The following is a 113,255-nucleotide window of genomic DNA, read 5'->3' on the forward strand; positions in this document are numbered from 1 at the left end:
CACCATGCGCTCCTTGTTCACCGCATAGCGGCTGGCGGTGCAGTTGCGCAGCATCTGCGCCATCCACAGGTACTGATCGATATCGGCAGTAGCCTTGATCGCCAGCGGTGCATGGCGCTGCAGCAGCCATTTGATCGCCTTGAGCGGCACACCGGGCGCAGCCCACGGCGATGCGTAGCCTGGCGACACCTGACCGGCGTTGGCAAAACTGGTTTCCATGGCAACGGCGGGCTGACGGTCAACCACAGTTACCTGAAAACCTGCACGCGCCAGATAGTAGGCACTGGTCGTACCGATCACACCACTACCAAGGACCAGAACACGCATGTCGATGACCTCATCGCGGATATCCGCTGACATTTGAAGTTTTAAGCAGGAATGTGCGCAGTATATTGACCATCGAGCAGTGTATCTCACTGTATAAGTACGTATATTCGGGGGTAATTCTCGACAAAGAACGTTTTCGTAGAGGGGAAATTGCCTGTGCGTACGCAACACCAGTCAAAACGCGAGCTGGACAAGATTGACCGCAACATCCTGCGCATCCTTCAGGCAGACGGACGCATCTCCTTCACCGAGCTTGGCGAACGGGTCGGATTGTCCACCACGCCTTGCACCGAGCGGGTTCGCCGGCTGGAGCGTGAAGGCATCATTCTGGGCTACAACGCCCGCCTCAACCCGCAACACCTCAAGGCCAGCCTGCTGGTATTCGTGGAGATCAGCCTGGATTACAAATCGGGCGACACCTTCGACGAGTTCAGGCGTGCGATCCTGAAATTGCCGCACGTGCTGGAGTGCCATCTGGTGTCGGGCGACTTCGACTATCTGGTCAAGGCGCGCATCTCGGAAATGGCGTCATACCGCAAACTGCTGGGCGATATCCTGCTCAAGCTGCCGCACGTGCGCGAATCCAAGAGCTATATCGTGATGGAAGAAGTGAAGGAGAGCCTGAACCTGCCGATCGCAGATTGAAAAGCGGGAGCAATTACACCAGTACCTGGCGTGTCGAGGCCATGTATTCATGGATCTGTTTCTCGACCCGCGGGTGGATCAGCTCGACAGGTCGCCGGCCATTGGGACATGGCAGGGCTGGCGTGGTGCCGAACAGGCGGCAGATCAGCGGGCGTTCGTCATACACGGTGCAGCCATTGGGACCGAGATGCACGCAGTTCAGCTCGTTCAGCGCCGCTTCCTGCTCGGCGGCAGTCTTGCGCGGCAAACGCGACATTTCCTCCGGTGAAGTGGTCACCGGGCCACAGCAATCGTGGCAACCCGGCACGCACTCGAACGAGGGAATCTCACGCCGCAGATCGCGGATTTTCTGACGGTTGCAGCTCATTGAAACGACCACTCGGACACAATGCCGCGATTTTGCCTCAGTTGGCATGCGCATGACAGCGGCTTATCCTCCCAGCAGATTTCACACACCACCAACAGGATGACTGCATGAACGCCCGCGTTCACTACAACCAGCACGCCGCCTCTTATTACGCCGCCAGCAGCCATCCCCAGCCGGATCATCCGGCGCTGCAAGGCGAACTGACGGTGGACGTGTGCGTGGTTGGCGGCGGGTTTTCCGGGCTCAACACTGCCATCGAACTGGCCGAGCGCGGCTTGAGCGTTGCCTTGCTCGAAGCGCGCAAGATCGGCTGGGGCGCCAGCGGGCGCAACGGCGGACAACTGATCCGTGGGGTCGGTCACGATGTCGAGCAGTTCACCTCGGTCATCGGTCAGGACGGCGTACGCCAGCTCAAGCTGATGGGCATAGAAGCAGTCGAAATCGTCCGCCAGCGGGTGGCGCGCCATAACATCGCGTGCGATTTGAAATGGGGTTATTGCGACGTCGCCAACAAACCGCGCGATCTGGCCGGTTTCGCTGAAGATCTTGAAGAGTTGCGCGGCCTGGGCTACCGCCACAGCCTGCAACTGCTGCAAGCGGAGCAGATGCACAGCGTCGTGGGTTCGGATCGTTACGTCGGCGGCCTGATCGACATGGGCTCAGGCCATCTGCATCCCCTGAATCTGGCACTCGGCGAAGCCGCCGCCGCTCAAGCGCTGGGCGTTCGGCTGTTCGAGCACTCAAACGTGACGCGCATCGACTATGGTCCGCAGGTCACGGTGCACACGGCTTCAGGGACGGTGCAGGCCAAGACGCTGGTGCTGTGCTGCAACGCCTACATGAATGACCTGAACCCGGAACTCGGCGGCAAGGTGCTACCTGCTGGCAGCTACATTATTGCCACCGAGCCATTGAGCCCGGCACAGGCCGCCGGACTGATACCGCAGGACATGGCGATCTGCGACCAGCGGGTAACGGTGGACTACTACCGGCTCTCCGCCGACCGCCGTCTTCTGTTCGGCGGCGCCTGCCATTATTCCGGGCGCGACCCGCAGGACATTGCCGCCTACATGCGGCCCAAGATGCTGGAGGTCTTTCCGCAACTGGCCGACGTGAAGATCGATTATCAATGGGGTGGAATGATCGGTATCGGTGCCAACCGTCTGCCGCAGATCGGCCAGCTCAAGAGCCAGCCCAATGTGTTCTACGCCCAGGCCTATGCAGGCCACGGCCTGAATGCCACTCACCTGGCAGGCCGGTTATTGGCCGAAGCCATCGCCGGTCAGCACAGCGATGGCTTCGAGCTGTTTGCCCGCGTCCCGCACATGACCTTCCCCGGCGGCAAGTATCTGCGTTCGCCACTGCTGGCGCTGGGAATGCTCTGGCACCGGCTGCAGGAACTGCGCTGAACTCAGGACCTCCAGAAAGGCTTCATGGCTTCAGCGTTAGCCTGTTGGGCGTCGAGCCCGATGTCGCGAAGCTGATCGTCGGTCAGCCTCATCAATGCGCGGCGTGAAGCCAGACGGTGGCAGTACAGCGCCCAGCGGCTCATGCCCGGCTGTGAATGGGTCGCGGTCTTGAGCGACTTTCTCTCTTCACGTTTCTGGCTGTGAGGCGCTGTCCGCACATCGCTGAGCCCGTTCATGGTCAATTCCTCCATCACGTTGGGTGTGATGCCATGATGGAGCGTCCCGGAAAACCATTACAGATCCAAAATCCATTATTTATTTCCATACAGATAGAGCAAAATTGGCACTGAATGCTATATTTTTGCTCAATCTGTATTGCTTTCCCGGACAGCCACTTTCAAGAGTACGCCATGACGCTCTACGTCAACCTTGCCGAACTGCTGGGCTCACGCATTGAAAACGGCTTCTATCGCCCCGGCGACCGGCTGCCGTCGGTGCGGGCGCTGAGCCTGGAACATGGCGTCAGCCTGAGCACCGTGCAACAGGCGTATCGCGTGCTGGAAGACAGCGGGCTCGCGGCTCCGAAACCCAAGTCCGGCTATTTCGTGACCGCCAACCGTGAAGCGCCGGCACTCCCGGCGGTGGGTCGGCCGACGCAACGTCCTGTGGATATCTCCCAATGGGAACAGGTCCTCGACCTGATTCGCGTCTCGCCTGCACATGCCGTTACCCAACTGGGGCGCGGCATGCCGGATATCAGCAGCCCGACCCTCAAGCCGCTGCTACGCTCCCTGAGCCAGTTGAGCCGCAGGCAGAGCATGCCTGGCCTGTATTACGACAATATCCATGGCATCCATACACTTCGCGAACAGGTTGCACGCCTGCTGCTGGATTCAGGCTGCAACCTGACCGCCAACGACGTGATCATCACCACCGGCTGCCACGAAGCCTTGTCGGCGAGTATTCGTGCCATCTGCGCGCCGGGCGATATCGTCGCCGTGGACTCGCCCAGCTTCTTCGGCGCCATGCAGACCCTCAAGGGACTGGGCATGAAGGCGCTGGAAATCCCCACCGATCCGGTCACCGGGATCAGCCTCGAAGCACTGGAACTGGCGCTGGAACAATGGCCGATCAAGGCCATACAGTTGACGCCCAGTTGCAACAATCCATTGGGCTACGTGATGCCCGAAGCGCGCAAACGAGCGCTGCTGACCCTGGCGCAGCGCTTCGATGTGGCGATCATCGAAGACGATGTGTATGGCGACCTGGCGTTCAATTACCCGCGCCCGCGCTCGATCAAGTCCTTCGACGAAGACGGTCGCGTGTTGCTGTGCAGTTCGTTTTCCAAGACGCTGGCGCCGGGGCTGCGCGTCGGCTGGGTCGCGCCGGGACGCTATCTGGAGCGCGTGCTGCACATGAAATACATCAGCACCGGCTCGACGGCGCCGCAACCGCAAATGGCGATTGCCGAGTTCATCCAGGGTGGGCACTACGAACCGCATCTGCGGCGCATGCGCATGCAATACCAGCGCGGACGCGACCAGATGATCGATTGGGTCATGCGTTATTTCCCAGAAGGCACACGTGTCAGCCGGCCCCAGGGAGGCTTCATGCTGTGGGTAGAGCTGGCCGAGGACTTCGACACACTGCGCCTGAATCGCGCCTTGCTGGATCAGGAAGTGCAGGTTGCGGTGGGCAGTATTTTCTCGGCGTCCGGCAAGTACCGGAACTGCCTGCGCATGAATTTCGCTGCCAAACCGACAGCCGAAATCGAGAGCGCCGTGCGCAAGGTTGGCCAGATGATTGCGAAAATGAGTGCACAAACCGCCTGAGGCCTGAAAATCTTTCCGTCATTTCAGGGTCATAACGCATGCGAAAGCTGCCTGACGGACAATAGATTTGAAGAATTCATGGGCCATGCCCCTTTGCCTGCTGGTTGCGCTGTGCGTCAGTGGCTGCACTCACCTCAGCGTTCCCGACGAGCCGAGTCAGGCCCTGGCGCCTTCAAGTTCAGCGTTCGGACGCTCGATCCAGAACCTGGCGATGCCCCATGAGGGCCGCTCGGGCTTTCGTCTGTTGCCGGAAAGCAGCGATGCCTTCGCGGCCCGGGCCGAACTGATCCGCAACGCCAAAAGCAGCCTCGATCTGCAGTACTACATCGTGCATGACGGGCTCAGCACCCGCACGCTGATCGATGAACTGCTCAAGGCGGCGGATCGCGGGGTTCGCGTGCGGATCCTGCTGGACGACACCACCAGCGACGGCCTCGATCAGGCCATCGCCACCCTCGCCGCGCACCCGAACATTCAGATCCGCCTGTTCAACCCGCAGAACCTTGGCCGCGAGACCGGCGTGACCCGCAGTGTCGGCCGGCTGATGAACCTGTCGCGGCAACACCGGCGCATGCACAACAAACTGTGGCTGGCCGACAGCAGCGTGGCCATTGTCGGCGGGCGCAATCTGGGTGACGAGTACTTCGATGCCGAACCGAAACTGAATTTCACCGATATCGATATGCTCAGCGCAGGGCCGGTCGCCGAACAACTGGGGCACAGCTTCGACCAGTACTGGAACAGCACGCTGAGCAAGCCCATCGATGAGTTCATGTACTTTCTGCCCTCCGCCAGCGACCTGAGCAAGGCCCGCGAGCGACTGGCCGCCTCACTGGAAACCGCCCACCAGGAACACAAGGCGCTGTATGAACGGCTGATGGCCTACAAGACCAGGCCTCGCCTGCAAACCTGGCTCAACGAGCTGGTCTGGGCCCACAACCAGGCGTTATGGGACGCGCCGACCAAAGTGCTGGCGCGGGGAGAACCCGATCCGCATCTGCTGCTCACCACACAACTGGCTCCGGAACTGCTCAAGACCCATCAGGAACTGATGCTGATTTCCGCGTACTTCGTGCCGGGCGAAGCCGGTCTGCTGTACCTCACCAACCGCGCCGATGCCGGTGTGTCGGTCAGCCTGCTGACCAACTCGCTGGAGGCCACCGATGTGCCTGCCGTGCATGGCGGCTACGCGCCCTATCGCAAGGCCCTGCTGGAACATGACGTGAAACTCTTCGAGCTGCGCCGCCAGCCCGGCGACACGCAAGGCAGCGGCAGCGGCCCGCATCTGTTCAAGAAACACTCATTCTTCACCAGCTCGGACTCCAGCCTGCACAGCAAGGCAATGATTTTCGACCGCCAGAAGATCTTTGTCGGCTCGTTCAATTTCGATCCGCGCTCGGTGCTGTGGAATACCGAAGTCGGCGTGCTGGTCGACAGTCCGCAACTGGCCGAAGAGCTGCGCGAACTGACCCTGCAAGGTATGGCGCCAAACCTGAGCTACGAAGTGAAGCTGGAGAATGGCCAGGTGGTGTGGGTCACCGAGGACAATGGCCAGATGCATACCCTGCACAAGGAACCGGGCGACTGGTGGCGCCGCCTGAATGCCTGGGTCAGCAAGGCCATTGGCCTGGAAAAGATGCTTTAAGCCGCCACCGGTTTCCCGCCAAAGGCATTGTTTTTCAAGGACAGAACCACCAGCCCCAATGCGCCGGCCGCCATCATCAGCGGCAAGGCATGACCACTGACCCATTGGCTGCCGGCCCCGGCAATCAGTGGCCCGAGCAGGCAGCCGATGCCCCACAGTTGAGCGACGTGGGCATTGGCGCGTACCAGGGCATCGTCGCGGTAGCGCTCGCCAATCAGGATCAGTGACAGGGTGAACAGGCCACCCGCACTGGCACCGAACAGCACCCATAACGGCCAGATCAGCACGCTGTCGATCAGCAACGGAATCAGCAGGCTGGACACCAGCAGGGCCACCGCACAACCCGAAAACAGCGAGCGACGTGAAACCCGGTCGGCCAGCATACCGATCGGCAACTGCAGCAACGCATCGCCGACCACCACGGTGCTGACCATCATCAGAGCGATTTCCGGCGTGAAGCCCTCGCGCAGGCAATAGACCGGCAACAGCGTGAGAATCAGCGCCTCGAAGGCGGCAAACAGCGAAACCGCCCAGGCGATGGCGGGCATGCCGCGGCAAAAGCCAAGCAGATCCTTGAAGGTCACGGCAAAGGCTTCGGTGGCAGGCGCACCGCTACGGCCCAGCAACAGCAAGGGCGAGCTGACCAACAGCGCGACCCCGATCCAGAAACCGTAATCGGCCTCGGTGCCGATCACGCCCAGCAGCAAAGGTCCGGCCAGTTGGCTCAGGGCGTAACAGCTGCCATACAACGCCACCAGACGGCCACGCAGACGCTCGATCACCAGTTGGTTGATCCAGCTTTCACCAAGAATGAAGACGATGGTCAGGATCACGCCAAGCATCAGGCGCAGAACCAGCCAGACCGGGTAATAAGGCAACAGCGCCAGCAGACCCACCGAGAACGCGCCAGCCCACAGGCACAGGCGCATCAGGTTGACCGTACCGAAATGTGCGGCCAGTCGACTGGCCAGCCCGGCACCGAGCAGAACACCAATAGCCGGCATCGCCGCCATGATCCCGATGGCAAACGTGCCATAGCCCCAGCCTTCCAGCCGCAATGACACCAGCGGCATGCTGACGCCCACCGCCAGGCCGACACTCAGGACCGAGGCCAGCACGGCGAAATAAGTACCCCAACGCATTTCCATGCTCCAGCGGGTTAAAGCTCACATCAGTACAGATCTGCAGGAACGGATTCATCCGCGAAAAGGCCAATACATCCGATAAATATTTATCGTCTGTAACGCCTTCTTCGCGGATGAATCCGCTCCTACCGTGCCCCCGTGGCTTCAAGGGGCGATATCTGCACGTTTTACAGTTTGATCCAGGTCGATTTCAGTTCGGTGTATTTATCGAACGCATGCAGCGACTTGTCGCGGCCATTGCCCGATTGCTTGAAGCCACCGAACGGAGACGTCATATCGCCGCCGTCATACTGGTTGACCCACACGCTACCGGCACGCAAGGCCTTGGCGGTCAGGTGCGCCTTGGACAAGTCGGCCGTCCACACCGCCGCCGCCAGACCATATTGCGTGTCGTTGGCGATCTGAATGGCTTCCTCGGCGCTGTCGAAGGTCAACACCGACAGTACTGGCCCGAAGATTTCTTCCTGGGCGATTTTCATCGCATTGTTCACGCCGTCGAAAATGGTCGGCTCGACATAAGTGCCGCCCGTTTCCTGCAGAGTGCGCTTGCCGCCCGCAACCAGCCTGGCACCGTCGGCGTGACCGGCCTCGATGTAAGACAGCACGGTATTCATCTGCTGGGTATCGACCAGCGCACCGACGGTGGTCGCCGGGTCCAGCGGGTTACCTGGCTTCCAGGCCTTGAGAGCTTCGATCACCAGCGGCAGGAAGCGGTCCTTGATGGAACGCTCGACCAGCAGCCGCGAACCGGCGGTGCAGACTTCGCCCTGGTTGAAGGCAATGGCGCTGGCAGCGGCTTCGGCTGCGGCCTGCAGATCCGGTGCGTCGGCAAAGACGATGTTCGGGCTCTTGCCGCCCGCCTCCAGCCAGACACGCTTCATGTTCGACTCGCCCGAATAGACCAGCAATTGCTTGGCAATCCTGGTCGAGCCGGTAAACACCACGGTATCCACATCCATATGCAAGGCCAGCGCCTTGCCGACCGTATGTCCGTGCCCCGGCAGTACGTTGAGCACGCCAGCCGGAATACCGGCCTCGATTGCCAGTTGCGCGATGCGGATGGCGGTCAGCGGGGACTTTTCCGAAGGCTTGAGAATCACCGAGTTACCGGTGGACAGCGCCGGACCCAGCTTCCAGCAGGCCATCAGCAACGGGAAGTTCCACGGCACAATGGCCGCCACCACACCCACCGCCTCGCGAGTCACCAGACCCAACTGGTTATGCGGCGTTGCAGCGACTTCGTCGTACAGCTTGTCGATGGCCTCGCCACTCCAGCTCAATGCCTGGGCAGCGCCTGGAATGTCGATATTGAACGAGTCGCTGATCGGCTTGCCCATGTCCAGGGTTTCAAGCAGGGCGAGTTCTTCGATGTGTTTTTTCAGCAGGCCGGCAAAGCGGATCATCGTGGCCTTGCGCTTGGTCGGCGCCAGACGCGACCAGGCACCGGAATTGAATACGCTGCGAGCACTGTCTACGGCGCGCTGGGCGTCGGCGGCATCGCAACTGGCGACCTTGGCCAGCAACCGGCCATCGACCGGGCTCAGGCAATCAAAGGTAGCGTTTGAAACAGCGGCGGTGTATTCACCATTGATGAAGGCACGGCCTTCTATCTTCAGATCCTTGGCACGTTGTTCCCAGTCAGCATGAGTCAGAGTGGTCATACGCATGTCCTCCTTTGGTGGTATTGGGTGAGGCCTCAAGACAGTAAAGACTCGATCCCGAGTCTGTCAGTTCAGCCAAGCGCATTCGCCACCCTAAACCAGCGACCTGGCAAAACCAATATATTTGACAAAAATGGCCATTTCAGCGCCGATATGTTGATTTTATTAAACGATGATTTTCAGGGGCACGGCACTTATCGATAGCGGATGCCATCCAAACAACATCACTTTTCAACGCGAGGGGAAACCATGAGCATCGAGAGCATTGTCGACTTCAGCGAAGCTGCTACGACCGCAGAACACTATCGCCCTGCCCCCGAAAAAATCTTCAAGGGCGACCCGCAGCAGACCATCTACAACCACTACAACAGCCCGTGCGGACAGATGAATGCTGGCACCTGGGAAGGCTCGCCCGGTCAATGGCGGGTCAATTACACCGAGCATGAATATTGCGAGATCGTGCAGGGCGTTTCAGTGCTGCGCGATGAGGAAGGCCGTGCCAAGACCTTGCGGGCGGGCGACCGGTTCGTGATCCCGGCGGGTTTCAAGGGTACCTGGGAGGTTCTGGAAACATGCCGCAAGATTTATGTGGTGTTTGAGGCCAGGGATATAAACAAGTAACGTTTTTAGCCCCCCTGGAAGGGAGACTCTAGGGGCGTCCAATTCGGACATGAACTCATAAAGGACTATGAAAATGACTAACGAACAAATCACCCAGGCTCTGCAATATCTGGTCGGCACCCGCTACGTACCGACCATCAAGGCTTACATCGGCGAACTGACCGGCCGCACGCGCGTCCTGGGCGCTGGCGAGGTCAGCACCAAGGAATTCGATCTGAACCGCGTTCATGTCGGCGTCGATGGCGCTGGCCTGATCTCGGGCTTTACCTTCGGCTGATCCCACCGATCAAGCCTGTCGCAGGGCAAGCCACTTAAACGCCAGACACAAAAAAGCCCGCATCGCTGCGGGCTTTTTTGCAGGAGACAGAATCAATTACTTGATTTTGCCTTCTTTGTAGATCACGTGCTTGCGTACAACCGGATCGAATTTTTTGATTTCGATTTTGTCCGGAGTAGTACGTTTGTTCTTGTCGGTAGTGTAGAAGTGACCAGTACCGGCGCTCGAGATCAAACGAATCAATTCACGCATGATTATCTCCTTAGATTTTGCCGTCGCGGCGCAGATCAGCAAGCACAGCTTCGATGCCGCGCTTGTCGATGATACGCATGCCTTTGGCAGATACGCGCAGACGAACAAAACGTTTCTCGCCTTCAACCCAGAAGCGGTGATGCTGCAGGTTTGGCAGGAAACGACGACGGGTTTTGTTGTTTGCGTGGGAAATGTTATTCCCGGTTACCGGACCCTTACCGGTAACTTGACAGACTCTCGACATGCCTCAGCCCTCTAAAACCACATGCCCAACCCGGCATGGGTTGGCCGCTTAATCTCTCAGTCATTTGGCGCCAGGCGCCGCGTTTCTTTAAGGGTCTTACCGGCTACACCTACAGTGAAGGAACCGGGCCCCTAGAAAAGAGCGCTGCTTTATACCAGAAAGCCTTTGAAGCAACAACAAGCAATGTACTTCAAGCCTCAGGAATATCCCTTCTCACGCCTTGCACTCAAGCTATACGGGCATGCAGACAAATTGACCGCTCGTCGCACCATGACGATTGTTCTGGGCAGGCACATGGTCTAGGGTTAGTCCCTCACCAGACTGCGCCGGCAGATGGACCCTTTCTGAACAGGAATGTCGCCATGCGTCTTGCTGCAATACCTTTGTTATTCGCCCCACTGCTGTTCCCGGTCCTGGCTCAGGCCTCGAGCCTGGTGGTCTGCACCGAAGCCAGCCCCGAAGGCTTCGATGTCGTGCAGTACAACTCACTGACCACCACCAACGCCTCGGCCGATGTGCTGATGAACCGCCTGGTGGATTTCGATGCCAGGAGCGGCAAACTGGTGCCAAGCCTGGCCCAGGAATGGACCGTCTCCAGCGACGGGCGGACCTACGACTTCAAATTGCGCTCCGGGGTGAAATTCCATAGCACCAGCTATTTCAAACCGACCCGCGAACTCACCGCAGACGATGTGCTGTTCAGCTTCAAGCGCATGCTCGATCCACAGAACCCCTGGCACAAGGTTGCCCAGAGCGGCTTCCCGCACGCGCAGTCCATGCAGTTGCCGGCCCTGATCAAGAACATCGAGGCGCCAGACGCCCACACTGTGCGCTTTACCCTGAACCATGCAGACTCGACGTTCCTGGCGACCCTGAGCATGGGCTTTGCGTCGATCTACTCGGCGCAATACACCGATCAATTGTTGAAAGCCGGGACACCGGAAAAACTCAACAGCCAGCCCATCGGCACCGGGCCTTTTGTCTTCAAGCGCTTCCAGAAAGATGCCGTGGTGCGTTATGAGGCCAACCCGGATTACTTCGCCGGCAAGCCTGCCAGCGACACGCTGATTTACGCCATCACCACGGACGCCAATGTGCGCCTGCAAAAAATCCGCCGCGACGAATGCCAGATTGCCCTCTCGCCCAAGCCCCTGGATATCCAGGAGGCCAGCAAGGACTCGACGCTCAAGGTGGAAAAGAACGAAGCCTTCATGACCGCGTTCGTGGCGATCAACAGCCAGCATCCGCCGTTCGACAAGCCCGAGGTGCGGCAGGCGGTCAATCTGGCTTTCGACAAGACCAACTACCTGAAAACCGTATTTGAAGGCACCGCCGAGGTCGCCAACGGTCCTTATCCGCCCAATACCTGGAGCTACGCCAAAGAGCTGCCCGGTTATCCACACGACGTCGCCAAGGCCAGGGAACTGCTGGCCAAGGCCGGTCTGAAGGATGGTTTCAAGACCACTATCTGGACTCGTCCTTCCGGCAGCCTGCTGAACCCCAACCCAAGTCTGGGCGCGCAGTTGCTACAGGCCGACCTGAAGGAAATCGGCATCGACGCCGAGATCAAGATCATCGAATGGGGCGAACTGATTCGTCGCGCCAAGGCTGGCGAGCATGATCTGCTGTTCATGGGCTGGGCGGGCGACAACGGCGACCCAGACAACTTCCTGACGCCGCAATTTTCCTGCGCGGCCGTACAGTCGGGTACCAACTTTGCCCGCTATTGCGACAAAACTCTGGACAAGCTGATCAGCGACGGCAAATCCACCAGCGACCAGGCACAGCGCAGCAAGCTGTATCAACAGGCTCAGGCGCAGATCCAGCAACAGGCGCTGTGGCTGCCACTGGCCCACCCGACCGCCGCGACACTGACCCGCAAGGATGTAACGGGCTATGAAGTCAGCCCGTTCGGACGGCAGGATTTCTACAAGGTCAAGGTGCAATAGCCCTGTCGCGGGCAAAAACCCTCCCACAGATTGCATTCATCTTTTGGGAGGGCTTGCCCGCGGCAAAGCCTACACAAGCCCCAGTTCCACCATCGACAGCGGCTCCGCATCACCAATGATCACGTGATCCAGCACCCGTACATCGATCAGCGCCAGCGCCTGCTTCAGGCGTCTGGTCAGGTCGATATCGGCCTGGCTGGGGTCGGTGATCCCGGATGGATGGTTATGGCACAGAATCAGGCTGGCGGCGTTGTGGACCATGGCCCGTTTGACGACCTGGCGCGGGTGCACATACGCGGCGTTGATCGTCCCGTGAAACAGAATCTCGAAGGTCAGCACCCGATTCTTGCTGTCGAGAAACAGGCAACCGAAGACTTCATGCGCCTCCTGGCGGAGGATCGCCTTGAGGTATCTGCGCACCTGCAGAGGGCTTTCCAGAACCGAATCGCGACGCAAGGTTTCGGCCATGTGCCGACGCGCCATCTCCATCACTGCCTGCAACTGGGCGAATTTCGCCGGCCCAAGCCCCAGATGCGAGCTGAACATGCTCAGATCGCTCTCCAGCAGCGCTCTGAGGCTGCCAAATTGATTCAACAGATGACGCGCCAGATCTACAGCGCTTTTTCCGGCCACGCCGGTACGTAAAAAGATGGCTAACAACTCGGCGTCGGAAAGGCTTTGCGCCCCCGATGCCAGCAAACGCTCACGCGGGCGTTCAGACGCAGGCCAATTGCGAATACTCATAGCACCTCCATGTGTGTGGCGCCGCTGTTCCAGTGCGGTCGCTGTGCTATCTTAGCCCATCTTTTTTGCGCGGCGACCTGGCCTGGGGAGGCGTCATCGCTGTCGCGTATTCACTCGACCAAAAAGGCAGGCCTATGCAGCGGCTGTATCGAAAACGCATCGTTCTGGGCGTCGGCGGCGGCATCGCGGCCTACAAGAGCGCCGAACTGGTACGCCGGTTACGCGATCACGGCGCAGAAGTGCGTGTCGTCATGACCAAGGGCGGAGCCGAGTTCATCACCCCCCTGACCATGCAGGCCCTTTCCGGGCACCCCGTCCACATGGATCTGCTGGACCCCGCTGCCGAAGCTGCGATGGGGCATATCGAGCTGGCCAAGTGGGCGGACCTGATCCTCGTCGCACCGGCCACTGCCGACTTGATCGCTCGTCTGGCGCAAGGCATTGCCAATGACCTGCTGACCACCGTGGTGCTGGCGACCGACGCCACGGTCGCGATTGCCCCGGCCATGAACCAGGCCATGTGGCGCGACGAGTCGGTGCAGGCCAATACCCGGCTGCTCGAAGAGCGCGGCTTTCGCGTCTTCGGCCCGGCGTCCGGCAGCCAGGCCTGTGGCGACGTGGGTTTCGGGCGCATGCTCGAAGCCAACGATCTGGCCCAATGTGCCGCCGACTGCTTCCAGCGCCTGACCCTGACCGGCAAGCATGTGGTGATTACCGCGGGCCCGACGCAGGAAAACATCGACCCGGTGCGCTACATCACCAACCACAGCTCCGGCAAGATGGGCTTTGCCCTGGCCGAAGCCGCCGTGGAGGCTGGCGCACGTGTCACGCTGATTACCGGTCCGGTCAACCTGCCGACCCCGGATCGCGTATCGCGCATCGATGTGGTCAGCGCCCGCGACATGCTGGCCGCCTGTGAGGCCGCGATCCCCTGTGATCTGTTCATCGCCTCCGCTGCGGTGGCTGATTACCGCCCGGAAGTCATCGCCCCTCACAAACTCAAGAAAGATCCTACCAACGGCGACGGCCTGCTACTCCAGATGGTCCGCAACCCGGACATCCTGGCCACCATCGCCACGCGCCCGGATCGCCCTTTCAGTGTCGGCTTCGCTGCCGAGACCGAACACCTGCTCGACTATGCTGCACGTAAACTCAAGGACAAGAACCTCGACCTGATCGTCGCCAATGATGTGGCCAACCCCAGCATCGGCTTCAACAGCGAGGAGAACGCCTGCAGCGTGATCGACCGGGCGTTGCACGCAACGCTTTTCACCCAGACCAGCAAGGCCAAGATTGCCCGCCAACTGGTCACCTTTATCGCAGAACGCATGAATCAGGTTTAACTACGAATGCACGCTCTACAAGCCAAGATCCTCGACCCTCGCATCGGCAACGAATTCCCGCTTCCGGCCTACGCCACCACGGGCTCCGCCGGCCTGGACCTGCGCGCCATGCTCAAGGAAGACACCCTCCTCGAACCCGGCCAGACCCTGCTGATCCCCACCGGCCTGTCGATCTACATCGGTGATCCAGGCCTGGCGGCCATGATCCTGCCGCGCTCGGGTCTGGGCCACAAACACGGCATCGTGCTGGGCAATCTGGTCGGCCTGATCGACTCCGATTACCAGGGCGAGCTGATGGTTTCCTGCTGGAACCGCGGGCAGACCGCATTCAACATCTCGATCGGTGAACGCATTGCCCAACTGGTGCTGGTGCCGGTGGTACAGGCCCGCTTCGAGCTGGTCGAAGAGTTCGATGAAAGCCAGCGCGGCACCGGCGGTTTCGGTCACTCCGGCAGCCACTGATCGCTCGCTGTTCAGGAAGATCATCCCGTTTCAGGAAGATTCGCAGGAGGGTCGGGTGAAAGGCAGTCAAAACGTGTCAAAGCAATCGCTAACCGCCACCAACCCGCTTCCGGCGGCAAGCCTGCAAGGCTTGTTCCCCGGCCTCTTCCTGGCCATCGCAGGCCTGCTGTGCGCAGCCGTATTGATCTGGCTGGCGATATCGGGCAATCCTGTCCAGCAGGATCCGCTCACCCAGGCCTGGGGCAGTAGCCAGGCCTCGGCAGTCAATCTGGCTCTGAAGCAGATGAGCGCCGACACTCAGGCAGCGGCCTCCAACGGTGCGCTGGTACAAGCGCTGCAGAACAAGGACGCAACCGCTCTGGCGGCACTCCAGGGCCAGCTCAAGCATTGGGATGGCCTGATCGGCGCACGAATCGACCCCAAGGGCCTGAATGACGTCGATACCCAGGGCTCGCTGCCAGTGAGCTTTGCGACCCTGGACATGCTCAACGACGCCGCCCAGGGTCAGGTTGCAACTCCAGAAGCACGCAAGCTGGGCGAACGCTGGGTGATCTACAGCGCCGCCCCGGTCCGTGCCGATCCGACCCAGCCGGTCATTGGCACCCTGCTGCTGGCGTTCGACCCACAACGCCTGCTCAATACATTGCCGGTGATGCCTGCCGAGGCTGGCAAGGTCGTTCTCAGCCAGCAATTCGGCAGCGGACAGCAACAGATCTTCCTGCAACGCGGGGAAGCGGGCGGCGGCAAGCCCGTGAGTTTCGATACCGGCCATGCCAACTGGAAGCTCGAATTCACCCCCGGCTCATCACTGCAATCCTCACCTTCCCTGCTGCTTCTGCTACTGGCCGCGCTCATTGCCCTGGCTGGCGTATTACTGGGACTGCACTTTAATGAAAGGGCTCTGCAACGGCGTATTTGCGAGGATGCCCGGCAACTGAATCAGCTGCTTCAAGAACTCTCGGACGGAAAAACCGTCAAACCCTTCGGTTTGAGCCTTGAGGCACTCAACAGTCTGGCTCAGGCACTTGCCCGCTTTTCGCTTCGCGACCAGCCCCAGCCGGTCGTGAACGAAGAGTCGGACGCCGCAAGCATTACGAGAAACAGTGTTTCGACGCCATTCACTGCACCTGACACCCAATGGACAGATCCGCTGTTTCAAGATACCGATATTCTTGATATCGACCTTCTCGACGAAAACCAGGACTTCCTGAGATCGGAGCATCCCCCAGTTATGAGCAGCCAAGCATCCACGGCACCTAAACTTCCCGACAATATTTTCCGCGCCTATGACATCCGTGGCGTGGTCGGGGATACCCTCAATGCTGAAACGGCTTACTGGATCGGCCGCGCCGTCGGCGCTGAAAGCCTGGCCCAGAACGAGCCAAACGTCAGCGTTGGCCGCGACGGACGTCTTTCAGGCCCTGAGCTGGTGCAACAACTGATTCAAGGCCTGCACGACAGCGGCTGCCATGTCAGCGATGTCGGCCTGGTGCCGACCCCTGCGCTGTACTACGCGGCCAATGTGCTGGCTGGCAAGACCGGTGTCATGTTGACCGGCAGCCACAACCCCAAGGACTACAACGGCTTCAAGATCGTCATCGCTGGCGACACCCTGGCCAACGAGCAGATCCAGGCGCTGCATGAGCGGATCAAGACCAACAACCTGACCTTCCAGAAAGGCAGCATCACCCAGGTCGATATCCTTGATCGCTACTTCCAGCAGATCAAGAACGACATCGTGATGGCCCGCAAGCTCAAGGTCGTGGTCGACTGCGGCAACGGCGCGGCCGGCGTGATCGCCCCGCAACTGATCGAAGCCCTGGGCTGCGAAGTGATTTCCCTGTTCGCGGAAGTCGACGGCAACTTCCCCAACCATCACCCGGATCCGGGCAAGCTGGAAAACCTCGAAGACCTGATCGCCAAGGTCAAGGAAACCGGTGCCGATCTGGGCCTGGCCTTCGACGGCGACGGTGACCGCGTGGGCGTGGTGACCAACAAGGGCAACGTGGTCTATCCGGACCGCCTGCTGATGCTGTTCGCGCTGGACGTGCTGAAGCGCAATCCGGGTGCCGATATCATCTTCGACGTGAAATGCACTCGCCGCCTGACTCCGTTGATCAGCGAGCATGGTGGTCGTCCGGTGATGTGGAAAACCGGTCACTCCCTGATCAAGAAGGAAATGAAAAAGAGCGGCGCGCTGCTGGCCGGCGAGATGAGCGGCCACATTTTCTTCAAGGAGCGCTGGTTCGGTTTCGACGACGGCATCTACAGCGCTGCACGCCTGCTGGAAATCCTCAGCCAGGAATCGCAGAGCGCCGAAGAGCTGTTCGAGACCTTCCCGAACGACATTTCCACGCCTGAGATCAACATTAAGGTGACCGATGTCACCAAGTTCAGCATCATTGAGGCCCTTGAGAAAGACGCCCAGTGGGGCGACGCTAAACTGACCAGCATCGACGGTGTGCGCGTGGACTATCCGAACGGCTGGGGACTGGTACGTGCTTCCAACACGACGCCAGTGCTGGTATTGCGCTTCGAGGCTGAAACCGAAGCCGAACTGCAGCGTATCAAGGATGTTTTCCACGCCGAGATCAAGAAAGTTGCACCGGATCTCACACTTCCGTTCTGATTGCCTTTTCCTTTTGACTGGAGCCCTGAATGACCCTCGACCGTGATGCCGCCTCTAATGTAGCCAAGGTTCTATCCGAAGCGCTGCCTTACATTCGCCGCTTCGTCGGCAAGACGCTGGTAATCAAGTACGGCGGCAACGCCATGGAGAGCGAGGAGCTGAAAACCGGCTTCGCGCGCGACATCGTGCTGATGAAGGCGGTCGGCATCAACCCGGTGGTCGTTCACGGCGGTGGCCCGCAGATCGGTGATCTGCTCAAGCGCCTGTCCATCGAGAGTCACTTCATCGACGGCATGCGCGTCACCGACGCCCAGACCATGGACGTGGTGGAAATGGTCCTGGGCGGCCAGGTCAACAAGGACATCGTCAACCTGATCAACCGTCATGGCGGCAGCGCCATCGGCCTGACCGGCAAGGACGCAGAGCTGATTCGTGCGAAAAAGCTCACCGTCAGCCGCCAGACACCGGAAATGACCAAGCCTGAAATCATCGACATCGGCCATGTGGGCGAAGTCGTCGGGGTCAACACCGAACTGCTGAACATGCTGGTCAAGGGCGACTTCATTCCGGTCATCGCGCCGATTGGTGTCGGCCCCAATGGCGAGTCCTACAACATCAACGCCGACCTGGTTGCCGGCAAGGTTGCAGAAGCCCTCAAGGCTGAAAAACTGATGCTGCTGACCAACATCGCCGGCCTGATGGACAAGCAGGGCGAAGTCCTCACCGGCCTGACCACCGAGCAGGTCGACAGCCTGATCGCCGATGGCACCATCTACGGCGGCATGCTGCCCAAGATTCGCTGCGCACTGGAAGCGGTTCAGGGCGGGGTTCACAGCTCGCACATCATCGACGGCCGCGTTCCTAACGCCGTACTGCTGGAAATCTTCACCGACAGCGGCGTCGGCACGCTGATCACCAATCGCAAGCGTCACTGATTGCGATAGATCCAGAAAGCCCCGCCAGCGGTTGTTGGCGGGGCTTTTTTTTGTGCTGCGGATAACCTCTTCGCGGATAAATCCGCTCCCACCGTAGGAGCGAATTCATTCGCGAAGGAGTGTGCATCCCATAAATATTCACAGCCTGAACATTTCAGGCTATCAAATCAGCTTTTGAATCCTGGCAACCCTTTATCAAGACAGTAGTTGCTAATAGTCTGAGTTACACCATCAACCGAATCGTCCTCTCCGGCTTCTGGATAGAACAACAAATCACTCCCCGCCGGGTGAGGAACAACCTTATTGAAATGATCGACAAGTTCGTCTCTTTCCGACTCAGTTCGTGCGCTTTCAATTGATTGAATCAGGACCTTGAATTCCTGTTCGGTGTAGTCAGTCAAATGAGTCTTCAACTCCATCACTCAACGCCCCTGTGTATGTCGATGTGTCGTCTCGGCGTAACGACACTGATATTGTCTATATCGTACACCGCACCACCATCCTTGATCAGTTCAATATGATGCAGTTCAATATGATGCAGTTCAAATGAAATTCTCTTGCCTGCGTGCCCGCTTCTTGGTGCCACAGCAGACAATCCAGTCCGCATGCCTTTCAGATTACGCTCATTGAATTGCTGGCTTAACTCTGGGTCTTTAGCCACCAACTTCCAAAGCGCCTCTCGGAATGAATCGAAGTCTGTAAATTCCTGTCCGAGTAACTGATCGGCAATACGTGACGGTATTGGCACTCCAAGTCCTGCACCAGCGTCATCAAGCCAAATGCCTGTTATATCGCGCCCTGCCCCTGTGACCGTACCGGGCTTTTTGCGGGCGTTCATCACAATATATAGTGGCTGCACACCCGACTCAGCTGGAAACACAAGGATGAAATCCTTGTACTCAGGTGGATAGATCGGGTTGACAATAATGTTATCCGCCTGCTCGGTAGGCGGATAAATCCATATATGAGGTGTCTGTGGCGCACCTTCCAGCGGAGGGATTCCAGAGGTGCTGGATGGATCAACGGCCGGGGTCCATATGAGGGTTACGCCGTCACCGAAGTCAGCCACTTGCTGAGCGCCTTGAGCAACAAACTGGATTACAGGAATCATTTCCCAGTCAGTGCGCTTCTGGGTGTTGTACCCATACCCCTTCAATGTGCCATCGACTTGCTGCTCTACATGCAACCGAAGGCGGGTTCGGCCCTTTTTGAGCGACTGGAGCTGTTCCTCAGAGTACAAGCTGCTATCACCCAAGCTAGACGGCCACAGCAGTGCGACCACTCCCGCCAAAGTTCCAGCAACAACACCAGTAGTTACCACACCAGCACCGCCAGCAGTTGCTGCCCCTGTGCCAGCTCCAGCCACTGCAACCCCAGCAGAGCAAAGGCCACCACAGGATGCGCCCGCAGTAGCAACAGCCCCCCTTAACAGAAGCGTCCCTAGCCCTGCAGGTAAGGCTTCACTACTGATTTTCTTGAGAGGGATATTTCCATCTGCATCTGCTTCATACCCTCCAAGCAGGAACAGCTCACCATAGTTGCCCACTTTCTCGACGGGTATAAAACCAGCTGACTGCTTGTGATCGATTACGCCATCAGGAAGATCGCAGCTCTTTGCAAAAACGCATCCCACGGTTTGGGGCTTGGCTTCTTGCTTCGATGGAAGGTCTTTGTACTGAGCCCAGTGCTGGGCATGGATATCAACAGGTTCAACAACGCTATTGCGGTAACCCTTCGGCAGATTTGGCACATAGCCGCTCATGAGTCATCCTTGTTCTTCCATGAAAAATTGCCACCCCAAGGCGCGGGCAGCGTGACGCTGTCGGTAAGCGTAGGCCTGAGGCCTGAGGCCTGAGGCCTATGACTCACTTTCAATCTTCATGTTCAATTGCTTTCATGGTGCGGTGTGCATAACCACCTTCACAAACGCGCAGTAGATTCCAACCCCCGCACAACGTCGCATAACAAAGTGACGCTTATCCGCTCCCAAACTCACGTCCCGGCACCTGATCGCAAGATGCCTCTCTTTCTCTTGAGTGAAACTTCCGAGACAATCCCACCCGCTTGCGCCTGCCTATTTCGGTCACTAGTCTGCATCGGTCGCTAACATTCAGCGATCGGGTTTAGCAGCCCGTTCTTATCAGGCGCACTGCGCCCCCATTACACAAGGTGCTTCTGTGGCCTGCGTCATGGTGGCCGTGCGTGGGGCGCCTTCGGGTGCGCCGGGTTCCTGATACCGGTCTGCTAACCCGCGCATGGCTGCCACCCAATCGTTTAGCAGCGAGGGTGTTGGCTCCGTTAATTATCAGGAGTTACACCATGGTTAAAAAACTTGTTCCCGACCCACCTGTTTTCAGCCTGTCCTCTCGGGGCAGCACTATCGATTGCCATGAAACTCAACTGGCCCATGTCTCGGACCTGCTGCGCTGTGCTGGCGCGACGGTTTATGAAGGGGGCGATGCATTGAATGGCCAGCAGCGAGATCTGATCATGGCTTCAATGCACTTGATTAGTCAGGCTCAGGGGGTGATTGACCAGATGCTTGATCGTATGTCGCAATCGACGCGCTAACTGTAGATAACGTCTTGCCTCGTCGCGGGCAAGCCCCCTCCCACAATGTAATCACGGGCATTCGCGAATGAATTCGCTCCTACTGTAGGAGCGGATTTATCCGCGAAAAACGCGCACTACTTAAGCAACTCTGCCACCCGCGCCCGATCTTCGGCAAAACCTGTCTCGGCTTGTACGCGGGCGGTCTGGTAGCGGGTGATGTCGGCTTGAAGCCGCTGTTGCTGGTCCTGCAGGTCGTTCAACTGGTCGATGAGGCTCTGGGGAATCGGCCGGCCGGCGCGTTCCAGGTCGGCCGCCTGACTTTGCAGGGTGCGTTGCTGGGCGGAAAGTCCCTGGACATTGCCCTGGGCCACGCCGATCAGTGCATCCAGCTCGGCCAGCTTGCGGGCCTTGACGCGATCCACCTCTTCTACGCTGCTGTAGAGGTGCAGCAACTGCGCATCGGCGCTGGCCTGGACCTTGTCGGCTTCGGCCTGGCGAATCTGTTCGGCGGTGGGTGCGGGTGGTACGACCTGCACTACTCGCCCACGGCTGTTGAGCACCTCATAGCCCTTGGCGACATATTCCGGCGGCACGCCCTGGCGATCCAGTACGGTTACGCCACGGCTATCGATGTAACGGTAGAACAGAACTTCCCCCGTATCGACAGCCAGGGCCGTCACCGGCGCCAGAATGCCCAGTGACAGCCAGAGCCCCAGGGCATTCAGCTTACGCATGCTGCTGCCACCGCCCGCCATACACGCTCCTTGTCAGATTCCGTATTGCGCCCTGTAGGCTTCAACCGCAGGCAAGTGCTGCTTGAGTTGCGGGTCGTCTGCAAGGAATTGTAGAACCTGATTCAGGGATACGATGCTGACCACCGGGATTCCAAAGTCGCGCTCGACTTCCTGAATCGCCGAAAGCTCGCCATTGCCGCGTTCCTGACGGTTGAGCGCGATCAGGACGCCGGCCGCTGTCGCGTCCTGGCCCTGGATGATCTGCATGACCTCGCGAATTGCGGTGCCGGCAGTGATCACGTCATCGATGATCAGCACATTGCCGGTCAACGGTGCGCCGACCAGGCTGCCGCCTTCGCCGTGGGCCTTGGCTTCCTTGCGGTTGAAGCACCACGGCAAATCCATGCCGTGATGTTCAGCCAGGGCCACGGCTGTCGCGGCCGCCAGAGGAATGCCCTTGTAGGCTGGCCCGAACAGGACGTCGAAGGAAATACCGCTGTCGACCACCGCTGCGGCATAGAAACGCCCCAGCTGTGACAGGGCCGAACCGCTGTTGAACAGACCGGCATTGAAGAAATACGGACTGGTGCGCCCGGACTTGAGAGTGAACTCACCGAAGCGCAAAACGCCGCGATCGATGGCAAAACGAATGAAATCGCGTTGATACGCCTGCATGAAAAAAGCCCCGAATACCACGGATTTAGCTAAATAGGTAGAGCTCGGGTATCATACACGCACGTGATTTTTGGGGCCATTTATGCGGATCATCAGTGTGAACGTGAATGGCATTCAGGCTGCAGTCGAGCGTGGTTTGCTCAGTTGGCTGCAAGCGCAGAATGCCGACGTCATCTGTCTACAGGACACCCGCGCCTCCACCTTTGAGCTGGATGATCCAGCCTTCCAGCTGGATGGCTACTTCCTTTATGCCTGCGAAGCCGAAGTTCCAGCCCAGGGTGGTGTGGCGCTGTATTCGCGGTTGCAACCGAAGGCGGTAATCAGCGGCCTGGGCTTTGAAACAGCCGACCGCTACGGGCGCTACCTGCAAGCAGATTTCGATAAAGTCAGTATTGCAACCCTGCTTTTCCCGTCGGGAATGAACGGGGACGAAGACTTGAATCAGAAATTCAAGCTCATGGACGACTTTGCCAAGTACATGGACAAGCAACGCCGCAAGCGTCGCGAATACATCTACTGCGGCTCGTTCTATGTGGCGCAGCAGAAGCTCGACATCAAGAACTGGCGCGACAGTCAGCAATCTCCTGGTTTCCTGGCGCCGGAACGCGCCTGGATGGACGAGATCGTCGGCACCATGGGCTATGTCGATGCCCTGCGCGAAGTCAATCGTGAAGGCGATCAGTACAGCTGGTGGCCCGACAGCGAACAGGCCGAGATGCTGAATCTGGGCTGGCGCTTCGACTACCAGATCCTGACGCCGGGCCTGCGCCGCTTCGTGCGCAGTGCACGCTTGCCGCGCCAGCCACGCTTCTCGCAGCACGCACCGCTGATCGTCGACTACGACTGGACCCTGACTATCTGACCCGGATCATCCGCGGCTCATGAAAATCAGGCCTTCGCAGGTCGCTGGAAAAAATGCCCGTAGCGCAAGGTACGGGCATTTTTTCTGGCCGTAATAACAGCAAGCCCTACAACGCCCGCGTGCAGTTTCAATTCCGATCTATAGTAGTGACTTCAGTTTGGCTAAAACCTGTTGCCTGAATGGCAGGTCTCGCCGAAAGCATGAACGCATGGCTATGCAGCAAGATCAGCCATCCCAGACCGGAACCCAGACATGAATGCACCGAAAGAATCCGTAATCATCACAGGCATCACGGGCCAGGATGGCGCTTACCTGACCCAGTTGCTGCTGGAAAAAGGCTACAAGGTTTATGGCACTTATCGCCGTACCAGCTCAGTCACCTTCTGGCGGCTTGAGGAGCTTGGCGTCACCAACCACCCCAACCTGCACCTGGTCGAGCATGACCTTACGGATCTGAGCGCAAGCATTCGCCTCCTGCAAAAAGCCGAACCGACCCAGATCTACAACCTGGCCGCCCAGAGTTTTGTCGGCGTGTCGTTCGACCAGCCGTTGACGACGGCCGAAATTACCGGCCTTGGCGCGGTCAACCTGCTGGAAGCCATCCGCATCGTCAATCCGAAGATCCGCTTCTACCAGGCTTCGACCTCGGAGATGTTCGGCAAGGTGCAGCAGGTTCCGCAGACCGAAGACACCTCGTTCTACCCGCGCAGCCCTTATGGCGTGGCCAAGCTCTACGCGCACTGGATGACCATCAACTATCGCGAGTCCTATGGCATCTTTGGTTCGAGCGGCATTCTGTTCAACCATGAGTCGCCGTTGCGCGGCAAAGAGTTCGTGACCCGCAAGATCACCGATGCCGTGGCGCGCATTTCCCTGGGCATGCAGGACGTTCTGGAGCTGGGCAACATGGACGCCAAGCGTGACTGGGGCTTCGCCAAGGAATACGTCGAAGGCATGTGGCGCATGCTGCAGGCCGACGAGCCGGATACCTTCGTTCTGGCCACCAACCGCACCGAGACCGTTCGTGACTTCGTTTCGATGGCCTTCAAGGCCGTGGATATTCATCTGGACTGGAAAGGCAGTGCCGATAACGAGCACGGCATCGATACGCGGACCGGCAAGACTGTGATTCGGGTCAATCCGAAGTTCTATCGCCCGGCCGAAGTCGAGCTGTTGATTGGCAACCCGGAAAAAGCCAGGCGGGTATTGGGCTGGCAAGCCAGTACCAATCTGGAACAGCTCTGTCAGTTGATGGTGGAAACCGATCTGAAACGCAACAGGAACGGCACTTCGTTCTGAACTGAGCGTTCAGCCCCCGGACTCTCAGGCTGTCGGGGGCCAAATGCTCAGCGCGGCGCTTTTATCTCGGCACGCCAGTAATCCAGAAGCCCGGCAAGGGTTTGCTCCAGATCGATAGCGGGCTGCCAGCCCACGGAAGCCCGAATGACCGAGTTATCACCGACTGCGCTGGGGATATCGGAAGGGCGCATGCGCTCTGGATCTTCGCCGACTTCAATATCTTGCGGACTCAGGGCCAACAGCATGTCGAGCATGGTCTGGATCCTGCGCGGCTGGCCGCTGCAGATATTGAAGCAGCGCGGATAATCGCCGCTTTTCCTGTCGGCCAGTTGCAGCAATGCGACGTAGGCATTGCAGACATCCCGGACATCAAGAAAATCGCGCTCGGCCTGCAGATTGCCAACCTTCAATAACGGCGGCTGTTCTCCGGCTTCGACCAGCGCGATCTGGCGGGCAAAGGATGCAGTGGCAAAGTCAGCCGACTGTTGCGCGCCGATATGGTTGAACGGCCGCACCACAACGCCCGGCTGACCCTGGCGCAGGTATTCGTTGACCACCGCTTCAGCAGCCAGCTTGCTGGCCGCGTATGGATTGAGCGGCTGGCATGGGCTGCTTTCATTCAGGGGAATCGCCTGCTTGAAGCTGCCGCCGTAGACCTCGGAAGAACTGACGAACAATAAAAACGCCTTGGGCGCCTTGTTCTTCAAGGCCTGCAACAGGTTGACGCTGCCCATGACGTTGGTTTGCCAGGTCAGCAGCGGTTCCTTGAAGCTGGTCGGCACATGGGTAATGGCCGCCAGATGCACGACATGGCTCGGAGCCGCTTCGGCAATCGCCTGCTCCAGGCTTTCGGCATCCCGGATATCGCACTGCAGGAGCTGGTCGGCATGCGAAGGCGCAGGCGAGGTGTTGCCTGTCAGGGCAATGACATGGTGCCCGGCGGCCTGCAGGGTCTCGCATAGAATCTTCCCAACGAAACCGTTGGCACCGGTGATCAGGATGCGCTGCATCGTGGGGGTTTCCTCCATGAGGTGTGTTTTCGGACAGAACCCGGCAAGCAGGGGATTTGACAGGCAGACGTTGCACAGGCGCGGCGCGCCTGAAGCAGACCTGACACAGCGCCTTTGCAAGCAGGCTAGTCCGAGTCTCTTGCTTTGTCCTGTATCCGTGGACTTCACAGGCCGATGTATGACTGTTTTTTAACGCCTCAAGTTCAGTCCGGAGAATATTTCCGACCCTCCATCACCCTCATTCGACGAAGGGCATTAAGCCTTCTACGCTTGCAGTCGATAGCACTGAATATCCACTACTGTTGTTGGTGTCGCCATGTTCAATACCAGCTTGAAAAAGGAATTACAGGCGCAACACGCCGAGTTATCGATGTACAGGCAAATGCAGAAAGGCATGGACGCGCGAATGGTGTCCGTGATCGTGGATGCCAACTATCGCATTACCCATGCCAACAGCAATTTCCTCAAGATGCTGAGTTATTCCGCTGAGCAACTGGTAGGCCGCAACATGGATCAGTTGATTCCGGCCTACGTCAAACAGCTCGATTGCTATCGCAACCTTGTGGCCGCGGTACAAAAGGGCGAGTCGGCTTTCGACAACTATCGTTTTCTGCGCGCTGACGGCAGCCTGGCGTGGATTCGCGCCATGTGGCAACCGATTCTGGATGACAGCGGCAAGCTGCTGGAAATCAGGTGCTACGGCTCGGACATCACCCAGACCATCGAGACGGCCGCCGAGAACTCGGCCTTCATCCAGGCATTGCTGCGCTCCACCGCAGTGATCGAGTTCGATCTGGGCGGTCACGTGCTGATCGCCAATGATCAGTTCATGCGCGGCATGGGCTACAACCTCAGCCAGATCAAGGGCAAACATCACAGCATGTTTTGCGAACCGCAGGAGAGTTCATCGAGCCAGTACAAGGAGTTCTGGACCACCCTGAACCGCGGCGAATTCGTGGCCGGGCGCTTCAAGCGTATCGACAGCAATGGCCGGGTAGTGTGGCTGGAAGCGACCTATAACCCGGTTCACGATGCCCAGGGCAAGCTCTACAAAGTCGTCAAGTTCGCCACCGTCGTCACCGATCAGGTGCTGCGTGAAGAGGAAGTCAGCAAGGCGGCAAGCATTGCCTTCGATATCTCTCAACAGACCGACGTCAGCGCCCAGCGCGGGGCAACGGTGGTACAGAACACCGTGCAGACCATGCACAGAATCTCCGATGAGCTGCAATCGGCATCCGCAGGCATCGAGGCGCTGGGCAAACAGTCGCTGCTGATCAGCTCGATCGTGCAGACCATCGGAGGTATCGCCCAGCAGACCAACCTGCTGGCCCTCAACGCCGCGATTGAAGCCGCCAGGGCCGGCGAGCAGGGCCGCGGCTTTGCGGTGGTGGCCGATGAAGTGCGGCAACTGGCCGGGCGCACCAGTGCAGCTACCGAAGAGATTGTCAGCGTCGTGCAGCAGAACCAGACGCTGGCCGATGAAGCCGTGCGCGGCATGGCCAACAGCCGCGGGCAGGCCGAGCAGGGCCTGGCTCTGGCCAACGAGGCGGGCTCGGTGATTGTCGAGATTCAGGACGGTGCCAAGCAGGTGGTCGGGGCCGTCGGACAATTTGCCAATCGACTGAAATAACCGGCAAACAGAGTCACTCGATACAAAGACGGACTTGCGCGACAATGGCGCTTTTTAGCCCATGACGCTGCCCCTGCGGGCAGCCTGTCGAAGGAAAGTCCATCGATGACTCTGTTTTCCAGACAATGGCGCAAAGGTCTGGCGCTGGCTGCACCGCTGGCCCTGTTACTCACCGCGTGTGATGTTTCCGAAAAGCCGGCCAAGACCGCTGCACCCCATACTTCGTACAACAAGAGCACCTGGGAAGCGCTGCCAGCCGTTACCGACAGCGACCTGCAGGCCGGTTTCGCCTCATGGCGCAGCGCCTGTGTCCGCTTGAAAGCCGACCCGGTATGGGGCGGCACCTGCGGCGCGGCGGCCAGCCTGGCAGCGAACGCCGGCGCCGCCGAGATACGCGCCTTTCTGCAAGCCAATCTGCAGGTCTACAGCCTGCGTAACGACAGCGGCAGCACCGACGGCCTGATCACCGGCTATTACGAACCCGTCTACCCCGGCAGCCTGAGCCAGAGCGAGCAGGCTTCGGTCCCGGTGTATGGCATTCCCGACGATCTGATCGTGGTCAATCTGGACAGCATCTACCCGGAACTCAAGGGCAAGCGCCTGCGAGGACGGCTTGAAGGACGGGTACTCAAGCCTTATGACGACGCCGCGACCATCAACAGCCAGGGGCTGGATGCGCCAGTGATTGCCTGGCTCACCGATCCGATGGACTTGCAGTTCCTGCAGATTCAGGGCTCCGGGCGGATCAGCCTGCCGGACGGCACGCAAGCGCGCCTGGCCTACGCCGATCAGAACGGTCGTCCTTATCGTGCCATTGGCCGCTGGCTGGTGGAGCAGGGCGAGCTGAAGAAAGAAGACGTGACCATGGGCACCATTGCCGCCTGGGCCAAGGCGCATCCGCAGCGTGTTCCCGAACTGCTGGCCAGCAACCCCAGCTATGTGTTCTTCACCCGCAACCCGGACAGCAACGAAGGTCCGCGTGGTTCGTTGAACGTGCCGCTGACTGCTGGCTATAGCGTAGCCATCGACCGCAAGGTGATTCCTTTGGGCAGCCTGCTCTGGCTGTCGACCACACGCCCGGACGGCAGCAGCCTGGTTAGGCCGGTAGCGGCTCAGGACACTGGCGGCGCGATTGCCGGTGAAGTACGCGCCGACCTGTTCTGGGGTACGGGCGAGGCCGCCGGGAATCTGGCCGGAGACATGAAGCAGAAGGGCAATATCTGGCTGTTATGGCCCAAGGACAAGGCCTTGCCTCAGGATGCCGAGACTGCGCAGAAGTAACACTCTGCGCAGGCAAGACCTCGGCCTAGCCGAAACGGCGATCCACCGTGAAATCCAGCTCCCTGGCCTTGGCCACCGCGCTCTTGAAGGACGGATGCTGCACATTGAGCAGGTAGTTGGATTCACGCGGCACGATCACGCTGGGCACCGCCAGCGCCAGACTTTGCCCGGAGTCCAGCCAGGCATCGCCGAACGAAGCCGTTGAAGGTGGCGCAGGCTCTTCGCGCCAGTCCGCAGGAAGACTGTCGGGGCGGGCATTGAGAATGCGATCTGCGGCGATCTGCAGTTCAAGCATCACGTAATGCTGGACCATGCTGGAATTATCCAGATGGACCAGTACTTCCAGCAATGCCAGCGACTCGCTGCCAGCGCAGTACACGCAAGCCCGGCCCTTGCTGTTCCAGCGTCCTCCATACAGCTTTGCGCCTTCACCATCGAAGGCCTGGGCCAGCCATTTGCGCTTTACCAGACGGTAGACATGGATCACGCCACGACCCCGTGTTCAAGACGACCGATCAGATCCAGCACGGCCTGGGCTTCTGCCGAAGTCGTGAGCATTTCCATGGGCCGGCGCTGGCCCAGGCCATAAACAGGCGAGGTCAGCCAGCGGCGGGTGGCTTCACTGTCGTCTTCAAACAGATCCAGCGCAGCCTTGTAGATCGCAGCCAGGCGAAACAGGCGGTCGCTTTCCTCGGCATTGAACTGCCGGACTTTAAGACGTCGTTGCAGGGTCGCGGGGGCAATGCCCAGATGCTCGGCCAGGGTCGAACGATTCAGGTCGGTGTAATGCGCCAGGCGCTCGAACACTTCGTAGGGCAGCCCGGCACGCAGGGCGGTATACAGCTGCGCGCCGCGTGGCGGAACGCCCAGCTTCTGCCAGAAATCCTCGTCCTTGATCGGGGCAGGGTAATAATCACGAATGGCCACAGGCATGACAGAATCCTTCTATCTATTGATATTCACCAGATATATCACTTGATAATCCATCTGTCATGATGGCGACTGACAGACGGCAAAAAAGACACCCGCAACAAGAATCAGGCCCAGCCGTTATTTACGGGCTCAGTATTCCGTAACGAAGCCGATAAAGCATGATATCGCCAGGGATATATATCCGTTTCGTCACCCTGCTATATTGAACCTGTGCTGCGGCGCTATTGCATGCCTGGCAAGGCCTGGTGCGATAAATCGTCATTGCTTCAGCCACTCGCATTTCTCGTGAATGCAATCGAACGTATTGATACTCTGCTGCCGTCAGCCTGAAACCTTTGTAGTGAGAAACAATGCATGTCCATGATTCCGCTGCTGATTTGCGATGACTCCAATATGGCGCGCAAGCAACTGTTGCGCGCCTTGCCTGAGGACTGGGGTGTATCGGTCACGATGGCAACCAATGGACTCGAAGGGCTGGGTGCCGTTCGCAATGGATTGGGTCAGGTTGTGCTGCTGGACCTGACAATGCCGGTCATGGATGGCTATCAGGCGCTGGCGGCCATTCGTGCCGAAAACCTGGAGGCCAAGGTCATCGTGGTTTCCGGCGACGTCCAGGATGAAGCCGTGCGCCGCGTCATGGAGCTTGGTGCACTGGCCTTCCTGAAAAAGCCCGCCGACCCGCAAGAGCTCAAGCAAACCCTGATCCGCCTGGGTCTGATGGGCGAGCCATCGAAAGTGCCTGCGGTTATTCCGCCGCTCAAGGATGGCGCCATCAGTTTCCAGGATGCCTTCCGGGAAACCATCAACGTCGCCATGGGCCGGGCCGCAGCCTTGCTGGCCAAGGTGCTGGGCGTGTTCGTGCAGTTGCCGGTCCCCAACGTCAACATGCTCGAAGTCGGCGAACTGCACATGGCGCTGGCCGATGCCCATAGCGAGCAACGCCTGACAGCGGTGTGCCAGGGCTATATCGGCGGCGGCATTTCCGGTGAGGCGCTGCTGATTTTCCATGACTCGGAACTCTCCGACATGGCTCAGCTCATGCAACGCGATTCGCCCGACTACACGGACATGGAGATGCTGCTGGACCTGTCCACGGTACTGATCGGTGCCTGTCTGAGCGGGATTGCCGAGCAGATCGACATTGCCTTCTCGCAAAGCCATCCGCAGATTCTCGGCGCCCAGGGCGGGATCGACGAACTGATTCGCGTCAACCAGCAGCGCTGGAAGAAAACCCTGGCGGTGGAAATCAGTTACAGCGTCGAGGGCCATAACATTCACTTCGACCTGCTGATGCTGTTCACCGAAGACTCGGTCGAGCGGCTTACCCGCAAACTTGCCTACATGATGAGCTGACGCCATGAGCCATATCGATATCAACGAGCTGCACTGGTTGTTGGCCGTCACCCAGAACATCGATGTCGGCATCGTGGTTCTGGACCGCGATTACCGGGTGATGGTCTGGAATACCTTCATGGAAAACCGCTCCGGCGTGACGCCCTATGAAGCGACCAGCAAGACCTTCTTCGAGCTGTTCCCCGAGGTCAATAAGCAGTGGTTCAGCAAGAAGGTCGAGAACGTCGTGACCCTCGGCACTCCGGCCTTCACCATCTGGGAACAGCGGCCTTATCTGGTGCGCTTCAAGAATTACCAGCCCATCACCGGGCAGGAAGAGTTCATGTACCAGAACACCACGATGTTTCCGTTGCGGGCGACCAACAACGAAATCAACCAGATCTGTCTGGTGATCTACGACGTTACCGACGTGGCTACCAACCGCCACCAGTTGCAGGCCGCGCTGAAGCAGATTTCCGGCAAGCCGGCGAACGGCTAGGCGACTCGGGGAGCCGGGCTGCCATCGACCTGCAGCCCGGCTCCCGCTCGTGCTAGGATCGCGGTTTTTCCGGTGACGTTCAGGGACATCATGCGACCTCAATCCACACTCACTGTTTTGCCTGTCGAGCACCCTCTGGTCGGGCGCGTCAGCCCACCGGGCTCCAAATCGATCACCAACCGGGCGTTGCTGCTGGCTGGCCTGGCAAAAGGTACGAGTCGCCTGACCGGCGCCTTGAAGAGTGACGATACCCGCGTCATGTCCGAAGCCTTGCGCCTGATGGGCGTGCAGGTCGACGAACCGGATGACAGCACTTTCGTGGTCACCAGCAGCGGACACTGGCAGGCACCGCAACAGGCGCTGTTCCTGGGCAATGCCGGCACCGCGACCCGTTTCCTGACTGCGGCGCTGGCCAACTTTGAAGGTGAATTCATCGTCGACGGCGATGAGTACATGCGCAAGCGCCCGATCGGCCCGCTGGTCGATGCCCTGCAGCGCATGGGCGTGGAAGTCAGCGCGCCGACCGGCTGCCCGCCGGTCACCATCAAGGGCCTCGGCGGTCTGGCTGCCGGGCGTATCGAAATCGACGGCAATCTCTCCAGCCAGTATGTCTCGGCATTGCTGATGGCAGGTGCCTGCGGCCAGGGCCCGATCGAAGTCGCACTGACCGGCAGCGAAATCGGCGCACGTGGCTATGTCGACCTGACCCTGGCAGCAATGAAAGCCTTCGGTGCCGAAGTCGAAGCGATGGGCGATGCCGCCTGGAAAGTGTCGGCCACCGGCTATCAGGCCACCGACTTCCATATCGAGCCTGACGCCTCGGCGGCGACTTACCTGTGGGCGGCCCAGGTGCTGACCGAGGGCAGGATCGACCTGGGTGTCGCCACTGAAGAGTTCACCCAGCCCGATGCACTGGCCAGCCAGATCATCGACAGTTTCCCGAACATGCCGGCGGTGATCGACGGCTCGCAGATGCAGGACGCGATTCCAACCCTCGCCGTGCTGGCGGCCTTCAACAATCAGCCTGTGCGCTTTGTCGGCCTGGCGAACCTGCGGGTCAAGGAATGCGACCGCATTTCGGCGCTGTCCCACGGCCTGTGCGCCATCGCACCGGGGCTGGCAGTCGAGGAGGGTGATGACCTGTTGGTGCATGCCAATCCGGCGTTGAGCGGCCAGACCGTGGATGCGCTGATCGACACCCATTCCGACCACCGGATCGCCATGTGCTTCGCCCTCGCGGGCCTGAAGGTCGCCGGTATCCGGATTCTCGACCCGGATTGCGTCGGCAAGACCTATCCCGGTTACTGGGCGGCGCTGGAATCGCTGGGTGTGCGGATTCAGCGTTGAGCGGTGGGCTTGTTCGCGAATGAATTCGCTCCCGCACAAAACCGTGCAGGAGCGGATTTATCCGCGAAGGCTGTTCAGATGCCGAACAACGGCTGCAATATCCGCGCAATCAGGCCCTGAAAACGCAGTGGCGAATCCGTAGCGGCCACACAGATGCAGTACTCCTCGGTGTGCGCCGTCGGTTGATGCTGGGTGTCGCTATCCAGATCGGCGACATCTCCAGGCCGGTATTCGCCCAGTTCATCGTGATACGAACCCTGCAACACCAGGGTCATTTCGCTACTTTCATGGCTATGCAGCGGCATGCTGACGCCGGGCGCTATTCTCAGCAACATCAGGTTGCCTTCCTCGATACCCGTGGCACGCACTCGTTGCACACCGGGGATCAGGGTTTTCCACGGTTGCTTGCTTAAATAACGACCAAAGTGTGCGTGCAGGGAAACCGGCAGCAAATCCGGCTCATGGGCAGGCGGAACAGGCTCGGGCGCCAGGCTCGGCTGTGGCTCGTCCAGGCGGGCGAGCATCGCGGCACGACCGTTGAGCGGTACAACGTTGTCACGCGGCTGCTGCATCAGCAAACCACCAATACGCTCCGCATGGCGCACGCGCTCCCGGCACTCGGCACATTGTTCAAGGTGCGCGGCAGTGACCAGGGAAATGGCCTGTGACAGTGCACCCGAGGCATAGCTGACCAGGGTGGCCTCATCGGGATGATGGACTGGACTCATCATTATTCCTCGACTCTGGAGCGCAACTTCTGAAAGGCCAGACGCAGACATGACTTCACTGTTCCCAGTGGCATGCCGAGGCGTTGGGCGATTTCTCGATGGCTGAGCGCTTCAAAGTAGGACATCCGCAGGACCCTGGCCTGATCGGCAGGCAGGTTCTGGATGGCCGTGTTCAGTTGTTGTTCCTGGCGCTGGCTGTAATCGAGCGACCGGTCGGCAGGCGCCTCCAGCAGCTCAAGTTGTTCCAGCGAGTTCTGCACCACGACCCAGCCACTGTTCTTGCGCACGCTGTCTATGTACAGGTTGCGCGCAATGCGAAACAGCCATGTACCCAGACTGGCCTTGGCCGGATCGAAGGACTCGGCCTTGTGCCACAGTTTGAGCAGCACTTCCTGCATCAGTTCCTCGGCCTGCCCCTCCGGCACTTTCAAACCCTGCAGATAGCGCATCAGGCGCGGGGCGAAGTGATCGTAGATGCGCATGAAGCTGTCGCGGTCCTTTCTGAGGGCCACGGCAGTGACTTCATCGATCCAAAGTCGGGTTACTGGCGAGTCGCTGGGCGTGGGTGACACGTGGCGGAAGGTCCTGATACTGGCAATGCTGCTCATGATCCACCTTCTGGTCGCCGTTGTCTGGTCTGGGACGGGTTGCCTGTGTGTTACGCAAGCTGGACCGGAACGGATCACAAGATGAACTGCTGTAAAAAAATATTCTGACTGGCTGCGATGATAGCTGTATGCCACAGACTATAGGGGCCCGACGACACTGAAAAGCGCGCAAGGATTGAATCGGCTCAAAAGCGGGAAGTTTATTTCAAAGCAGTCTAAGCCACTATCATTTCTGTCAGTGGTCAGGAAGGCGGGATTCATTAACCTGTACATCAGGACGTGACTTCAATTCATCCCTTCGGGAGGTTCTCATGGACATCAACCTTTCGCGCCATTCCATGAAAAGTTATCTGATTCGGCTGACCTTCCTGCTGTTGGTCGTCATCGGTGCAGGCTTGCATGCCACCCCAGGCCGGGCAGATCCTGTCAGCCTGGTCGAATGCATAGGCACTCATCAGGCAAACTGGTCGCCAGGCCTCACCAATACCGAGCATCTGGTCAATGTGTCGACGACCAGCAACTGGAACTGCCTGCTACCCGTGGGCGCCAGCGCATCATCTGTACAAGAGTTTCAGGCGACCTTTTCCTGCCAGTCGCTTTTCCTGCAAACACAGCCCATCACATGGACCATCAAATGGAACGATGGCGTCACCAGCACTTATGAATTCATGGCGCAGGTGAACAATATCCTTAATCTGGAAACCTTCATTATCAGCAATGGCAAGATTACCAACGGACGCTACAAGAATGCCTCTGCGAGGACAGTTTTCGAGCTCAAGAACCTTAAATCCATCTTGAATAACGATTGTAACCAGCCTACGGGCGTTACCCAGGTGAGCGGTGTTGCGAAGCTGGTTATCACACCTTGATCAGCCATGGCAGCACAGGAAGGCTGTGTGCGTTCAACATACAACCTTCCTTGCTGACATCAGGTTTTAAAGCACCACACTCGGCAGCCACAACGAGATGGCCGGAACATAGGTCACCAGCATCAGCACCATGAACAGCGCCACATAGAACGGCAGCAGTGCCTTGACGGTGGCTTCGATGGTGACCTTGCCCACCGCAGCACCAACGAACAGCACCGCACCCACCGGCGGTGTAATCAGGCCGATCCCCAGGTTGACCAGCATGATCATGCCAAAGTGCACCGGATCGACACCGATGCCGACAATCACCGGCAGCAGGATCGGGGTCAGGATCAGGATCAGCGGCGCCATGTCCATCACCGTGCCCAGCAACAGCAGCATGATGTTGATGCACATCAGGATCACATAACGGTTATCCGACAGGGTCAGGAAAGCCGTGGTGATCTTCATGGGGATTTCCATCAGCGTCAGGATGTAACCGAAGCTGGCGGCAAAGCCGATCAGGATCATCACGATGGAAATGGTACGCACCGCCCGATGCATCAACTTGGGCAGGTCGCGCCATTTGTAGTCGCGATAGATGAACATGGTGACGAAGAACGACCAGACCACCGCCACTGCCGCCGACTCGGTGGCGGTGAAAATCCCGCTCAGGATCCCGCCGAGGATGATGACCATGGCCATCAGTCCCCAGAGCGCATCCGCAGCAATCTTCAGCGCCTGGCGCAGTGGAATGACTTCACCCTTGGGGTAGTTGCGCTTGCGGGCGAAGATCATGCACAGGCCCATCATCACCGCGCTGAGCAACAGACCGGGCATGATCCCGGCCATGAACAGCGAAGCGATGGACACCGTGCCGCCTGCAGCCAGCGAATACAGCACCGAGTTATGGCTGGGCGGTGTGAGCAGGGCCTGCACCGAACCGCTGACAGTCACAGCGGTGGAGAAGTCGCGTGGATAACCCTTGCGCTCCATTTCCGGAATCAGCACCGAACCGACCGAAGCGGTATCGGCCACCGACGAGCCCGAAATGGCACCAAAGAAGGTCGACGCGACAATGTTCACCAGCGACAGGCCACCGCGCACGAAGCCCACCAGCACGCCGGCGAACGCCACCAGTCGGCGGGACATTCCGCCTTCGGCCATGATCGCGCCGGCCAGAACGAAGAACGGAATTGCCAGCAGCGAAAACTTGTTCACGCCACCGGCCACTTGAATCATCAGTGCATCGAAAGGGATCTCGATCCACCAGGCCCCGACCAGCGCCGACAGGCCCAACGCATAAGCGACCGGCATGCCCAGCAGAATCAGCGCGATGAAGCTTCCCAGCAATATAAAAGCATCCATTCAGGCAGCCCCTTCGCTTTCTTCCACCAGATCGAAGCGCACGACACGGCGGTGGCTTTGATCACCCAGAAACAGTTTTTCCAGCACGAAGATCAAGGTCAGGATCCCGCCAATCGGGATCGGCAGATAGGAAATCCCCACCCGCAGGGAAGGCATCTCGCCGAGGAACTGATTCCAGGTGGTGGCGCAGAGCTTGAAACCCTTGGTGGTCATGAACACGCAGACCACCGCCATGAGGATTTGCACGACTAGTGCGGCGATTCTGCGCAAATGCGGCGGCAGGCGGTCAGTGGCCATCGATACGGCCATGTGTGCACCGGCGCGGTAGCTGGCCGCGGCGCCGAAGAAGGTGAACACCACCATCAACAGAATCGCGGTGGGCTCCGGCCAACTGGAGCCGCTGCCCAGTACATAGCGGGCAAAGATGCCCCAGGGAATGATCAGACTCATCGTCAGCACCGACAGGCCGGCAATCGCGATGCAGATCTGGTAAAGCACGTCGTTGATGCGCAGCAGCGTATTTTTCATTGGGCTCACCACAGCAGCGGCGAGCGGGCTTTCACCCGCTGCGCAGCGTTATCGAACAAGGGCTTAGTTGGTGCCGACCTTGACGCTCTCGGACTTGACGGCCTCGATTCGGGTAATCAGCTCCTTGTACGGCGCGCCATATTTGTCGCGTACCGGTTGGGTGGCGTCGTAGAAAGCCTTTTTCTGTTCAGGCGTGAGGGTGATGAATTCCACACCGCTCGCCTTGAGTTTTGCCTCGGCTTCGGCCGACTTCTTGTCCCACAGCACGCGCTCTTCCATCTGCGCTTCACGGGCCAGCTTTTTCACCAGCGCCTGCTGCTCGGGGCTGAGCTTTTCCCAGGTGGCCTTGGAGATCACCACAGGCTCGGGCAGGATCAGGTGCTCGGTCAGGGTATAGAACTTGGCATTCTGGTAGTGGTTGTGTTCCAGCAGGGTCGGCGGGTTGTTTTCCGCGCCGTCGATCACGCCGGTCTGCAGGGCACTGAAGATTTCGCCCGTGGCCATGGCAATGCCGTTGCCGCCCATGTCATTGATGGTGTCGATAAAGACCGGATTACCCTGCACGCGGATCTTCATGCCCTTGAGATCGGAGATCTGCCGCACCGGCTTCTTGGTGTAGAGGTTGCGGGTACCGCCATCCATCCAGGCCAGGGCCACCAGGTTGAAGTTCGAGTTGGTGATCTTGTCGAGGATTTCCTGACCGATCTCGCCGTCGATGATTGCCCGCATGTGCGCATGGTCACGGAAGACGAAAGGCAGGTTGAATACGTTGACGTCCGGAACGACGGGACCGACGATGCCCAGGCTGACCCGGGTCATTTGAATGGCGTTGGCCTGGACCTGCTCGATCACTTCCTTCTCCGAGCCCAGCACACCGCCAGCGAACATCTTGAAGCTGATATCGCCGTTGCTTTGTTCCTGCAGTTTCTTGCCCATGTTCTGTTCAGCCACCACCGGCGGATAGCCCGTGGGGTGTACTTCGGCAAATTTGATCTTTATTTCCGCCAGGGCGGCATTCGAGAAGCAAAAGGCCAACGGCAACACGGTGAGGAGGAGCTTGCGTTTGAAATCCATGGAGTTCTCCGATTTTTTTGTTTTTGGTCGGTGCTACGGGATTTTCAGGATCAGTGGATCAACTCAGGAATATAGGCTCCTCCAGCCCGGTAACACCGGGTTTGCAGGCAAACACACCGCCCGCCAGAGGCTGGTCGCCGATGTCGCCGCCAGGGCGAATGGAGGTAATGAACAAGGTGTCGAGACCTGCACCGCCAAAGGCGCACATGGTTGGCTTTTTCACCGGTACGCTCACCGAGCGGTCGAGCTTGCCCTGCGGCGTGAAGCGATGGATCAGCCCGGCATCGTTGCCACAGATCCAGTAACAACCCTCGCTATCGATGGCCGCGCCATCGGGACGGCCCGGATACTCGTTCATGTCCACGAACAGACGGCGGTCATGAGGCGTGCCGCTATCCGTGTCGTAGTCGAAGGTCCAGATTTTCTGCACGCCGGGGTGCGAGTCGGACAGGTACATGGTCTTGCCATCGGGGCTGAACGCCAGGCCGTTGGGCACGATGTAACCTTCCAGTTGGGGACTCAGGGTCTGTTGTCCGGCGCTGTAGCGATACAGCGCTCCGGCTGGCATGCCGGCGGCCATATCGAGCAGCATGGTGCCGGCCCAGAAGCGGCCTTGGCGGTCGCAACGGCCATCGTTGAAACGCATGCCGGGCTGCGCGTGCTCGACGCTGGCCAGAAGGGTGCTGGTCAGACTGTCGTCCGTGCCGGGTTGCAGGTGAAACAGACCGCTTTCCATTCCGGCAATCCAGCCGCCATTGCTGTGGGCTGCGATGCAGGCCAGCATTTGCGGGGCTTTCCAGCTTTGGGTACGGTTATCGGCGGCACTCCAGCGGTACAGGTGTCCCGCCGGAATGTCGACCCAGTAAAGCGCTTGCTCGCGAATGCTCCAGACCGGGCTTTCCCCGGTCGCGTTACGGGCATCGAAGATCAGTTCAGCATCCATGGCAGTCAGATCTCTATGAAGTCTTCTGATGGGTGGAACGATAGTTACTCGTCGCCGAAAGGTCCTGCTGCGACAAAGGCACCGCCCTGATAGACCATGGCCGGATCATCGGCCGCAGGCATCGGTTGCGCTTCCACTTTGGCGCGGAACACTTCGGAGCTGTCCTTGGGGGAATACTCCAGGTGGCTGGCCAGCCGGTTGTCCCACCAGACGGTCTTGTTGTCCGACATCCCGTACACCACGGTATGCCCGACATCAGGCGTATACAGGGCGCGTTCCAGGAGTTGGGTCAGGTCGTCATAGCTGAGCCAGGTGCTCATCATCCGGCGGTTTTGCGGTTCATCGAACGAAGAGCCGATACGAATGCTGACGGTTTCTATGCCATAACGATCGAAGTAGAAACTGGCCATGTCTTCGCCGTAGGACTTGGACAGGCCGTAGTAGCCGTCCGGGCGCCGAGGGGCATGGGCGTCGATGGTCTGGTCTTGCTTGTAGAAGCCGATGACGTGGTTCGAGCTGGCGAAGATCACACGTTTTACGCCGTGACGGCGGGCAGCTTCGTAGATATGGAACACGCCACTGATGTTGGCGCCGAGGATTTCCTCGAAAGGACGTTCGACGGAAACACCGCCGAAATGCAGGATCGCATCCACGCCTTCGACCAGTTGGTGTACCGCCTGTTTATCGGAGAGATCACAGAGGCGGATTTCTTCACTACTATCAATAGCAGGTGCCAGCTGCGCGATATCCGAGAGTCGGAGCGTTTTTGCATAAGGACGCAGCGTTTTACGCAACACCTTGCCCAGGCCTCCTGCCGCACCTGTGAGCAGGAGGCGGTTGAAGGGATTTTGAGTGTGACGAGCTATGGTCATGAGAAAATTCCTTGTTTGTTATTGTTATATGTTGTCGTACAACACCAAAGAGTATTTACAGCATGGCGCGCTTTGTCAACGCATCGGCAAACGATAGCCGGACCGGTGGAGGGAGCAAGTAGACCCATTCATGTCAGAACCCACTGACAACCGCACATCACCCACGCATAGGCCAGTGATGAACACTTTCCAGCACCTCGATACCAACGTTGTCGGACGCGATTTTGCGGTCGGCGATATCCATGGGCATTTCGCGCGCCTGCAGGGGGTTCTGGATCAGATCGGCTTTGATACGGTGATCGACCGGCTGTTTTGCGTCGGCAACCTGATCGATCGCGGCCCGCAAAGCTATCTGGCGCTGGATTGGCTGGACAAGCCATGGTTCTTTGCCGTCCAGGGCAGCCATGAAGCATTGGCCATCGAACATGTCGAAGGCGAACTGCAGGATTACCACCAGTACGTCGCCAATGGCGCAAGCTGGTTTCTGGAACTGCCCGATGAAAGCCAGTGGCACTACGCAGAGCGCTTCGCGCAAATGCCACTCGCACTGGAGGTAGACACGATTCACGGGCTGATCGGGATGGTGCATGCCTGTTGCCCGCTGCCCACCTGGGATCTGCTGCGCTCGGTGCTGCGCGAGGAATTGCCCGGTTTATTGCAGTTGCGCAAATCCTGCCAATGGTCGCGCATGCGCCTGCGTTCGGGAGACACCAGCGGCATCCCGGATCTGCGAGCATTGATTGTCGGACACACGCTGGTGACGCAGGTCGAGATTCTCGGCAATGTCTTTCATATCGATACCGGCGGCTGGCAGGCAGACAGCAGCGGGCACTTCACGGTACTGGAACTCGATACGCTGTACATGCATGAACTCAAATATTCCTGAACAAAGCTCCTTTACGGAATATTTCTCATGACGGCGTAAGGCATACCGAAAGTTCATGTTTCAGCTATGAAACAGTGTGACGGTTTTATGGAATAAACATTAAAAAGCGCAACCATCCATCGCTTCAAAAGGCTGGCTGCGCAAGGGCCTGCCACACTGCCTTTCAGCAGTAAACGGCCATTCGATTCCCAGGCTCCTGAAAATGATCGACGATCCTGAAAAAGGACGCTCAAGTCATATTCATGGTAGTTCGCGCGTAAATGAAGGTTTGACGCCTCCCGTATCCCTGAATGCTTCTGAAGCGATTTCAGAGGCGGTAGCCATCTTTGAAGAAAGTTCAGGGCCGCCGATATTCAACAAGCCGCTCCATGAAAACACTCGTTCGCAAACCCGACCTGATTGCGCCCAGGTTGCCATTCTGCTGTGCACTTTCAATGGCCAGCGTTTTTTGCCCCAACAACTGGAATCCATAAATAACCAGCGTTGGCCGGGCTGGTTCATTGCCCTGTCGGATGATGGTTCCAGCGATAACACCCTTGAGATAGCGAGTCACTATCAAGCCTTGTGGGGAGAAGAAAGAATCAATGTATGGCGCGGGCCAGGGCTTGGTTTTGCGCGCAACTTCATGTCCTTTACCCGCAATCGCACACTGCAGGCTGAGTTCTATGCCTGGTGCGATCAGGACGATATCTGGCACGAAGACAAGTTGCAGGTGGCGATCACCTGGCTGCAAAGCGTGCCGCACGACGAGCCGGCGCTTTATCTGGGGCGCACCGAGCTGATCAGTGAGCAGGGTGAAGTGCTGGGCCACTCACCGCTGTTCGGGCGGCCGCCTTCATTTGCCAATGCTCTGGTGCAGAACATCGGTGGCGGCAACACCATGGTCTTCAACCATGCGGCGCGCTGCCTGTTTCAAGATGCCGCCGAGCGTCTGGCATTGCTGTCGCTGGATATCGTGTCCCATGACTGGTGGGCTTACCTGCTGGTTACCGGCGTGGGCGGCCAGGTGCACTACGAGCCCACGGCTTATGTGGGTTATCGCCAGCACGAGCACAATCTGGTGGGCTCCAACGCCGGCTGGCGGGCGCGGACAGTACGGATTCGCCAGCTGTTCAAAGGGCGCTTTCGGGACTGGAACACCACCAATATCGCCGCACTGGAAGCGGTGCTCCTGTACCTGACAGACGAAAACCGCGACCTGCTGGAACAGCTCAAGGCCTTGCGTTCTCCCTCGTTGAGGGTGCGCCTGGCCAGTCTCAGGCGGACCGACATCTACCGGCAGACAAGGCTGGGCAATCTGGGCCTGCTGGTCGCCGTGCTCCTCAACGTCATGTGACACCTGCCGACGACGCCCCGCTCATTCGCGAAAAAAGTCACCGGAGCCAGAATGCTCAACCCTCATTTGGTCCCTGCCGCTGGCCCGCTGGAACTGATCCGCAGCCTGTGGCATCACCGCCAGCTCATCATGACCATGACCAGACGCGAGGTAGTCGGCCGCTATCGTGGCTCGGTCATGGGTATTGCGTGGTCGTTCTTCAATCCGGTGCTGATGCTGGCGGTCTATACCTTCGTGTTCTCGGAAATCTTTCAGGCGCGCTGGAGCGGGCAGGAAACCGGCAAGGGCGAGTTTGCCATTCTGCTGTTCGTGGGAATGATTGTTCACGGCCTGTTTGCCGAATGCGCAAACCGCTCGGCGTCGCTGATCATTTCCAACAACAACTATGTAAAGAAAGTCCTGTTCCCGCTTGAGATCCTGCCAGTGGTGACATTGGGCTCGGCGATCTTTCATGCGTTGATCAGTCTGCTTGTGCTGTTGCTGGCGCAACTTCTGCTCACGCATACGTTGCCGATAACGGCCATTACCTTTCCGCTGGTCCTGCTGCCCTTGCTGATCGCGACGCTGGGTTTTAGCTGGCTGCTGGCTGCGTTGGGCGTTTACCTCAGGGATGTAGGGCAATTCATTGGCGTACTGACCACGGTTCTGCTGTTCCTGTCTCCCGTGCTGTATCCGGTCGCCGCCTTGCCGGTGGCGTATCAACCCTGGCTGAAACTCAACCCGCTGACGTACATCATCGAGGAAAGCCGCAACGTGCTGTTGTCCGGGCTCTGGCCGCAATGGGACAGCCTGGCACTGGCGCTGCTGGTGGGGTTTGGCTTCGCGGCGCTGGGCTTTGGCTTCTTTCAGAAAACTCGCAAAGGGTTTGCCGATGTCCTCTGATGAAATAGCCATCAGCGTACGCGATGTCTCCAAGTGCTTTTACAGCTACGAGCGGCCCGTGGACCGTTTGCTGCACTCCATCGTGCCCAGAGTACAGTCGCTGCTGGGACGACCCGCCCGAACCTATGGCCGGGAATTCTGGGCGCTGCGCAATATCGATTTTGAAGTCGCCAAAGGCGAAACCGTGGCCGTGGTCGGGCGCAACGGCTCGGGAAAATCGACGCTGTTGCAGATCATCTGCGGCACCTTGATCCCCACCGGCGGAGCAGTCGAAACCCAGGGCCGGGTGGCGGCCCTGCTGGAGCTGGGTTCGGGTTTCAACCCGGAGTTCACCGGCCGGGAGAACGTCTACCTGAATGCTTCGGTGCTGGGCCTGGCGCGCGAAGAAGTCGAGCAGCGCTTCAGTGCGATTGCCGACTTTGCCGATATCGGCGAGTTCATGGATCAGCAGGTCAAGACTTACTCCAGCGGCATGGCGGTGCGCCTGGCCTTTGCAGTGCAGGCCCAGGTCGATCCGCAAGTGCTGATTGTCGATGAGGCGCTGTCGGTCGGCGATGCGAAGTTTCAGGCCAAGTGCTTCGAGCGGCTGCGGCAACTGAAGCAGAACGGCACCAGCATTCTGTTGGTCACCCATGCCAGCGAACAGGTCGTGACCCACTGCAACCGCGCCATTCTGCTGGATAGGGGCCATGTGGAAATGATTGGCGCATCCCGGCCGGTCATCAATCGCTACATGGACCTGCTGTTCGGCCGCGACAGGCGTATCGAACCGCTGCCAAACGCGACGCTGCCGGGCAAGACGCCGGTCGATAAGCGCGAACCCCACGCACCGACCTTGAGCTTCGACCACGACGCCTACAGCTCACGCATGGGTTTCAACCGGCATGAGTATCGCTGGGGCGATGGCGCGGCCAGCCTGCTGGATTTTCATCTGGCCGCCAACGGCAACGAGTTCCCTGCCAGCATCGGGCCGGGTGAAGAGGTCGTGCTGCACCTGGCCATCCGCTTCAACCGCACGATCAGTCATCCGGTGCTGGGGTTCACGATAAAGACCAAGGAGGGCGTCACCGTCTATGGCACCAATTCCTACCTGCTGGGCTGCGCTTCCAGCCAGGACCTGTACAGCGCCGGTTCACATCTCAAGACCCGTATGAAATTCATCAACCGGCTGGCCAGCGGCGACTACTTCATCTCGATAGGCGTCGCCTCCCGGGAAGGGGAAGACATCATTCCCCATGACCGCCGCTATGACTCCATTCACTTCGTTGTCGCTCCGACCACCACGCTGTTCGGCCTGGTCGATCTCGCCATTACGATGGATTTCGACCGGGAACACCACAATGATCGAACTTGAACACAGCGGTTATCGCCAGGATAAAAACACTCGAGTATGGGTACGCCCCGATTATCAGGGGCTGGCCTACAGCGACGGGGACGAAAGCGAAGAACGCCTGGCGCAGATCATCCGTGACGCCACAGACCTGTCGGTGCTGTCCGGCGAATTGAGCAGGCATTGCAGCGACTGGGCATCGCTGTATCACCTGGGCCGGGCACGCGGAAATATCCTGCGCCCCTTTGCACACCTGCTGTCAGGCCGGGTGCTGGAAATCGGGGCTGGCTGCGGCGCCATCAGCCGTTATCTGGGGGAATGCGGCGGCAGCGTCCTGAGCCTGGAAGGCAGCCTGCGTCGGGCCGCCATAGCCGCAAGCCGCACCCGCGACCTGGACAACGTCAGCGTCGTGGCCGAACGCTTCGAGCAGTTCAACCCGGCGCAGCGCTTCGATGTCATTACCCTGATCGGCGTTCTGGAATACGCCAGCATGTTTGCCCGGCAAAGCGATGCCGCCCTGGAAATGCTCAAGCGAGTCAGAAGCCTGCTGGAGCCCGATGGCGTGCTGCTGCTGGCCATTGAAAACCAGCTGGGGCTCAAGTACTTCGCCGGCGCCGCGGAAGACCACCTAAATACGCCGATGTACGGCATTGAAGGTCGCTACCGTGAGCGCGACCCCGAGACGTTCGGCCGCAAGAGCTTGATGGCCTTGCTTGCAGAAGCCGGCTTCAGTCGTTCGGAATGCCTGTTTCCGATGCCCGATTACAAACTGCCCAACTCGATCGTCACCCAGCGCGGTTTTGAACTGGACTGCTTCGATGCGGCGGCCCTGGCCTGGCAGAACGCCAGGAAAGATCCGCAGTTACCCGGCGCCCCCTTGTTCAACCTCGAACGCGCCTGGCCGGTGGTGGTCAGCAACGGTCTGGGCATGGAGCTGGCCAACTCCTTTCTGATCGCCGCGTCCTGTTCGCCATCGCCCGTGGTCGCCCCGGAATTGCTCGCCGCTCATTACAACGTCAATAGACAACCCGGGTACTGCAAACAGACGCTGTTCATCGAAACCGACAGCGGTATTGAAGTGCGGCATGAGCCCTTGCGCGCAGCAACGGCCATTCAGGAAGCAGGCGCCTATCGACATGTGCTTTCGCACATCGACAGGTATCGCCGTGGCCAGGCACTCAGTCAGCAATTCCTGAATATCGCCAGTGCACCCGACTGGACCCTCAAGGACTTCGGGGCTTTCATCTCACGGTATCTGGCAGCACTTGAAACGCTGCTCGAAGAACGCGGCCAGGCAACGCCACTGAACGCCCTGAATCAGCGCCTGCCGGGGCTGTTTATCGATGCCGTGCCGCACAACATTCTGCTCGATGCCCATGCTCATCCGGCCCTGATCGATATCGAATGGGAAGTCACCGAAGGCGTGCTGCTCGGCCATTTGCTGATCCGCGCGATGTTGCTGCTGATCGCCAGCGCCCTGCCATTGAGCCCCGGTGTGATGTCGCTGACACGCCACCAATTCATCATCCACAGCCTGCGTCATGCAGGTCTGGAGATAACCCAGCCGGAGCTGGAAGGCTTCATCGCCAAAGAGGCAGATTTCCAGGCGTTTGCCACCGGCCTGCCAGCGCGGCACTTTCTCAACTGGGAACCCGAGCAGATCGTCAATCCACGAGAGTCCCCTGTGGAATCACGCGTTCTGGCCAAGTTGTACTACAGCGACGAGGCTGGCAACTTCAAGGAGGATTACGCGCTGAGCCTGGAAGTCCTGCCCGGCCACCAACAATTGCAGTTTCCGCTGGCCGCGCTGAAGACCCGCCCGCAGCGGCTCCGGCTCGACCCGGTCGACCGCCATATCGCGTTCGCGGTGGATAACGTGAGGATCCTCAAGGCGCGCACCGAAATCTGGTGCTGGGATGGCGAGCTTGCATCATTGCCTTCGGTATCCGGCCTCATGGAGATCGAAAGAGCCGGCACGTCGGTGCTGTTTATCTGCCTCGACGATGACCCGTATCTGGAACTGCCGGTAGACATGTCACAACTGAGCGATCTGCGCGCCATGGTGCTGAGGCTGGATCTGGTGCTGTACACCGACGAGGTGATCGCCCGGCGCATCAACCGCAATCTCAATTGGGCGCACCAACAGGAGTCTTCGCTACGCACGGCCTTCGAGCCATTGCATGAGCAGATTCAGACCCTCGTACTGCGTATCAATGAGCTTGAGGACAGCCAGCATCTCATCCGCAAGAATATTTCCGATGGCACCCAGGACACTGCCCAGGCCGTAGAGCGCCTGTTGCATGACCATGCGCACCGCACCAATGGCCGCGAGACGCTGATCGCCAGTCTGGAAAATGCGCTGATCAGCCAGCAGGCGGAAAAGGACACCCGCATCCACGTCCTGAACCTGCGCATCAACGAGCTGGAAAACTCCTATAGCCGGCGACTGAGCACTCCGCTGCGGCACTCGGTGATCGCAGCCCATCGTCTGTCACATCGCCTGACCCATCTCTCGAAACGCCTGCCCTCGATTATCCAGCGCGGTGGCGGCTTCGAGGCGACCACTCGACGGGCTGTGCAGGTCTTGCAGGAACATGGCCTGCAAGGCCTGTTCGCACGGATGCGCTGGTTGCTGAACGAAAAGCCCGCCGAACCTGTAAAGGTCGAGATCGACGCAACGCCCGACCGGCATGACTATGCAGCCTGGATCAAGCAGTACGACACCCTCGATGAGCATGATCGCCAGAACATCGCACGGCGCATCGCCAGTTGGGAAAACCCTCCGCTGATCTCGGTCATCATGCCGGTATTCGATCCGCCTCTGGACCTGTTGCGCGAAGCCCTCGACAGCGTGAGAAACCAGCTATACCCGCACTGGGAGCTGTGCATTGCCGACGATGCTTCCAGCAATCCCGCGGTGCAGGAATTTCTCAAGCAGGTGCAGCAACAGAGCCCGCAGATAAAAGTCATATTCCGTCGCACCAACGGCCATATTTCCGAAGCCAGCAACTCGGCGCTGGAAATCGCCCAGGGGCAATACATTGCCCTGATGGACAACGATGACCTGCTGCCTGAACACGCGCTGTATTGGGTGGCCCGTAAAATCATCGAGCATCCCGACGCCGGAATCCTCTATTCGGACGAAGACAAGATCGATCGGCACGGGCAACGCAGCGCACCTTATTTCAAGCCTGACTGGAACGAGTTTCTGTTTCGCTCGCAGAACATGATTTCCCACCTGGGCGTCTACCGGCGTGACCTGGTCGAGCAGGTGGGGCGCTTTCGGGTCAGTTTCGAGGGCTCGCAGGATTACGACCTGGCCTTGCGCTGCAGCGAAAAACTGTCTGCCGATCAGATCATTCATATCAGCCGCGTGCTGTATCACTGGCGCATCCACGCCGGCAGCACCGCCATGGCGCCCGGTGAAAAACCCTACGCGGCCCTGGCTGGCGTGAAAGCCCTGGACGAACACCTGAAACGCACCGCACGCCAGGGCTGGACAGAGTTGCTGCCAATGGGCATGTATCGCGTGCATTACCCGCTGCCGCAGCCTGAACCGCTGGTCAGCCTGATCATTCCGACCCGCAATGCAGGCTCGCTGGTCAAGCAATGCATCGACAGCATCCAGAACCTGACCACCTACCGCGCGTACGAAATCATCGTGGTCGATAACGGTTCCGACGACCCTGAGTCTCTGGCGTATTTCGAGTGGCTGCGCGAGCAAGCGGGTATCAGCGTGCTCAGGGATGACGGTCCCTTCAACTATTCGGCGCTGAACAATCAGGCGGTCAAACTGGCTCGCGGCGAGCTGATCGGCCTGATCAATAACGATATTGAAGTCATCACCCCTGAATGGCTGGAGGAAATGGTTGCACTGGCCCTGCAACCCAATGTCGGGGCGGTCGGTGCCCGCTTGTGGTATCCCGATGAGCGACTTCAGCATGGCGGGGTGATTCTTGGTGTTGGCGGGATTGCCGCTCACTCGCACAAGTTTCTGTCCCGATACGAGTATGGCTATTTCGGGCGAGCGGTATTGATCCAGGAGTTTTCTGCGGTCACGGCCGCCTGCCTGGTGATCCGCAAATCCCTGTTCGAGCAGGTCGACGGTCTGGACGAAAAGAACCTGAAAGTCGCCTTCAACGACGTCGATTTCTGCCTGCGGATCAGAGAAGCCGGATACGTCAACGTGTGGACACCTTTTGCCGAGCTGTACCATCACGAATCCGCGACCCGTGGCTTTGAAGATTCGCCGGAAAAACAACAGCGCTTCAGCCAGGAGATTGGCTACATGCTGGAGCGCTGGCCGAATATAAGAGCCGATTATGCCTACAACCCCAACCTGACCCTGGGACATGAGGATTTCGGTCTGGCCTGGCCTCCGCGTATCGATGAGTGATGCATCAGGGCAGCGGCTTGACCCGGAACCATGCCCAGCCTTTTTCGGCATGCTCGATGGATAGCGATGGGTTCTGGCGTAACAGGGCACTGTCGCTTTCGGGGGCCATGATTCGGGCCGCACCGGTCCTGTTAAAGTCCAGATGCTGCAAATTGACAAGCACCTTGACCACATCGGCCTGCGGCACGGTTATCTGTAGTTCCTCGACAGAGGGCTGACCGAGAAACAGGAGATGCTGATAGCGGTTATAGAGCATCACTTCCCGGCCCTCAGGGTCCAGTCGCCTCCACACGCTGGCCTGGGGGTAATAAAAGACTCCGTTGACCACTTGATTACCCGAGGCGAGCAAAAACATTGCTGGTATCTGTGAGCCAAGCACAAGGACCGGGGCATCGCTCTGTACCGATGGGCTTTTCAAGTATTGCGGCGCAATCGAAAGGGAATGAAAACTCAAGGTGGTCGCCAGTGTCAGTCCCAGATTGAGGCCCAGGAATGCATACGGGCGCCCGACCAGCAGGAAGTAACTACACGCTATGGCCATGAACGTCAGAGCAAGGATGATCGGCATACTCAAACCGGTTGGCAGTGGCTCACCGAATGCCCTGATAGCCACATACACCAGCACAGCCCAAAGCAGCGCGATGCTGCCCATCACGATAGTGTTGTGGCTCCTTGCGAAGGAGGGTATGCGGAGCGGGCGGATCAGCAGGTGAGTGAGGACCAGACAGGCCAAGCCCAGAGCAAGATCGGCTCTTTTGGATGTGACGTAAGACCACAATGAATAGTGGGACAAAGTGCGCCCGACTCCCATCAGCATATAGAGCAGAATGAACCCGATCATGACCGCCACGGCAATTTCCAGGGCCGTCAGTGAGCGTTGTCTGGCCCGCCTGATAAACAGCACCGCCAGTGGCAGGAAAAAGTAGTAAAAAGAGGCCGCTTCGCTCTGGTTGTTAAGCCGCGGCTCGGCATATTGCAGGGTCATGATATTGGTGTAGCCCTTGAGCAGGATATGCCAGGCGATATCGCCTCCCACTTCGATGTTTCTTTGACCGGGGTATACGGTGTGCATCATGGCTTCGATGGCTTCACGTGCACTCAGCCACCAGCTTCCTGCCAGTAAACCCGCCACCAGTAACGCCAGCAGCAGCGCCAGCACCGACTCCAGGGTGATGTTCCTGTACAGCCGGTCGCGTATCGCAACTCCCACGATCAGGGCAATGAACAGATAACCCACCGTTACCTGCCAGGGCGGGTACAGCAGCAGGAAAAAACCGGCGACGGCAACGCCTGCCAGAATGCCCAGCGGTACCAGAAGCCAGCTTTTGCGCGGCTGCAGAATTTTCAGCAGACACAGCAAGGCGATACAGGGAAAGAAAACCGCATAAGCCGGCCAGAATGACCAGGCGACCACATAGGGCGCAGAAACGAATAGCAGGCTGAACAGAAAACCTTGCCTCCAGCGACCGGGCGCCAGGGCGTGCAGGACATGGGCCAGGGCCAGAAAACAGCCGAACAGCGGAAACCACCAGTACCAGGCCAGCGCTCTTTTCAGGTCGAAGACAAAGAAGCCCCAGGTTGCAGGTCTGGCCAGCGCCGACAGGTGCGCAACCGGCAGGCCTGTCATGCCCGCCACCAGCATGTTCTGGCCATCGAGCCCGAGCCTGTCATTGACCACCGGATAACGGGGAACATGCTGATACTGAGCGATGGCCATGGGCGTCAGGACCAGCCACTCATCACTACGTATCGCTTGTTCGCTGCCCCACACGCGAGTCATGTCTGCCTCGATGAAAGGCGACTGGCGCAACCCCAGATTCAGGGAGGAACCGCTCAACCCCAACGTCGTGAACAGCATGAACACGAGCAATACGCAGCAGCTGAACAGCAGCGGTTCTTGCAGATCGATTTTCAGCCGGGCCTTGATGCTGCGCCTGAGCAGATCTGTCCTGATGAAGCAGATCACCAGCGCAGACAGGGCAGCCAGCATCATGAGTTTGATCAGCGCAATTCCCATCGCTTTCGCCTCCCGGCCGTCATGAATAGGCAGTGATAACGATGCCGGTCATGATGGTGGCAACGCCGATGAAATATTGAATGTGGAACCGCTCACCGAATACGAAATGGCTGGCGATGGGCACGATGACAAATGCCAGGGCCATCAGCGGATAGATCTTGCCCAGCTCGGCTTTCTGCAGAACGGCGATCCAGGCAATGGTGGTAATGCCGTACAGGAACAGCGACAGGAAAAACCAGGCGAGCATGACCGGATCGAACAGATCGCCGTTCTGGCGAAAGATCTGCGCCGTCATCTTGAACAGTATCTGACCTATGGAAATCCCCAGCACACAGGCAAACGCCATGAGGTAAGTCGCCATGCTAGAGCTCCCGGGCGAGGAATTTTTTCTGCAGATGAATGGGGCGTTTGGGCACGGACTGAATGTCGTAGCCGACAAACGCCAGGATGAACTGAATACCGACCAATACCGGCAACGCCGATAACATCACCGTGCCGGGCGAAGTCGCAACGCCCGTACGCAGGGAAAGCGCCCAGTGAAAGGCGCCAAAGAGCGTACCGAAACCCAGCAACAGAATACCGATGGGAAGCTCGAAGGACGCCAGTGACATGTCGCGCAGGTAGTAGTTATAAAACAGGCGCTTGAACATGTTGCGCAGGTGCTTGCCGATGAACTCGCCAAGGATCGCGGATATCCGGAGGTTGCTGACCTCATCGCCATAGCGGGCACTCATCGGAATATCCACCACCACGGCGCGCAGGGTGCCAAGACGAAACAGCATATCGGTCTCGAAGAAATAGCGCGGGCTGATCTTGCTCATCGGCAGGTGCCGGACGACATCGCTGTGAATGGCGGTATAGCCATTGGTGGGATCGAAAAGATCCCAGTACCCCGACGACAGTTTGCTCATCAACGAGAGCACTGTGTTGCCGAAAATCCGCAGGCCGGGCATGCGGCTTATTTCTTCCAGATTGAAAAACCGATTGCCCTTGGTGTAATCCGCCTCGCCTGTCTCTATCGGTGCGGTAAAGGCGGGAATCAGGGCCGGGTTCATTTGCCCGTCGCCATCCACTTTGACAATGATATCCATGCCGTCGGCCAGGGCCGCGGCATAACCCACCATGACAGTACCGCCCACGCCAAGATTGACGGAGTTGAATATCACCCTGACCCGCCGATCAGCGCATCGCTGCTCGACTTCATGGCCGGTTCCCTGGGGACAGCAGTCATCCACAACATAAATCCGGCTGACGCTGTCCCCTATCTCGGCGATCACTTGCAGAATATGGTTTTTCACATTGAAGCAGGGGATAACCACTGCGGTCCTGAGAACAGGAGTGATGAGGTCGTAAGTCGTCATGAAGTTTGCCTGACTGTCGCAGAAGGGTTATCGGACACGGCTGATGCGCTACAGTTAAGTTCAGCTAAGCGAAGAATTCCATATTCAGAAGTGTCATATAAGAACAGCAGTGTTAGATAATTATATTTGAAACACCGTTAATATTTCTGACAGTAACACGTGTTTTACAGATAGTGCGCAGTGCTTCCAGCTTTTAACTTCCCAACCCATAGCTGAACCACTTATATGAATACACCCTCTGAAATCGATATTTCAGGCCTAAGGTGTTACGACAGGATTGTCGATGATGTGACCTATAGCGTTCCACGCGGTATCACTCGTGAAACACGCGGGCGAGTCTGGATCGTGCGCGTCCTGAAAAATAAACATGTCCTGGTTTCGGCCCGCTTCACGGATCTGCGTTTCGGCGGAACCCGACGCGCCCTGGATGCCGCCATCATTCACTTGCTGCATAGCGGTCATGCCTGGCGCCGCGACGATGTCCTGCAGTTGACCGAACATGCCACCGCCCACTGGCGCAAGAGGAGTGGCGCCGGTCTGTGTGCTGTCGCTTATGTGCCGAAGCAGGGTCCGGGGCGCGGCGAAACCTTTTTCCTGTCCACTTACAAGCGGGTTGCCAGTGGTCGGGGCATGGGCAAGCTACGCTCCAAACTGGTTGAAGTGCTGGAAAACGCCTATGAAATGGAAGAGGGGATTGCGACGATTCCCTATTCCGCTCAGAAGAAGATTCGCCACGAGGTCGATCAGTTGTTTGAAAGCGAGCAGTTCCAGGCTTTTCTTGAGGCGGGAAGAAGAAAGGCGGATCACATTGCCGTGACCGAGTATATCGAGAAGCTGGAACGGGACCAGGGTCCCTAGACACCCGGCGGGTATTAACTTGTTGTCTGCTCGTACATTCAAGCTCTACACCGGCTCTGTTTTACCTTTTGTTTACATTCAACCGGTTGAGTCGACTCTGGCAAGACGAGGATAATTCTCCCGGTATCGAACATCTGATATGTCGCTTGTTTTCCTGTGTTGAGTTACGCCCTCGACTCATGTTCCCGGTATTTGTCTGTTGGTATCGCTTACACCTTTTACAAGAGTCTTCACCCCCCCAGGAAAGTTGATCATGGCAAAACTGACCTGCATGGCCAGAACTACGCAATTGCGCTGCTACGACCGGATTGTGGATGGCATCACCTACTGCGTTCCACGAGGCATCAGCCGTGAGGTACGCGGCAATGCCTGGCTCGTGAAGGTCATCAGGAACAAACAGAATGTGCTGCTGGCGCGCTTTACCGACCCGTCTTTCGGCGGCACGCGCAAAGCCCTGGAAAGCGCCATCATTCACTTGCGCCATAGCGGTCTGGCGTGGCATGCAGGCGACGTATTGCACCTGGACGACCGTGCCACCGTGCATTGGCGCAAGAGAAGTGGCGTCGGGCTGTGTGCGGTCGCCTACGTGACGAGCAACAAGCCCGGGCGTGGTGAAACCTTCTTCGTCTCGACTTACAAGCGGGTCGAAAGCGGTCGGGGCATGGAAAAGCTGCGCAGCAAACTGATCGAGACGCGGGAGTGCTCTTACACCACCGAACACGAAGCTGCATTCGTGCCTGAAGCGGTACGCCACACGCTGAGTCTTGAAATCGATGCATTGCTGCACAGCGATGACTTCCAGACCTTTCTCGAAGCCGGGAAACGCAAGGCCGATCAGATCGCCGTCGATCAATACGTGGACGCGATCACCGGCGCCGAATAAAGCTAACCCCAAGGCCCGCAGGCCCTGGGCACGGTCGGTCAGACCCGGAAGCGGCTGACCATTGTCTGCAACTGGTTGCCCAGACGCGCCAGTTCGATACTGGAAGCGGCGGTTTCCTCACTGGCCGAAGCGGTCTGCTCGGAAACATCGCGCACATTGACAATGCTGCGGGTGATTTCATCGGCCACGGCGCTTTGTTGCTCAGCAGCCGCAGCAATCTGCTGGTTCATCGACTGGATGCTCGACACCGTCTGGGTGATATTCCCCAGCGATGCGCCGGCCTTGCGGCTCAGCGACACACTGCTGGCCGTCAGTTCGCGGCTGCTGAGCATGATGCTCGATACCTGACGAGTACCGTTCTGCAGACCCGCCACCAGATTTTCGATTTCCTCGGTGGACTGCTGGGTGCGTTGCGCCAGGCCGCGCACTTCATCGGCCACCACTGCGAAGCCGCGACCCGCTTCACCGGCCCGCGCAGCTTCAATGGCCGCGTTGAGCGCCAGCAGGTTGGTCTGTTCGGCGACGGCCTTGATCACATCCATGACCTTGCCGATCTTGTCGCTTTCCTGCTCCAGCTCGCTCATGGCATCCGCCGAGCGACCCACTTCCTTGGCCAGACGCTCGATCTGGGCAATCGCCTCACCCACAACCCTGTCACCGTCGCGGGCTTCGCGGTCGGCGCTGGATGCCGCTTGCGAAGCCTGTTCGGCGTTATGCGCAACTTCCTGGACGGTGGCCGACATTTCGTTCATGGCGGTGGCCACCTGATCGGTTTCGACCTTCTGGCTGTTGACCCCGGCACTGGTCTGCTCGGTCACCGCCGACAGCTCTTCGGCAGCGCTGGCGATCTGGGTCACGCCATCGCGGATCCCGACAATCAGGTCGCGCAAGGTGGCATTCATGCGCTGCACACCTTGTTGCAGAACGCCCAATTCATCGCGGCGGGTCACGCTGATATTGCGCGACAGATCGCCCGATGCGATGCGGTCCACTTCAATCAGGGTTTCCTCCAGCGGACGGGTGATCTGGCGGGTGATAATCAGCGCCGCGAGAATGCCCAGCACCAGCGCCAACAAGGTGCAACCGATCTGCATGTTACGTGCATGCTCACTGTCTTCCTCGCCACGGCTGGCCTGGAGTTCATACAGCGCCTCGCTGACCTTGGCCATCGCCACGCCTTGCTCGGTATTCTGCTTGCGCGCCGTATTGATCGCCGCATTGGCAGTCTTGAAGTTATCCACAGTCTGGCGATAACTGATGATGGCATTTTCCAGTTGCTGGAGTTCATCGCCATAGCTGCCAGCGAATGCGGCCTTGAGCGGCACCATCCCTTGCAAGGCGGTGCCGAGCTGCCGATAGGCGTTGTTTTCTGTGGTTTCGTTGGGATTGCCGGTGTAGCCACGGACTTCATAACGGATCAGGGCCAGGTTTTCCTTGGCCTTGAGAATGGCTTGATAACGCTCGAAGCGGCGCTCGTCGGCAGGCGACATGTTGATCACATCGTCGATGATCCGGCCAATGATTTCCGCGCCTTTGACGGCGTGCACGCCCATGGTCTTACGCAGTGCCGCATCGGCGCGGTAAGCCTCGCGCATCCGGTCATACGACTGCTGGTATTGCGTAGCGAGGCTGTTCAGTTGCTGCAGTTTTTCCTGATTGCTCGGAAAACTGAAGATCGGAAGCGCTGCGTTGAGTTTTGCCTTGAGGCGCTCCAGAGCGGCCTGAGCCACATCGCCCATCTTCTCGTCACCATTCTCGGTCACGTATTGCAGACGTCTGAGGCGCAGTTCACTCATATCGGCATTGATACTCATGATGTCGGCCACGCGCTCGCTACGCTCGATCAGGCTGCCCAGGCCACCCCAGCCAGTCAGTGCCAGAAGGCACGTCAGGATGAGCACCACGCCAAACCCCACGGCCAGTTTCAATTTGACACTGATGTTCGCAAACCATGTATTCATGACAATCCTTCGATTTTCCGGGCAGCCGCCAGAACGTTTTGAACCCGCAACCCGTTGTCCAGCAAGTGGGCGTTTGCAACTAACAGATTGATATAGATGATTACATGAATAACAGAAAGGATGGCTTGTGGCCATTAATTAGTAGGTAAACTTTAGTCTGAGCAAAGGCGCCAAAAGGCTGAAATAGAGCGGTTGCCGCTCAGAAAGCACTGAGCCCGGCAAAGGCCGGGCTCAGGATCAAGCGGGGGCTATCAGACGCGGAAGTGGCTGACCATCATCTGCAGTTGTCCGCCAAGACGGGCAAGTTCAACGCTGGAAGCGGCCGTTTCTTCACTGGCCGAAGCGGTCTGCTCGGAAACATCGCGCACATTGATAATGCTGCGGCTGATTTCCTCGGCCACGGCGCTTTGCTCTTCAGCGGCCGCCGCGATCTGCTGGTTCATCGCCTGGATGTTGGACACGGTCTGGGTAATGTTGCCCAGCGATACGCCGGCCTTGCGACTCAGCGAAACACTGCTGGCCGTCAGTTCGCGGCTGCTGAGCATGATGCTCGACACCTGGCGAGTACCGTTCTGCAGACCCGCCACCAGACTTTCGATTTCCTCGGTCGACTGTTGGGTACGCTGGGCCAGGCCACGCACTTCATCAGCCACCACCGCAAACCCGCGACCTGCCTCACCGGCCCGCGCAGCTTCGATAGCCGCGTTGAGCGCCAGCAGGTTGGTCTGTTCAGCCACGGCCTTGATCACGTCCATGACCTTGCCGATCTTGTCGCTTTCCTGTTCCAGCTCGCTCATCGCGTCAGCCGAACGGCCCACTTCAGTGGCCAGACGCTCGATCTGGGCAATCGCTTCACCCACCACCTTGTCACCGTCACGGGCTTCACGGTCCGCATTGGAGGCCGCATGCGAAGCCTGCTCGGCGTTGCGGGCAACTTCCTGAACAGTGGCCGACATCTCATGCATGGCTGTCGCCACCTGATCGGTCTCGACCTTCTGGCTGTTGACCCCGGCACTGGTCTGTTCGGTCACGGCCGACAGTTCTTCGGCAGCACTGGCAATCTGGGTCACGCCATCGCGAATCCCGGTAATCAGATCACGCAGCGTGGTGCCCATGCGCTGGATACCTTGTTGCAGGATGCCCAGTTCGTCGCGACGGGTCACCGCCATGGTCTGGGTCAGATCGCCCGAAGCGATGCGATCCACCACTGCCATGGTTTCCTGCAATGGGCGGGTGATCTGACGGGTGATGATCACTGCAGCCAGGATGCCCAGGACCAGCGCCAGAATGGTGCAGCCGATCTGCATGTTGCGAGCCTGTGCGCTCTCCATGTCACGACGATCCAGCTGGATCTGATACATGTCTTCGCTGATCTTGACGATGTCCTGGCCCTGAACCGTCATTTCCTTGCGGGCCTGAACGATATCGGCATTGGCAGACTTGAAGTTCTGCAGCGCGGCACGGTAGTTGAGCAGCACGGTTTCCAGTTGCTTCAGACGATCGGCATGCACACCGCTCAGGGTGGCCTTGAGCGGAGCCAGCCCCTTGATCGCATCGTCCAGTTGGCTAATGGCTTTCTGTTCGGTTTCAGGCGTTACGTCTGCGGCATAGCCACGAACTTCGTAGCGCACCAGCATCAGGTCTTCCTTGGAATTGATGATGCTTTCGTACTGGTTGAAACGGGTTTCGTCAGCAGGGTCCAGCTTTTTGACATCGGCCAGGATCTGCTCGATCAGGTCGGCACCCTTGACGGCATTGACGCTCATTTCGGTGCGCATGGCAGTGCTGGTGCGGTAACCATTGCGCATGTTGTTCAAGGATTTCTGATAATCGCCGATCACAACACCGAGCTTTTCAAGAAGCCTGACGTTTTCCGGGCTCTTGAAGCTTTTGAGCAATTTTTCCTGATAGCCCTTGAAGCCGTCGAGGGAAACCTGAACGGTTTCGGCTACCTTTTCGTCACCATTGGCTACCATGTATTGCAGGCGCGTCACCCGCAATTTGGTCAGTTGGGAGTTGAGCGAGGTTATATCGCTCATCCAGTTACTGCGGTCGATCAACCCACTGAGGCTGGTCCAGCCAGTCAGGGCAAGAATGGCAGTAAAAACAAGTACTAGACCGAACCCAAGGGCCAGTTTCATATTTACGCTGATGTTAGCAAACCAGCTATTCATCGACTTTCTCCAGGATCGTCTAGTTTCAAATTATGGCCGCTGGAAGGTTGTTGTTTTAGGTCGCAGCAAGGGCAATACGTAATGACGCTATCGGCAGATCACCGCCGACCTGAAATAAAAAAATGAGGAAGTTGAAAAAACAATCGCCAACCTTTCACGAACCTTTCATTCGCTGAAGACCACGTTTATAAAGGCATGCAGAGAATGATTATCGTCATACCCTGTCATAAAAAAGACGCCAGAAATCTGCCTACAATGGATCCAAACAAGACCTATTTTCGCGTGTGGGTATATAGTAGTTTAGTGATAGCGAATAGAACGCCCCTATAAAAACAAAGTACCCAAACATCCAAAATCTATTATTTTCTGCCGAGATTTATTGTAATGAGCTTGAAGTTCCGTCATAAAATTCTGTTAGCGGCATCGGGTGTCGTGGTATTGGCATTCGCATTGTTCACCTTCTATAACGATTACCTGCAACGCACGACCATTCGTCAGAATCTTGAAACATCGGTCGGGCAAGCCGGCGAGTTGACTGCCAGCAGTGTTCAGAACTGGCTCAGCGGGCGCATTCTGGTGCTGGAAAACCTCACTCAGGATGTTGCCTATCAGGGCATAGGCAGCGACCTGAGTGGACTGGTGTCGCAGTCCTCTCTGGTTTCCACCTTTCAGTTCACTTATGTCGGTGACAGCAAAGGCACGTTTACCCAACGCCCGAATGTCGAGATGCCGGCAGGTTACGACCCACGTCAACGGCCCTGGTACAAATCCACTGTCGAAGCGGGCAAGACCATCCTCAGCGCGCCCTATCTGGCCTCGGTGGGCGGCCTGGTGGTCACTATCGCCAGCCCGATCAAGTCAGGCGGCCAGGTTTCCGGCGTGGCCGGTGGCGACCTGAGCCTCGAGACGCTGGTCAAGATCATCAACTCTGTCGAGTTCGGCGGTATCGGTTATGCCTTTCTGGTCAGCGGCGACGGCCAGGTCATCGTCAGCCCGGACAAGGATCAGGTGCTGAAGAACCTCAAGGACATCTATCCCGGCCAGACCCTGAGCCTGGATAAAAAGCTGCGTGAGGTGAAGCTCAACGGCCAGGAGCGAATCCTGTCCTTCACGCCGATTACCGGCTTGCCGTCTGCCGACTGGTACATCGGCCTGAGCATCGACAGAGACAAGGCCTATGCCCCGCTGAGCCAGTTCCGTAGCTCCGCGCTGGTCGCGGTGCTGATTGCCGTTGCCGTGATTGCCTTGCTGCTGAGCCTGCTGATCCGCGCCTTGATGCGCCCACTGACCGACATGGGCCGCGCCATGCAGGATATCGCTCAGGGTGAAGGTGATCTGACACGCCGCCTGCAGATTCAGGGCAAGGACGAGTTCGCCGAGCTTGGCGGCTCCTTCAACCAGTTCGTCGAGCGCGTACACGCCTCGATTGCCGAAGTATCGTCGGCAACGCTCCAGGTGCATGACCTGTCGCGGCGCGTAGTGGAATCATCCAACGCCTCGATCACAGGCTTCGATGAGCAAAGCGCGCGCACCAATAGCGTTGCAGCAGCGATCAACGAGATGGGTGCTGCCACCCAGGAAATTGCCCGCAATGCGTCCGATGCGTCTGCCCAGGCCAGCGAAGCCCGTGAACAGGCCGAAGACGGCCGGATCGTGGTGGAGAAGACGATCAGCGCCATGAGCGAGCTGTCGAGCAAGATCAGCGACTCCTGCAGCAGAATCGAAACGCTCAATGCCAGCACCGACAACATCGGGCACATTCTGGACGTCATCAAGGGCATCTCGCAGCAGACCAACCTGCTGGCCTTGAATGCTGCCATCGAGGCTGCACGCGCTGGCGATGCCGGACGCGGTTTTGCCGTGGTTGCCGATGAGGTGCGCAACCTGGCGCATCGCACCCAGGTTTCAGCCGACGAGATTCACAAGATGATCGGTGAACTGCAGTCCGGTTCCCAGCAAGCGGTCCTGAACATGAATGAAAGCCAGGCGTCCAGTCAGGACAGCGTTGAGGTTGCCAACCAGGCAGGTAATCGTCTGCTGGATGTCACCCGGCGCATCAGTGAAATCGACGGCATGAACCAGTCGGTCGCCGCGGCTACCGAAGAACAGACCGCCGTGGTGGAAACCCTGAACGTGGACATCAATCAGATCAACACCCTCAATCAGCAGGGTGTGGCCAACCTGAATGAAACCCTCAAGGATTGCGCAGCGCTGTCGCAACAGGCAGGGCGCCTGAAGCAACTGGTGGACAGCTTCAAGATCTGATCATGGAACCCCATCAGCCGCTTTTCCTGCTGCCAGGAAGCGGCTGACGGGGTTTGCAGAACTGGCCTGCGGTTACTTCAGCAGACGCCAGGTGAACGGATAACGGTAGTCCACGCCTTCATTGGCCTTGACCCCGGCAATGATCGTCAGAACCATCGCACCGATGCCGACCAGCAACAACATCGGAATCCCGATGACCAACACGAACAGCAGCAGGCTGACAGTCGCGGCAATAGAAACCGTGATCTGGAAGTTCAGCGCTTCCTTGCCCTGCGCATCAATGAACGGGTCGGTATCCTTCTTGAGTTGCCAGATAATCAGCGGCCCCAGCAGATGGCCGAACGGGAAGAACAGCCCGCACAAAGCCACCAGGTGACAGAACATCGCCCACTGACGAACCTCCCGGGACGGTTTGGCAAGGGCAGGCTTGTTAAACTGGCTGTCACTCATCTACGGCTCCTTTTTACTGCGCATGTCTTTACAGCGCACAAGTCAGTCGGCCAATGCGGCCCGCTGCAACTCAAACAGTTCGGTCATGCCTTTCTGGGCCAGGGCCAGCATGGCGTTCAGCTCTTCAGGCTGGAACGGCGCACCTTCGGCAGTACCCTGAACCTCGATGAAACCACCGGCGCTGGTCATGACCACGTTCAGGTCAGTCTCGGCTGCGGAATCTTCCAGGTAATCCAGGTCCAGCACTGGCTCGCCCTGATACATGCCCACGGATACGGCAGCGATCATCTGCTTGAGCGGGTCGCCGCCCTTGAGGCCGCCGCGCTTCTTGATCACTTTCAAGGCATCGGCAAGCGCAACCATGGCGCCGGTGATGGAAGCCGTGCGAGTACCGCCATCGGCCTGGATCACATCGCAATCGACATACAGGGTGACGTCGCCCAGCTTGGACATGTCCAGTGCAGCGCGCAGCGAACGGCCGATCAGACGCTGGATTTCCAGGGTACGGCCACCTTGTTTGCCACGGCTGGCTTCGCGCTGGTTACGCTCGCCGGTAGCACGTGGCAGCATGCCGTATTCGGCAGTCAGCCAGCCCTGGCCCTGACCCTTGAGAAAGCGTGGCACGCCGTTTTCGACGCTGACCGTGCAGATCACCTTGGTGTCACCGAACTCGACCAGCACAGAACCTTCGGCGTGCTTGGTGTAGTTGCGGGTGATGCGGATCGGACGGAGCTGATCGGCGGCGCGGCCACTTGGACGTTTCATCTGGAATACCTGTACTGGGACGGAAAACTGCCGAGCAGTATAGAGGTCACAACAGAAGCTGGGCACATCTAAAAGTCGGGAATAGCGATACCAGGTACGTCAAAGGCTCTGGAACCGGGCTTTACAGCGCTGACCGCTCAGCTTGCAACACTTGTCACATTCGCGGATTGGGAGCCTGCGCCGCACTGCGCTACAATCCTGCGCCTTTGCAGCCTGTCGGCTTTTACGACTTCAGTGAGCGCAACGCGACCGCGCTCATGGACCGAATCAAGAGGTAATTCCTATGGTGCACAGCATGACGGCCTTTGCCCGAGTCGAACAGGCCGGCGCCCAGGGCACATTGAGTTGGGAGCTGCGCTCGGTCAATCACCGCTACCTTGAGCCGCATCTGCGCCTGCCGGAGTCCTTCCGTGACCTGGAAGGCGCGATTCGCGAAGCCCTGCGCCAGGGATTGTCGCGTGGCAAGGTCGAATGCACCCTGCGCTTCGTGGAAGAAACAGCCGGCAAACCGCTGCAGGTGGATCGCGAACGCGCCCGACAGTTGATCGCCGCCGCCGAGAGCGTAGCCGGCCTGATCAAGCAGCCCGCGGCCCTCAATCCGCTGGAAGTGCTGGCCTGGCCCGGCGTGCTGGTGGCCGACGCAGCAGACCCGCAGGCCCTCAACAGTGCAGCCCTGGCACTTTTCAACGAAGCGCTCGGCGAACTGAAGAACGGTCGCGGCCGCGAAGGCGCGGACCTGGCCCGGCTGCTCGATGAGCGACTGACCTCGATCACCCAGGAAGTCGCCACCCTGCGCACCCTGGTGCCACAGATGCTGGCCGCCCAGCGGCAGAAGATCATGGATCGCTTTGCCGACATGAAGGCCGAGCTGGATCCGCAGCGCCTGGAACAGGAAATGGTCCTGCTGGCACAGAAAAGCGATGTCGCCGAAGAGCTGGATCGCCTGAGCACCCACGTCACGGAAGTGCGTCGCGTGCTCAAGACCGGCGGGCAGGCGGGCCGTCGCCTGGACTTCCTGATGCAGGAACTCAACCGCGAAGCCAACACTTTGGGCTCCAAGGCCTTCGACCCACGCAGCACACAAGCCGCCGTCAACCTCAAGGTGTTGATCGAGCAGATGCGTGAACAAGTACAGAATATTGAGTAAGGCTAAACCTGACATGACCCACAGCACCGGTACCCTGTACATCATTTCTGCTCCGTCCGGCGCAGGCAAGACCAGTCTGGTCAAGGCCCTGATCGACGACCCGGAGCAGCAAGTCCGCGTTTCGGTTTCCCACACCACCCGGGCCATGCGTCCCGGTGAGGCCGATGGCGTGAACTATCACTTCGTTGATCGTGCCGAGTTCACCCGCATGATCGACAACGGTGATTTCCTGGAGCAGGCCGAAGTGTTCGGCAATCTCTACGGTACGTCGCAAAGCCATCTGCAACAGGTTCTCGACGAAGGCCACGACCTGATTCTGGAAATCGACTGGCAAGGCGCCCAGCAGGTTCGCAAGCAGATGCCAGAGACGCGCTCGATCTTCATCCTGCCGCCAACCCAGCAGGCCTTGCGTCAGCGCCTGACCAACCGCGGCCAGGACAGCGACGAGATCATCGATGCCCGCATGCGCGAAGCCGTCAGCGAAATGAGTCACTACAAGGAATATGACTCGATCGTGGTCAACGACGACTTCGCCCACGCACTCGAAGACCTGAAAGCCATCTTCCGCGCCAATCGCCTTAACCTGAAGCATCAGGAAGAGAAATACAGCCAGTTATTCAATGAGTTACTGGCCTGAAGCGATCTTGCGGACCGACCTTTCGGGCGGTCCGCAACACCCGGCCCGTGGCGTGCCGCTTGAAGCTTGTGGCTAACCGCTTGTAAACTACCGAGTCCGCTCGCCCATCCGGGCACCGCGCATACGCATTTGCTACGAGGAATACCCATGGCCCGCGTGACTGTTGAAGACTGCCTGGAACACGTCGATAACCGCTTCGAGCTGGTCATGCTCGCTACCAAGCGCTCGCGCCAACTCGCTACTGGCGGCAAGGAACCCAAGCTGGCTTGGGAAAACGACAAGCCTACCGTCGTTGCCCTGCGCGAAATCGCAGCTGGCCTGATGGATTACGCTGTCATCGCAGAAGCTGAAATCGTCGAAGATGAACCACTGTTTGCAGCGTTCGAGGACGAGTCCAGCGAGGCCGTCTAAGCCTATGCCGGGGCGACGTAGTACGACGCAGGGTAAAAGCCACGTGCAGGGAGTAACGCCTTGCCGAGCATAGACGCCCTCGCCGACCGCCTTTCGGCCTACCTCGGCAAGGACCAGGTCAATCTGGTCCGCCGAGCGTATTACTACGCCGAACAAGCCCACGACGGCCAGCGCCGTCGTAGCGGCGAAGCCTACGTTACGCACCCGCTTGCAGTAGCGAGCATTCTTGCCGACATGCACATGGACCATCAGAGCCTGATGGCCGCGATGCTGCATGACGTGATCGAAGACACCGGAATTGCCAAGGAAGCACTCTGCCTTCAATTCGGCGAAACCGTGGCCGAACTCGTCGACGGGGTCAGCAAGCTGACCCAGATGAACTTCGAGACCAAGGCCGAAGCCCAGGCGGAAAACTTCCAGAAAATGGCCATGGCCATGGCTCGCGACATTCGCGTGATCCTGGTCAAGCTCGCCGACCGCCTGCACAACATGCGTACGCTGGAAGTCCTGTCCGGCGAAAAACGCCGCCGCATCGCCAAGGAAACCCTCGAAATCTATGCTCCCATCGCCAACCGCCTGGGCATGCATAGCGTTCGCATCGAATTCGAGGACCTGGGTTTCAAGGCCATGTACCCGATGCGCTCTTCGCGCATCCACCAGGCAGTCAAGCGCGCCCGGGGCAATCGCAAGGAACTGGTCAACAAGATCGAGGAATCCCTGAGCCATTGCCTGGCCGTGGACGGTATCGAAGGCGAGGTCAGCGGGCGGCAGAAACACCTGTACGGCATCTACAAGAAGATGCGCGGCAAGCGTCGCGCCTTCAACGAAATCATGGATGTCTACGCCTTCCGGATCATCGTCGACAAGGTCGATACCTGCTATCGCGTGCTAGGCGCTGTACATAATCTGTACAAGCCGCTGCCCGGTCGCTTCAAGGATTACATCGCAATTCCCAAGGCCAACGGCTATCAGTCGTTGCATACCACGTTGTTCGGCATGCATGGCGTACCCATCGAAATCCAGATTCGCACCCGCGAAATGGAAGAAATGGCCAACAACGGGATTGCCGCACACTGGCTGTACAAGTCCACCGACGACGAACAGCCCAAGGGCACCCACGCCCGCGCCCGCCAATGGGTCAAAGGCGTACTGGAGATGCAGCAACGTGCTGGCAACTCCCTGGAATTCATTGAAAGCGTGAAGATCGACCTGTTCCCGGACGAGGTCTACGTCTTCACGCCCAAAGGCCGGATCATGGAGCTGCCCAAAGGCTCCACGGCCGTGGACTTCGCCTACGCGGTACACACCGACGTCGGCAACAGCTGCATCGCCTGCCGGATCAACCGCAGGCTGGCTCCGCTGTCCGAACCCCTGCAAAGCGGCTCGACCGTCGAAATCGTCAGCGCGCCCGGCGCACGCCCGAACCCGGCCTGGCTGAATTTCGTCGTGACCGGCAAGGCGCGCACGCACATTCGCCATGCCCTGAAGCTGCAACGCCGCTCCGAGTCCATCAGCCTCGGCGAACGCCTGCTGAACAAGGTACTCAACGGCTTCGAGTCCACGCTGGACAAGATCGAGAACGAACGCATCCAGCTGGTTCTGGCCGAATATCGCGTCGAAGTGCTGGAAGACCTGCTCGAAGACATCGGCCTGGGCAATCGCATGGCCTATGTAGTAGCCCGCCGCCTGCTCGGCGAAGGCGACCAGTTGCCAAGCCCCGAAGGCCCGCTGGCGATTCGCGGCACCGAAGGCCTGGTACTCAGTTACGCCAAGTGCTGCACGCCAATCCCCGGCGACCCGATTGTCGGCCACCTGTCCGCAGGCAAAGGCATGGTCGTGCACCTGGACAACTGCCGCAATATCAGCGAAATCCGCCACAACCCCGAGAAGTGCATCCAGCTGTCCTGGGCCAAGGATGTCACCGGTGAGTTCAATGTCGAGCTGCGCGTCGAGCTGGAACACCAGCGCGGCCTGATTGCCCTGCTGGCCAGCAGCGTCAACGCCGCCGACGGCAACATCGAAAAGATCAGCATGGACGAGCGCGATGGCCGCATCAGCGTGGTCCAGCTGGTCGTCAGCGTTCACGACCGCGTGCATCTGGCCCGCGTGATCAAGAAACTGCGCGCCCTGGCCGGGGTTACACGAATCACCCGCATGCGCGCCTAGCCACCCCATCATCAGGAGTTCTTCATGACCAAGACCGTCATCACCAGCGACAAGGCACCTGCGGCCATCGGCCCTTACTCCCAGGCGATCAAGGCTGGCAATACCGTCTACATGTCCGGGCAGATCCCGCTGGACCCGAAAAGCATGGAACTGGTCGAAGGCATCGAAGCACAGATCGTTCAGGTCTTCGAGAACCTCAAGTCTGTCGCTGAAGCAGCCGGTGGTTCCTTCAAGGACATCGTCAAACTGAACATCTTCCTGACCGATCTGGGCAACTTCGCCAAGGTCAACGAGATCATGGGCAAATACTTCGAGCAGCCTTACCCGGCACGCGCCGCCATTGGCGTTGCAGCTCTGCCTCGTGGCGCCCAGGTCGAAATGGACGCCATTCTGGTCATCGAATAAATCATTGCGGCGGGGCGCCAGCCGCTCCGCTCCCTGCAAAGGAAGGACTCCGTTATGCGCTCCGCGCTCGCCATCTCACTGCTGGCCGCCATCCTGAGTGGCTGCGCCAGCCACGCCGACCGCAACCCTGACGGCACCTGGATCAACCAGACCGCCATCGACGCTGCCGTCAAAGGCGGCAACCTGCGCGAAGCCCTGCTCGCCAATGGCCCGAACCTGGAATGGCAGGTCAACACCAAAGCCAACCAGGCCACCTATTCCAACGGTTTCGAGTTGGGCGAAGGCAAGATTGCCAGCGCTGCCGACGGCAAGCTGCACATCAACTTCTACGGCAACTTCGCCGAAGACCTGACAGTCAAGGGCGACAGCCTGGTGCAGGCCGCCAGCGAATCAGGCCCGGAACAGCACTTCGAGAAGCCGGAAAACCCTGCTGCAGACGGCGCGCCGCCGGGCAGCAGCTTTGAAAAAGCCCTGTATGGCGCCTACATGGGCGGCAAATGGACCATCGTCAGCGGCGACGGCCAGGGCAGCACTGTGCAGTTCCTGCCTGACGGCAGTGTTCAGGGTCTTCCGGAAAACGATCGCTACGCCCTGTGCCTGGCTGGCGATTGCGCAGCCATGAGCGGTGAATACGACAGCATGTGGCTGGAAAAGAACGAACAAGGCAATCCATGGATCTTTGCCCGCAAAGGCAAGCAACTGGAAATCTTCCAGGCTCTCAACGAAGCCAGGTCCGACGAGATGCCGCAACTGCGTCCGGGCCCGCGTCGCTGGTTGCTGGAACAGCAGTAATCCATCGATGAAAACAGGCTCGGCCCCATCAATCGGCCGAGCCTGCCTTCCCGGCACTATCCCAGCAACGCCGCATATCCCGCACGATAATCCGCATACTTCGGCGCCCAGCCCAACGCCCGCGCCCTGGCATTGCTGCATCGCTTGCTGCCCACGCGCTGCACGCTGACCGCCTCAGACCACTCGGTAACCCCCAGATACTCACGTATCCAGGCCACCACATCGGCGAGTGCCGCCGGATCGTCATCGACACCCAGATAGCAATCCTCAAGCACCACGCCCCGCGCATCGGCCTGGAGCAGGCAGGCCAGCAAGCTCGCCGCATCATCGGCATGAATACGATTGGCATAGACCGGTGGCTCGCTGCGTACGCTATGGCCCTGACGCACACGATTGGACAGGTCGTTGCGGCCAGGACCGTAAATCCCCGTCAGACGCACCACCGTGGCAGGCCAGCCACTGTTGAGCGCAACCTGTTCGGCCTCCAGCATCACCGTCCCGGTATAGCTCGACGGTTCGGTTGCCGAGGTTTCATCGACCCACTCGCCATGTTGTTGCCCATACACACCGCTGCTGGAAACGAACACCACCCGCCGGGGCTGCTGGCCGTGCTGCTGCATCCAGCGCAGGACCTGAGCCAGGCCATCGACGTAGGCGCGGCGATAGCCCTGTTCATCCCTTTCTGCAGGCGTGGCGCAATACACCAGATAATCGATGGCCGACGTCGGCCAGCCCTGCGGCTCCACCCAGTCGAACAGATCCCCCTTCACCGGGATCACGCCTTCGGGCAACCGCGATGTATCACGGCGCAATCCATGCACCTGCCATTGATGAGGCAATAACAGACTGGCCAGACGAGAACCTATATCTCCGCAGCCAGCAATCAGAACGGTTGGGGCAGACACGTGAGACCTCCACATAACAATCGATAAGAGTCGTTGAACAGCCAGAACATAGAGGCTTGACGCTATTAATTAAAAAAAAGATATATTATATCTTCTGTTAACAAGAACGATTTGCAATAATACCCGTCCATTTGTTCCCGCACCCCTGTCGAGCCTATAACGCGACGTCCCGGAACAACCATTATTTTCATTTCAGGTCAGGCCAGCATGACACGTATTCAATCACCCGCTTCGCCAACCAAGCTACCTCGCCTGCCACGTGCATGGCGTGGTGTGGCTGCTCTTGTGTTGAGCCTGATGCTCGCACCTGTCGCTCTCGCTGACCAGGCTGCACCTGCTGCTCCGACACAACAGGCGGCTGCCGCTGCTCCGGCAGCGCCGGCTGCAACTCCCGCACCTGCTGCCCAGCCTGATGCCGCTGCGCCTGTCGATACGCTGGAGCCTGTGGTTGAAGAAGCCGGTCTTGGCATGGCTCACGATCTGTCGCCGTGGGGCATGTATCAGAACGCCGACGTGGTCGTGAAAGCCGTCATGATCGGTCTGGTCATCGCTTCGATCATCACCTGGACCATCTGGATCGCCAAGGGCTTCGAGCTGCTGGGCGCCAAACGTCGCCTGCGCGTTGAAATCGCCGGCCTGAAAAAGGCCCGCTCCCTGAGCGACGCCAGCCAGAGCGCCAACAAGGAAGGGACCCTGGCCCATCTGCTGGTTCACGACGCCCTGGAAGAAATGCGCCTTTCCGCCAACAGCCGCGAGCGTGAGGGCATCAAGGAGCGTGTCAGCTTCCGCCTTGAGCGCCTGGTCGCTGCCTGTGGCCGCAACATGAGCACCGGCACCGGCGTGCTCGCCACCATCGGTTCGACCGCACCCTTCGTCGGTCTGTTCGGTACAGTGTGGGGCATCATGAACAGCTTCATCGGCATCGCCAAGACCCAGACCACCAACCTGGCGGTCGTTGCTCCCGGCATCGCCGAGGCCCTGCTGGCTACCGCACTGGGTCTGGTTGCAGCGATTCCTGCCGTAGTGATCTACAACGTCTTCGCCCGCTCCATCGCCGGCTACAAGGCACAGGTTTCGGACGCTTCGGCCCAGGTGCTGCTGCTGGTCAGCCGCGACCTGGATCACCTGCCGGAAAGCGAGCGCAACCAACAGCAACCGCACATGGTAAAGGTGGGCTAAGACGTGGGCCTGCATCTTAACGAAGGCGGCGACGATCTCGCCGAGAACCATGAAATCAACGTGACGCCGTTCATCGACGTCATGTTGGTGCTGCTGATCATCTTCATGGTCGCAGCACCGCTGGCCACAGTGGACATCAAGGTCGACCTGCCAGCCTCCACCGCCACACCGCAACCCCGGCCCGAAAAGCCGATCTTCCTCAGCGTCAAGACTGACAAGAGCCTGTACCTGGGCGAAGAGAAAGTCGCTCGCGAGCAGATTGGCCAGGTACTGGATGCCAGGACCAAGGGCAAGAAAGACACCACCATCTTCTTCCAGGCCGACAAGGGCGTGGATTACGGCGACCTGATGGAAGTCATGAACACCCTGCGCGGTGCTGGCTACCTGAAAGTAGGTTTGGTTGGTCTTGAGACGGTTGGTAAAAAATGATCACTACGCGCCAAAAACTGACGCGCTATAGCGGTAGTCTGTTGTTGGTGCTGGCTGTGCATGCCATCGCGGTCATCGTCGCACTGCGCTGGCCCGCATCGCAGGCCATCGAGCTGCCGCCGGCTGCCATGATGGTCGAACTGGCCCCGTTGCCCGAGATCGCACCGCCACCGCCGCCCAAGGTCGTCCAGCCGCCACAACCGCCAGCACCGGAAGAAGAAGTACCGCTGCCGCAACTGGCAGAAGCACCGAAGCCGGAAATCGCGGTTCCCAAGAAAGTGGAAAAGCCCAAGCCAAAACCGCAGCCGCCAAAGCCGCAGAAGAAGCCTGAGCCGCCACAGGAAAAGCCGGCCGACGAAAAACCGGTGGATACCCCACCGACAACGGCAAAGCCCGAGAAGTCAGCAGCACCGACGCCGCCTAGCCCGCCGTCGCCACCCAGCACGGCCCTGCCAAGCTGGCAGAGCGATTTGCTAAGGCACCTGGCCAAGTACAAGAAGTATCCCGAGGATGCCCGCCGTCGCGGCATGCAAGGGGTAGCCCGCCTGCGCTTCGTGGTCGATGCGGATGGCAACGTCTTGTCCTATGCGATTGCCAGCACTTCAGGCAGTCCGGCACTGGACCGAGCCACCATGGAGATGATCCGTCGTGCTCAACCTTTGCCCAAGCCGCCGGCTGAAACACTGAACAACGGCACGATCGAGATCCTGGCACCCTTCGTTTATTCACTGGATAAACGCTGAATAACACTTTTGTTACTCATGAGTGCTTCTGATAACGTGCGTCTATCGATTGCACCCGCTATGCTGGGGCCGCAACTTCATGGACGCACGTTATGACCCTTACAGAATTGCGCTATATCGTTACGCTTGCTCAGGAACAGCACTTCGGCCACGCCGCCGAACGTTGTCATGTCAGCCAGCCCACGCTCTCCGTGGGTGTGAAAAAGCTTGAAGATGAACTTGGTGTGCTGATTTTCGAGCGCAGCAAAAGTGCTGTACGTCTAACGCCTGTCGGTGAGGGCATCGTTGCCCAGGCCCAGAAGGTGCTGGAGCAGGCCCAAGGCATCCGCGAACTGGCCCAGGCCGGCAAGAATCAACTGACAGCCCCGCTTAAAGTCGGCGCCATCTATACGGTCGGTCCGTATCTGTTCCCGCATCTGATTCCGCAACTGCACCGGGTCGCCCCGCAAATGCCGTTGTACATCGAAGAGAACTTCACTCACGTACTGCGCGACAAGCTGCGCAACGGTGAGCTGGACGCGGTCATCATCGCCTTGCCTTTCAACGAAGCCGATGTCTTGACCCTGCCACTCTACGATGAACCGTTCTCGGTGCTGATGCCGGCCAATCATCCATGGACCCAGAAAGAGAGCATCGATGCCTCGGCATTGAACGACAAGAGCCTGCTGTTGCTCGGCGAAGGTCACTGCTTCCGCGATCAGGTCCTGGAGGCCTGCCCGACGCTGACCAAGGGCGGCGAGGGCGCCAAGCATACGACCGTGGAATCCAGCTCGCTGGAAACCATTCGCCATATGGTCGCTTCCGGACTGGGGATTTCGATTCTGCCGTTGTCCGCCGTCGACAGCCATCACTATGCACCTGGCGTGATCGAAGTTCGTCCGCTGACGGCTCCCGTACCTTTCCGTACGGTCGCCATCGCCTGGCGTGCCAGTTTCCCAAGGCCCAAGGCAATCGAGATTCTTGCTGACTCCGTACGCCTGTGTTCCGTGGCTCGTCCAAAAACAGAAGCAAGCTAGGCAGAGAACATGAGCGAGCTTTCCAAAGTCTCGGTCACGGCGCTCAAGGGCGTCGGCGAGGCCATGGCTGAAAAGCTGGCAAAGGTGGGTCTGGAAAACCTGCAGGATGTGCTGTTTCACCTGCCGCTGCGTTATCAGGACCGGACCCGCGTCGTCCCCATCGGCGCGTTGCGCCCCGGCCAGGATGCGGTGATCGAAGGCGTGGTCAGTGGCGCCGACGTGGTCATGGGCAAGCGCCGTAGCCTGTTGGTGCGCCTGGGTGACGGCACGGGCGTGGTCAGCCTGCGCTTCTATCACTTCAGCAACGCGCAGAAGGACAGCATGAAGCGCGGCACGCACCTGCGCTGTTTCGGCGAAGCCAGACCCGGGGCGTCGGGTCTGGAAATCTACCACCCGGAATACCGTGCCCTGACCGGTGATGAACCGCCGCCGGTAGAGCAGACGCTTACCCCGATCTATCCGTCCACCGAAGGCCTGACCCAGCAACGCCTGCGCCAGCTCTGCCAGCAGAGCCTGGCGATGCTCGGTCCGAAGAGCCTGCCGGACTGGCTGCCTGAAGAACTGGCTCGCGACTATCAACTCGCCCCGCTGGATGACGCCATCCGCTACCTGCATCACCCGCCTGCCGATGCCGATGTCGAAGAACTCGCTCTGGGCCATCACTGGGCGCAACACCGCCTGGCCTTCGAGGAATTGCTGACCCATCAATTGTCGCAGCAACGCCTGCGTGAAAGCCTGCGCGCACAGCATGCCCCGGCCCTGCCGCTGGCGAAGAAACTGCCCAGGCAGTTCCTGGCCAATCTCGGCTTCCCGCCGACCGGCGCCCAGCAGCGCGTCGGCAAGGAAGTGGCCTACGACCTCAGCCAGCCGGAGCCCATGCTGCGCCTGATCCAGGGCGATGTCGGCGCGGGCAAGACCGTGGTCGCCGCCCTCGCGGCCCTGCAAGCACTGGAAGCCGGTTATCAGGTGGCGTTGATGGCGCCCACCGAAATCCTCGCCGAGCAGCATTACATCAACTTCCAGCGCTGGCTCGAACCGCTGGGCGTGGACGTGGCGTGGCTGGCCGGCAAGCTCAAGGGCAAGGCGCGTACCACTTCACTGGAACAGATCGCCAGCGGCACGCCGATGGTGGTGGGCACTCATGCACTGTTCCAGGACGAAGTGCAGTTCAAGAACCTGGCACTGGTCATCATCGACGAACAGCACCGCTTCGGCGTGCAGCAACGTCTGGCCCTGCGCAAGAAAGGCGTGGGCGGCATGATGTGCCCGCATCAGTTGATCATGACCGCGACCCCGATTCCGCGGACCCTGGCCATGAGCGCCTACGCCGACCTGGATACCTCGATCCTCGACGAACTGCCGCCCGGCCGGACCCCGGTCAACACCGTACTGGTGGTCGACAGCCGCCGCGTCGAAGTCATCGAGCGGGTACGTGCCGCCTGCGCCGAAGGGCGCCAGGCCTATTGGGTCTGCACGCTGATCGAAGAGTCCGAAGAGCTGACCTGCAAGGCCGCCGAAACCTCGTTCGAGGAACTGAGCAGCGCCCTGGGCGAGCTGCGTGTCGGGCTGATCCATGGGCGCATGAAGCCTGCGGAAAAGGCCGCCATCATGGCCGAGTTCAAGCAGGGCGCCCTGCAACTGCTGGTGGCGACGACCGTCATTGAAGTCGGCGTCGACGTACCCAACGCCAGCCTGATGATCATCGAGAACCCCGAGCGCCTCGGGCTTGCACAACTGCATCAGTTGCGTGGCCGGGTAGGCCGCGGCAGCGCGGTCAGCCATTGCGTGCTGCTCTACCATCCGCCGCTGTCGCAGATCGGCCGGCAGCGTCTGGGCATCATGCGTGAGACCAATGACGGCTTCGTCATCGCCGAAAAGGATCTCGAACTGCGTGGTCCGGGCGAAATGCTCGGAACCCGACAAACGGGCCTCCTGCAATTCAAGGTGGCCGACCTGATGCGTGATGCCGATTTGCTACCTGCCGTGCGAGATGCAGCCCACGCGCTTTTGGAGCGTTGGCCACAACATGTGAGCCCCTTGCTCGAACGCTGGTTGAGACACGGCCAACAATACGGACAGGTGTGACGCAGGCAACGCTTTGGGAAGCGCATGCGGCCCAAAACAAATAAGGTGGTTATACTGCCGTGATTGTAGGAAAACGGACACAGACCATGACAGAAGCTGCCCACGTCGATGACTCTCACCAAGCCCCGTCGGTAATCCGGCAGTTGCTTGAAAAACTGGCCATCCGCTATAACGAAGTCCCGGATGACGCGAGCCTGCCGGCATCGCGCAAGGTCCAGGCCGTATTGGTCGAAGACGCTGTTGGTGCGCTGCTGATCCTGTTTCCGCAAAGCCAGTTGCTGGACCTGAACCGGATCACCGAGTTGACCGGTCGCCAGCTGGCAGCACTGCCTCATGACCGTCTGGTGCGCATGCTCGCCAAACACAGCCTGCATGCCTTGCCGGGCCTGCCGGCGCTGACCAGTTCGCCGTGTCTGTATGACGATCGCCTGCTGCAGGAACCTGCGCTGTTGATCGGCTCCGGAGAGCCGGGCGTGCTGCTGGAAATCAGCAGCGAAGACTTCAAGGGCATGCTGAGCAAGGCCAGTGCCGCGCATTTTGGCGAACTGCTGAGCGGCATTCATCCCAACCTTGATCGTCCCGATGATGACCGCGAAGAAATCACCCAGGCCATGCATGCCTTCACGGCACGGCGTATCCAGCAGCGTCTGGAAGCGACCCTGGAAATTCCTCCGCTGGCCGGTACCGCGCAGAAGATCATCAAGCTGCGTGTCGATCCTGACGCCACCATCGATGACATTACCGGCGTAGTTGAAACCGACCCGGCACTGGCAGCCCAGGTCGTCAGTTGGGCCGCTTCGCCTTACTACGCCTCGACCGGCAAGATCCGCTCGGTCGAAGACGCCATTGTCCGGGTGCTGGGTTTCGATCTGGTCATCAACCTGGCGCTGGGCCTGGCGCTGGGCAAGACCCTGAGTCTGCCCAAGGACCATCCGCAGCAGACGACGCCTTACTGGCAGCAGTCGATCTACACGGCTGCCGTCATCGAAGGCCTGACACGCGCCATCCCGCGCCCCAAGCGTCCCGAAGGTGGCCTGACCTATCTGGCCGGTTTGCTGCACAATTTCGGCTACCTGCTGCTGGCCCACGTGTTCCCGCCACATTTCTCGCTGATCTGCCGCCAGCTCGAGGTCAATCCGCACCTGCATCACAGCTACGTGGAACACCACTTGCTGGGGATCAGCCGCGAGCAGATCGGCGCCTGGCTGATGCGTTACTGGGATATGCCGGACGAGTTGTCCACCGCCCTGCGCTTCCAGCATGACCCGCACTACGCCGGCAAGCATTGCGAATACGCCAACTTGATCTATCTGGCGGTGCGCCTGCTGCGCGCCAACGGCATCGGTTCGGGGCCGCAGCAGGAGATTCCGGACGAGTTGTTCGAGCGCCTGGGCCTGACCCGTGAAAAGGCCAACGAGTCGGTCAGAAAGGTTCTGGAAGCCGAAGCCATGCTGCGTGAACTGGCATCCCAGTTCGCCTGATCTTCCTTTCGCGAATGAATTCGCTCCCACAGTGAATTCATTCGCGAACTTGCCCCCCGTAGGAGCGAATTGATTCGCGAATCACGCAAATTGAAAGGTAAGTGAAAGCTTCTGCATTTAGGATCGGCTCACCACCGGCAAAAGACCGGCTAGCCAGGAAACGTGTTCCCGCACTTTCCGGCCCAATTAACAAGAATAATGGTGATTCCGATGCTTGCTGATACCCCGATGTACACCCTCCTTGCGCCTCCACTCCACGTATTGCTTCTTCTGAGCTGATTCGTTCGTTTCGTCGTTCTGTAGCCGTATTACGCCTGGAGTATTCCTATGCTGACTTTCCTTGGCTTTGCCATGGTTATTGCGTTCATGTACCTGATCATGAGCAAACGCATGACCGCGCTGATTGCCCTGATCATCGTACCTATCATTTTTGCCCTGTTCGGCGGCTTCGGTCCGCAGATCGGCCCGATGATGCTGGCTGGCATCACCAAGCTGGCGCCAACCGGCGTCATGCTGATGTTCGCGATTCTCTACTTCGCACTGATGATCGACTCGGGCCTGTTCGACCCGGCCGTGCGCAAGATCCTGAAAATGGTCAAAGGCGACCCGATGCGCATTTCGGTCGGTACTGCCGTACTGGCGCTGGTGGTTTCCCTGGACGGTGACGGCGCGACTACCTACATGATCTGTGTTGCCGCCATGCTGCCGCTCTACAGCCGCGTCGGCATGAGCCCGCGCATCATGGCAGGCCTGATCATTCTGGCCGGCGGCGTGATGAACATGACGCCATGGGGCGGGCCGACCGCTCGCGCAGCCAGCGCCCTGCATGTCGATGCGTCGGATATTTTCGTACCGATGATCCCGGCAATGCTGGCCGGTGTGGTCGCGATCCTGGCGATTGCCTACTTCTACGGCAAACGTGAGCGTGCCCGTCTGGGTGAGCTGCATCTGCAAGGCGATGAAATCGATCACAGCGAAATCAGTGTTTCGCAGTTCCCGGATGCCCGTCGTCCGAAGATGATCTGGTTCAACGGTGCCCTGACTCTGGCCCTGATGGTTGCCCTGATGATGAGCCTGCTGCCTCTGCCGGTCCTGTTCATGATCGCGTTCAGTATCGCGATGATCATCAACTATCCGAACCTGCAGGACCAGAAGGACCGCGTTTCGGCGCACGCCGGCAGCGTTCTGTCGGTGGTCGGCCTGATCTTCGCCGCCGGTATCTTCACCGGCATCCTGACCGGCACCGGTATGGTCGACGCCATGTCGAAAAGCCTGCTGACCGTTATTCCGGAAGCGATGGGGCCTTACCTGGCCGTCATCACTGCACTGGTCAGCATGCCGTTCACCTTCTTCATGTCCAACGATGCGTTCTACTTCGGCGTACTGCCAGTGCTCTCCGAAGCAGCGGCCCACTACGGCATCACGCCGGTGGAAATGGCTCGCGCCTCTATCGTCGGTCAGCCGGTTCACCTGCTCAGCCCGCTGGTTCCATCGACCTACCTGCTGGTGGCTCTGGCCGGTATCGACTTTGGTGACCACCAGCGCTTCACCCTGAAATGGGCAATCCTGGTCTGCATCTGCATCCTGATCGCGGCATTGATGATGGGTATCTTCCCGTTTTTCAGCGCGGCGTGACCTGAAAGCCCGCTTCGCCGCCAGCCTGATCGCTGGCGGCGAGTGGCAGTCAAAAAAGCTGTAACCACTGTCGCTGTTCTCTCAGCGACGTCAATATGCTGATTCATGACAGTTTTATTTCAATAGATCAGTACCTGTGCAATGCTGGCGCCAAGGCCAAAGGCCGACTACAAGCTTTAGTAGAGCGTCATAAAAGCATCCCGCTCGCTACACGCTGCACTTTCAATCCTTCGCCCTGAATGGGGCAACTCAGGGAGGCTCTCTGTATGCTGACCCTGCTCGATCTGTTATCCGCCGTTGCCCTGCTGATCTGGGGCACGCATATCGTGCGTACCGGGATTCTTCGCGTGTATGGCGCGCAGTTGCGTCGCGTCCTCAGCCAGAACATGTCCAAACGGCCGCTGGCGTTCATCGCCGGTATTCTGGTCACCGCACTGGTGCAGAGCAGCAACGCCACCGCCATGCTGGTAACGTCATTCGTGGGCCAGGGCCTGATGAAGCTGACGCCGGCGCTGGCGATCATGCTCGGCGCCGATGTGGGCACGGCCTTGATGTCCCGCGTGCTGACTCTGGATCTGTCCTGGCTTTCGCCGCTGCTGATTTTCCTCGGTGTGATTTTCTTCCTGTCGCGCAAGCAGACCCGCGCTGGTCAATTGGGTCGGGTCGCCATCGGACTCGGCCTGATCGTTCTGGCCTTGCAGTTGATCGTCAGTGCCAGCGCGCCGATCACCCAGGCCACGGGCATGAAAGTGCTGTTTGCCTCACTGACAGGCGACCTGCTGCTCGATGCACTGGTCGGCGCACTGTTCGCGCTGATTTCCTATTCCAGCCTCGCGGCAGTGTTGCTGACGGCCACGCTGGCAGGCGCCGATATCATTGGCCTGCCGGTGGCTATCGGCCTGGTGATCGGCGCCAACATCGGCAGCGGGCTGCTGGCCTTTCTCAGCACCAGCATGCAGAACGTGGCCGGTCGGCAAGTGGCGCTGGGCAGCCTGCTGTACAAGCTGCTGGGCCTGCTGCTGATCATTCCGGTGCTCGACCCGCTGGTGCACTGGCTCTCGTCGCTGGGTTTCAGCCCGCAGGAACTGGTGATCGGTTTTCATCTGGTCTACAACACCGCGCGCTGCCTGTTGATGCTGCCCACCGTTGGCCCGATGGCGCGCCTGTGTGCGGCGCTGCTGCCCCATCAGGCGGAAACCGGCGGCCCGGCTCGGGCACGGCATCTGGACCTCGCGGCCCTGTCGACTCCCAGCCTGGCGCTGGCCAATGCGGTGCGCGAAACCCTGCGCATGGGCGATTTGATCGAGAACATGCTGGGTTCGATGCTCGCAGTGCTGCGCGGCACGCAAACGGCGGTCACTCAGGAAATACGTCGCCTCAACGACGACGTGGAGGCGCTGTACAGCGCAATCAAACTGTACCTGGCGCAGATGCCTCGCGAAGAACTGGGCGAGCAGGATAATCGGCGCTGGGCGGAAATCATCGAACTGACCATCAACCTGGAACTGGCCAGCGATCTGATCGAACGCATGCTGCGCAAGATCCAGCAGCAGAAGACTTCCCAGCGTCGCTCGTTCTCGGAAGTGGGCCTGGAAGAACTGGCCGATCTGCAGGTGCAGTTGCAATCCAACCTGCGCCTGGGCCTGTCGGTCTTTCTCAGTTCGGATGAAGAAAGCGCCCGTCAGTTGCTCCGGGAAAAACGCCGTTTCCGGGCACTGGAGCGGCGTCTGGCGCATGCTCATGTCAGCCGCCTGCAGCGCAAGGTCGTGCAGAGCATCGAGACCAGTTCGCTGCATCTTGAGCTGATCGCTGACATGAAACGCCTCAACTCGTTGTTCTGCAGCAGCGCCTATGCCGTGCTGGGCAGCGCCGATACCGGAGCCTTGTCGAGCGAGACTATCGAAGAACAATCGGTGTGAACGTACCGGGCAGAGCGAAGTCTGTTAAACATACCGGCCCGCAAGGAAAGCTGTTTTATGCGTTGCCTGCTGTTCGCTTGTCTGCTCCTGAGTTCTCTTCCCTCGCTGGCCCTTGATCGTCTTCAGGTCGAGGGCTATCTGCTGCCCAACGGCCTGCAAGTGCTGCTCAAGCCAGGTTATGAAAAGGGTCATGTCGCGATTCGTCTGGTGGTCGGTATCGGCTTCGATGACTTTGCCTGCCAGGACAAGGAACTGCCGCACCTGCTGGAGCATTTGCTGTTCAGCGGCACCGACGACAGCGGCGAAGGCGGCCTGGAAGAACGCATGCAGGCCCTGGGTGGCGAATGGAATGCGTTCACCAGCAACGCCGACACTACCTTCGTCATCGAGGCTCCCGCCAGCAATCAGCGCAAGATCCTCGATCTGTTGCTGGAAGTGCTCAACAACACGGAACTGCTGCAGAGCCGCTTCGATGAGGTGAAACGCATTGTCGAGCGCGAAGACGGCGGCCACTTTTCCCATCTGCAACGCTTGCTGGATCGCCGCGATTCGGGCACCAATGCAAGCAATCAACTGGCAATTGAAATGGGCCTCAAATGCGCCGAACGCCCGCAAGTCGACGACATTACTCTCAAACAGGTCGAAGAGGTGTTCGCGAGCTGGTATGCGCCCAACAACATGACCCTGATCATGGTCGGCGATCTCGACCGGCTGCTGCCCAGCTATCTGGAGCGCACTTACGGGCAGCTCAACCCGACCGATCCGATCGAGCATCCACCACTGGCAGAAAGCAACGGTCAGGCCGAAGCGTCGCGCACTCTGACCCGCGGCTTGCTGGGTGAGGGCGCACGCCTGCACCTGACCTTCACCGAACCACAGCTCGACAAACAGCACGACGAGACCTGGGAACTGGTCGAGGCTTATCTGGACTGGGCGCTCTACACCGAACTGCGCCTCAAGCACGGCCTGTCCTATGGACCGTCGGCCGACCGTGAAGTCTTCGGTGAGGTCGGGTTCATGAGCCTCAATGCCGACCTTGAACGCAGTGACATCGAGGAGGCCGAACAAAGTGTCCGCGATCTGCTTGAGCATCTGCGCAAGGACGGCATGCAGCCAGCCACCTTCGCCCGCCTGCAACAGGCCGCCATCGCCCGCCAGGCCTGGGCAGTGCAGGGCAACAGTGCTCTGGCAGATTATTACTGGAGCGCACTCAATGATTACGAAAACGGCCGCTTCGCCGACCCGGCCAAGCGCATCAAGGCCGTAAGCCTAGATACAGCCAACCATGCCCTGCGCCAATTGCTGGCCAAGCCCGGTTACTGGCGAATAGAGAAATCGCTGTTCAGCTATGACGATCTGTATGTGTTGGCTGCGGCGCTGGCCGGGTTGATCGGGCTGGGCATTTTCTGGAGCAGACGCCGGCGTCTTCGCCAATGAGCGAATCGCCCGTGGGAAGGGGCTTGCCCACAACAGGTATTTACACAAACCTTGGCATTGCTATGCTGCCGGGATTTTCAAAGCCGATCACAGTGAACCGCCAAAATGCCTGACTGGAACTCCTACGTAACCCGCACGCTTGGTTTGATAAGGCGCTATCCGGGGGTCATTGCGGCAGGCGGTTTCATCTCCGGGATTGCCAGTTTCATTCTGGTGGACCGTCAGGCCGGGCTGGCCACCTGGATCGCACTGGTGATGCTGGTCAGCTGGCTATGGCTGATGATCGAAAACAGTGTGGTCCGGCTGTTCAGCAAGACCTTCGGCCGCGAAATACCTCAAGGCGTGCTGCGTTACGGCACGCAACTGATCCATCAGGAAAGCCTGTTCTTCGTCCTGCCGTTCTTCTTCATCACCACCACCTGGAACAGCGGGCAATTGGTGTTCACCGCCTTGCTGGGCGCCGCCGGGCTGATCTCGATCATCGACCCGCTGTATTACAAATGGCTGGCGCCGCGCCGATGGCTGTTCATGGCCCTGCACACCCTGACGCTGTTCGCGGCGCTGCTCACGGCGTTGCCCATCATCCTCAACCTGACGACTTCGCAAAGCTACAAACTGGCACTGGGCACCGCCATGCTGTTGTCATTCCCCAGCCTGGCATCGAGCTTCCCGATCAATACCTGGCGGCGCGGGGTCGCGGTCGTGGCGCTGATCCTGGCGGTGGGCAGTGCGGGCTGGCTACTGCGTTCCTGGGTGCCGCCTGCGACCTTGTGGCTGACCGAAGTGGCCGTCAGCACCGACTTCGATAACCGCAACCGCACGCCGGGCGAGAGCATCCGCCAGATAAGCGCTTCTCAGCTACGCCGCGACGGCCTGTATGCCTACACCTCGATCAACGCCCCACGCGGCCTTGAAGAGCGTATCTATCATGTCTGGCGGCGTAACGGCGAAGAGGTTGATCGCATCGCGCTGGATATCCATGGCGGACGCAAGGAAGGCTATCGCGCCTGGACCCACAAGCAGAACTTCCCGCAGGACGTGGTCGGACGCTGGCAGGTCAGGGTCCTGACCGAAGACGGGCAAATGATCGGCGTATTGCGCTTTGAAGTGACCGACACCGATCAACCGGCTGTCACCAGGCCAACCGGCAGGCTGATCAAGCTCAAGCCGGGTGGCGACCGGGAGGAAGCTGCCCCGGAACCGAAGCCGCAGCAAAAGCCAGAACCGCAGCCAGAACAGGAGCAGAAGCCGGAGCCGGAACCGCCAGCCTCAGAACCGGCACCTGAAACGCCTGCGGCTCCTGCCACGCCATGATCGGTCAGGCAGCGGTCGCACCAAAGAACCAGTAGCAGACGAAAATCGCGGCGATGACGCCCGACAGTTCCGCCAGCAGCGCACAGCCCACCGCATGTCGCACCCGCTGGATGCCGACCGCGCCGAAATACACCGCCAACACGTAAAAGGTGGTTTCGGTACTGCCCTGAATCGTTGCCGCAGCCAGCGCAGCAAAGCTGTCGACGCCCTGGGTCTGCATGGTTTCGATCAGCAGCGCCCGCGCCGCGCTGCCGGAAAACGGCTTGACCATGGCGGTCGGCAAGGCATCGACGAAGCGGGTATCCCAGCCCAGCCACTCCACCATATGGCGGATGCCTTCCAGGCCGAAGTCCAGCGCGCCGGAAGCCCGCAACACGCCGACCGCACAGAGCATCGCCACCAGATACGGCAGCAAATTCCTGGCAACGTCGAAACCTTCCTTGGCACCTTCGACAAAGGCCTCATAGACCTGCACCTTGCGCAGCGCACCGATGATCATGAACAACATGATCAGACCAAACAGTGTCAGGTTGCCCAGAATGGAAGACAGGCCGGCCAGCGCCGCCGCCGATAGCGTGCCGAGGAATGCCATGAAGCCGCCCAGCAGCAGCGCGCCCGGAATCAGATAAGCCAGCACCACTGGATCCCACAGACGCAGGCGTTGCATGAACGCAACCGACAGCAGGCCGACAAAGGTCGAGACGCTGGTCGCCAGCAGAATCGGCAGGAACACGATGGTCGGATCCGGCGCACCTTGCTGGGCGCGGTACATGAAGATGGTGACCGGCAAGAGGGTCAGGGACGAGGCGTTGAGCACCAGAAACAGGATCTGGGCGTTGCTGGCGATGGTCTGGCTGGGGTTCAGCTCCTGTAGCGAACGCATCGCCTTGAGGCCGATCGGCGTGGCGGCGTTATCCAGACCCAGAGCGTTGGCCGCGAAGTTGAGGGTGATCAGGCCGAGCGCCGGATGCCCGGGCGGCACTTCGGGCATCAGGCGCAGAAACAGCGGCCCCAGCACCTTGGCCAGCCAGTCGACGATCCCGGCCTTCTCGGCAATGCGCAGGAAGCCCAGCCAGAGGGTAAGGGTACCGAACAGCAGAACCATCACTTCGACCGAAAGCTTGGCCATCGCAAAGATGCTTTCGACCATCGCGGCAAAAATGCCCGCGTTCCCCCCAACCAGCCACTGCGCCAGAGCGGAAATGCACGCAACGACAAAAAAACCAAGCCACAGGCCATTGAGCATCGGATATGTCCCTCACAAGATGCGGCGATGATAGCGGCGGGGCAGGCTTGAGGGAAATCCGTAGCGCCGCACCGCCAGACTGCAGAAACGACAAACCCCGGAAAGTCCGGGGTTTGTCGGTACAGCCAGTCAGCAATCAGTCAGCCAGCGGAGCGGCAGCAGGAACCGGCTCCTTGCTGCGCCAGTGCGGCAGCGAGTTCCAGTAGCGCTGGCCCTTGGCTTCGTCGTACATGCCTTCCCAACGAGCGATAACCAGTACCGCCAGAGCGTTGCCGATCACGTTCAGGGCAGTACGCGCCATGTCCATGATGCGGTCGACACCGGCGATGAACGCAAGGCCTTCCAGCGGAATACCGGCGCTGCCCAGAGTGGCCAGCAGCACCACGAAGGACACGCCTGGAACGCCTGCGATGCCTTTGGAAGTGACCATCAGGGTCAGGACCAGCATCATCTGCGCGCCAACCGACAGGTCGATGCCGTACAGCTGGGCAATGAAGATTGCCGCGATGCTCTGGTACAGCGTCGAGCCGTCGAGGTTGAACGAGTAACCGGTCGGAACCACGAAGCTGCAGATGGCTTTCGGCGCACCGTAGGCTTCCATCTTCTGGATCACACGCGGCAGGACCGTTTCGGAGCTGGCGGTGGAGTAGGAGAGGATCAGCTCATCCTTGAAGATGCGCATCAGCTTCACGACCGAGAAGCCGAACATGCGGGCGATCAGGCCCAGAACCACGAAAGCGAAGAAGGCGATGGCCACGTAAACCAGGATCACCAGCTTGGCCAGCGGCAGCAGCGACGCAAAACCGAAGTTGGCCACGGTTACCGAGATCAGCGCGAATACACCGATCGGCGCGTAGTTCATGATCATGTGAGTGACCTTGAACATGGTTTCCGAAATGCCCTGGAAGATCTTGACCAGCGGCTCGCGGACGTCGTCCTGCAGGCTGGAAAGACCCAGGCCGAACAGCACCGAGAAGAAGATGATCGGCAACATTTCGCCACGCGCCATGGCGGCAAAGATGTTGGAAGGGATCAGGTTGAGGATCGTCGCGATAAAGGCGTGATCGTGCTGAACCTCGGCAGTGGTCTGCTGGTACTTCGAGATATCGACAGTACCCAGGGTGCTCATGTCGATGCCTGCGCCCGGCTGGAACACGTTGGCCAGAACCAGACCGACCAGAATCGCGATGGTGGTGACGACTTCAAAGTAGATGATGGTCTTGAGACCGATGCGACCCAGCTTCTTCGCGTCGCCCACGCCGGCAATACCGACGACCAGCGATGCAACCACGATAGGGATCACGATCATCTTGATAAGACGAATGAAGATATCGCCTGCAGGTTGCAGGATATTACTGATCCACCAGGCCTTCTCGGCACTGAAGTGGTTGAGAAACGCACCGAGCGCAATACCCAGTACCAGTCCAATCAGAATCTGCCAGGCCAGACTCAGCTTTGCCTTCTTCATTCAACTACCCTTATTTTTAGTGGCTCGAACATATCCAAAACCGACATGCTGAAACTGCCTTTTCCCCAGCAGTGTCAAAGCCGAAAATGCCCAAGAGAAGGTCACCGCTGACGAGCATCCAAGCTCTATAGCAGGCGAAAAAGGCGCAACTATTCCCATGCCGTGGGGACACGTCTAATGCCATAAACGACTACCTCATGCCGAATCGGCATATGAAAACGAAAATTCGTATCTAATAACGACAGAAAAAAGTTGTCCCTATTGCCCCCACATGTGGCTAGAACGTCGCTTTCAGCCTGGCAAGGAAAAGCTGCCAGGGCAGCGTGTCCCAAGGGCCAGCCGCAGAGGATTTCTGCTGTATTTATTGGATCGACGGTCGTCGGGACGCATGAAGAAAGGCTTGTTTGGGCCCATGCAGGCTGAATCCGGGCCGAGGAAAACGATAGTGGCCCGGAAATACATTCAGCAACATATTCTGTCGCCTGGATGAGTGCGCTAGAAGCGCACACTCAAATGGATATCTCTATTGAGAGAGGGCTTACAAACTGGCCTTCACCGCCGCCAATGCATCCTTGTCATCGATGGTTTTCACTCCGTCGAGCCATTTTTCGAGAACCGCCGGGTTGGCCTTGATCCAGGCCTTTGCAGCTTCGGTGTTGCTGATTTTCTTGTTCACCACCTCGGCCATGATGCTGTTTTCCATGTCCAGGGTGAAACTCAGGTTGGTCAGCAGTTTGCCGACATTCGGGCAGGCTTGTGCGTAACCTTTGCGGGTCAGGGTGTAGACAGAGCCGGTGTCACCGAAGTATTTCTCGCCGCCCTTGAGGTAACGCATGCCTTTGATCTGCACGTTCATCGGGTGCGGTGTCCAGCCCAGGAAGGCGACGAAGGCCTTTCTCCTGACGTTGCGGTTCACTTCGGCCAGCATGGCCTGCTCGCTGGACTCCACCAGTTTCCAGTCACCCAGCTCGAATTCGTTTTTCTTGATGATCTCCTGCAGCGACAGGTTGGCTGGCGCGCCGGAACCGATGCCGTAGATTTTCTTGCTGAACTTGTCGGCAAACTTGTTCAGGTCGGCAAAGTCATGCACGCCGGCTTCCCAGACATAGTCGGGCACGGCCAGGGTGAATTCGGTGCCTTCCAGGTTTTTGACAAGCTGGGTCACATCACCGGTGGCCACGAACTTGTCGTAGAAGCCTTGTTGCGCCGGCATCCAGTTACCCAGAAACACATCCAGCTGGCCGTCCTTGAGGCCACCAAAGGCGATTGGTACCGCCAGGGTGTCGACCTTGGCCTTGTAACCCAGGCCATCGAGCAGCAATCCGGCAATGGCATTGGTGGCGGCTATGTCACTCCAGCCCGGATCGGCCATTTTTACCGTGCTGCAGCTCGGTTCGGCGGCATGAGCCGTCAGGCTGCCGAGCGTGATGACACCGACTGCCAGTGCTGTGGATAACTTTTTCATGCAAATGACCCTTTTGGTTTTCTCGGTGAGGGCAGGGTTCAAGGTTGCGGATAACGTGCCTTGCGCTCCAGATCGTCCAGATCAATGTGGTTGCGCATGTACTGCTGACTGGCGTCGACCAGCGGCTGGTGATCCCAACTCTTCAGCTTGCCGATGGCCAGCGTTTGCGCGACGAAACGGCGCCGACGCTGGCTGGCGAGCACCTGATGGTGTATCGCCGGTATGTCCCATCTGGCGCGGGCTTCGGCCAGAAAAGCATTGAACAACGTTTGATGAACGGGCGACTGGCTGAGTTCCTCCTGTTCCCTTGGATCGTTGTGCAGATCGAACAACAGGCACGGATCCTGTTCCGAGTAGATGAATTTGTAGGCGCCGCGACGAATCATCATCAACGGGCTGGTGGTGCCTTCGGCCATGTATTCGCCGAACACTTCGTCGTGGCCACCTGCACCTTGCAAATGAGGCAGCAACGAGCGGCCATCCAGCGGCAGGCCTCTGTCCAGTTCGCCGCCAGCCAGGTCGACGAAGGTCGGCAGCAGGTCGGCAGTCGACACCGAAGCGCTGACACGGCCTGCCTGGAAATGGCCAGGCGCGTAGACCAGCAGCGGCACGCGCGCCGCCATCTCGAACCAGTGCATCTTGTACCAGAGGCCTCGCTCGCCGAGCATGTCGCCATGGTCACCCGAGAACACGATGATGGTGTCTTCGGCCAGCCCTGCTTCTTCGAGGGTCTGCAGCAGCTTGCCGACATTCTGGTCGATGTAGCTGCAGGCGCCGAAGTAGGCCCGACGGGCATCGCGGATCTTGTCCACAGGCAGTGGCTTGTCCCACAGATCATAGACCTTGAGCAGACGCTGCGAATGCGGGTCCAGTTCTTCCTGATCGGCGTGGGCCACAGGCAGGGGAATGTCTTCGTCGCGGTACAGGTCCCAGAACGGTTTGGGAATGGTGTACGGATCGTGAGGGTGAGTCATGGAAACCGTCAGGCAGAACGGCGCGTCACCGTCCTGGCGGACATGATCGAACAGATACTGCTGCGCCTTGAACACCACTTCTTCATCGAAATCCAGCTGGTTGGTGCGCACACACGGCCCGGCCTGGAGCACCGACGACATGTTGTGATACCAGGTTGGCCGCACATCCGGCTCGTCCCAGTTCACCGCCCAGCCATAGTCGGCCGGATAGATATCGCTGGTCAGCCGCTCCTCGTAACCGTGCAACTGGTCCGGGCCGCAGAAATGCATCTTGCCGGACAGCGCGGTCTTGTAGCCCAGGCTGCGCAGGTAATGGGCATAGGTCGGAATGTCGGCCGGAAAATCCGCCGCGTTGTCGTAGGCGCCGATCTTGCTCGGCAACTGGCCACTGACCAGGGTGAAACGCGAGGGCGCACACAGCGGGCTGTTGCAATAGGCAGAATCGAACACCACGCCTTCGGCGGCCAGGCGACTCAGGTGGGGCATTTTGACGGGAGACGATGCGTAGAACGGCAACATTGGCGCGGCCATTTGATCGGCCATGATGAACAGAATATTTTTGCGCTTCATGTAATCACGGCATCCCATAGTTGGCAGTTATGCGAAAGTGCTGCCTTCGAGGATGAAGATCTGCGTATTTCTGGTAAAGCCCACACAAAACAATGCCTAGGATAAGCACAGCTTATGTTTGAAGCGCTCGGTGACATGTCTCTGGATCTGCTGCGTGCCTTTGAGGCCGCAGCCCGCCTGCGCAGTTTCACGGCGGCAGCCATGGAGCTGGGCACGACTCAACCTGCGATAAGCCAGCAGATAAAGCGCCTGGAGGAACAATTGGCGACCCGCCTGTTCGACCGGATCTACCGCGGGATCGAACTGACCGAGGCGGGGGAAGTCCTGTTCAGCCATGTGCAGAGCGGCTTGCAGTCGATGGACAGCGGGCTGGTTGCGATCACCGAGCAGCACCAGCATGAGGTGTTGCAGGTCGCGACTGACTTTGCATTCGCCTCTTACTGGCTGATGCCGCGCCTGCATCGCTTTCACAAACAACATCCGGATGTGGACGTCAGCCTGGTGACCAGCGAGCGCAGCCACAGCATGCTGAGCGCCGATATCGATGTGGCGGTGTTATTCGGCGACGGGCGTTTCAAACAGGGGGAGAGCCGCTGGCTGTTCAGCGAAGAGGTCTATCCGGTCTGTAGCCCGAAACTGCTGGCCGGACGTGCTACGCCACTGCCCAATGAAGTCCTGCGCGAGTTCGCGCTGCTGCATTTGCGCGGCGAAGGCAGCAACAACTGGTTCGACTGGGCAAGCGTGTTTCGCGCCCTGCATATCCCGCAGGCTCCGGCGCCCGGCCAGTTGCGCTTCGACAACTACACACTGCTGATCCAGGCCGCCATCGCCGGGCAGGGCATCGCCATCGGCTGGCGGCATCTGGTGGATGATCTGCTCGATCAGGGCCTGCTGTGTCGCCCCATCACGGCCACGGCAATTTCCGCCTGCGGTTATTACGTGGTCCTGCCGCAGCGCAAGCGTCGGCTGCAGGTCGTGCAGCAGTTTGTCGACTGGCTGGCCAGCGAACAGGCGCTCAGTGGTGAATCATTGACTGGCAAACCGCTACCGTCGATTGCGGTTTGATCCACATCTGTGGATAACTGGGGGCAATCTAGAGTTAAGGAGGACTTGGTAATGCCGGATGCTCAGGGCTATCACGCCCACGTTTATTTCGATGCACAGAGCATCGACCAGGCACGAGCGTTATGCGAAGCAGCCGTCGAACGATTTGGCGTACAGATGGGTCGGGTCCATGAACGTCTTGTAGGACCGCATCCTGACTGGAGCTGCCAACTGGGGTTCACCCATGCTCAGTTTGCCGATGTGGTCCTGTGGCTGACGCGCAACCGCAACGGCCTGGTGGTTTTTCTGCACCCGCTGACCGGCGATGAACTGGCAGACCACACCGAACATGCAATCTGGATGGGCGCGATTCGGCCTCTGGATACCTCTATATTCAAGGCTTGAGGTGCAGGTGGGTGAAGAAAGAGAACCGTGTATAACCTGCTCCGCTATAAGCAGTGAAGATGTTCCAGGTCATGGAATGGTGACTTCCCCTTCAGGCAAATGGCTTCAGCAGTGGTTTGTCGGTAATGTTTGAATCCAATAGCGCTATCCCGTGGAGATATGTCATCACATGGACATTCGCATTCTGAAAAATCTCATGCGAGTCGCGCAGTGCGGCTCTCTCACCGCAGCCTCCGAAATGTGCTGCCTCAGCGTGCAGGCATTGGCTGCGCAACTGAACAAGGTCGAAGCGCAATTTGGCTTCAAGCTGTTCAAGCGCTCCAACAAAGGGCTGACCCTGACCAATGCCGGCCTTGAGCTTGAGCCTTATGTCGAGCAGGTGCTGGAAGCCAGCCGACAACTGGACAACAAGGTGGCCGCGCTCAATGTCTCGTCCTCGCGGATTTTGCGGGTGGCGCTCAACAGCACCCTGTCGAGCGAGGTCAACCGCTGCATCGTGGCGCGCATGATCGAGGCGTTCGATGACTGCCAGCTGGAATTCAGCTACGCCGAGTCGGTGGAAAACCTCAGCAAGCTGAATCACGAAAGCTTCGATCTGGCGGTGCTGATCGGCCCGCAGTCGGTACGGCCCAGCGTGCTTCTGCCGTTTGTGCAGGTGCAGGTCGTGGGTGTCCATTGCGGGCCGCAGAATACGCCGCTGTCGTCTCTCAATGAGAAACTTCAGGTTCGCCCCAGCAGCAGTTGCCCGTACTCCGAGAGCTTCCAGCGCTTCATTGCTGGCGGCACGCCCAAGAAAGGCAAGCCGCCGAGTATCGTCTACTCGGGCAGCGAGACGCTGACGCTGTCGTTGATCAGGCAGTTCGATGGCATTGGCCTGGTGTCCCGCAGCGTTGCCGAACAGAGTGGCCTGACCATTGTTCCGGGCTTTGAAGACTCTCTGGAAGTGCATCTGGTAGTCAACAACTCGAGCCTGTCGTGCCAGGCATTGAATTACGTGGTGCACACCGCATTACAGGACAGTACCGATAATAATGTAGGCCGCCACACCAACCGCCACACTGAGAAACAGATTCCTGCTCAGGTATGCGCATAACAGCGTCGGCAATGCGGCAAGAAACTCGGGGCGGTCGAATTGCAGTTGCTGGTTCTTGATCAGCAGCGGCGTCACGGTAATCGCGGCCACGATCGCCACCGGCAGGTATTCCAGTGCCTTGGCGATGAAGTCCGGCCAGTGCTCGGTATTGACCTGCAACGGCAGGGTGCGTGGCAGCAGCGTGACGGCGACCATCGACGCCACGACCAGAATCAGGAACGCTTGTTCAGACATAGACCTGCCCCACAGCCCAGAAGAGTGGCGATAAATACATTGAAGGCGGAATCCCCCAGCAGGCTGAGGCCACCCATGCAGAGCACGGCCACCAGCGCCGCGATCAGTTTCTTGCGGGTATCGCACAGCGAAACCAGTACGTACAGCATCATGGCGCTCAGCGCGTAGTCGAGCTGGTAGTTCACCAGATGCGCCGCATATTTCGCGCACAGTGCACCGAGCAGGCCACCGGCGACCCATGACGTGTGGCAATAGAGATTGAAGCCGATCAGGTAGCGGGCCGTGACTGGCTGGTCCTTGTTGAGGCGCACACTATGGAACGCGAAGGACTCGTCGGTCAGCTCTGCGCCATAGCAGAAACGCTCCAGACGGCTCAACTTCAGGGTACGCAACGCCTTGGCCATATACACCGACATCAGCATATGCCGGGCATTGATCAGGAAGGTGGTGAGGATGATCGTCGGCAGCGAAGCGCCTGCGCTCAACAGCGCCAGCGCAGCGAACTGCGAGGCGCCGGCATAGACGAACAGGCACATCGCGACCGGCAGCCAGAGCGGAAAGCCCGCGTTGACCGCCATGAGTCCGAACACGAAGGACACGGCGAAGTAACCGGCCACGACCGGGCTGGCTTCGGCAAACGTCCTGGATTTCTGCTTTTCGACAGGCATGGTCTGATCGATCGATAGCTTGCTCAAAGGTCTTTCTCGCAAGTGATTTCGCCCTTGGGTTCATGAAATCCCAGGCTATTCCAGAAATTGCGTCCCACTAGATTATCGTCATCGACGAACAGAAACATACGCCGCACATTGAGACGTTTCATATCCGTGGTTGCCGCATCCACCAGGCACTGCCCCACACCCTGGCCACGATATTCAGGGCTGACCGCCAGATGATTGATGGTTCCGCGGGTACCCAGCACGCCGCCCATCACCGCTCCGACGATCTCGCCCTGGGCATTTTCGGCCATGTAGGCGATGGTGGTATCGCGGGTCAGGATACGTTGCAGGCATTTGGTGTCCTGCCACAGACAGAAAGCGACCTCCTGGAAAGAGTGGAAGAAACTCTCCAGCAACGCGGCGTCCTGATAGGTCGCGCGCTTGAGCAGGGCGATTTCTGCAGGTTCGAGGTTTTCAGCGAACAATGTCAAAAGGCGTCCCCGGCAAGGAAAATGAAATAGCCAGAATCTGCCGATAGGCCATTTTATGAGGATCGCGATTGCTCGCAGGCGTTACATAGTGGCGCATTTCACGATCCAGGAAGAACGTGGTGTCCAGCACTTCATCGTAGGTGACCGCCGCCAGTTGTTCTTCCCCGGCGTTGTACAGCCGGCTCTGCGCGCCTTCGACGTTCTGCTTGCCCCAGAAGTGCACGCCGCTGAAGGGATAGCCATCGCAATGGATACCTTCAGGGGTGATTTCCAGGGTTTTTCCCGGCTTGATTTCGATGCGGATCTGATGGATCTGGCATTGCCAGATCTTGGTGTGCAGCTCCGGGGGCAGGACGTGCTTGTAGACCTCAAAGTCCAGGTCTATGAGGCTGCGGATCACCGGTGAAGCGATGACTTCATCGGAAAAGTCCTGAAAATGTCGCTCCAGACCGCCAACGTAACGGTTGTGCTCGGTGGACTGGACATAGGCACGGTGTTCGAGCTGGCGTACATCGCGCGTGACAGGGTTGTATTCAAAGTCGCTATAGCGGCGAAACCGCATGCCTGAATCGGCCTGCCCGTAGTACTTGTCTTCTTCCATGTTCTCCCAGCTCTTGGTGAGCCGGATGAAATCGGCGAAATGACCGTACAGACTAAAATCGCTGCCTAGAACATTTGCAAACTTGTCACGTTGTAGCGAGTGGCCAACTTCCTTGTTCAAGACAAGCATTTTCAGGGTCCTTTTCTACGGTGAGCGCCTAATTTAGACGTCACGGCAGATAGTTCCATGAAAAAGAATTTCAGGCATATCAAGCCTGGATTGATGCGCCTGAAGGGCTGCCTGCCGCAAGCAGACAGCCCGTTTCAACCGGTAGGTGAATCAATTCAGTGCACCATCGGGAACAGCGTAGACGATACCTGCGCACAGCGCGATTCAGACCAAACTGCTGCCCCCGACTTGCATGGCTGGCCGCAACCGGCCTTCAGCTATTGCGGGCCTTGCGCACGCCTTCGGCCAGCGCCGCGCACAGGCTGAGCACGCCATCCACAGCATCTTCAGGGGACTTGGCCGTGGCGATCTTGTCCACCAATGCCGAGCCCACCACCACGCCTTCGGCCAGACGCGCGATAGCCGCTGCCTGCTCCGGAGTACGGATGCCGAAACCGACACTGACCGGCAGATCGGTGTGCCGACGCAGGCGCGCAATGGCTTCGGTAACGTGCTCGGTGGTCGCCGATCCGGCACCGGTCACACCGGCCACCGATACGTAGTAGACGAAACCGGAACTGCGCTCCAGCACACGCGGCAGGCGTGCGTCATCGGTGGTCGGCGTGGTCAGGCGAATAAAGTCGATTCCCGAAGCCTGGGCCGGCGTGGCCAGTTCGGCGTCATGCTCGGGCGGCAGGTCGACAATGATCAGGCCGTCCACACCGGCATCCTTGGCAGCGGCCACGAAAGCATCCACACCAAAGCGGTGGATCGGGTTGTAGTAACCCATCAGCACGATAGGCGTGGTCTGATCATCACGACGGAACTCGCTGACCATCTGCAGGGTTTTCAGCAAAGTCTGCCCGGCGTCCAGTGCGCGCAGGGTCGCCAACTGGATCGCGACGCCATCAGCCATCGGATCGGTGAACGGCATGCCCAGCTCGATCACATCGGCACCGGCGGCTGGCAGGCCCTTGAGGATTTTCAGGGACGTGTCGTAGCCAGGGTCGCCCGCCGTGATGAAGGTTACCAGCGCTGCACGACCTTCGGTTTTCAGCTGGGCAAAACGTTGTTCAAGACGGCTCATACCGGCTTCTCCTGGGTCTTTTCGGCAGCGGCCATGTGGTTCATTACGGTTTGCATGTCTTTGTCACCACGCCCGGAGAAGCACACGACCATCAAGTGGTCAGCGCTCAGGGTCGGCGCGCGCCGGATGGCTTCGGCCAGGGCGTGGGCAGTTTCCAGCGCCGGGATGATGCCTTCGAGGCGGCAGCATTTATGGAAGGCGTCCAGCGCCTGCTCATCGGTGATGCTGACGTATTCGGCGCGCTTCACTTCATGCAGGTAAGCGTGCTCCGGGCCGATGCCGGGATAGTCCAGGCCGGCGGAAATCGAATGGGCATCGGCGATCTGGCCGTCCTCGTCCTGCAGCAGGTAGGTACGGTTGCCGTGCAGGACGCCCGGTACGCCACCGTTGAGGCTGGCGGCGTGCTGCTGGGTGTCTACGCCGTGACCACCGGCCTCGACACCAATGATCTGCACGCTGGCGTCATCGAGGAACGGATGGAACAGGCCCATGGCGTTGGAACCACCACCCACGCAAGCGACCAGACTGTCCGGCAGGCGTCCTTCCTTCTCGTGCATCTGAGCCCTGGTTTCCTTGCCGATGATCGACTGGAAATCACGGACCATCGCCGGATACGGGTGCGGACCCGCAACGGTGCCGATCAGGTAAAAGGTGTCTTCGACGTTGGTCACCCAGTCGCGCAGGGCTTCGTTCATCGCATCTTTCAGGGTACCGGTGCCGGAAGTGACCGGAACGATCTCGGCGCCCAGCAGCTTCATGCGGAACACGTTGGCCTGCTGGCGCTCGATGTCGGTCGCGCCCATGTAGATCACACAAGGCAGGCCGAAACGGGCGGCGACCGTGGCAGTCGCAACGCCGTGCATGCCCGCGCCGGTTTCCGCGATCAGGCGCTTCTTGCCCATCCGCTTGGCCAGCAGGATCTGGCCGATACAGTTGTTGATCTTGTGCGCGCCGGTGTGGTTCAGCTCTTCGCGCTTGAAGTAGATCTTCGCGCCGCCGCAGAACTCGGTCAGGCGCTCGGCGAAGTACAGAGGGTTGGGACGGCCGACGTAATCGCGCTGAAAGTACGCCAGTTGTTCGGCGAACTCGGGATCGGCCTTGGCGGCTTCGTACTCGCGGTTCAGGTCAAGCACCAGCGGCATCAGGGTTTCAGCTACATAGCGGCCACCAAACGAGCCGAACAGGCCGTTGGCGTCGGGGCCGCTGCGAAAGTTGGTCTGGGTCATGAGGACTCCGGTTGCAGTCTTGGGCAAATGGATTGAGCCGGATCGGCAATGGGTTCACTTTAACCAGCGCAGGCCCGGATGAAAACCGATAAGATCGCCGCAACCTGTCAGGAAAACTCACAGATACCATGAGCCGCGACCTTCCTCCTCTCAATGCCTTGCGCGCCTTTGAAGCCACTGCTCGCATGGGTAGCGTCAGTCAGGCTGCGGAACAGCTGCACGTGACCCACGGTGCGGTCAGTCGACAGTTGAAAACCCTGGAAGAGCACTTGGGCGTGACCCTGTTCAGCAAGGATGGACGCGGCCTGAAACTCACAGATGCAGGTATCCGCCTGCGTGAGGTCAGCGGCGAGGCTTTCGACCGCCTGCGCGACGTCTGCGCCGAACTGAGTCAGGGCAGCGCGGACGCACCCTTCGTGCTCGGCTGTTCCGGCAGCCTGCTGGCGCGCTGGTTCATTCCGCGCCTGGGACGCCTGAATGCCGAACTGCCGGACTTGCGCCTGCATCTCTCGGCGGGCGAGGGCGATCTGGACCCGCGCAGGCCCGGACTGGATGCGTTACTGGTATTTGCCGAGCCGCCATGGCCTGCGGACATGCAGGTTTTCGAGTTGGCCAGCGAACGTATCGGGCCGGTATTGAGCCCGCGTTTCGCACGTTTCGAGACCTTGCGCCAGGCACCGGCCCAGGCGCTGGCCAACGAATCGCTGCTGCACACCACCTCACGCCCGCAAGCCTGGCCAAGCTGGGCGCAACAGCACAGGATCGAAGCGCAGGCGCTACGTTACGGGCAGGGTTTCGAGCATTTGTATTATTTGCTGGAGGCGGCCGTGGCCGGCCTGGGGATTGCCATTGCGCCCGAGCCGCTGGTCACTGACGACCTGCGAGCCGGGCGCCTGGCTGCGCCTTGGGGTTTCAGTGAAACCCCGGCACGACTTGCTCTCTGGGTTCCCCGACGCGCCGCTGACGGTCGGGCGCAGCAACTGGCTCACTGGTTGAAAAATGAGCTGGAGCGCTCCATCGAGCCGATCAGAAAATGATCAGTCGCCGCGCTTGATCAGCAGGTAGGCAGCAAGCAGGCCAATGGCACCGACTGCAACACCGGCGGTTGTCCACGGGTGTTCCTGAGCGTAGTCGCGAGTCGCCAGAGCGTTTTCGCGGGTCTTGACCTTCACGTCCTCGTAGAGATCGCTGAGCAGATGACGCGAATGGCTCAAGGCATTCTCGGCGTTGGCCTTGAGGCTTTTGAGGGTCTTGCGCGACTCTTCGGAAGCATCGCCCTTGAGGCTCTCCAGAGACTTGAGGAGGCTTTCGATCTCCGCTTCCATGCTTTGCAACGAGGCTTTACGAAGTGAATTGCTAGCCATGGTATTTCTCCTGCTGTGATGAGTACGTGTGTTGTTTCCGACTACGGGCTTTTTGGAAAGTGCGATGCAATTTCTGCAAATTGCTGAACTTTTCTCTGCCTTTTCCTGACAGAAACAGAGAGCGTCGCCATCGCTGCGCTCTTTCACACTTCCAGGGAGAACTGCCATGAGTGATCACCGCACCTACAAGAAGATCGAGCTGGTTGGCTCGTCGACCACCAGCATCGAAGACGCCATCAACAATGCGATTTCAGAGGCCAGCAAAAGCCTGCAGTATCTGGAGTGGTTCGAGGTGACGGAAACCCGCGGACACATTGAAAACGGCAAGGTTGCGCACTATCAGGTGACTCTCAAGGTAGGCTTTCGCATCGCCAACAGCTGATAGGCTCTGAATCTTTTCACTGGCCGATTGCCATAATTTCCGCTACAGATAGAACTCACTGCCACGCACCTGCTGCGTGGCAGTCGTTATTGTGTGCTTCATCATGAAGTGCCTGTATTTGTCAGACGAGGGAGTGTTATTGATGAAGAAGTTGCTATTGGCAGTGACGTTGCTGAGCCTTACGGGAACCGCCATGGCGGCCAGGAATTGCGAGGAGCTCAAGGCGGAAGTCGATGCGAAGATCAAGGCGCATGGCGATTTCCCGTTCACACTTGAAATTGTCCGCACTGAAGATGTCCGTGACGCCAAAGTGGTCGGCTCCTGTGACGCCGGGAGAAGCAAGCTCATTTACAAGCGCGGCTGATGTCCTGCGCGGATGAATGCGCTCCCGCAGTGCAGGAACGCATTCATTCGCGAACAGCAACCTTACCCTCGCGCAACCTGCGCCAGAATTTCATAAGACCGCAACCGATCCTCATGCTCGTACATGTCGCAGGTGAAGATCAGTTCATCGGCATCGGTCTGCTCCAGCAGCACATCCAGTTTGGCGCGGATCTTTTCCGGACCGCCGACCATCGCCAGCCCCAGAAAACTCGCCACAGCCTCTCGTTCGTGAGGCAACCACAGCTTTTCCATCGACTCGACCGGCGGACGCTGCACCAGGCTGTGTCCGCGCATCAGCGCCAGAATGCGCTGGTAGACCGAAGTGGCCAGGTATTCGGCATGCTCGTCGGTGTCGGCGGCAGCCAGCGGTACTCCCAGCATCACATAAGGTTTGTCGAGCACTTCTGAAGGCTTGAAGTGATTGCGGTAGACGCGAATCGCCTCATGCATGTAGCGCGGCGCGAAATGCGAGGCGAAGGCATAGGGCAGCCCGCGCATCCCGGCCAGTTGCGCGCTGAACAGGCTCGAACCCAGCAACCAGATCGGCACATTGGTGCCCGAGCCCGGTACGGCGATCACTTTCTGATCAGCCGTGCGTGGTCCGAGGTAGCTCATCAACTCGGCAACATCATCGGGGAAGTCGTCGGCGCTGCCGGAGCGTTCACGGCGCAGGGCCCGGGCGGTCATCTGATCCGAGCCGGGCGCACGCCCAAGGCCCAAATCGATGCGGTCCGGATAGAGGCTGGCAAGGGTGCCGAACTGCTCGGCAATCACCAGTGGCGCATGGTTGGGCAGCATGACGCCGCCAGCCCCGACGCGAATCGTCGAAGTGCCTCCCGCCAGATAGGCCAGCAACACAGAAGTCGCCGAACTGGCGATACCGTCCATGTTGTGGTGCTCGGCAACCCAGAAGCGGTTGTAGCCCAGCTTTTCGACATGTTGGGCCAGGCTCAGGGAATTGCGCAGTGATTCTGCAGGGCCTTTGTCCTGGCGCACCGGCACCAGGTCCAGGGTGGAAATCTTTATATCCGTCAAACGTTTCATAGGCCGCGGCTTCTCCTCGAAATGTGTTGGGCAGAGCCCATGATGAAACAGCAGTGCGGGCGCAAGGACTGCTTTTCAATGGCTGCTCCGAAAAAAGACCTAGTAAAACACTAGGACTTATACGTTGAACTTTCCAGGACTGGCTATCCTCAGAACCTTGGCTACGGTTTCAACATTACCTATTTCCATCAGGAGGCATCATGAGCATCGTCAAGAAAGCATCAGCGCACTGGGAAGGTGATCTCAAGAGCGGCATCGGCCATATATCTACCGAAACAGGCGTGCTGCGCGAAGCGCCTTATGGCTTCAAGGCCCGTTTCGAGGGCGGCAAGGGCACCAACCCTGAAGAGCTGATTGGCGCGGCCCATGCAGGCTGCTTCTCCATGGCCCTGTCGATGATTCTCGGTAATGCCGGCCTCAAGGCCGACAGCATCGATACCCAGGCTGACGTGACACTGGACCAGGACAGCGGCGGATTCTCCATCACTGCCGTGCATCTGGTGCTCAAGGCCAAAGTGCCAGGCGCAACCCAGCAACAGTTCGACGAACTGACCAAGCAGGCCAAAGAAGGCTGCCCGGTTTCCAAGGTGCTGAATGCCAAGATCACTCTGGATGCCACCTTGCTCGGCTGATCGAGAGCGTTGCATCCGATGACCCGGCCAACCCAGTTGCCCGGGTCATTTTTTTGCGGGTCAGAACCAGATGCGGGCGGCAATGGTCGTATGCAGGACTACAGCACAGACAAGGCTCTGTGCGTCTTATCGAAGGAATCGGGCATGAAACGCTTTGCTTTGACCATCAGCTGTATCCTGCTGACAACCAGCGCCCTGGCGGCCCCCAAGTCCTGTGAAGAACTCAAGGACGAGATCGAAGCCAAGATCCAGGCCAACAACGTCACCTCCTACACCCTGGAAATCGTCCCCAACGACGAAGTCCACGATCAGAACATGGTGGTGGGTAGTTGCGACAACGGCACCAAAAAAATCATCTATCAAAAGAACGATAGCTGATCAGATGCAGTGAATATCCCCTTCATTGGCCAGGACCTTGCGCTCGGCATCGTAAAGTCTGGCGGTGATTTCATTGGCCAGTGTGCGGGCCTCGATCATGTAGCGCTGGCCAGCCGCGAAGTGGTCGTATTCGATATCGATGAAACAGGTAATGTCGGTGTAATCGTCACTGATCATCCCCAATCCGCCTGAGCGATATTCGTAATCGAAACGGATCTGCAGCTCGTGGCGACCGGGCGTGACCTGAAAGTAACGACCATCCTCGGTGTTCTTGCCATCGAGCTTGTCGGCCATCACCAGCCTGCCGGTCATGGTGCGCATGTCGACCCAGGCCATGGCCGGATCGACGGCAGGCAAGGGCGTGGTGCACCCGGCAAGGGTGCCGAGGGCGAGAGTCAAGGCGATCAAACGCATGGCAGGCTCCGGAGGTTGGCGGATGACGATGATAGTTGCGTAATACCCTGGCTGTCCTGCATAACGCTTTCTATCCCTGTCTTGAAGGCCGTGTATGCCACGACTCAATGTTTTACGTCTTTGGCGCAGTTTGCCGGTAGTGGCGATGCTTTTGCTGTGTGGCTGCTCCAGCCTGTCGTACTACGGCCAGTTGGCCAGCGGTCAACTGCAACTGTTGCAGGCACGCGAGTCGATCCCCGACATCCTTTCCGACCCCACGCGCGATGCGAAATTGCGTCAGCGCCTGGCCTATGCCCAGGAAGCGCGAACCTTCGCCAGCGCCCATCTGCATCTGCCGGACAACAAGAGTTATCGCCTGTACGCCGATCTGGGTCGTCCTTATGTCGTATGGAACGTATTCGCGACCGATGAGTTCTCTCTGGACCCGGTAACCCATTGCTTTCCGATTGCCGGTTGCGTGGCCTATCGCGGTTATTACAGCCAGGGCGGCGCACGAGGCGAAGCGGCCTTGCAGCGCCAGGCCGGCAAGGATGTTTATCTGAGCGGCATCGAAGCCTATTCGACGCTGGGCTGGTTCGACGATCCGATCCTCAGCTCAATGCTGGGCTGGGGCGAGGAACGCCTGGCGACGCTGATCTTCCACGAACTGGCGCACCAGCGTTTTTATGTAAAGAACGACACCGAGTTCAACGAGTCCTACGCCAGCTTTGTCGAGCAGGAAGGCACTCGCCAATGGCGTGCGGCACGCGGGCTCGCGCCGGAGAACATTTCGCAGTCCACCCGCCGTGATCAATTCATCCGCCTGGTGCTCGATACCCGGGAACGGCTCAAGACGCTGTATCACCAGCCGCTGAGTGCCGAGGTGATGCGCGTGCGCAAAGCCGCTGAATTCGAGCGTTTGCGCCACGAGTACCGACAGTTGCGCGACGTGCAGTGGGGCGGCGACAAGCGTTTCGATGCCTGGGTCAACTCACCGATGAACAACGCCAAGCTGCTGCCTTTCGGTCTTTACGACCAATGGGTGCCAGCATTTGAGGCGCTGTTCAAACAGACCAAGGGCGATTGGCCTGCGTTCTTCACCGCCGTGGAAAAGCTGGGCGATTTGCCCGCCAAAGAGCGCAAGGCAAGCCTGCAACAGTTGATGATGGCCCGGCAGGAGTGAATTCATTCGCGAAAAGCCAGTGCATTCACAGAAAACGTGGCAGCAGGAATGCCGTCTTCGCGGATGAATCCGTTTCTACCGACGACATCTACGCCGCCACAAAGGCCTTATGCATCTCGGCCATGGTTACAAAATGGTAGGTCGGCGCTTGCGCAGTCAGTTCTTCGTGACTGCCAAAGCCATAGCCCACTGCCGCAACATCCAGCCCGTTGCGTAGCCCGCCGATCAGGTCATGTTTGCGGTCACCGATCATCAGGGTCTGTGCCGGGTCCAGCTTTTCCTGTTCCAGCAGATGGGCGATCAGTTCCACCTTGTCGGTGCGGGTGCCATCCAGCTCGCTGCCGTAGATCACCTTGAAATGTTTGGCAAAGTCGAAGTGCCGGGCGATTTCATGGGCGAAAACCCAAGGCTTGGACGTTGCGATGTAGAGCGTTTTGCCCTGCCCAGCCAAGGCCTCAAGTAATTCGGGCACACCCTCAAACACCTGGTTTTCGTACAGCCCGGTGACCTTGAAGCGTTCGCGATAGAAATTCACGGCTTCCCAGGCGCGGGCCTCGTCCATGGCATAGAACTGCATGAACGCTTGCAGCAGTGGCGGGCCGATGAAGTGTTCCAGCCGGGTGATATCCGGCTCGTCGATGCCCAGGCGCGCCAGGGCGAACTGGATCGAGCGGGTTATCCCCAGGCGCGGGTCGGTGAGGGTGCCGTCGAGGTCGAACAGGATATTTTGGTAATGCATGAAATCTCGCCAGTGAGTGCGTAAAAGGGCCTATGGATAACTCAGGGCTGGTCATAACCTTCAGCCAGGTGCTGATCCTTGAGCTTCACGTAATTGGTCGCGCTATAGGGGAAAAAGGCGATTTCCTTTTCAGTCAGCGCCCGCATTTGCTTGACCGGTCGCCCTACATACAGGAATCCGCTTTCCAGAACCTTGCCCGGCGGCACCAGGCTGCCAGCACCGATGATCACCTCATCTTCCACCACCGCACCATCCATGATGGTGGTGCCCATGCCGACCAGAATCCGGTTGCCGATGGTGCAGCCATGCAGCATCACTTTATGGCCGATGGTCACTTCATCACCGATCAGCAACGGAAAACCATCCGGGTTGAAAGGACCGGCATGGGTGATATGCAGCACGCTGCCGTCCTGCACGCTGGTGCGGGCACCGATACGGATGCGGTGCATGTCGCCACGGATGACGGTCAGTGGCCAGACGGAGCTGTCGGCACCAATCTCGACGTCGCCGATCACCACGGCGGAATAATCGACAAAGGCTCGCTCGCCAAGGGCTGGGGTGTGGTCCTGGAACTTGCGGATGGCCACGATAGGCTCCTTCTCTGGTCGTGATAGATACGCGATGCAGGTTTCAATGCTGCGGTCGGCGTCGATTGTAATTAAGATGCGTGAGTGTTTCTTCCAGCCAAGGTGCAAAACCGTGAGCGCGAACAACCCTCTTCTGCAATCGTACGACCTGCCACCTTTCTCGGCGATCCGTGCCGAGCATGTAAAACCTGCCATCGAGCAGATCCTGGCCGATAACCGTGCCGCGATTGCCGACATTCTGGCCAGCCAGGGTTCGACACCGACCTGGGCCGGGCTGATCCTGGCGATGGATGAATTGAATGATCGCCTGGGCGCTGCCTGGAGCCCGGTCAGCCACCTGAACGCGGTCTGCAACAGCGCCGAGCTGCGCGAAGCCTATGAGTCGTGCCTGCCTGCACTGAGCGCCTATTCCACCGAGATGGGCCAGAACCGCGAGCTGTTCCAGGCCTATGAAGCCCTGGCCAACAGCCCTGAAGCGGCTAACTTCGATGTGGGCCAGAAGACCATTCTGGAACAATCGCTGCGCGACTTCCGTCTTTCGGGTATCGACCTGCCGCCCGAGCAGCAGAAGCGTTACGCCGAAGTGCAAAGCAAATTGTCGGAGCTGGGCAGCCAGTTTTCCAACCAGTTGCTCGACGCGACCCAGGCCTGGACCAAACTGGTCACTGACGAATCGGCGCTTGCCGGCCTGACCGATTCGGCCAGACAGCAAATGGCGGCTGCCGCCAAGGCCAAGGATCTGGAAGGTTTCCTGATTACTCTGGAATTCCCCAGCTACTACGCGGTAATGACCTACGCCGAAGACCGCGCCCTGCGCGAAGAAGTCTATGCGGCCTACTGCACTCGCGCTTCGGACCAGGGCCCGAATGCAGGCAAGAACGATAACGGCCCGGTCATGGAGCAGATCCTCGACCTGCGCCAGGAACTGGCTCAACTGTTGGGCTTTGTCAGCTTCTCCGAGCTGAGCCTGGCGACCAAGATGGCCGAGTCCAGCGATCAGGTGCTGAGTTTCCTGCGCGATCTGGCCAAGCGCAGCAAGCCTTTTGCCGAGCAGGATCTCAAGCAGCTCAAGGCTTATGCCGCCGAACAGGGTTGCCCGGACCTGCAAAGCTGGGACAGCGGTTTCTACGGCGAAAAACTGCGCGAGCAACGCTACAGCGTTTCCCAGGAAATCCTGCGCGCCTACTTCCCTGTGGATAAAGTGCTGAGCGGCCTGTTTGCCATTGTCCAGCGTCTGTACGGCATCGAAATCGCCGAACAGAAAGGCTTCGACACCTGGCATCCGGATGTCCGCCTGTTCGAGATCAAGGAGAACGGCCAGCACGTCGGACGTTTCTTCTTCGACCTGTATGCCCGCGCCAACAAGCGCGGCGGTGCCTGGATGGATGGCGCCCGCGACCGTCGCCGCACCGCCGAGGGCCGTCTGCAGAACCCGGTGGCGAATCTGGTCTGCAACTTCACCCCAGCGGTTGGCGGCAAGCCAGCCTTGCTGACCCACGATGAAGTCACCACGCTGTTCCATGAATTCGGCCATGGGCTGCATCACCTGCTGACGCGCGTCGAGCATGCCGGGGTTTCCGGGATCAACGGCGTGGCGTGGGATGCGGTCGAGCTGCCGAGCCAGTTCATGGAAAACTGGTGCTGGGAACCGGAAGGCCTGGCCTTGATTTCCGGTCACTACGAGAGCGGCGAAGCACTGCCGCAGGACCTGCTGGAAAAGATGCTCGCCGCCAAGAATTTCCAGTCCGGGCTGATGATGGTCCGCCAACTGGAGTTCTCGCTGTTCGACTTCGAGCTGCATGCCACTCATGGCGACGGCCGTGCGGTACTGGAAGTGCTGGAAGGCATCCGCGACGAAGTCTCGGTAATGCGCCCGCCGGCCTATAACCGCTTCCCGAACAGCTTCGCGCACATCTTCGCCGGAGGCTATGCCGCCGGTTACTACAGCTACAAATGGGCTGAAGTGCTGTCCGCCGATGCGTTCTCCCGCTTCGAGGAAGATGGTGTACTTAATGCCGAAACCGGTCGTGCATTCCGCGAAGCGATCCTGGCCCGTGGCGGCTCTCAGGCACCAATGGTGTTGTTCGTCGATTTCCGCGGACGCGAGCCGTCGATTGACGCACTCTTGCGTCACAGTGGCTTGAGTGAGGAAGCGGCAGCATGACCGATACACCGGTAGTCATTACCAAGAAACGCTTTATCGCCGGGGCAGTCTGCCCGGCGTGCAGCGAGCCCGACAAGCTGATGATGTGGAGCGAAGACGACGTGCCCCATCGCGAGTGCGTGGGTTGCGGCTACAGCGATACGCTCAATGAGCAAGGCCTGTCGATTCCCAGGGAACTGGGTACGCGGGTCAACAAGATCGCGGTCAAGCCAGCGGACCCGAAGGTCCAGGGCGTGCAGTTCTTTCCGAATCCGAAGCTCAAGAAGCCGGTTGATCCGAGTTGAACCGCTGATAGCCGGATCATGATAAAAACGGGAAGCGCTCGGTGAGTGCTTCCCGCTTCATGGATTAGCCCATGTGGATCCTGGCGAATGCCTGCGCAAGATCGATAAGGATTTGATCATCACGGCTGTCATGACCAGCCTGGTCGTCTACATTCGTATTCCCGGAAACCGTATCGAAGTTGCCATCCTTGCTGGAAGAAGAGACGAAGGCTACATATTTGAGCTCAGCTCTGTCTGTTTTCCTCCTGTTTTCCTGATCCACCCTGTCCTGAGCGGGCGCTTGTTGCACGTCCTTATATTCATAAAACTCAACCAGTACTTCAGGACTCTGGTCGTCTTCAAAGTCTTCTTTTGATAGCCGAAGCTCATACCTAGCCATCGTTCACCTCATTTATTCATATAGGGTCTGGTGAAAGCCCGGCCTACAACTTGACAATAAAGCCAGGAACCTACACAGCATAGGCTCACGCTGCAAAGGCCATGTAGAGTTTTAAGAACACCTGAACTTATTGTGCACCCTTGAAATAACCAAAAGAGATTTGACCATCAATCGACTTGCTGGCTTCGACGCGCACGTCATTATTTTCGTAGGAAGTATTAAAACTTTTGATAACGACAGGCCATGTAATATCACGTTTTATGGTGACTATCGTTCGCCCCTGGGAGAAACTTCCATCCGGATGGCCGGTCATGGTAAAGGACGTGCCCGCTTTGGCTTTGATAATTTTGACAGAACGTATTTCATCATTTGAACAGCCCAGGCTGTTATTCTTCATCTTGACATTGTGAGTACTGTTAAACGGAATCGTACAGTCCAGATTCTGACTGGCGCTGTTGCCTTCATACGCGGCGATGGCCGCATCGGAAAAATTGCCAGGCGTTCGACCGACTTGAACGCGGGAAACCTTGCCATTCAGATTGTTATTCCGGATGTAGACGATTTGATAGTCGGCGTTATTACTATTTTGCTCGAAACTGGAGATGACGACATGCTCTTTTATACCGATGTCCCGCTTGACATCAATAATGGCGTAATCATCTGCTCGACTACCCCCGCCATTGTCGAATAGCGTGATTCGGGTACCTTTGCTGATCCCTGATAACGACAGGGATTGTGCCTCATCGTTTTCACAACCCTGAGTCGGCAGAGTGAGGGTTTTAGAGCCACTGGGAATGACGCAAACGGTGTCCCTCTTTTTATCCGCATTGCCACCTTCCCATAGATAGATGCCTCCCTGAGTCAGGGCCCGGGCATAAGGGAAAGCATCACCGTTCTGGTAATTGTTGATCCCCATGAAATTCGGTTCTGCGCCACAATTGGCAGCACGCCGCATCAGGTAGGTCAGGTTGTTATCGTACTTGGCTGAATCAGGAATGGTTGAAGTGACGGTATGAAACTGGTTCATCAGGAACAGACGGTTCCATTGTTTGCCTGTGTTTTTGGCGACCTTGCGGGTATTCAGCGGAATATCCTTCCAGCGGGTAGGGCATGAAAAATTATGCGCCGCATAGATATTGGAAGCTATAGGGCCGAGGGTGTCCCAGTGGTTCTGCTTTATCCAGTCCTGATCAAAAAGCACGGTAACGGTTTTTGCACCCACGGTGTAATTTCCACTCACTTCACGTTTGTCCGTCATGAGAATAAGGCGATTATTCTTATGGGCCATTTCGTTCAGCGTTGGCCAGCTCTCGGCGCCGAAGTTGCCAGGGTTGAACGAGTAGTCTGCCAATTCCGGTATGGCGTTGAATACTTCCTGCATGTCACTGCGACTGACATAGGTCTCAAGAAAAATCGTCACCACTTCCGACGTATTTTTTTTCAGGAACGGGATGAATTCATTCTTCAGCTGATTACCAAGCGGGCCGTAGCAGGCGAGGGTCTTGTGGCACACCTTGATACGATTGATGCCTGTCTTGTTGTCGGGATAAAGATCAAGCATGAAACCACGCACACCGTCGTTCAGTTGCCTGGGCATCTCGGCCAGATTCTGATTGATTTTTTCATAGGAGTTATGGGTCGTAACCCAGTGATACTGGTCGAACGGTTTGCTCTTGTCCGCGAAGTTGGCCGCCTGTGCCGTTGCAAGAGTCAATGACAGGAGCGCCGCTCCAGTAAGTGTGTGCAATGCATATTTATTATTCATGATTGAAATCCTTTTCAATGTTATTCAGGTCCAGTAACAGGACATGTACAAGTACTCTTCCATGAGTGCTTCGGGTAGCAGTAATAGATGAATACGCCGCCCGGTGGAACCTGCTTATTGTTACCGGCTTTTAATAAGTGTCAGTGGCAAAGCCTCTCAGCCAGTGAAACCACACCACCTGTCAGGCGGGAAATATTTTTTTCGGGCAGCTACCTATTTTGCTGTACTGTATGCATAAACAGTATTCGAGTCTTCCTCATGGTCAGCACACCTTCGATTCGCGGCCGTGGCACTGCCACCAATCCACACAATCGCTTTGCGCCCCAGCGGTCAGTCGCCGAGGACGACGGCTGGTATCAGGAGGTCCCGCTGACCCAGGGCACTCAGGTCATCCACGAAACGTCCAAGAGCATCATCACCCGCAATACCTCGCCGGACATTCCCTTCGATCGTTCGATCAATCCTTACCGGGGCTGCGAACACGGCTGTATCTACTGCTTCGCAAGGCCCAGCCATGCCTATTGGGACATGTCGCCGGGGCTGGATTTCGAGACCAAGCTGATCGTCAAGACCAATGCGGCAGCGCTGCTGGAACAGCAGCTTTCCAAACCCGGTTACCAGTGCGCGCCTATCACGCTGGGCGCCAATACCGACCCGTACCAGCCCATAGAACGCGAACAACGCATCACCCGCGCAACCCTGGAAGTCCTGCTGCGCTATCGCCATCCGGTGTCGATCATCACCAAGGGCTCGCTGATCCTGCGCGACCTCGATCTGCTGGCCGAAATGGCCCGGTTGCAGCTGGTTTCGGTATTCATCAGCCTGACTACCCTGGATGACGAACTCAAGTGCATTCTTGAACCCCGGGCAGCGGCGCCCAAGGCGCGCCTGCGGGCGATTCGGGTCTTGCGCCAGGCAGGCATTCCGGTGGGCGTGTTGTGCGCGCCGATGATTCCGATGATCAACGACAGCGAACTCGAAGCCCTGCTCAGTGAAGCCAAGGCTGCCGGTGCGCTGAGCGCAAGCTATGTGATGCTGCGCCTGCCGCTGGAAGTGGCGCCGCTGTTCGATGAATGGCTGCGCACACATTATCCGCAACGTGCGGAACATGTGATGAGTCTGATACGTCAAACCCGAGGCGGTGAGCTCTATAACAGCGAGTTCGGCTCGCGGATGCGGGGCGAGGGGCCTTTTGCCGATCTTCTGGCCAGGCGTTACGCAATTGCGACCAGCAAGCTGGGACTCAATCGCCGCGAAAGCTTTCAACTCGACTGCAGCGCCTTTTGCCCGCCGGGAGGGCAGATGTCGTTGCTGTAATGTAGTTGAAGTACAGGAAATGGCGTCCTAGAGCTGTCGCATTCAGTTTCACTTAAGCTTGAGTGGTTAATCTGTAAATCGGAGTGATGCCCGCGGTAGCGTTCAATGGAATTGTTCGCTATGCCAGACAAAAGGGCCCCGGTCCGGTTTCGCTTAAAGAAAGCATGAAAAATCCACATCAATCCGTCAGAGAGGATGAAGACATGAGAGACATGGATAAACAGCAGTCGGCTACCTCAGCCAGTGAACAGCCGACATTGAGTAGTGCTGAGGTAGCTCTGCAACACATCGTGGATGGCTTCGTGCACTTTCGCCATGAGGTCTTCCCTCAGCAGGAAGAGTTGTTCAAGAAGCTGGCCACGGCGCAATCGCCTCGCGCCATGTTCATCACCTGCGCAGACTCGCGCATCGTGCCTGAACTGATTACCCAGAGTTCCCCAGGCGACCTGTTCGTCACCCGTAACGTCGGTAACGTCGTTCCACCTTACGGCCAGATGAACGGTGGTGTTTCAACAGCCCTCGAGTATGCGGTTTCGGCTCTGGGCGTACAGCACATCATCATCTGCGGGCACTCCGATTGCGGCGCAATGCGTGCCGTACTCAACCCTCAAAGCCTCGATAAAATGCCGACGGTAAAAGCCTGGCTGCGTCATGCAGAAGTTGCCCGTACGGTTGTCGAGAACAACTGCAGCTGCTCTGGCGAAAAGGAAACGATGCACGTCCTGACTCAGGAAAACGTGATCGCCCAGCTCCAGCATCTACGTACTCACCCTTCGGTTGCCTCCAAAATGGCCAGTGGTCAGTTGTTCATCCATGGTTGGGTCTACAACATCGAAACCAGTGAAATTCTGGCTTACGACTCGGAAGTGGATCGTTTCCGGCCACTCGATGGCGATGGCCCGACACCCATGGCTACCCCGAAACCGCGTTTCTAGTCGCCTGATTCAACGCACGACTGGCGGTAAAAACCTCTTTTAGCCTATGGCGGTTGCGCAGGATGCGCGCCGCCAGGCTTTGTTACGTCTGAAGAGATCCCGGAGAAGCATCATGGGTACTACAGCACTGAAATCCGTTTTACCACGGGAGCTGCTCGCTTCCGTGGTGGTGTTCCTGGTTGCCCTGCCGTTGTGCATGGGGATCGCAATTGCTTCAGGCATGCCGCCAGCCAAAGGTCTGATCACAGGCATCATTGGTGGCCTGGTGGTTGGCTGGCTGGCGGGCTCGCCCTTGCAGGTCAGTGGTCCGGCTGCGGGACTGGCCGTTCTGGTATTTGAACTGGTGCGCGAGCACGGCATGGCCATGCTCGGCCCGATCCTGCTGCTGGCCGGTCTGCTGCAACTGTTGGCCGGGCGCTTCAAGCTCGGTTGCTGGTTCCGTGTAACGGCACCGGCAGTGGTCTACGGCATGCTGGCAGGTATCGGTGTGCTGATCGTGTTATCGCAGATGCATGTGATGTTCGATGGCGGGCCGAAGCCTTCCGGACTGGATAACCTGATCGCATTCCCTGCAACGCTGGTCCAGGCCGTCGGCCCGGGTTCCGGCATGTACGCTGGCATGCTGGGTCTGGGCACCATCCTGGTGATGTGGTCGTGGGACAAGTTGCGTCCACAGTCACTGCGCTTCGTTCCGGGAGCCTTGCTGGGTGTCGGCATTGCAACCGGGATCAGCCTTGCGATGGCACTGGAGGTCAAGCGCGTTGAAGTGCCTGACAATCTGGCCGATGCCATTGACTGGTTGCGCCCGGCGGACCTTCTGAATCTGGCCGATCCTGCAATCCTGATTGCCGCCATCGCCGTGGCCTTCATCGCCAGCGCTGAAACCCTGCTCTCGGCGGCTGCCGTCGACCGCATGCACAGCGGCACGCGCTCTGACTTCGACAAGGAGTTGAGTGCGCAGGGCGTAGGTAACATGCTTTGCGGCCTGGTCGGTTCGCTGCCAATGACCGGCGTTATCGTTCGCAGCTCGGCGAACGTTCAGGCAGGTGCCACAACCCGTTTCTCGACGATTTTCCATGGCCTCTGGCTGCTGGCCTTCGTCCTGCTGCTGTCGAGCGTGCTGCAAAGCATTCCGGTGGCAAGCCTGGCGGGTGTGCTGGTCTACACGGGCCTCAAGCTGGTGGACCTCAAGGCATTTCGTGGCCTGGGTCGTTATGGCCGCATGCCGATGTTCATCTATGCCGCCACAGCGTCGTCGATCATCTTCACTGACCTGCTGACCGGTGTACTGGTCGGTTTCGGTCTGACTCTGGTCAAGCTGGCACTCAAGGCTTCGCGCCTGAAGATCAGCCTGGTGCAACTGGAGGCCGAAGGCGAGATGGAACTGCGTCTGGTAGGTGCTGCAACCTTCCTCAAGGTACCGGCGCTGACCAAGGTGCTGGGCAGCATCCCGCAAGGCAGTACCGTGCACGTTCCGCTGAACAACCTGAGCTATATCGATCACTCTTGCCTGGAATTGCTGGAAGAGTGGGGACGAGCCAATGCCGCTCAGGGTACGAAACTGCGCATCGAGTCGCGCGGCTTGAAGCGTCGTCTGGAAGGGCGTGTTTACACGACAACCGGAATCGGGGCCGCCGCCAGGTAGTCCTCGTCAGCGGTGGGCGTCTTCGCGAAGCAGCGGAGCGCCTGCCGACTCTTCTTCCCTTGCTTGCAAGGATATTCTTGCAACGCGCAGCAGCATCAGGCCTCGGGGCGTTCCAGCTCCAGGCCGATCCCCAATTGACGTGACAGACACGGCCAGAGTTTCCACGCGGCTTCAGTGTCAGGGCTGCCAAGGCGGTCACGATAGGTTTCGACCGACTCCAGAGCAAAACTGTCTTCATCGAGTAGCTGGTCAACGGCGTGATGGACGGCTTCGTCGAGCTGGTTGGCAAACTCTTCACCAATCAACTGGTGGGCAATCAGGCTGGCGACGGTGGTGTTGGAAGGAATCAATGGCTGGCCGAAGTGCTTGATGTAGATATCGTTCACTTCTTCCATCAGGCGATGCGCCAGATAAGCCTCATCCAGCAAACTGTCGAGCCCTTCATGGCCGGCCATGATCGAGGGTGGCGCGATGAAAAACTGTTCGGCAATCTTCAGGACAGGTTTTATCTGCCCCTCTATACCTGCCCGAACTGCAACTTCATAAGCGGCGTCCAGCAAGTCCGGCACCAATTCGATATAGGCAGAAACAAAGCGCGTCAAAACACCTTTTGCGTCGACATCGGGAATATCGATGGCGGGATGCAAGTGCGGGAGTTGGCTTTCCAGCTGTTGTAGCAATTGGCCAGTTTCGGCTTCGTGTTTATGTGCACGCTGAATCTGCTCGCGCAATGCGGCGGTGTTCATGAAGGCTCCTGAAGGCTTAAAACCAGGTAATTTTGTGATGGAAGTCATACGTTAGCCTGATTGGCTCGTTTCCTAAGACGCATTTTTCATAACTAAGTAACATTTATATGTATTGGTTATTAAAAGACTCTTTGAAGCGCTCTAACCTGCGCCTTTGATAGACGCCCCTCCATCTATATGGATAGATCCCGACTCGCGTTGCGCACTCTCCAGCTGTGTCTATACTCGGCTGTGAAGGAAGTTGGCTGATGGCCGCAACGCTGTAGACCTGGCAACCCTGGGCATGATGTCAGTGGATTCGCAAGCCACTCCTTGGCCGCAGATCGAGACTGCGGATCACATGCCTGGGGGACCCCGCGATGAAGCGACGTCCATACGTTTGGATAGGTGTTGCGTTGTGGCCAATATCTGGTCAGGCGCAGGCAGCCTGGACAACGAATATGACGCCTGGCGCTTCTGCCGTCAGCAATGCGGTATTCGATCTGCACATGACCATCTTCTGGATCTGTGTGGTAATCGGACTTGCGGTATTCACCGCCATGTTCTGGTCGATGCTCATGCATCGACGTTCCATCGGGCAGAAGGCTGCCCATTTCCACGAAAACACCACCGTCGAAATTCTCTGGACCCTTGTACCCTTTCTGATTCTGGTGGCCATGGCGATCCCGGCGACCCGCACCCTGATCAACATGTATGACGCCAGCGAGTCGGATGTCGATATCCAGGTCACCGGCTATCAGTGGAAATGGCACTACAAATACCTGGGGCAGGATGTCGAATTCTTCAGCAACCTGGCGACCCCCACCGAGCAGATCCACAACCGCGATCCCAAGAGCGAACATTACCTGCTGGAAGTCGATCAACCGCTGGTCCTGCCGGTGGGCGAGAAGATCCGCTTTCTGGTGACCGGCGCCGACGTGATCCATTCCTGGTGGGTGCCTGCTTTCGCGGTCAAGCGCGATGCCATTCCGGGGTTCGTCAATGAGGCCTGGACCCGTATCGAAAAGCCCGGCATCTATCGCGGCCAATGCACCGAGCTGTGCGGCAAGGATCACGCTTTCATGCCGATTGTGGTGGAGGCCAAGTCACCGGCCGATTACCAGACCTGGCTGGCCGGGCGCAAGGAAGAAGGCGCAAGGCTCAAGGAGCTGACCAGCAAGGACTGGACCCGCGAAGAACTGGTCGCCCATGGCGACAAGGTCTATCACACCGTTTGCGCTGCCTGCCATCAGGCCGAAGGGCAGGGCATGCCGCCGCTGTTTCCGGCGCTCAAGGGTTCGCCGATAGCGACCGGCCCAATCGAAGGGCACCTGAACATTGTGTTCAACGGCAAACCGGGAACGGCCATGGCGGCCTTCGGCAAACAACTGTCGGAGGTCGATATCGCCGCAGTCGTGACCTACGAACGCAATGCCTGGGGTAACGCCAAGGGCGACATGCTCAGCCCCAGGGATGTGCTGGCCCTCAAGCAGGCCCAGCAGTGAACTGGCCAATGGTTTTGCGCAGAACTTGCTCGTGAACAGAGGATAGCGGACATGAGTACCGTGATCGATGACCATGGCCAGACAGGCCATGACCACGCGCATGGTCCCGCCAGGGGCCTGATGCGCTGGGTGCTGACCACCAATCACAAGGACATCGGCACGATGTACCTGTGGTTCAGTTTCACCATGTTCCTGCTCGGTGGTTCGTTCGCCATGGTGATTCGTGCCGAACTGTTCCAGCCGGGCCTGCAGATCGTCGAACCGGCCTTTTTCAATCAGATGACGACCATGCACGGCCTGATCATGGTCTTCGGCGCGGTGATGCCGGCTTTCGTCGGCCTGGCCAACTGGATGATTCCGCTAATGATCGGCGCACCGGACATGGCCTTGCCCCGGCTGAACAACTTCAGTTTCTGGCTGCTGCCTGCCGCCTTCCTGTTGCTGGTTTCCACGCTCTTCCATCCGGGCGGCGGGCCTAACTTCGGCTGGACCTTCTACGCCCCGCTATCGACGACCTACGCACCCGAAAGCGTGACATTTTTCATTTTTGCCATCCATATGATGGGAATCAGCTCAATCATGGGCGCAATCAATGTGATCGCGACCATCCTCAACCTGCGGGCACCGGGCATGACGCTGATGAAAATGCCGCTGTTCGTCTGGACCTGGCTGATCACCGCATTCCTGTTGATCGCGGTCATGCCGGTCCTGGCTGGCTGCGTGACCATGATGCTGATGGACATCCACTTCGGCACCAGCTTCTTCAATGCGGCGGGCGGCGGGGATCCGGTGCTGTTCCAACATGTGTTCTGGTTTTTCGGCCACCCCGAGGTGTACATCATGATCCTGCCGGCCTTTGGCGCAGTCAGTTCAATCATTCCCGCGTTCGCGCGCAAGCCGCTGTTCGGCTACACCTCGATGGTCTACGCCGTGGCGAGCATCGCCTTCCTGTCGTTCATTGTCTGGGCGCACCACATGTTCGTGGTCGGCATTCCGTTGGTGGGTGAGCTGTTCTTCATGTACGCGACGATGCTGATTGCCGTGCCGACCGGCGTCAAGGTGTTCAATTGGGTCAGTACCATGTGGCAAGGCTCGATGAGCTTCGAGACGCCCATGCTGTTCGCCGTGGCGTTCGTGATCCTGTTCACCATCGGTGGCTTTTCGGGATTGATGCTGGCGATAGCGCCAGCGGACTTCCAGTATCAGGACACCTATTTCGTGGTCGCGCATTTCCACTATGTTCTGGTACCTGGCGCGATCTTCGGCATTTTCGCCTCGGCCTATTACTGGCTGCCAAAGTGGACCGGGCACATGTATGACGAAACCCTGGGCAAGCTGCATTTCTGGCTGTCCTTCGTGGGCATGAACATGGCGTTCTTCCCGATGCACTTCCTGGGTCTGGCCGGCATGCCACGGCGGATTCCGGACTACAACCTGCAATTCGCCAACTTCAACATGATGTCGTCGATCGGCGCCTTTACCTTTGGCGCGACCCAGTTGCTGTTCCTGTTCATTGTGATCAAGACCATTCGCGGCGGGCCGCCAGCCCCCGCCAAACCATGGGACGGCGCCGACGGACTGGAGTGGACGCTACCTTCGCCCGCGCCTTATCACACGTTCAGCACGCCGCCAGAAGTGAAGTGAGTAACGACATGAGCGAAAACCATTCGACCCGCAGGCTTGTCCCGCGCCTGCTGCTGATCGTGGCACTGATGTTTGCCTTCGGCTTCGCGCTGGTGCCCTTGTATGACGTGATGTGCAGGGCCTTTGGCATCAATGGCAAGACCGGCGACCAATATCAGGGATCGCAGGTGATCGATCAGGAGCGGCTGGTGCGCGTGCAGTTCATCTCCACCAATTCGGTGGACATGGTCTGGGCATTCTATCCGCGCAGCGACGAGATCGA

The 113,255-nt window shown here is 58.8% G+C and carries 108 protein-coding genes and 3 pseudogenes (2 of these 111 cut by a window edge); 62 read left to right on the forward strand and 49 right to left on the reverse strand.

Features of this window, described 5'->3' with window-relative positions; all coding sequences use genetic code 11:
* A protein-coding gene (dadA, locus tag ALQ04_RS05160; RefSeq protein WP_122314900.1) for a D-amino acid dehydrogenase crosses the window boundary here: on the reverse strand, window positions 1–327 show its start. 975 nt of this gene lie to the left of the window's left edge; the window shows 327 of its 1,302 coding nt (coding positions 1–327); the start codon lies at window positions 325–327; the stop codon falls past the left edge of the window.
* A gap of 156 nt (window positions 328–483) precedes the next feature.
* Between dadA and ALQ04_RS05165 the strand changes: the two genes are divergently transcribed.
* Window positions 484–972 (forward strand): Lrp/AsnC ligand binding domain-containing protein, encoded by a 489-nt coding sequence (locus tag ALQ04_RS05165; protein ID WP_122314777.1) that lies wholly within the window; start codon window positions 484–486, stop codon window positions 970–972.
* A gap of 13 nt (window positions 973–985) precedes the next feature.
* Here ALQ04_RS05165 and ALQ04_RS05170 read toward each other — a convergent pair whose 3' ends face one another.
* Window positions 986–1,339 (reverse strand): YkgJ family cysteine cluster protein, encoded by a 354-nt coding sequence (locus ALQ04_RS05170; RefSeq protein ID WP_122314778.1) that lies wholly within the window; start codon window positions 1,337–1,339, stop codon window positions 986–988.
* 107 nt (window positions 1,340–1,446) lie between these two features.
* Here ALQ04_RS05170 and ALQ04_RS05175 point away from each other — a divergent pair, with 107 nt between their 5' ends.
* Window positions 1,447–2,748: an FAD-binding oxidoreductase gene (locus ALQ04_RS05175; RefSeq protein ID WP_122314779.1), complete on the forward strand. Its 1,302-nt coding sequence runs from the start codon at window positions 1,447–1,449 to the stop codon at window positions 2,746–2,748.
* 2 nt (window positions 2,749–2,750) lie between these two features.
* On the opposite strand, the gene ALQ04_RS05180 is transcribed toward ALQ04_RS05175, so the two are convergent.
* On the reverse strand, window positions 2,751–2,984 hold the full coding sequence (locus ALQ04_RS05180; RefSeq protein ID WP_122314780.1) for a DUF1127 domain-containing protein: 234 nt from the start codon (window positions 2,982–2,984) through the stop codon (window positions 2,751–2,753).
* Window positions 2,985–3,158: 174 nt separating this feature from the next.
* Here ALQ04_RS05180 and ALQ04_RS05185 point away from each other — a divergent pair, with 174 nt between their 5' ends.
* Complete coding sequence (locus ALQ04_RS05185) at window positions 3,159–4,580, forward strand: PLP-dependent aminotransferase family protein (protein WP_122314781.1); 1,422 nt, start codon at window positions 3,159–3,161, stop codon at window positions 4,578–4,580.
* 67 nt (window positions 4,581–4,647) lie between these two features.
* Complete coding sequence (locus ALQ04_RS05190) at window positions 4,648–6,225, forward strand: phospholipase D family protein (protein WP_122314782.1); 1,578 nt, start codon at window positions 4,648–4,650, stop codon at window positions 6,223–6,225.
* On the opposite strand, the gene ALQ04_RS05195 is transcribed toward ALQ04_RS05190, so the two are convergent.
* A complete protein-coding gene (locus ALQ04_RS05195) occupies window positions 6,222–7,367 on the reverse strand; it encodes an MFS transporter (RefSeq protein ID WP_122314783.1) in 1,146 nt (381 codons plus the stop codon). The two genes, ALQ04_RS05190 and ALQ04_RS05195, sit on opposite strands and share 4 nt — an antisense overlap.
* Window positions 7,368–7,537: 170 nt before the next feature.
* The gene (locus ALQ04_RS05200) at window positions 7,538–9,031 is read right to left on the reverse strand and encodes an aldehyde dehydrogenase (protein WP_122314784.1); all 1,494 of its coding nucleotides are present in this window, start codon (window positions 9,029–9,031) and stop codon (window positions 7,538–7,540) included.
* A gap of 249 nt (window positions 9,032–9,280) precedes the next feature.
* Here ALQ04_RS05200 and ALQ04_RS05205 point away from each other — a divergent pair, with 249 nt between their 5' ends.
* Window positions 9,281–9,652: a cupin domain-containing protein gene (locus ALQ04_RS05205; protein WP_122314785.1), complete on the forward strand. Its 372-nt coding sequence runs from the start codon at window positions 9,281–9,283 to the stop codon at window positions 9,650–9,652.
* Between the two features lie 73 nt (window positions 9,653–9,725).
* Complete coding sequence (locus ALQ04_RS05210) at window positions 9,726–9,929, forward strand: I78 family peptidase inhibitor (protein ID WP_122314786.1); 204 nt, start codon at window positions 9,726–9,728, stop codon at window positions 9,927–9,929.
* A 96-nt stretch (window positions 9,930–10,025) separates the two neighbouring features.
* Here ALQ04_RS05210 and rpmG read toward each other — a convergent pair whose 3' ends face one another.
* Window positions 10,026–10,181, reverse strand: coding sequence for a 50S ribosomal protein L33 (gene rpmG / locus ALQ04_RS05215; RefSeq protein ID WP_007894709.1), 156 nt, complete (start codon window positions 10,179–10,181; stop codon window positions 10,026–10,028).
* Between the two features lie 10 nt (window positions 10,182–10,191).
* Window positions 10,192–10,425, reverse strand: a complete 234-nt coding sequence (gene rpmB, locus ALQ04_RS05220; RefSeq protein WP_025257921.1) for a 50S ribosomal protein L28 — start codon at window positions 10,423–10,425, stop codon at window positions 10,192–10,194.
* A 362-nt stretch (window positions 10,426–10,787) separates the two neighbouring features.
* Here rpmB and ALQ04_RS05225 point away from each other — a divergent pair, with 362 nt between their 5' ends.
* Window positions 10,788–12,374 carry an ABC transporter substrate-binding protein gene (locus ALQ04_RS05225; RefSeq protein ID WP_122314787.1) on the forward strand — a complete coding sequence of 529 codons (1,587 nt, stop codon included), beginning with the start codon at window positions 10,788–10,790 and terminating at the stop codon, window positions 12,372–12,374.
* Window positions 12,375–12,443: 69 nt separating this feature from the next.
* On the opposite strand, the gene radC is transcribed toward ALQ04_RS05225, so the two are convergent.
* On the reverse strand, window positions 12,444–13,118 hold the full coding sequence (gene radC, locus ALQ04_RS05230; protein ID WP_122314788.1) for a RadC family protein: 675 nt from the start codon (window positions 13,116–13,118) through the stop codon (window positions 12,444–12,446).
* A 134-nt stretch (window positions 13,119–13,252) separates the two neighbouring features.
* Here radC and coaBC point away from each other — a divergent pair, with 134 nt between their 5' ends.
* Genes coaBC through argB form a run of 4 tightly spaced genes read left to right on the forward strand, consistent with a single transcriptional unit; the run spans window position 13,253 to window position 18,487 of the window.
* Complete coding sequence (gene coaBC, locus ALQ04_RS05235) at window positions 13,253–14,461, forward strand: bifunctional phosphopantothenoylcysteine decarboxylase/phosphopantothenate--cysteine ligase CoaBC (protein WP_122314789.1); 1,209 nt, start codon at window positions 13,253–13,255, stop codon at window positions 14,459–14,461.
* 6 nt (window positions 14,462–14,467) lie between these two features.
* Window positions 14,468–14,923, forward strand: a complete 456-nt coding sequence (gene dut, locus ALQ04_RS05240; RefSeq protein ID WP_122314790.1) for a dUTP diphosphatase — start codon at window positions 14,468–14,470, stop codon at window positions 14,921–14,923.
* 55 nt (window positions 14,924–14,978) lie between these two features.
* Entirely contained in the window at window positions 14,979–17,552 is a 2,574-nt protein-coding gene (locus tag ALQ04_RS27465; protein ID WP_122314901.1) for a phosphomannomutase/phosphoglucomutase, read from the forward strand.
* Between the two features lie 29 nt (window positions 17,553–17,581).
* Window positions 17,582–18,487: an acetylglutamate kinase gene (gene argB / locus ALQ04_RS05250; RefSeq protein WP_122314791.1), complete on the forward strand. Its 906-nt coding sequence runs from the start codon at window positions 17,582–17,584 to the stop codon at window positions 18,485–18,487.
* A gap of 167 nt (window positions 18,488–18,654) precedes the next feature.
* Here the strand turns inward: argB and ALQ04_RS05255 are convergent, their stop codons facing one another.
* The gene (locus tag ALQ04_RS05255; RefSeq protein ID WP_122314792.1) at window positions 18,655–18,906 is read right to left on the reverse strand and encodes a bacteriocin immunity protein; all 252 of its coding nucleotides are present in this window, start codon (window positions 18,904–18,906) and stop codon (window positions 18,655–18,657) included.
* Window positions 18,906–20,249 (reverse strand): S-type pyocin domain-containing protein, encoded by a 1,344-nt coding sequence (locus tag ALQ04_RS05260; RefSeq protein WP_122314793.1) that lies wholly within the window; start codon window positions 20,247–20,249, stop codon window positions 18,906–18,908. The genes ALQ04_RS05255 and ALQ04_RS05260 overlap by 1 nt, the downstream gene beginning before the upstream one ends.
* Before the next feature lie 557 nt (window positions 20,250–20,806).
* Here ALQ04_RS05260 and ALQ04_RS05265 point away from each other — a divergent pair.
* Window positions 20,807–21,058, forward strand: a complete 252-nt coding sequence (locus ALQ04_RS05265; RefSeq protein WP_122314794.1) for a DUF6124 family protein — start codon at window positions 20,807–20,809, stop codon at window positions 21,056–21,058.
* Window positions 21,059–21,174: 116 nt separating this feature from the next.
* Here ALQ04_RS05265 and ALQ04_RS05270 read toward each other — a convergent pair whose 3' ends face one another.
* Entirely contained in the window at window positions 21,175–21,774 is a 600-nt protein-coding gene (locus tag ALQ04_RS05270; RefSeq protein ID WP_183142114.1) for a DUF4124 domain-containing protein, read from the reverse strand.
* Between the two features lie 33 nt (window positions 21,775–21,807).
* The gene (pyrE, locus tag ALQ04_RS05275) at window positions 21,808–22,449 is read right to left on the reverse strand and encodes an orotate phosphoribosyltransferase (RefSeq protein WP_122314902.1); all 642 of its coding nucleotides are present in this window, start codon (window positions 22,447–22,449) and stop codon (window positions 21,808–21,810) included.
* An 82-nt stretch (window positions 22,450–22,531) separates the two neighbouring features.
* Between pyrE and ALQ04_RS05280 the strand changes: the two genes are divergently transcribed.
* A complete protein-coding gene (locus ALQ04_RS05280) occupies window positions 22,532–23,311 on the forward strand; it encodes an exodeoxyribonuclease III (RefSeq protein WP_025257912.1) in 780 nt (259 codons plus the stop codon).
* Between the two features lie 252 nt (window positions 23,312–23,563).
* Window positions 23,564–24,610, forward strand: a complete 1,047-nt coding sequence (gene gmd, locus ALQ04_RS05285) for a GDP-mannose 4,6-dehydratase (RefSeq protein WP_122314796.1) — start codon at window positions 23,564–23,566, stop codon at window positions 24,608–24,610.
* Between the two features lie 47 nt (window positions 24,611–24,657).
* On the opposite strand, the gene ALQ04_RS05290 is transcribed toward gmd, so the two are convergent.
* Window positions 24,658–25,620, reverse strand: a complete 963-nt coding sequence (locus ALQ04_RS05290) for a GDP-mannose 4,6-dehydratase (protein WP_122314797.1) — start codon at window positions 25,618–25,620, stop codon at window positions 24,658–24,660.
* Window positions 25,621–25,990: 370 nt separating this feature from the next.
* Here ALQ04_RS05290 and ALQ04_RS27600 point away from each other — a divergent pair.
* From ALQ04_RS27600 to ALQ04_RS05300, 3 genes and pseudogenes are all read left to right on the forward strand, one after another.
* Window positions 25,991–26,713 (forward strand): annotated as a pseudogene (locus tag ALQ04_RS27600) (PAS domain-containing protein); the annotation flags it as partial.
* A 99-nt stretch (window positions 26,714–26,812) separates the two neighbouring features.
* Window positions 26,813–27,250, forward strand: a pseudogene (locus tag ALQ04_RS27605) (methyl-accepting chemotaxis protein); the annotation flags it as partial.
* A gap of 105 nt (window positions 27,251–27,355) precedes the next feature.
* Entirely contained in the window at window positions 27,356–28,531 is a 1,176-nt protein-coding gene (locus tag ALQ04_RS05300; RefSeq protein ID WP_122314799.1) for a murein transglycosylase A, read from the forward strand.
* 25 nt (window positions 28,532–28,556) lie between these two features.
* On the opposite strand, the gene ALQ04_RS05305 is transcribed toward ALQ04_RS05300, so the two are convergent.
* The gene (locus tag ALQ04_RS05305) at window positions 28,557–29,018 is read right to left on the reverse strand and encodes an RES family NAD+ phosphorylase (protein WP_122314800.1); all 462 of its coding nucleotides are present in this window, start codon (window positions 29,016–29,018) and stop codon (window positions 28,557–28,559) included.
* Window positions 29,015–29,464 carry an antitoxin Xre/MbcA/ParS toxin-binding domain-containing protein gene (locus ALQ04_RS05310; RefSeq protein ID WP_122314801.1) on the reverse strand — a complete coding sequence of 150 codons (450 nt, stop codon included), beginning with the start codon at window positions 29,462–29,464 and terminating at the stop codon, window positions 29,015–29,017. The genes ALQ04_RS05305 and ALQ04_RS05310 overlap by 4 nt, the downstream gene beginning before the upstream one ends.
* Before the next feature lie 354 nt (window positions 29,465–29,818).
* Between ALQ04_RS05310 and ALQ04_RS05315 the strand changes: the two genes are divergently transcribed.
* The 3 genes from ALQ04_RS05315 (at window position 29,819) to ALQ04_RS05325 (ending at window position 32,642) form a co-directional block, all read left to right on the forward strand.
* Window positions 29,819–30,817, forward strand: a complete 999-nt coding sequence (locus ALQ04_RS05315; protein WP_122314802.1) for a response regulator — start codon at window positions 29,819–29,821, stop codon at window positions 30,815–30,817.
* Window positions 30,818–30,821: 4 nt separating this feature from the next.
* A complete protein-coding gene (locus ALQ04_RS05320) occupies window positions 30,822–31,295 on the forward strand; it encodes a PAS domain-containing protein (RefSeq protein WP_122314803.1) in 474 nt (157 codons plus the stop codon).
* 90 nt (window positions 31,296–31,385) lie between these two features.
* The gene (locus tag ALQ04_RS05325; RefSeq protein ID WP_122314804.1) at window positions 31,386–32,642 is read left to right on the forward strand and encodes a 3-phosphoshikimate 1-carboxyvinyltransferase; all 1,257 of its coding nucleotides are present in this window, start codon (window positions 31,386–31,388) and stop codon (window positions 32,640–32,642) included.
* Window positions 32,643–32,716: 74 nt separating this feature from the next.
* On the opposite strand, the gene ALQ04_RS05330 is transcribed toward ALQ04_RS05325, so the two are convergent.
* Both ALQ04_RS05330 and ALQ04_RS05335 read right to left on the reverse strand, forming a co-directional pair.
* On the reverse strand, window positions 32,717–33,370 hold the full coding sequence (locus ALQ04_RS05330; RefSeq protein WP_122314805.1) for a ChrR family anti-sigma-E factor: 654 nt from the start codon (window positions 33,368–33,370) through the stop codon (window positions 32,717–32,719).
* Between the two features lie 2 nt (window positions 33,371–33,372).
* On the reverse strand, window positions 33,373–33,882 hold the full coding sequence (locus tag ALQ04_RS05335) for a sigma-70 family RNA polymerase sigma factor (RefSeq protein WP_183142117.1): 510 nt from the start codon (window positions 33,880–33,882) through the stop codon (window positions 33,373–33,375).
* A gap of 407 nt (window positions 33,883–34,289) precedes the next feature.
* Between ALQ04_RS05335 and ALQ04_RS27135 the strand changes: the two genes are divergently transcribed.
* Window positions 34,290–34,847 carry a hypothetical protein gene (locus ALQ04_RS27135; protein WP_259644923.1) on the forward strand — a complete coding sequence of 186 codons (558 nt, stop codon included), beginning with the start codon at window positions 34,290–34,292 and terminating at the stop codon, window positions 34,845–34,847.
* A 66-nt stretch (window positions 34,848–34,913) separates the two neighbouring features.
* Here the strand turns inward: ALQ04_RS27135 and ALQ04_RS05350 are convergent, their stop codons facing one another.
* The 5 genes from ALQ04_RS05350 to ALQ04_RS05370 form a co-directional block, all read right to left on the reverse strand.
* Window positions 34,914–36,194 carry a TRAP transporter large permease gene (locus ALQ04_RS05350; RefSeq protein WP_122314807.1) on the reverse strand — a complete coding sequence of 427 codons (1,281 nt, stop codon included), beginning with the start codon at window positions 36,192–36,194 and terminating at the stop codon, window positions 34,914–34,916.
* Window positions 36,195–36,722, reverse strand: a complete 528-nt coding sequence (locus ALQ04_RS05355) for a TRAP transporter small permease (RefSeq protein ID WP_122314808.1) — start codon at window positions 36,720–36,722, stop codon at window positions 36,195–36,197. It lies immediately after the preceding gene.
* Between the two features lie 63 nt (window positions 36,723–36,785).
* A complete protein-coding gene (locus tag ALQ04_RS05360; RefSeq protein WP_122314809.1) occupies window positions 36,786–37,796 on the reverse strand; it encodes a TRAP transporter substrate-binding protein in 1,011 nt (336 codons plus the stop codon).
* Between the two features lie 58 nt (window positions 37,797–37,854).
* Entirely contained in the window at window positions 37,855–38,739 is an 885-nt protein-coding gene (locus ALQ04_RS05365; protein ID WP_122314810.1) for a glucurono-1,5-lactonase, read from the reverse strand.
* 44 nt (window positions 38,740–38,783) lie between these two features.
* Window positions 38,784–39,611 carry an NAD(P)-dependent oxidoreductase gene (locus tag ALQ04_RS05370; protein ID WP_122314811.1) on the reverse strand — a complete coding sequence of 276 codons (828 nt, stop codon included), beginning with the start codon at window positions 39,609–39,611 and terminating at the stop codon, window positions 38,784–38,786.
* A gap of 178 nt (window positions 39,612–39,789) precedes the next feature.
* Here ALQ04_RS05370 and ALQ04_RS05375 point away from each other — a divergent pair, with 178 nt between their 5' ends.
* From ALQ04_RS05375 to ALQ04_RS05395, 5 genes are all read left to right on the forward strand, one after another.
* Complete coding sequence (locus tag ALQ04_RS05375; protein ID WP_122314812.1) at window positions 39,790–40,497, forward strand: metallophosphoesterase; 708 nt, start codon at window positions 39,790–39,792, stop codon at window positions 40,495–40,497.
* Between the two features lie 421 nt (window positions 40,498–40,918).
* Window positions 40,919–41,833 (forward strand): glycosyltransferase, encoded by a 915-nt coding sequence (locus tag ALQ04_RS05380; protein ID WP_259644941.1) that lies wholly within the window; start codon window positions 40,919–40,921, stop codon window positions 41,831–41,833.
* Window positions 41,834–41,884: 51 nt separating this feature from the next.
* On the forward strand, window positions 41,885–42,715 hold the full coding sequence (locus tag ALQ04_RS05385) for an ABC transporter permease (protein WP_122314814.1): 831 nt from the start codon (window positions 41,885–41,887) through the stop codon (window positions 42,713–42,715).
* A complete protein-coding gene (locus ALQ04_RS05390) occupies window positions 42,705–44,069 on the forward strand; it encodes an ABC transporter ATP-binding protein (RefSeq protein WP_122314815.1) in 1,365 nt (454 codons plus the stop codon). Before ALQ04_RS05385 ends, ALQ04_RS05390 begins: the two co-directional genes overlap by 11 nt.
* Window positions 44,056–48,441 carry a glycosyltransferase gene (locus tag ALQ04_RS05395; protein ID WP_122314816.1) on the forward strand — a complete coding sequence of 1,462 codons (4,386 nt, stop codon included), beginning with the start codon at window positions 44,056–44,058 and terminating at the stop codon, window positions 48,439–48,441. The genes ALQ04_RS05390 and ALQ04_RS05395 overlap by 14 nt, the downstream gene beginning before the upstream one ends.
* Window positions 48,442–48,445: 4 nt before the next feature.
* On the opposite strand, the gene ALQ04_RS05400 is transcribed toward ALQ04_RS05395, so the two are convergent.
* Genes ALQ04_RS05400 through ALQ04_RS05410 form a run of 3 tightly spaced genes read right to left on the reverse strand, consistent with a single transcriptional unit; the run spans window position 48,446 to window position 51,819 of the window.
* Window positions 48,446–50,458, reverse strand: a complete 2,013-nt coding sequence (locus tag ALQ04_RS05400; RefSeq protein ID WP_122314817.1) for a hypothetical protein — start codon at window positions 50,456–50,458, stop codon at window positions 48,446–48,448.
* Between the two features lie 19 nt (window positions 50,459–50,477).
* On the reverse strand, window positions 50,478–50,819 hold the full coding sequence (locus tag ALQ04_RS05405; protein WP_122314818.1) for an EamA family transporter: 342 nt from the start codon (window positions 50,817–50,819) through the stop codon (window positions 50,478–50,480).
* 1 nt (window position 50,820) lies between these two features.
* Window positions 50,821–51,819 (reverse strand): glycosyltransferase family 2 protein, encoded by a 999-nt coding sequence (locus tag ALQ04_RS05410; protein WP_122314819.1) that lies wholly within the window; start codon window positions 51,817–51,819, stop codon window positions 50,821–50,823.
* A gap of 288 nt (window positions 51,820–52,107) precedes the next feature.
* On the opposite strand from ALQ04_RS05410, the gene ALQ04_RS05415 reads away from it, so the two are divergent.
* Window positions 52,108–52,677 (forward strand): hypothetical protein, encoded by a 570-nt coding sequence (locus ALQ04_RS05415; RefSeq protein ID WP_259644926.1) that lies wholly within the window; start codon window positions 52,108–52,110, stop codon window positions 52,675–52,677.
* Window positions 52,678–52,930: 253 nt separating this feature from the next.
* Window positions 52,931–53,560, forward strand: a complete 630-nt coding sequence (locus ALQ04_RS05420) for a hypothetical protein (RefSeq protein WP_259644927.1) — start codon at window positions 52,931–52,933, stop codon at window positions 53,558–53,560.
* A 38-nt stretch (window positions 53,561–53,598) separates the two neighbouring features.
* Here the strand turns inward: ALQ04_RS05420 and ALQ04_RS05425 are convergent, their stop codons facing one another.
* From ALQ04_RS05425 to ALQ04_RS27615, 3 genes and pseudogenes are all read right to left on the reverse strand, one after another.
* On the reverse strand, window positions 53,599–55,521 hold the full coding sequence (locus ALQ04_RS05425; protein ID WP_122314821.1) for a methyl-accepting chemotaxis protein: 1,923 nt from the start codon (window positions 55,519–55,521) through the stop codon (window positions 53,599–53,601).
* A gap of 251 nt (window positions 55,522–55,772) precedes the next feature.
* Window positions 55,773–56,690: a methyl-accepting chemotaxis protein gene (locus ALQ04_RS27610; protein ID WP_409077238.1), complete on the reverse strand. Its 918-nt coding sequence runs from the start codon at window positions 56,688–56,690 to the stop codon at window positions 55,773–55,775.
* Window positions 56,676–57,695, reverse strand: a pseudogene (locus ALQ04_RS27615) (methyl-accepting chemotaxis protein); the annotation flags it as partial. The pseudogene ALQ04_RS27615 and the gene ALQ04_RS27610, both read right to left, overlap by 15 nt.
* Before the next feature lie 384 nt (window positions 57,696–58,079).
* On the opposite strand from ALQ04_RS27615, the gene ALQ04_RS05435 reads away from it, so the two are divergent.
* Window positions 58,080–59,960, forward strand: coding sequence for a methyl-accepting chemotaxis protein (locus tag ALQ04_RS05435; RefSeq protein WP_122314823.1), 1,881 nt, complete (start codon window positions 58,080–58,082; stop codon window positions 59,958–59,960).
* A 72-nt stretch (window positions 59,961–60,032) separates the two neighbouring features.
* Here the strand turns inward: ALQ04_RS05435 and ALQ04_RS05440 are convergent, their stop codons facing one another.
* Together ALQ04_RS05440 and rph are read right to left on the reverse strand one after the other, a co-directional pair.
* On the reverse strand, window positions 60,033–60,410 hold the full coding sequence (locus tag ALQ04_RS05440) for a DUF4870 domain-containing protein (RefSeq protein ID WP_122314824.1): 378 nt from the start codon (window positions 60,408–60,410) through the stop codon (window positions 60,033–60,035).
* Window positions 60,411–60,452: 42 nt separating this feature from the next.
* On the reverse strand, window positions 60,453–61,175 hold the full coding sequence (rph, locus tag ALQ04_RS05445) for a ribonuclease PH (protein WP_122314825.1): 723 nt from the start codon (window positions 61,173–61,175) through the stop codon (window positions 60,453–60,455).
* A gap of 283 nt (window positions 61,176–61,458) precedes the next feature.
* Between rph and ALQ04_RS05450 the strand changes: the two genes are divergently transcribed.
* The 6 genes from ALQ04_RS05450 to ALQ04_RS05475 all read left to right on the forward strand — a co-directional run bounded on the left by ALQ04_RS05450 (window position 61,459) and on the right by ALQ04_RS05475 (window position 66,733).
* Window positions 61,459–62,322, forward strand: a complete 864-nt coding sequence (locus tag ALQ04_RS05450) for a YicC/YloC family endoribonuclease (protein ID WP_122314826.1) — start codon at window positions 61,459–61,461, stop codon at window positions 62,320–62,322.
* A gap of 13 nt (window positions 62,323–62,335) precedes the next feature.
* A complete protein-coding gene (gmk, locus tag ALQ04_RS05455; RefSeq protein ID WP_122314827.1) occupies window positions 62,336–62,959 on the forward strand; it encodes a guanylate kinase in 624 nt (207 codons plus the stop codon).
* Window positions 62,960–63,106: 147 nt separating this feature from the next.
* Window positions 63,107–63,370, forward strand: coding sequence for a DNA-directed RNA polymerase subunit omega (gene rpoZ, locus ALQ04_RS05460; RefSeq protein WP_025257879.1), 264 nt, complete (start codon window positions 63,107–63,109; stop codon window positions 63,368–63,370).
* 60 nt (window positions 63,371–63,430) lie between these two features.
* Window positions 63,431–65,536 (forward strand): bifunctional GTP diphosphokinase/guanosine-3',5'-bis pyrophosphate 3'-pyrophosphohydrolase, encoded by a 2,106-nt coding sequence (spoT, locus tag ALQ04_RS05465; RefSeq protein ID WP_122314828.1) that lies wholly within the window; start codon window positions 63,431–63,433, stop codon window positions 65,534–65,536.
* A gap of 24 nt (window positions 65,537–65,560) precedes the next feature.
* Window positions 65,561–65,941, forward strand: a complete 381-nt coding sequence (locus ALQ04_RS05470; RefSeq protein WP_025257877.1) for a RidA family protein — start codon at window positions 65,561–65,563, stop codon at window positions 65,939–65,941.
* A gap of 54 nt (window positions 65,942–65,995) precedes the next feature.
* The gene (locus ALQ04_RS05475; protein ID WP_122314829.1) at window positions 65,996–66,733 is read left to right on the forward strand and encodes a hypothetical protein; all 738 of its coding nucleotides are present in this window, start codon (window positions 65,996–65,998) and stop codon (window positions 66,731–66,733) included.
* A 56-nt stretch (window positions 66,734–66,789) separates the two neighbouring features.
* Here ALQ04_RS05475 and ALQ04_RS05480 read toward each other — a convergent pair whose 3' ends face one another.
* The gene (locus ALQ04_RS05480) at window positions 66,790–67,638 is read right to left on the reverse strand and encodes an SDR family oxidoreductase (RefSeq protein WP_122314830.1); all 849 of its coding nucleotides are present in this window, start codon (window positions 67,636–67,638) and stop codon (window positions 66,790–66,792) included.
* Window positions 67,639–67,845: 207 nt separating this feature from the next.
* Here ALQ04_RS05480 and exbB point away from each other — a divergent pair, with 207 nt between their 5' ends.
* From exbB to ALQ04_RS05530, 10 genes are all read left to right on the forward strand, one after another.
* The gene (gene exbB / locus ALQ04_RS05485; protein WP_122314831.1) at window positions 67,846–68,817 is read left to right on the forward strand and encodes a tonB-system energizer ExbB; all 972 of its coding nucleotides are present in this window, start codon (window positions 67,846–67,848) and stop codon (window positions 68,815–68,817) included.
* A 3-nt stretch (window positions 68,818–68,820) separates the two neighbouring features.
* Window positions 68,821–69,246: a TonB system transport protein ExbD gene (exbD, locus tag ALQ04_RS05490; RefSeq protein WP_003377967.1), complete on the forward strand. Its 426-nt coding sequence runs from the start codon at window positions 68,821–68,823 to the stop codon at window positions 69,244–69,246.
* A complete protein-coding gene (locus ALQ04_RS05495) occupies window positions 69,243–69,989 on the forward strand; it encodes an energy transducer TonB (RefSeq protein WP_122314832.1) in 747 nt (248 codons plus the stop codon). The genes exbD and ALQ04_RS05495 overlap by 4 nt, the downstream gene beginning before the upstream one ends.
* A 92-nt stretch (window positions 69,990–70,081) precedes the next feature.
* Window positions 70,082–71,005, forward strand: coding sequence for a hydrogen peroxide-inducible genes activator (locus tag ALQ04_RS05500; RefSeq protein ID WP_122314833.1), 924 nt, complete (start codon window positions 70,082–70,084; stop codon window positions 71,003–71,005).
* A gap of 9 nt (window positions 71,006–71,014) precedes the next feature.
* Entirely contained in the window at window positions 71,015–73,090 is a 2,076-nt protein-coding gene (gene recG / locus ALQ04_RS05505; RefSeq protein WP_122314834.1) for an ATP-dependent DNA helicase RecG, read from the forward strand.
* An 86-nt stretch (window positions 73,091–73,176) separates the two neighbouring features.
* The gene (locus tag ALQ04_RS05510; protein WP_122314835.1) at window positions 73,177–74,571 is read left to right on the forward strand and encodes an aminoacyl-tRNA deacylase and HDOD domain-containing protein; all 1,395 of its coding nucleotides are present in this window, start codon (window positions 73,177–73,179) and stop codon (window positions 74,569–74,571) included.
* Between the two features lie 327 nt (window positions 74,572–74,898).
* Complete coding sequence (locus ALQ04_RS05515) at window positions 74,899–76,206, forward strand: CitMHS family transporter (protein WP_122314836.1); 1,308 nt, start codon at window positions 74,899–74,901, stop codon at window positions 76,204–76,206.
* Between the two features lie 266 nt (window positions 76,207–76,472).
* Window positions 76,473–78,125, forward strand: a complete 1,653-nt coding sequence (locus ALQ04_RS05520) for a Na/Pi cotransporter family protein (protein WP_122314837.1) — start codon at window positions 76,473–76,475, stop codon at window positions 78,123–78,125.
* A 57-nt stretch (window positions 78,126–78,182) separates the two neighbouring features.
* Entirely contained in the window at window positions 78,183–79,562 is a 1,380-nt protein-coding gene (locus ALQ04_RS05525) for a pitrilysin family protein (RefSeq protein ID WP_122314838.1), read from the forward strand.
* Window positions 79,563–79,667: 105 nt separating this feature from the next.
* Window positions 79,668–80,876 (forward strand): DUF5924 family protein, encoded by a 1,209-nt coding sequence (locus tag ALQ04_RS05530; protein ID WP_122314839.1) that lies wholly within the window; start codon window positions 79,668–79,670, stop codon window positions 80,874–80,876.
* A 4-nt stretch (window positions 80,877–80,880) separates the two neighbouring features.
* Here ALQ04_RS05530 and ALQ04_RS05535 read toward each other — a convergent pair whose 3' ends face one another.
* The 4 genes from ALQ04_RS05535 to betC form a co-directional block, all read right to left on the reverse strand.
* Complete coding sequence (locus ALQ04_RS05535) at window positions 80,881–82,122, reverse strand: nucleoside recognition domain-containing protein (RefSeq protein WP_122314840.1); 1,242 nt, start codon at window positions 82,120–82,122, stop codon at window positions 80,881–80,883.
* A gap of 136 nt (window positions 82,123–82,258) precedes the next feature.
* Entirely contained in the window at window positions 82,259–83,590 is a 1,332-nt protein-coding gene (gene gltP / locus ALQ04_RS05540) for a glutamate/aspartate:proton symporter GltP (RefSeq protein ID WP_122314841.1), read from the reverse strand.
* A 538-nt stretch (window positions 83,591–84,128) separates the two neighbouring features.
* Window positions 84,129–85,055 carry a choline ABC transporter substrate-binding protein gene (choX, locus tag ALQ04_RS05545; RefSeq protein WP_122314905.1) on the reverse strand — a complete coding sequence of 309 codons (927 nt, stop codon included), beginning with the start codon at window positions 85,053–85,055 and terminating at the stop codon, window positions 84,129–84,131.
* A gap of 38 nt (window positions 85,056–85,093) precedes the next feature.
* A complete protein-coding gene (betC, locus tag ALQ04_RS05550; RefSeq protein ID WP_122314842.1) occupies window positions 85,094–86,599 on the reverse strand; it encodes a choline-sulfatase in 1,506 nt (501 codons plus the stop codon).
* Window positions 86,600–86,713: 114 nt separating this feature from the next.
* Between betC and ALQ04_RS05555 the strand changes: the two genes are divergently transcribed.
* The 3 genes from ALQ04_RS05555 to ALQ04_RS05565 all read left to right on the forward strand — a co-directional run bounded on the left by ALQ04_RS05555 (window position 86,714) and on the right by ALQ04_RS05565 (window position 89,141).
* Window positions 86,714–87,664, forward strand: a complete 951-nt coding sequence (locus ALQ04_RS05555; RefSeq protein ID WP_122314843.1) for a choline sulfate utilization transcriptional regulator — start codon at window positions 86,714–86,716, stop codon at window positions 87,662–87,664.
* A gap of 51 nt (window positions 87,665–87,715) precedes the next feature.
* Window positions 87,716–88,048 carry a DOPA 4,5-dioxygenase family protein gene (locus ALQ04_RS05560; RefSeq protein WP_122314844.1) on the forward strand — a complete coding sequence of 111 codons (333 nt, stop codon included), beginning with the start codon at window positions 87,716–87,718 and terminating at the stop codon, window positions 88,046–88,048.
* A gap of 169 nt (window positions 88,049–88,217) precedes the next feature.
* On the forward strand, window positions 88,218–89,141 hold the full coding sequence (locus ALQ04_RS05565) for a LysR family transcriptional regulator (RefSeq protein ID WP_122314845.1): 924 nt from the start codon (window positions 88,218–88,220) through the stop codon (window positions 89,139–89,141).
* Here the strand turns inward: ALQ04_RS05565 and ALQ04_RS05570 are convergent.
* From ALQ04_RS05570 to trpB, 6 genes are all read right to left on the reverse strand, one after another.
* Window positions 89,058–89,375 (reverse strand): AzlD domain-containing protein, encoded by a 318-nt coding sequence (locus tag ALQ04_RS05570; protein WP_122314846.1) that lies wholly within the window; start codon window positions 89,373–89,375, stop codon window positions 89,058–89,060. The genes ALQ04_RS05565 and ALQ04_RS05570 overlap by 84 nt on opposite strands.
* The gene (locus ALQ04_RS05575) at window positions 89,354–90,043 is read right to left on the reverse strand and encodes an AzlC family ABC transporter permease (RefSeq protein ID WP_122314906.1); all 690 of its coding nucleotides are present in this window, start codon (window positions 90,041–90,043) and stop codon (window positions 89,354–89,356) included. Before ALQ04_RS05575 ends, ALQ04_RS05570 begins: the two co-directional genes overlap by 22 nt.
* Before the next feature lie 23 nt (window positions 90,044–90,066).
* Complete coding sequence (locus ALQ04_RS05580; protein WP_122314907.1) at window positions 90,067–90,444, reverse strand: N-acetyltransferase; 378 nt, start codon at window positions 90,442–90,444, stop codon at window positions 90,067–90,069.
* 61 nt (window positions 90,445–90,505) lie between these two features.
* Complete coding sequence (locus ALQ04_RS05585) at window positions 90,506–91,252, reverse strand: 2OG-Fe dioxygenase family protein (protein WP_122314847.1); 747 nt, start codon at window positions 91,250–91,252, stop codon at window positions 90,506–90,508.
* Window positions 91,253–91,505: 253 nt separating this feature from the next.
* Complete coding sequence (gene trpA / locus ALQ04_RS05590; RefSeq protein ID WP_122314848.1) at window positions 91,506–92,318, reverse strand: tryptophan synthase subunit alpha; 813 nt, start codon at window positions 92,316–92,318, stop codon at window positions 91,506–91,508.
* A complete protein-coding gene (trpB, locus tag ALQ04_RS05595; RefSeq protein ID WP_122314849.1) occupies window positions 92,315–93,544 on the reverse strand; it encodes a tryptophan synthase subunit beta in 1,230 nt (409 codons plus the stop codon). The genes trpA and trpB overlap by 4 nt, the downstream gene beginning before the upstream one ends.
* Before the next feature lie 128 nt (window positions 93,545–93,672).
* On the opposite strand from trpB, the gene ALQ04_RS05600 reads away from it, so the two are divergent.
* Window positions 93,673–94,581, forward strand: a complete 909-nt coding sequence (locus ALQ04_RS05600; protein ID WP_122314850.1) for a LysR family transcriptional regulator — start codon at window positions 93,673–93,675, stop codon at window positions 94,579–94,581.
* Here ALQ04_RS05600 and ALQ04_RS05605 read toward each other — a convergent pair whose 3' ends face one another.
* Window positions 94,582–94,908, reverse strand: coding sequence for a YqjD family protein (locus ALQ04_RS05605; protein ID WP_122314851.1), 327 nt, complete (start codon window positions 94,906–94,908; stop codon window positions 94,582–94,584).
* A 166-nt stretch (window positions 94,909–95,074) separates the two neighbouring features.
* Between ALQ04_RS05605 and ALQ04_RS05610 the strand changes: the two genes are divergently transcribed.
* A complete protein-coding gene (locus tag ALQ04_RS05610; protein WP_122314852.1) occupies window positions 95,075–95,290 on the forward strand; it encodes a dodecin in 216 nt (71 codons plus the stop codon).
* Window positions 95,291–95,432: 142 nt separating this feature from the next.
* The gene (locus ALQ04_RS05615) at window positions 95,433–95,654 is read left to right on the forward strand and encodes a DUF1161 domain-containing protein (RefSeq protein WP_122314908.1); all 222 of its coding nucleotides are present in this window, start codon (window positions 95,433–95,435) and stop codon (window positions 95,652–95,654) included.
* A gap of 62 nt (window positions 95,655–95,716) precedes the next feature.
* Here ALQ04_RS05615 and ALQ04_RS05620 read toward each other — a convergent pair whose 3' ends face one another.
* A complete protein-coding gene (locus ALQ04_RS05620; protein WP_122314853.1) occupies window positions 95,717–96,718 on the reverse strand; it encodes an LLM class flavin-dependent oxidoreductase in 1,002 nt (333 codons plus the stop codon).
* Between the two features lie 200 nt (window positions 96,719–96,918).
* Between ALQ04_RS05620 and ALQ04_RS05625 the strand changes: the two genes are divergently transcribed.
* Together ALQ04_RS05625 and ALQ04_RS05630 are read left to right on the forward strand one after the other, a co-directional pair.
* Window positions 96,919–97,350: an OsmC family protein gene (locus ALQ04_RS05625; RefSeq protein ID WP_122314854.1), complete on the forward strand. Its 432-nt coding sequence runs from the start codon at window positions 96,919–96,921 to the stop codon at window positions 97,348–97,350.
* A gap of 144 nt (window positions 97,351–97,494) precedes the next feature.
* The gene (locus ALQ04_RS05630; protein WP_122314855.1) at window positions 97,495–97,728 is read left to right on the forward strand and encodes a DUF1161 domain-containing protein; all 234 of its coding nucleotides are present in this window, start codon (window positions 97,495–97,497) and stop codon (window positions 97,726–97,728) included.
* On the opposite strand, the gene ALQ04_RS05635 is transcribed toward ALQ04_RS05630, so the two are convergent.
* Complete coding sequence (locus ALQ04_RS05635; protein WP_122314856.1) at window positions 97,729–98,142, reverse strand: hypothetical protein; 414 nt, start codon at window positions 98,140–98,142, stop codon at window positions 97,729–97,731.
* A gap of 94 nt (window positions 98,143–98,236) precedes the next feature.
* On the opposite strand from ALQ04_RS05635, the gene ALQ04_RS05640 reads away from it, so the two are divergent.
* Window positions 98,237–99,304, forward strand: a complete 1,068-nt coding sequence (locus tag ALQ04_RS05640; protein WP_122314857.1) for an aminopeptidase — start codon at window positions 98,237–98,239, stop codon at window positions 99,302–99,304.
* A gap of 88 nt (window positions 99,305–99,392) precedes the next feature.
* On the opposite strand, the gene ALQ04_RS05645 is transcribed toward ALQ04_RS05640, so the two are convergent.
* The gene (locus ALQ04_RS05645) at window positions 99,393–100,043 is read right to left on the reverse strand and encodes an HAD family hydrolase (protein ID WP_122314858.1); all 651 of its coding nucleotides are present in this window, start codon (window positions 100,041–100,043) and stop codon (window positions 99,393–99,395) included.
* 41 nt (window positions 100,044–100,084) lie between these two features.
* A complete protein-coding gene (locus ALQ04_RS05650; RefSeq protein ID WP_122314859.1) occupies window positions 100,085–100,630 on the reverse strand; it encodes a gamma carbonic anhydrase family protein in 546 nt (181 codons plus the stop codon).
* 76 nt (window positions 100,631–100,706) lie between these two features.
* Between ALQ04_RS05650 and prlC the strand changes: the two genes are divergently transcribed.
* Together prlC and ALQ04_RS05660 are read left to right on the forward strand one after the other, a co-directional pair.
* A complete protein-coding gene (gene prlC / locus ALQ04_RS05655; RefSeq protein ID WP_183142115.1) occupies window positions 100,707–102,794 on the forward strand; it encodes an oligopeptidase A in 2,088 nt (695 codons plus the stop codon).
* Window positions 102,791–103,078, forward strand: a complete 288-nt coding sequence (locus tag ALQ04_RS05660; protein WP_122314861.1) for a YheV family putative zinc ribbon protein — start codon at window positions 102,791–102,793, stop codon at window positions 103,076–103,078. Before prlC ends, ALQ04_RS05660 begins: the two co-directional genes overlap by 4 nt.
* A 64-nt stretch (window positions 103,079–103,142) precedes the next feature.
* Here ALQ04_RS05660 and ALQ04_RS05665 read toward each other — a convergent pair whose 3' ends face one another.
* Together ALQ04_RS05665 and ALQ04_RS27140 are read right to left on the reverse strand one after the other, a co-directional pair.
* Window positions 103,143–103,457 (reverse strand): hypothetical protein, encoded by a 315-nt coding sequence (locus ALQ04_RS05665; RefSeq protein WP_122314862.1) that lies wholly within the window; start codon window positions 103,455–103,457, stop codon window positions 103,143–103,145.
* Between the two features lie 127 nt (window positions 103,458–103,584).
* Window positions 103,585–105,222: a hypothetical protein gene (locus tag ALQ04_RS27140; RefSeq protein WP_259644935.1), complete on the reverse strand. Its 1,638-nt coding sequence runs from the start codon at window positions 105,220–105,222 to the stop codon at window positions 103,585–103,587.
* Between the two features lie 258 nt (window positions 105,223–105,480).
* On the opposite strand from ALQ04_RS27140, the gene ALQ04_RS05675 reads away from it, so the two are divergent.
* The 3 genes from ALQ04_RS05675 (at window position 105,481) to ALQ04_RS05685 (ending at window position 109,119) form a co-directional block, all read left to right on the forward strand.
* Complete coding sequence (locus ALQ04_RS05675) at window positions 105,481–106,539, forward strand: PA0069 family radical SAM protein (RefSeq protein ID WP_122314863.1); 1,059 nt, start codon at window positions 105,481–105,483, stop codon at window positions 106,537–106,539.
* A 203-nt stretch (window positions 106,540–106,742) separates the two neighbouring features.
* The gene (locus tag ALQ04_RS05680) at window positions 106,743–107,474 is read left to right on the forward strand and encodes a carbonic anhydrase (RefSeq protein WP_122314864.1); all 732 of its coding nucleotides are present in this window, start codon (window positions 106,743–106,745) and stop codon (window positions 107,472–107,474) included.
* A 112-nt stretch (window positions 107,475–107,586) separates the two neighbouring features.
* Entirely contained in the window at window positions 107,587–109,119 is a 1,533-nt protein-coding gene (locus ALQ04_RS05685) for a SulP family inorganic anion transporter (RefSeq protein ID WP_122314865.1), read from the forward strand.
* Window positions 109,120–109,214: 95 nt separating this feature from the next.
* Here ALQ04_RS05685 and ALQ04_RS05690 read toward each other — a convergent pair whose 3' ends face one another.
* On the reverse strand, window positions 109,215–109,865 hold the full coding sequence (locus ALQ04_RS05690) for a hypothetical protein (protein WP_122314866.1): 651 nt from the start codon (window positions 109,863–109,865) through the stop codon (window positions 109,215–109,217).
* Between the two features lie 359 nt (window positions 109,866–110,224).
* Here ALQ04_RS05690 and coxB point away from each other — a divergent pair, with 359 nt between their 5' ends.
* The 3 genes in view from coxB to ALQ04_RS05705 are tightly spaced (at most 51 nt apart) and all read left to right on the forward strand, a layout consistent with a single transcriptional unit that may run on beyond the window.
* The gene (gene coxB / locus ALQ04_RS05695; protein WP_122314867.1) at window positions 110,225–111,349 is read left to right on the forward strand and encodes a cytochrome c oxidase subunit II; all 1,125 of its coding nucleotides are present in this window, start codon (window positions 110,225–110,227) and stop codon (window positions 111,347–111,349) included.
* Between the two features lie 51 nt (window positions 111,350–111,400).
* Window positions 111,401–112,993 (forward strand): cytochrome c oxidase subunit I, encoded by a 1,593-nt coding sequence (gene ctaD / locus ALQ04_RS05700; RefSeq protein ID WP_122314868.1) that lies wholly within the window; start codon window positions 111,401–111,403, stop codon window positions 112,991–112,993.
* Window positions 112,994–113,001: 8 nt separating this feature from the next.
* Window positions 113,002–113,255 carry the 5' end (the start) of a cytochrome c oxidase assembly protein gene (locus ALQ04_RS05705; RefSeq protein ID WP_122314869.1) on the forward strand. It continues 304 nt past the right edge of the window, so only the first 254 of its 558 coding nucleotides appear in the window; the start codon lies at window positions 113,002–113,004; its stop codon lies beyond the right edge, outside the window.

The sequence above is a fragment of the Pseudomonas cichorii genome, assembly GCF_003700275.1.
Taxonomy (GTDB): Bacteria; Pseudomonadota; Gammaproteobacteria; order Pseudomonadales; family Pseudomonadaceae; genus Aquipseudomonas; species Aquipseudomonas cichorii_B.

Coding starts and splice junctions, on each gene's coding strand:
- ALQ04_RS05170 (WP_122314778.1), bottom strand. CDS start 1,339: ATGAGCTGCAACCGTCAGAAAATCCGCGATCTGCGGCGTGAGATTCCC.
- ALQ04_RS05175 (WP_122314779.1), top strand. CDS start 1,447: ATGAACGCCCGCGTTCACTACAACCAGCACGCCGCCTCTTATTACGCC.
- ALQ04_RS05180 (WP_122314780.1), bottom strand. CDS start 2,984: ATGAACGGGCTCAGCGATGTGCGGACAGCGCCTCACAGCCAGAAACGT.
- ALQ04_RS05185 (WP_122314781.1), top strand. CDS start 3,159: ATGACGCTCTACGTCAACCTTGCCGAACTGCTGGGCTCACGCATTGAA.
- ALQ04_RS05195 (WP_122314783.1), bottom strand. CDS start 7,367: ATGCGTTGGGGTACTTATTTCGCCGTGCTGGCCTCGGTCCTGAGTGTC.
- ALQ04_RS05200 (WP_122314784.1), bottom strand. CDS start 9,031: ATGACCACTCTGACTCATGCTGACTGGGAACAACGTGCCAAGGATCTG.
- ALQ04_RS05205 (WP_122314785.1), top strand. CDS start 9,281: ATGAGCATCGAGAGCATTGTCGACTTCAGCGAAGCTGCTACGACCGCA.
- ALQ04_RS05210 (WP_122314786.1), top strand. CDS start 9,726: ATGACTAACGAACAAATCACCCAGGCTCTGCAATATCTGGTCGGCACC.
- rpmG (WP_007894709.1), bottom strand. CDS start 10,181: ATGCGTGAATTGATTCGTTTGATCTCGAGCGCCGGTACTGGTCACTTC.
- rpmB (WP_025257921.1), bottom strand. CDS start 10,425: ATGTCGAGAGTCTGTCAAGTTACCGGTAAGGGTCCGGTAACCGGGAAT.
- ALQ04_RS05225 (WP_122314787.1), top strand. CDS start 10,788: ATGCGTCTTGCTGCAATACCTTTGTTATTCGCCCCACTGCTGTTCCCG.
- radC (WP_122314788.1), bottom strand. CDS start 13,118: ATGAGTATTCGCAATTGGCCTGCGTCTGAACGCCCGCGTGAGCGTTTG.
- coaBC (WP_122314789.1), top strand. CDS start 13,253: ATGCAGCGGCTGTATCGAAAACGCATCGTTCTGGGCGTCGGCGGCGGC.
- dut (WP_122314790.1), top strand. CDS start 14,468: ATGCACGCTCTACAAGCCAAGATCCTCGACCCTCGCATCGGCAACGAA.
- argB (WP_122314791.1), top strand. CDS start 17,582: ATGACCCTCGACCGTGATGCCGCCTCTAATGTAGCCAAGGTTCTATCC.
- ALQ04_RS05255 (WP_122314792.1), bottom strand. CDS start 18,906: ATGGAGTTGAAGACTCATTTGACTGACTACACCGAACAGGAATTCAAG.
- ALQ04_RS05260 (WP_122314793.1), bottom strand. CDS start 20,249: ATGAGCGGCTATGTGCCAAATCTGCCGAAGGGTTACCGCAATAGCGTT.
- ALQ04_RS05265 (WP_122314794.1), top strand. CDS start 20,807: ATGGTTAAAAAACTTGTTCCCGACCCACCTGTTTTCAGCCTGTCCTCT.
- ALQ04_RS05270 (WP_183142114.1), bottom strand. CDS start 21,774: ATGCGTAAGCTGAATGCCCTGGGGCTCTGGCTGTCACTGGGCATTCTG.
- pyrE (WP_122314902.1), bottom strand. CDS start 22,449: ATGCAGGCGTATCAACGCGATTTCATTCGTTTTGCCATCGATCGCGGC.
- ALQ04_RS05280 (WP_025257912.1), top strand. CDS start 22,532: ATGCGGATCATCAGTGTGAACGTGAATGGCATTCAGGCTGCAGTCGAG.
- gmd (WP_122314796.1), top strand. CDS start 23,564: ATGAATGCACCGAAAGAATCCGTAATCATCACAGGCATCACGGGCCAG.
- ALQ04_RS05290 (WP_122314797.1), bottom strand. CDS start 25,620: ATGCAGCGCATCCTGATCACCGGTGCCAACGGTTTCGTTGGGAAGATT.
- ALQ04_RS05300 (WP_122314799.1), top strand. CDS start 27,356: ATGACTCTGTTTTCCAGACAATGGCGCAAAGGTCTGGCGCTGGCTGCA.
- ALQ04_RS05310 (WP_122314801.1), bottom strand. CDS start 29,464: ATGCCTGTGGCCATTCGTGATTATTACCCTGCCCCGATCAAGGACGAG.
- ALQ04_RS05315 (WP_122314802.1), top strand. CDS start 29,819: ATGTCCATGATTCCGCTGCTGATTTGCGATGACTCCAATATGGCGCGC.
- ALQ04_RS05320 (WP_122314803.1), top strand. CDS start 30,822: ATGAGCCATATCGATATCAACGAGCTGCACTGGTTGTTGGCCGTCACC.
- ALQ04_RS05325 (WP_122314804.1), top strand. CDS start 31,386: ATGCGACCTCAATCCACACTCACTGTTTTGCCTGTCGAGCACCCTCTG.
- ALQ04_RS05330 (WP_122314805.1), bottom strand. CDS start 33,370: ATGAGTCCAGTCCATCATCCCGATGAGGCCACCCTGGTCAGCTATGCC.
- ALQ04_RS27135 (WP_259644923.1), top strand. CDS start 34,290: ATGGACATCAACCTTTCGCGCCATTCCATGAAAAGTTATCTGATTCGG.
- ALQ04_RS05350 (WP_122314807.1), bottom strand. CDS start 36,194: ATGGATGCTTTTATATTGCTGGGAAGCTTCATCGCGCTGATTCTGCTG.
- ALQ04_RS05355 (WP_122314808.1), bottom strand. CDS start 36,722: ATGAAAAATACGCTGCTGCGCATCAACGACGTGCTTTACCAGATCTGC.
- ALQ04_RS05360 (WP_122314809.1), bottom strand. CDS start 37,796: ATGGATTTCAAACGCAAGCTCCTCCTCACCGTGTTGCCGTTGGCCTTT.
- ALQ04_RS05365 (WP_122314810.1), bottom strand. CDS start 38,739: ATGGATGCTGAACTGATCTTCGATGCCCGTAACGCGACCGGGGAAAGC.
- ALQ04_RS05370 (WP_122314811.1), bottom strand. CDS start 39,611: ATGACCATAGCTCGTCACACTCAAAATCCCTTCAACCGCCTCCTGCTC.
- ALQ04_RS05375 (WP_122314812.1), top strand. CDS start 39,790: ATGAACACTTTCCAGCACCTCGATACCAACGTTGTCGGACGCGATTTT.
- ALQ04_RS05385 (WP_122314814.1), top strand. CDS start 41,885: ATGCTCAACCCTCATTTGGTCCCTGCCGCTGGCCCGCTGGAACTGATC.
- ALQ04_RS05390 (WP_122314815.1), top strand. CDS start 42,705: ATGTCCTCTGATGAAATAGCCATCAGCGTACGCGATGTCTCCAAGTGC.
- ALQ04_RS05395 (WP_122314816.1), top strand. CDS start 44,056: ATGATCGAACTTGAACACAGCGGTTATCGCCAGGATAAAAACACTCGA.
- ALQ04_RS05400 (WP_122314817.1), bottom strand. CDS start 50,458: ATGGGAATTGCGCTGATCAAACTCATGATGCTGGCTGCCCTGTCTGCG.
- ALQ04_RS05405 (WP_122314818.1), bottom strand. CDS start 50,819: ATGGCGACTTACCTCATGGCGTTTGCCTGTGTGCTGGGGATTTCCATA.
- ALQ04_RS05410 (WP_122314819.1), bottom strand. CDS start 51,819: ATGACGACTTACGACCTCATCACTCCTGTTCTCAGGACCGCAGTGGTT.
- ALQ04_RS05420 (WP_259644927.1), top strand. CDS start 52,931: ATGGCAAAACTGACCTGCATGGCCAGAACTACGCAATTGCGCTGCTAC.
- ALQ04_RS05425 (WP_122314821.1), bottom strand. CDS start 55,521: ATGAATACATGGTTTGCGAACATCAGTGTCAAATTGAAACTGGCCGTG.
- ALQ04_RS27610 (WP_409077238.1), bottom strand. CDS start 56,690: ATGGCGGTGACCCGTCGCGACGAACTGGGCATCCTGCAACAAGGTATC.
- ALQ04_RS05435 (WP_122314823.1), top strand. CDS start 58,080: ATGAGCTTGAAGTTCCGTCATAAAATTCTGTTAGCGGCATCGGGTGTC.
- ALQ04_RS05440 (WP_122314824.1), bottom strand. CDS start 60,410: ATGAGTGACAGCCAGTTTAACAAGCCTGCCCTTGCCAAACCGTCCCGG.
- rph (WP_122314825.1), bottom strand. CDS start 61,175: ATGAAACGTCCAAGTGGCCGCGCCGCCGATCAGCTCCGTCCGATCCGC.
- ALQ04_RS05450 (WP_122314826.1), top strand. CDS start 61,459: ATGGTGCACAGCATGACGGCCTTTGCCCGAGTCGAACAGGCCGGCGCC.
- gmk (WP_122314827.1), top strand. CDS start 62,336: ATGACCCACAGCACCGGTACCCTGTACATCATTTCTGCTCCGTCCGGC.
- rpoZ (WP_025257879.1), top strand. CDS start 63,107: ATGGCCCGCGTGACTGTTGAAGACTGCCTGGAACACGTCGATAACCGC.
- ALQ04_RS05470 (WP_025257877.1), top strand. CDS start 65,561: ATGACCAAGACCGTCATCACCAGCGACAAGGCACCTGCGGCCATCGGC.
- ALQ04_RS05475 (WP_122314829.1), top strand. CDS start 65,996: ATGCGCTCCGCGCTCGCCATCTCACTGCTGGCCGCCATCCTGAGTGGC.
- exbB (WP_122314831.1), top strand. CDS start 67,846: ATGACACGTATTCAATCACCCGCTTCGCCAACCAAGCTACCTCGCCTG.
- ALQ04_RS05495 (WP_122314832.1), top strand. CDS start 69,243: ATGATCACTACGCGCCAAAAACTGACGCGCTATAGCGGTAGTCTGTTG.
- ALQ04_RS05500 (WP_122314833.1), top strand. CDS start 70,082: ATGACCCTTACAGAATTGCGCTATATCGTTACGCTTGCTCAGGAACAG.
- recG (WP_122314834.1), top strand. CDS start 71,015: ATGAGCGAGCTTTCCAAAGTCTCGGTCACGGCGCTCAAGGGCGTCGGC.
- ALQ04_RS05510 (WP_122314835.1), top strand. CDS start 73,177: ATGACAGAAGCTGCCCACGTCGATGACTCTCACCAAGCCCCGTCGGTA.
- ALQ04_RS05515 (WP_122314836.1), top strand. CDS start 74,899: ATGCTGACTTTCCTTGGCTTTGCCATGGTTATTGCGTTCATGTACCTG.
- ALQ04_RS05520 (WP_122314837.1), top strand. CDS start 76,473: ATGCTGACCCTGCTCGATCTGTTATCCGCCGTTGCCCTGCTGATCTGG.
- ALQ04_RS05525 (WP_122314838.1), top strand. CDS start 78,183: ATGCGTTGCCTGCTGTTCGCTTGTCTGCTCCTGAGTTCTCTTCCCTCG.
- ALQ04_RS05530 (WP_122314839.1), top strand. CDS start 79,668: ATGCCTGACTGGAACTCCTACGTAACCCGCACGCTTGGTTTGATAAGG.
- ALQ04_RS05535 (WP_122314840.1), bottom strand. CDS start 82,122: ATGCTCAATGGCCTGTGGCTTGGTTTTTTTGTCGTTGCGTGCATTTCC.
- gltP (WP_122314841.1), bottom strand. CDS start 83,590: ATGAAGAAGGCAAAGCTGAGTCTGGCCTGGCAGATTCTGATTGGACTG.
- choX (WP_122314905.1), bottom strand. CDS start 85,055: ATGAAAAAGTTATCCACAGCACTGGCAGTCGGTGTCATCACGCTCGGC.
- betC (WP_122314842.1), bottom strand. CDS start 86,599: ATGAAGCGCAAAAATATTCTGTTCATCATGGCCGATCAAATGGCCGCG.
- ALQ04_RS05555 (WP_122314843.1), top strand. CDS start 86,714: ATGTTTGAAGCGCTCGGTGACATGTCTCTGGATCTGCTGCGTGCCTTT.
- ALQ04_RS05560 (WP_122314844.1), top strand. CDS start 87,716: ATGCCGGATGCTCAGGGCTATCACGCCCACGTTTATTTCGATGCACAG.
- ALQ04_RS05565 (WP_122314845.1), top strand. CDS start 88,218: ATGGACATTCGCATTCTGAAAAATCTCATGCGAGTCGCGCAGTGCGGC.
- ALQ04_RS05570 (WP_122314846.1), bottom strand. CDS start 89,375: ATGTCTGAACAAGCGTTCCTGATTCTGGTCGTGGCGTCGATGGTCGCC.
- ALQ04_RS05575 (WP_122314906.1), bottom strand. CDS start 90,043: ATGCCTGTCGAAAAGCAGAAATCCAGGACGTTTGCCGAAGCCAGCCCG.
- ALQ04_RS05585 (WP_122314847.1), bottom strand. CDS start 91,252: ATGCTTGTCTTGAACAAGGAAGTTGGCCACTCGCTACAACGTGACAAG.
- trpA (WP_122314848.1), bottom strand. CDS start 92,318: ATGAGCCGTCTTGAACAACGTTTTGCCCAGCTGAAAACCGAAGGTCGT.
- trpB (WP_122314849.1), bottom strand. CDS start 93,544: ATGACCCAGACCAACTTTCGCAGCGGCCCCGACGCCAACGGCCTGTTC.
- ALQ04_RS05600 (WP_122314850.1), top strand. CDS start 93,673: ATGAGCCGCGACCTTCCTCCTCTCAATGCCTTGCGCGCCTTTGAAGCC.
- ALQ04_RS05605 (WP_122314851.1), bottom strand. CDS start 94,908: ATGGCTAGCAATTCACTTCGTAAAGCCTCGTTGCAAAGCATGGAAGCG.
- ALQ04_RS05610 (WP_122314852.1), top strand. CDS start 95,075: ATGAGTGATCACCGCACCTACAAGAAGATCGAGCTGGTTGGCTCGTCG.
- ALQ04_RS05615 (WP_122314908.1), top strand. CDS start 95,433: ATGAAGAAGTTGCTATTGGCAGTGACGTTGCTGAGCCTTACGGGAACC.
- ALQ04_RS05620 (WP_122314853.1), bottom strand. CDS start 96,718: ATGAAACGTTTGACGGATATAAAGATTTCCACCCTGGACCTGGTGCCG.
- ALQ04_RS05625 (WP_122314854.1), top strand. CDS start 96,919: ATGAGCATCGTCAAGAAAGCATCAGCGCACTGGGAAGGTGATCTCAAG.
- ALQ04_RS05630 (WP_122314855.1), top strand. CDS start 97,495: ATGAAACGCTTTGCTTTGACCATCAGCTGTATCCTGCTGACAACCAGC.
- ALQ04_RS05635 (WP_122314856.1), bottom strand. CDS start 98,142: ATGCGTTTGATCGCCTTGACTCTCGCCCTCGGCACCCTTGCCGGGTGC.
- ALQ04_RS05640 (WP_122314857.1), top strand. CDS start 98,237: ATGCCACGACTCAATGTTTTACGTCTTTGGCGCAGTTTGCCGGTAGTG.
- ALQ04_RS05645 (WP_122314858.1), bottom strand. CDS start 100,043: ATGCATTACCAAAATATCCTGTTCGACCTCGACGGCACCCTCACCGAC.
- prlC (WP_183142115.1), top strand. CDS start 100,707: ATGCGTGAGTGTTTCTTCCAGCCAAGGTGCAAAACCGTGAGCGCGAAC.
- ALQ04_RS05660 (WP_122314861.1), top strand. CDS start 102,791: ATGACCGATACACCGGTAGTCATTACCAAGAAACGCTTTATCGCCGGG.
- ALQ04_RS05665 (WP_122314862.1), bottom strand. CDS start 103,457: ATGGCTAGGTATGAGCTTCGGCTATCAAAAGAAGACTTTGAAGACGAC.
- ALQ04_RS27140 (WP_259644935.1), bottom strand. CDS start 105,222: ATGAATAATAAATATGCATTGCACACACTTACTGGAGCGGCGCTCCTG.
- ALQ04_RS05675 (WP_122314863.1), top strand. CDS start 105,481: ATGGTCAGCACACCTTCGATTCGCGGCCGTGGCACTGCCACCAATCCA.
- ALQ04_RS05680 (WP_122314864.1), top strand. CDS start 106,743: ATGAGAGACATGGATAAACAGCAGTCGGCTACCTCAGCCAGTGAACAG.
- ALQ04_RS05685 (WP_122314865.1), top strand. CDS start 107,587: ATGGGTACTACAGCACTGAAATCCGTTTTACCACGGGAGCTGCTCGCT.
- ALQ04_RS05690 (WP_122314866.1), bottom strand. CDS start 109,865: ATGAACACCGCCGCATTGCGCGAGCAGATTCAGCGTGCACATAAACAC.
- coxB (WP_122314867.1), top strand. CDS start 110,225: ATGAAGCGACGTCCATACGTTTGGATAGGTGTTGCGTTGTGGCCAATA.
- ctaD (WP_122314868.1), top strand. CDS start 111,401: ATGAGTACCGTGATCGATGACCATGGCCAGACAGGCCATGACCACGCG.